This is a genomic window from Bacteriovorax sp. BAL6_X, assembly GCF_000443995.1.
Taxonomy (GTDB): domain Bacteria; phylum Bdellovibrionota; class Bacteriovoracia; order Bacteriovoracales; family Bacteriovoracaceae; genus Halobacteriovorax_A.
Genome location: NZ_AUMC01000009.1, coordinates 230,686 through 346,028, shown reverse-complemented (window position 1 = coordinate 346,028; position 115,343 = coordinate 230,686). Strand labels below are relative to the sequence as shown.

Here is a 115,343-nt window from a genome sequence, read left to right as displayed (position 1 = left end):
AATATTTCGACTGAATTCAAGAGATTCTCTAAAAGTCATTGGTCCCTTAAACTTTCCATCATAGTTACGCGGCTTCCAGTTTAATGCCTGGTTAGCTCCACCAAGGGCCTCTGGTGTATCCAAGATTATTGTATTGGGCTGATAACCGTTTTCAAGTGCTGCAGCAAATAACAATGGCTTAAAGGCCGAGCCGGGCTGACGCTTTGATTGTAGAGCACGATTAAATTCACTCTTTTCAAAATCTACACCACCAACCATCGAAATAACTTCGCCAGTAAATGGATTTAGACTTAAAAGTGCTGCTTGAACTTTTGGCTCTTGTTCAAGAGAACATTCAAGATACATTTGTTCTTCTAAAGTTTTATAATCTTTAAGCTTTTTATAAGTATTGGCATATTCAGAGTATACATGTTCAGAAAACTTTGAACTGAAGTCTTTGATTTTAACATGAATAATATCTCCCTTCTTTAAGATATCATTTGGATTTTTAACATAAGGAAAGTACTTCCTCGCATCCGTATACTTTCTCTCGTGTGCCCAACGATAAAACTTATAAGGAATCACTCCTGTAATCCCACCAACAGAAATAATAATATTTCTCATACGTCTATCTAAACGAAGAACTACTGCTTTATATAATTTATTTTTTTCAAGCTGTCCTAGTAACTGATCATCAGCACTATATCCAGGATAAAATCGTGATGAATAAAGTTTCGATAATTGCTCTTGGGTAAAATCTTTTAAAACAGCAAGCTCATCTTCTTTTAATTGAAGCTCATACTCTCTCTCATTATTTTCAGTAAGAGTGAAATAATTTGACTTGTCTTTATATAATTCAACTCGAAATTCTTCGATGTATTTGTCGAGTTCTTCTAATTCAATATGACCAATTGGGCCTTGAAAACCTTGTCGTTTATCAATTTCATCAGCACCTATTTTAATATTCTCTTCTGCCGCTTTTTGTAGATCATAGTTTAGAGTTGTTTGTACAGTAAATCCTTCAGTAAGAAACTTATCCTCACCAACAATTTCAATTGCCTGTCTTCTAACCCAGTCCGTAAAGTAACCTGCAAGAAAAGGACTATTTTTTCTAAGCTGATACTTTATTTTTTCTTGAAGAGCTTCTTGGTATTCTTCTTTAGTAATTTTCTTGTTTGCAAACATTCGTCCTAGAACGTAGGCCTGTCTCGTTTTAGCATGTTGTGGATTACGATAAGGAGAATACTTTCCAGGAGCAACCAGAAGTCCTGCAATAAGTGCAGACTCTGCTACAGTTGCTTCATTTAACTCCTTATTAAAGTAGCCTCGAAAAGCTGACTTAACACCATAGTATCCACCACCAAGATAAACTTGATTCAAATAGAGAAATAAAATCTCTTCTTTATTAAATCTCTTTTCAATTTTTTGAGCGAGAAGAAAGTCTTTAATCTTTCTTGTAATTGAGCGCTCAGATGAAAGTAATAAAGACTTTGCAACCTGTTGAGTAATTGTTGAACCACCTTGCACAACACGTCCAGCCTTAAGGTTAGCAATAAGAGCTCTCAAAACACCAAAATAATCAACACCATCATGATTATAAAAATTTGAATCCTCAGCTGATAGAAAAGCATCTACAATACGCGGTGGAATTTCATTAAACTCAACAATCTCTCTATTCTCTTTACCAATGTTATAGAGAACAACACCATCCTTGGATAAAATCTTTGATTTAATTGGCGGATTATAATCTGCAAGACTACTAATTTTAGGTAAAGTGAAAGAAAAATATACTAGTATTGAAAAGACAAATAATCCTCCAAATAATACCAAGAAGGACATTAATACTAATAATCTTTTTAAATGTTTCATAAATTCTCTTTTATAATTTCACACTTCTTCATTAAGCTATAATTCTGCTTAGGCATATTGATTAGAATCATTTTACCATTTATCTGATTTTTAGAAACCGATAAGTTTTTATCATATGCAAAGACGAACACTCTCTGGGCAATTAGTCGAGAGATGTCTTCTGAAGTTATTTCAATTTGAGCAGCAAGTACTTTCTTATTATTTTCAATATTATTTTTTACACCATCAATAATATTACCTTTCGTTTTAAAAGTAATATTTCCATTTGCTGCAACATCTGTAAGATAGTAGGCAACACTAGACTTTTTGATAGCCCTTGCATTGATCTGTAAATTTTCAATTACTTCGCTCGTATCATCCCTATCTTTTAACCTGAAAAATTTCCACTTAACAAGCTCAGGCTTTTTTGTCTGAGACAGCAGGGCCGCAATCGCAGATGAGCTCCCAATGCCTGCAACAAAATTAATTTTCACATCATTCTTCATAAGACACGAAACGTAGTCCATGACATCAGTATTAAAATCCTCACTAGCACCAATAATAATACCGACAGTATTAATACGTTCATTTTTTAAGCTTTCCTGTGTACCAGTATTCACTTGTCCTGGCCCGTACTCTGTATATGATGATTTCTTATCAACAGCAGGAATAACACTTGTCTCTTCAGTATCAACAGAGATTGTTACCACTCTTTGCTCTTCTTCCGATTGAGTCTGACAAGTATTGCTCAAAAAAACAAAAACTAGGAATACAATAATGAGGTTTAGTTTATTCAATTTCTTTTTCTTCTAGTTTATCTGTAAGTTCTAAAACTTTTTTTTCTACTTTTTCAAGGTAGCCCTTACTATCAGTATATAACTTAACCCCTTCCTCAAAGTTTTTTAAACTATCATCAAGAGTAAGCTCACCTGACTCGAGTCCATGAACTAATTCTTCTAATCTTTTTAAGTTTTGTTCAATATCTATTTTCTTGGTCATACCCCACCGTGTCATTTTCTTAACATTATTAATTCTTATATGGACTAATATTCCCATACTTTGCATGTTCTTTAAATAAAAAGGTGTGATAATCACTACTTACATCATGGGTCATTTTTACCTATGTAGGTAATTTGGCACCCTGGTTGGTATAGTTAAAGAAGAATTTGCCAGGAGGGCAGATGAAAGAATTATGGGTACCGCTATCCGGTGCAATCGCACAACAACAGAAAGTTGATACAATTGCCAATAATGTTGCAAATGCCAACACACCTGGATTTAAAAAAGATCAACTCGCATTTAAAGAGTATTTAACAGCACTAGATAAGGGTGTTGAAGATATTGACTTACCTAATAAAGAATGGGCACCAGAGGACTTCTATCGTAGCTATGGAGCTGAACACGCGATGGTAAAGGTAGATGGATCCTTCACAAACTTTACTCAAGGAACACTTTCTCCAACAAGTAACCCACTTGATATTGGTCTTCGTGGCAATGGCTTCTTGGCAGTAGAAACTCCAAAAGGGATACGCTATACGAGGCGCGGAACACTTTCACTACGCCAAGATGGTGTGATTACAACTCAACAAGGGTATCCAGTTCTTAATAGAGAAAATAACCAACCTATTTCAGTCCCACCTGGTACGAGAAATATTACCTTCGCTCTTGATGGCGCAGTCTATGCAAATAATAACCAAGTTGGTGCACTAAATATTACAGAGTTTAATGATATGCATGCCTTAAGAAAAGAAGGTAACTCCCTTTATATAAATAATAATGAAGGTAACCTTAAAGAACAGATAAATACTTCTGTTCACCAAGGGTTCATTGAGCAATCAAATGTTAATGCTGTTTCTGAAATGTCAGAGTTAATCAAAGCACACCGTCATTTTGAATCAATACAAAAAGCAATTAAAACTTATGATCAAATTAGCTCTAAGTCAGTTAATGAAATGATCAAATTTTGAGGTAGTATGAAAAATATTATTCTATTTATTACATTCCTACTTATGGCCCGCTACTCTTTTGGGATGATGAAGGCCCTAAATATTGCTGCGACTGGTATGGCGACACAAGAGATGCACGTTAACACAATCTCAAATAATGTCGCTAACTTAAATACAATTGGTTATAAAAAGCAAAGAGCTGAATCAGAAGATCTGATGTATGAAACAATCACAGAAGCGGGCTCTCGCTCTGATGCAAACTCAAATTACACTGTTGGTGTACAAGTTGGTTCAGGTTCTAAAATTAGTGGTGTAAGAAAAGTTTTTTCTGCAGGTGCCCCAAAAGTTACCAATAACCCATTTGATCTTATGATCAATGGTGATGGATTCTTTGGAATCATTAAACCAAATGGACAAATTGTATATACAAGAGATGGTGCATTCAATGTAAATGCTCAAGGCCAGCTTGTTTCAAAACAAGGCTATCAAGTATTTCCAGGAATTACATTTCCACCAGGAGTTGCAACAGTAAGCATTGGTAATGATGGAACGGTTGAAGCCTACTTTAATGGGCAAGTAGAGCCACAAGTTGTTGGCCAAATACCGGTATTCACATTCGTAAATAATCCTGGTCTTCATAACGACGGAGGGAATTTTTACCGTCAAACAACAGCAAGTGGTCAACCAATTCAGGGTATTGCAGGAACAAATAATACAGGTTCAATGCAACAAGGTGCTCTTGAAATGGCCAACGTAAGTCTTATGAATGAGATGACGGATCTTATTAAGGCACAAAGAGCCTATGAAATGAATTCAAAAGTAATGGGTGTAGCTGACCAAATGCTACAAACAGTTAACAATATTACAAGATAATAGGAAGAAGAGAGAGTGTTTAAATTAATTCTTTTAACATTTGTTGCAACCTTTTCATTTGCAAGTGATTGTGAAGTATCGATGGCGCAAAAGAACTATCGTATTGAAAACTCTGTAATAAATTATAAGTCTAAAAATTGTAATCGTTCTCAACTTGAAATTCTTAATGAAATTCTTATTTCAGCACATGGTAATTTCTACTTAAATCATAGTAGAGATCTTAAAGAGAATGACATTAACTTTCTAACTAAAGATTCAGTAATAATAAATTTAGATGAGTCAGTCAAAACTCAATTTACAATTCCAGATGATTGGAAAGTCACTTTCAAATCTAGAAGTCCAATTAAGTCAATAACAACAGATAATTTAACAACACTCGAACTGATGTGTAACGACTGTAATAAGCTTGGTCAAAATAAATTAAAAATATCATTTGATGGTATGACAAAGTGGTTAGATATCGTTATTCAAAAGCCAGTCAGAGCTGTGGTTGCGAAGAATGAAATCGGTTTAAGCTTTAAGTCAATCAATACAAATAATGTCGAAGAAAAGACTATCTATACAACAGATGAAAAAGCTGTTTTTAAAAATTTAAATGAAATTGCTTTCTATAAAACGAATAAAGTTATCTCACCAGGTGAAACGATTAATAAGAGAGATATCTCCCCTATTAACCTAGTCACATTTGGTGTTCCTGTAAAAGTAATCCTTAATAACAATGGAATTAAATTAACTGGTCAAGCACTACCAATGTCGACAGGCAAGTTACAAGATTTCATAAAAGTGAAGAATTTGAAAACTAATAAGGTATTCACAGCGAAAGTAATTGGACTCAATGAAGTGAAGGTAGATTTATGAGAAAAGTTTTATTTTTAACATTAGCACTACTAACAACATCATGTGCTAACTATATTAACAAAATGTATAACGAACTAGATGGTGTTAACCAAAGAGAGCTAGAACAAAAAAGAGCAAATGTTGATAATACATTCGATCAATATCGCAACTCATATGGGGACAGAAGACAAACTTCTTCCAATACTCCTAATATGGCCCCTCAGGTTAAAAGAAGATATAACAATAATCAATTATCACAACGTCAACAACCGCAACCAAAAAGAGTAACTGCAAACAATTTCCATGACCATGGAAATACTGGCAGCCTTTGGGCCGGGAATGGAAACGAAAACTATCTATTTACAAAAAATAAATGGAAACGAAACGGTGATATTATTCTAGTAAACGTTCAAACTCGTCTTAAGAATGATATTACAATGGAGCTCAAAAGAGCTTTTCCACCGATGCCCACACTTGCAGGTCAAAATCCAGAAAGTACAACAGCTACGACAACACCTGGTCAGCCTCAAGCACCTGCAGCAGCAGGAGCTGAAGAAGGTGAAGACACAAGTGCATCAAATAAAATTCATGACAAAATATCTGGAGTTATTGTGGAAGAGATCAGTAGAGATCACCTACTTGTACGTGGACAAAAAAATGTACTTTTTAAAAATCGTAAACACCTAGTTGAGTTACAAGCATTGATATCACGTAAAGATATCAATGAAGACGATACAATTGATTCGACAAAATTTTTAGAAAGCTCTGTAACGGTATTGAGGTAATTAATGTTTAAAAAGTTAATTTTTGGTCTTATCCTTTTATCTTTTGGAACTCATATTGAGGCAAAGATGAGTCGTTTAAAAGACCTAGTGGATGTTAAAGGCGTTCGAAAAAACCCTATCGTTGGTTATGGTTTAGTTGTTGGACTAAATGGTACTGGGGATGGTGGTGGAGAAGTAACAAATACTTCTCTTAAACGTATGTTTCAAAAGCTTGGACTTAATCCACAAAATGAAATTAGTTCAAAGAACGTTGCGGCAGTAATTGTTACAGCTGAACTCCCATCATTTAGCCGAGTTGGACAAAAAATGGATGTAAAGGTTTCATCAATTGGTGATGCTTCTTCTCTTGCAGGAGGAACGCTTCTGATCACTCCACTTAAAGGCGGTGACGGAAATGTTTATGCTGTAGCAAATGGATCAATTTCAATTGGTGGCCTAGAAAATGGTAAGAAATTTGCGACAACAGGACTTATTCCACAGGGTGCAGTTGTTGAAAGAGAGTTACAATTAGATTTCGATAAGAAGAAATCATTGAGACTTGCACTCAAGAGTCCAGACTTCACAACTGCTGCTAGAATTGAAAAAACTATCAATCAAGAACTAGGTGGAAAGTATGCCATAGCAAAGGACTCAAATACTGTTGATATTATTGTACCAATACAGTACCAAAGAAAAATCGTACAACTTTTAGCGATTATCGAAAATTTTAAAGTTCATACAGATCGTATTGCTAAAATCATCATCAATGAGCGAACAGGTACTATTGTTGCAGGTGGAGATATTACCGTTGAAGCGGTTGCGATTTCTCATGGTGGACTAAATATTCAGGTTAATAACAAGAAGAAAGATGGTGATGATGGAAATATTCGTTTAGTTGACAAGACAACTACACTAAATGATCTTGTTAAAAGCCTAAATGCATTAGGTGCGACGCCGGAAGATTTAATTTCGATTTTTCAAGCACTTAAGAGAAATGGTGCACTAGTTGGAGAAATTGAGTTAATTTAACTTTCAATGTCAAATAGCATTTTTTACCATTTTTAAGAGCTGGGTATAAAAAAACTAAAAAAAATGTTAAAATATTAATGATAATGGGCTTTTCAAGGATTGAACGGCCAGAAACTCAGGATGAGTATTATGAATGAAATCAAAATTCATAGACCACAAATACAAAACGCAAATGCGCAAAAATCTGTACGTCCTGCAAATTCTGACAAGTATATTCCTGAAGAGATCAAAGGTGCGGCCCAAGGGCTAGAGGCACAATTTAATGAGTTAATGGTTAAAGAAATGACTAAGTCACTTAACAGTGGCGTGCAAAGTACAGCAGGAAATTTCTATAACGGTCTTATGACAAGTGAGCGTGCTAAAGCTCTTGTTAAAGAAGATAGCCAAATACAAAAAATGATTTTGAATGAAATTTATCCAAAGCATATGAGGAATGAACAAAATTATCAAAACTATTTGGACAATAAAAATAAGTATGCACAAAACCAAATTCGAATTGAAGAAGGGCCAACTCAACCTTCTCAATCAATAGCAATGAAGCAGGCAAAACAAATTGGAGTAAAGTATGAGTAGTGTAACAAATACGAGATCAAGTTTCTTTCCAAATGCTAAAACTACGGCCGAGAGATCACAAGAGATCCAGAAGCAAGCTCCAATTAAAAGAAACACGAATGCTCAAAAAGCTTATATTGATAATCAAACAAGAAATGATGCCAGAGTTTCAATACCTGAAGCAGTAAAAGATTTTGCACATATCAAGAAAGCTGTTGATGCAGCACCAGAAGTTGATAACTCTGCAAAGATAGCTGCACTAAAAGCTCAAATCCAAGGTGGAACCTACAAAATGGATTATGACAAAATGGCAGATAAAATTCTTGGGGAAGAGTTCGGAGTATAATGAAAACACAACTAGCAACATATTACTTTCAAATTACAGATATATGGAAGTCACAGTGTGAGCTTCACTATAAATTATTTGATTTAACTTGTGATGAGTACGCTCTCCTACTTGATAGTAAGATTGATGAGCTAGAAGAAAAAGTTTCTAAAAAGTCTGAAATCATTGCAAAGATAGAAGTAAATGAAAAGGCCAGAAACAAGATTCTTTCAAATATTCAAAAGGACTATAAAGAATTAAAAATTAATTCAATCACTGACCTAGTTGAATTCTTCTCAAAGTTTGAAGCTGAAAAAGATGGTAAACACTTATTCAGATTCAATAGTCTTTTAGTAGATATTATTGAAAAAATTCAAACACAAAATAAGAAGAATCAACTTTTTATTAACAAAGCACTAAACTCTCTTCGTGAGATCAGAGAAAGTGCAATGGGTACTAAGACAGTATCTACATATAACGCCAAAGGTATCACTCAGCAAAGATCGCTTGAGCGAAATCCTTAATTGGAGATTATTTGTCTACACGTCTGTTAAACATTGCAAATACAGGACTTAACGCCTCTAAGAAATCGCTAGAGGTAACGTCGCATAATATTTCCAATGCAAATACGGAAGGATATTCTCGTCAGCGTGTACACCAACAATCTAATATGCCTCTTATTAAGGATGGATTAATAACTGGTAGTGGTACTAGAATTAAAAGTATTAATCGTGTTCATGATAAATTCGTTGAAAAAAAATTACGTGATAGTCAAAGTAATGAATCCTACTACAATAATAGAGCTGAACAACTAAGTCGCGTTGAAGATATCTTTAATGAAATCGACAATGAAGGTCTTAATCAAATTCTCAATAATTTTTTTAATTCATTTCGTGATCTTGCGAATCAACCAGAGAACGAAACCGTACGTTCAGTTGTACGTGATAAAGCACAATTAATTGTAAAAGACTTTAGAAGAATCGCAGAGACTCTTAACGAGATCTCAAAGAGTATTGATGATAAGATTATGATCTCAGTTAAGGATGCTAATCAACATATAGACTCAATTGCAACATTAAATAGAAAGATTCGAGAACTCGAAGCAACAGGCGATGAAACTGGAGATCTTCGAGATCAACGTGATTTATCAGTTAAGGAATTATCAAAGATTATAAAAATACATACCTATCAAGATGAACGTGGAAATTATAACGTTCAATCTCCTGGCATTGGTACACTCGTTACAGCAGCTCAATCACAAAAACTTGGAACGTATGTGTTTGGTAAAGATGAATCAACTAATGGTCAAGATGGCTCAATGGAGATCTTCTGGGCAAGTCGTTCCGGTCAACAAATTACTGAAAAATTTCAAGGTGGTTCACTAGGTGCCGTAATTAAAGTTAGAAATAATGACGTCAAACAATTAAAAGAAAAGCTAGACCAGACAGCATACGAATTTATGAATTACGTCAATGCAATCCACAGAAGAGGATATGTTAATCGCGAGATTCAAACAGATGTTAATGGTAATCCAGTATCAATGGATAACAAAGGGCCGACGACAGGAAATAACTTCTTCTCAGCACCTATGAAAATAGAGGGAGCTGCGCTTAACATTGACCTAAGTGATGCGATCAAATCAGATATTTCAAATATAGCAACAGCACTATCTCCAAATAGTCCCGGGGATAACCGTGTTGCTATTGCAATCTCTAAACTACAACATGAGAGATTAATGTCAGGTGGTACAGCAACACTTGAAGAGGACTATCTTAAAACAGTAGGTAATGTTGGACTTGAAACAGGTAAGGCCAAACTAGACGCTGAACAATCAGAAGGATTACTAGCACAGGCCAACTCAATTCGTGAAAGAATTAGTGGTGTTTCAATCGATGAAGAAGCGGCAAATATGATTAAGTATCAGCACGCATATGAAGCTGCTGCTAAAGTAATGAAAACAGCAAACGAAATGTTTGATACTGTCTTATCAATTAAGCAGTAATTAGGATTATTGAAAAATGACTAGAGTGTCAGAAAATTCAACGACTCTTTCGATTAGACATACGCTTAATAAGCACAAGTCTAAAATGGAAGACCTGCAAATGAAGGGAACAACTCTTAAGAGTATGCGTAAACCTTCAGATAATCCTGCAGCAAATATTGAAGCACTTCAGATATCTAGTGTAACAAAAGATAATTCCCAATTTAAAAGAAATGCAGACTTCGCACTTCTTCAATTAAATATCACAGAAAAAGCTCTTGAAAACCTAACAGATATTATGGGAAAGGCCAAAGAGATTGCTATCGCGCAATCTTCAGATATCTACAATGAAGATGTTAGAAACAATGTTGCCAATGAAGTTAAGCAACTTAAAAATCTGGCCCTTTCAATTGCAAATAAGCGTGTTGGACAACGCTATATTTTCTCGGGTTTTAAAACACTGGATACTCCATTTAATGAAAATGGCGAGTATAAAGGTGACAATGGCCATATCACTTTAGAGGTCGGAAAGGATTTCTTCGTACAGGTTAACCTGCATGGTAAAGAAGTATTTATGGCCGAATCTGAAACAGATTCACAAGTGACTCATCCCTTAGAAAAATTTCCTGAAATGGCGAATTCTCGAGAAAAAAGTAAAAATCGCGAGATTATGTCCGAAGAAAATAATCGAGAGATCGCATCAAGCCCAATAGGCGTAGATGCTGGTAAATATAAAGAATCCGCTAATCTTTTTGGACTTCTAGATTCACTTGCAATCTCTTTAGAAAATAATGACCCTGATCAAATTCAAAATCTTTTAGAGAAATTTGATACAGCGGTAACACGTCTCGTTACATTACGAACACGTGTAGGCTCAGTCGCAAGTTCAGTCATGACAAATGTGAACACGATTGATGCAAATAATATCGACAATATGGAAAGAAAGAGCAAGCTGGTCGATGCTGATGTAACTGAATTATTCTCAGACATTACGCGTCAGCAAGAAATCTTGAAAACTGCGTACAAAACATCTGAAGGGCTTCTAAACAAGAACCTATTGGACTTTCTACGCTAACACGCTGCTGCTACTTTTTTTTTATTTAGTTGATTTTTTACTTGATTTTTAAAGTTATGAATAATATATGAACCATTACCTGATGAATCAGGACGGTTCAAAATTGAGGATGTGAAATGCTGGTTTTAACAAGGAAGCTAGGGGAAAGTATAGCGATCGACGATCATATTAAGATTGTCGTTGTGCAAATTAAAGGCAAACAAGTTCGACTTGGTATCAAGGCCCCAAAAGAAACAAAAATTCACCGCGAAGAAGTCTATAAAGCTATCCAGGAACAAAATTACGAAGCTTCCCAAGCTGGCCCAGAGAGTCTGTCTGACTTAACGGATGCGCTGCGAAATAAGAAATAAATTCCGCTTGCTCTTTTGCCCCTACGGCTGTTAAAATCTGTTATCAAGTTCTTAAACTTGAATTCGGAGGAACGACAGTGAAAGTAAGCACAACACGATTTGGGGAATTAGAAGTTAACAATAAAGATATTATCAGGTTCGAAGAAGGTATTCTTGGTTTTGAGAATCTTAAGGACTTCTTTGTTGTTGATCCAGGTGATCAGACTCTAATCCTATGGCTTCAATCAACTGATGACGGTGCAACAGCATTCCCAATCATTGAGCCAAAAATTTTTAAAGAAGATTATTCAATTAGCCTACTACCGGCAGAACTTAATAGCCTAAAACTAGAAAACCTTTCTAATGCAAGCGTTTATACAATCCTTACTATTCCAACGGATGTAACTCAAATGTCGGCTAATCTAAAGGCGCCAATCATTATTAACAATGATTCACACAAAGCTCGTCAAATTGTTCTTCAAGACAATAAGCTTGAAGTAAAATTTGAAATGTATAATGCACTTAAAAAGTCGATCATGAATTTCCACTCTGATGATTCTGTTCGTACAAATGTAAGTGTTGCCACAGAGCCAACTGTTGTAGAGCAATCATCTTCAACAGAAACTTCAGTTGATCATTCAGCAGAAGCTTAATTCTATTTCCCAAAAGAAATTATATAAAAGAAAAGCACCAGTAATGGTGCTTTTTTTATTTTCAAATTTTAAATTATTTAAAGTGTTGTCTCAGTTGCATTCTTTGCAAAATTTAAATACATCTGCGCTTCACTATTAAGAGGATCAACAGAAATTACTTTTTCCCACTCACTAGTCGCACTTAAGATATCACCTTTACCATAGTTAAGAACACCAAGAGCAATTCTACCTGGAAGATAATCTGGCCTTTCATTTTTTAAACTAGAAAGTTCTTCAAAAGACTTATTAACAAAACCTTTCTTTGCGTAAACCTTGGCCATCTTTACTCGTGCCTCTAAGTTTGAAGGATCAAGTTTTAAGACTTTTCCATATTCAAATAAAGCTTCATCGTAACGATTATAAGTTAGATATAGATCAGCTAACTCATAGTGCTTGAGCGCAAATTTTCTATCTATATGATTATCATTAAGCTCATCACTCTTTGAGTTAACTTTAACTTTTTGAGATGCTATTTGAAAAATTTTACTCGCTTCTTCGTATTGACCAATATCATTATAAAGAACTGATAAACTAACTGCCGCATCTGTATGGTCTGGTCTTACCTCTAGAACTTTTTTAAATGCTTTAATTGCTTTTGATATCTCACCTGTTAAGTGAAAGATATTAGCAATATTAAAAAGTGCATCAGCATCTTTAGCATCAATTTCTAAAAGTTCATTATAAATAGAAATCGCTTTATTATACTCACGATTTTCAAAAGCAACTTTGGCCTTCTTTGATAATTTTTCTTGTTCAAAAGATTTCATCATACTCGAAGTCCCCTATTCCATACACTTTTTAATGTCTTTCTTTAAATTAGAAAGATCTTTATCTTTGTATAAGTAGCGATAGTTTTTAAAAACTAATTCACATAATTCTGGTCTAGCACTTTTCAAACCAATGTGGACGAGCCTATCACTTGCCAGCTTCTTTACACTATCATCACTGAATTGAGCTAAAAGTTGTTCATAACGAAATGAAGCCGATTGCCAATCCTTTGTTTTAAAGTAGAAATTTGCAATATATAATTCCTTATCTTTAATCATTTTATAGCACTCATCAATTTTTTCTCTGGCGTCTTTTAGATATTCAGATTGAGGATATAAACTTCTAAGCTCATTAAAATACTTTATGGCCTGTTTAGCAGGTGTTAGATCACGATCAAAAGTCGAAGGCTTTTGCTTATAATAAGCTTCAGCAATTTTAAAAGTAACATAATCCATTTTAGGATGTTTCGGGTGAAAGTCCTTAAATAGCAAGTATGCAGCAGCGGCCTCTTCAAAGTTTTCTTGCTTATAAAGAATATCCGCCTGCATAAGTTCAGCAGAGGTCGCGTAATAACTATATGGATATTGAGATTTAATTTTATTAAGTTTTTCTAACGCCATGATATAGCGTTCAGATTTAACTAGTCTTTCAGCTTCTTTAAATAGTACTTCAGCTTCAGTACTTCCTTGCGGACGATTAACTGCGCATGACGTCATTAATAGAATGAAAATGATTGATATAAGTTTGTGCACATTGCCCCCTATAGAGGCAATTCTAGCACTTTCTAGCAAGGCCCGTCAAAGCTAATAACGCTCTTCGTATACGTCCTTAAGCATCTGGTTTATAAGAAGTTTAGCGGCCGCTGCAAGTGGAATTGAAATGATCATTCCAGTAATGCCCAGAAGTTGCGATCCAAGGATCACGCTGACCACAACAAGAACTGGGTGTAAGTCAACAATCTTAGAGACAAGTAATGGGAAGACGATTGCAATATCAATAACGTTTGCAACCATATAGAGAATAAACGCACCACCAAAGTGAGTTCCCATTCCATATTCTGCAGCAATGAAAATAAATGCAGGAATAGCTCCAAATACTGGACCCAGGTAAGGAATAATATTTGTCACTGCTGCAAGTAAGCCAAATAAAAGAGAAAATCTAATATCGAGAAAAAATAGTCCCGTAAAAATAATGATTCCTAGAATACTGGCTTCAATAACTTTCGCTAAGATATAGTCACCAATCTGGCGATTAAATTGAAATGAAAGATGGTAAAGCTTTTCAAAGTACTTATTTGGAAGAAGTCTTGTTACACGCTCCCTGAAATTTCTCATATCTTTTAGAGTAAAGAATAAGAAAAGAGGTACAATAAAGAATAATTCAAGTGCAGATCCTAGATACTTTGGAACTAAAAGAACAAATGCACTAAACTCATCTTTAATAAAATTCATTGATTGTAGGAGATAACCACTACTTAAGTGGTAGCCGGTACGATCAGCAACAAATGCTTGCAGCTGCGCGTATACAGACTTCAGAAAATTTTCGACTTTTGGAATATAGACTTCAAGGTTATTTACTTCACTAACCATTAAAGGTGTAACCTTTACAATAGGGTAGATCGTTAAAAAAAGTAGAAGTGTAACAACAAGTGCTGACGAAGCCGTACGGTTTATCCCAAATCTTTCAAAAAATAAGAGGAGTGGATTTAGAATAAGCGTTAGCACATAACAAATTAATAACGGTGTTGCGACTCGTGGAAAAACGAAGAATAACAACATCGAAGAGACGATAAATAAACCGAAAATAATGGCCCTAAGACGATCATTACTAGTCATTCTTACCAATCTCTTCTTTCATTTTAACAACTTCATCTTTCAAATGAGAGTTTTCAACCTTAAGCTTTCTAATTTCACGAGCTAGAATATGAAGTTTTTTTACAACAAGTTCACTCATGGCCTGTAAAAACTTTGAAGAAAGGGCCGGCTTTTCTGAAATCATTAATTGAACATCTGGTTTAAAAATTCCCAGAAGTTCTAGTGGCTCAACAGCAGTTGCTGTTACTGATCTCTTGTGACCATCTTCTAAAAGTCCTATTTCTCCCATGTAATCTTTGCGATCGAGATTTGTTACATGAAATTTTTTACCATTTCTCTCCGTCGAAAGCTCAACTCTTCCTGAAACAATTATATAGAACCCAATACCAAAATCACCTTCTTTGAAAATAACTTCACCTTTTTCATAGGTTCTTTTATGAAAGTATTTTGATAACTGAAATAGCTCAAACTCCCCTAAGCTTCTTAGAATTACGGTATCCCTTAATAAGTACGGAATAGTTACCTTATTACTTTTAATGAGAGGATTAATAGACCACAAAAACTTTATTAAATTAATGTCAATGCGATCTTCTTTTGAATACTTTTCAGTCATATATGGCCTTTAATAGAATTCAATATTTTCAGCTTTTATCCATCCCTTAGCTTCGCTAGGCCAATAGATAAAGAACCAATTATCGTTTTTCTTAGAAGTGATAACTCTTAAACCTTCTTTGGCAATTTGATTATGTTCAAAAATTGCTGAAGGGCCCTCAAAGATATCTGCATTCTTCATAACAATGGCATTTTTGTAACTACCTTTCAAATAGACATTACTAAAAATAAGCGGCGTCAATGAAATCAGAAAGAATGAAAAGATAATGGCCTTATGCAACTTTGTCTTCAAATTGAAAATTAATGTAATAATTAAAAGAATCAATGAAAAACTTGTAAAGTAAACAGTAGGAATATCCATTGCCTTAGCAACAAAACTCACATCCTGACTCACGAGGTCATAGTGCGATTTAATATAATTAATATTATTAGTAACAAGCTTGTCTTGTTGCCCGAGCTTATAAGACTTCTCTAAATTTAAACGGGCCGCACCAATGTCTTCTAATTTAAGATATGCAGTGCCCAAATTATAGAAATACTGCGCATCAACGAATAAATCTTTATTCTTAATTAAGAGATTCTTATAGCCTTCATAATCTTTATTTTTATAAAGGTCTTCTAATTCTTTTAGTGGATTTCCTGTGTTAGTATCTGACATAAATTTATTATCTAATTGGCTTGTAGCGTTTGCAAGTGAGTGATAATTCTACCACATAAAAAGAGGTTGGATATGGAATACGGTGTAAGAAATAACGAAATAAATGATCAGTTTGATAAACTATTCTCTTCAATTCTTAAGGAGCAAAAGAATTTCATGGAAGTTCGAGGTCCTCAGGAGGAAAAGAAGAACTTAGTAGAAGAAACTTTAAAAAAATATAATCAAGAAAGAGGAAAGGGAATTTACTTCAACTACGTTTCTTCGGGACGTGGACATGGCCCTTTTACAGAACTTATAGATGGATCAGTGAAATACGATCTAATTGGTGGTATTGGACCTAACCTACTTGGCCACTCGCACCCAATATATATTAAGTCACACCTTGAAGCAGCTCTTGGTGACACAGTAATGTGTGGAAACCTACAACCCTATCCACAGGCAATTGAATTAACGAGTAATCTACTAAAAGCAGTAGAAAAAAGTAACCTTAAGCACTTTTGGTTTACAGGTTCAGGAAGTTTTGCAAATGACCTGGCACTAAAGCTTGTTTGGCAAAAGAAAGACCCTGCCTACCGTGTAATCGCATTTCAAAAAGCTTTTGCAGGTCGCTCAGTAGCAACTCAAGATATTACACATAATGCGAATTACCGCCAAGGTATGCCAAAGTCTCTTGATGTTGATCACGTTCCTCACTTTGATCAAAATAATCCAGAAGATTCACTCAAAAATACACTAGCAGCACTAGAAGAAGTAACTTCAAAATACCCGAATCAACATTGCGCACTTATGCTTGAAATCATTCAAGGAGAAGGTGGCTTCATTTTTGGTCCTAAAGAGTATTATGAAGAAATCTTTAAGTGGGCAAAGAAAAAGGGTATCTATATCTGGGTAGATGAAGTTCAAACTTTTGGACGTACAAGAGAATTATTTGCATTCCAAACAATGGGTCTCGATAAGTATGTCGACATTGTTTCTGTTGGAAAGGCACTACAAGTATGTGGTGTTCTATTTAGCGAAGAACTAAACCCTAAGCCAGGGCTTATTGCTGGAACATTCAATGGTTCTGTTTCTGCACTATCAACAGGTAGCAAGCTTGTTAAATATCTTACTGAAGGAAACTTCTATGGGGAAAGTGGAAGAATTAAAGAACTAGAAGATAAGTTTATTTCAAGACTTACACACCTTATGAAGAATTCATGCCAAGATAAGATTACTTATGTTGGAGGAATCGGAACAATGATTGCATTTGAAGTTGGAGATTCATCAACTGAAACTGTATCGAGTTTTGTGAAGAGCCTATTCGATAATGGAATTATTGCCTTTATGGCGGGGAAAGAGCCTACAAGAGTTCGTCTACTATTGCCTCTTGCAATGACTGATGAACATATTGACGACATTATCTCAATTATCGAAAAAACCGTACTTGAACAAATTAAGTAGAATTAAATAGGAAGACTAGATGTTTAAGATTAGACCCGTAAGAGCAGATGACTTAGAAGACTTGTATGACCTTTCAGGTCTCTACACATTTATTAACCTTCCCCCAGACAAAGAGCTTATAAGCTCTAAAATAGAAAGCTCTCTAAGATCTTTCAAACAAAAAAGTGATAATCTTTCTAATGATCATTACATTTTTGTGCTGGAAGATCTTGAAGCATCACGAGTCATTGGCTGCTCAATGATTCACGCTAGGCATGGTGATGAAGAAGAACCACACTTTTATTTAAAAGTAGGACAAGAAAATAAATTTTCGGAGTCTATAAATACTGGTTTCATCCATGGCACACTAAAACTTGGCTATGATACAGATGGTCCAACCGAAATTGGTGGACTTATTCTCGATCCTACATATCGAGGTAATCCATTTAAGCTTGGTAAAGTTTTATCTTTCTCACGTTTTCTCTATATGGGACTTAATAAGGATCGATTCAAAGAAACAATTCACTCAGAGCTCATGCCTCCGTTTGATGCTGATGGGAAGTCACCACTTTGGGAAGCTATCGGCCGTCGATTTTTAAATATGGAATATCATGATGCCGATGTTCTGAGTCGTAAGAATAAAGAGTTTATTCTTAGCCTCTTCCCGTCAGGTACAATCTACGAAACTCTACTTCCAATAGAAGCAAGGGATGCCGTTGGGAAAGTAGGTGCCGATACTGAACCTGTTAAAAGAATGCTTGAGTCTATTGGATTCAAATATACTCACGAAGTTGACCCTTTTGACGGTGGGCCTCACTATCGATGTCAACTCGATGATATAAAGCCTGTTAAAACAATTCAACAAGCACAAATAAAGAAAGGTAAAACAAGTTCACCTAAATTCTATCTTGTCGTTACTGACAATAAAGAGTTTGAAATTGTTTGTCTAAAAGGTAATTTAAACAATGATATACTAACTGTAGATGAGCCATCATCATTTGGATTAGATGATGGTGCAGTTAAAATAATAATGGCGATCTAAGGAGAAGATATGTTTCAACTGAAAGGATCATTTTATAACAATGAATTTATCGCATTTGATGATTCAGTAAATTTAAGAAATGACAGAACTATTACTCGCGAGTGTCCTAGTGATACTTCGAAAACACTTTGGAATTTAAATGTAAACTACGCACATATAGAAGAACTAATTGACTCTGCTCACAAGGGTTTTCAAACATGGAGAAATACTTCAATTGAAGAAAGGATTGATGCCTTAAGAAGATATCAAGAAGTACTTAAAACAAAGCAAGATCAAATTGCAACAGCAATTGCTCTTGAAGTTGGAAAGCCTCTGTGGGAAGCTCGTACAGAAGCAGCAGCATTAATTGCAAAAGTAGATGTAACGATCGCGGCATCACTTCCAAGAATTGAAACGAAGAATATGGAAGGTATCGCTCCTGGTACAAATGCACATATCTATTACAAACCAGTTGGTCCAAGTTTTATAATAGGGCCTTTTAACTTTCCTTGCCACTTAGCAAACGGGCAAATCACAGCAAACCTAATCTCGGGTAACTCAATCATTTTTAAACCAAGTGAAAAGACATGTTACTCAGCTCAGTTAATGTTTGAATGTCTTGCTGAAGCAAAGTTCCCAATTGGAGTTGTAAACCTTGTTCAAGGGGATGGTGAAGTAGCAAGAAGAATTATTAAAGACAAGAGAGTCAAAGGTATCTTCTTCACAGGTTCTAAAGAAGTAGGACAGAAGATTCTAGAGACAACACATACAGACCTTTCAAAACTTGTTTCTCTAGAGTTAGGTGGTAAAAACACTTCTATCATTGATGAAACAGCAGATCTTGATTATGCAATTGAAGAACTATTAACAGGTTCATACCTAACAGCTGGTCAACGTTGTACTTCAACTGGCCTAGTTGCTATTCACGATTCAATTAAAGACGAATTTATTTCACGCTTCCATGATTTAGCTAAAAAAATCATTGTAGATCATCCAATTGATCACAAAGTTGAACCTTTTATGGGTCCATTAATTGATCAAGCTTCCCTTGATCAGTACCTCCTATTTATGGGAATGGCCAAGAGAGAAGGCTTACAAGAAGTCATGCGTGGAAAACAACTAGAAAGAGAAACACCTGGCTACTTTGTTTCTCCTTCTATCCACTATGCTGATAAGTTGATTCCAAAGAGTCACTTCCTTGCAAATGAAATTTTTGGACCTAATGTTACATTTGTCGGTTATAACGATTTTGATGAAGCAATAAATATTGCAAACTCAACTGAATACGGCCTGGCTGCTTCTGTCTTCACAAAAGATCACGCACGCTTTAAGCACGCTGTGAATAATATTGATGCTGGTTTAGTAAACTTAAACCGTGCAACAGTTGGAGCACATTCTAAGTTACCATTTGGTGGTGTTAAGAATTCTGGAAATTATCGCCCTGCTGCAGTCGCTACTGTTGATCACTGTGTTTATCAACTTGCAACACTTGAGATTGATTCTCCAAGTGCAAGTGGAAATATTAAAGGATTAGCAGATTAGTAATGTTTCTTATTAACCAGGACACCTGTCGAAGAATTCTTTGACAGGTCTCTTCGGTTTTTTCTTTCCTGTTCAAGATCAACAACTGAATTCTTAGCATACAAATCTAAAACTTCACGACTCTTTAAACGTGTATAAACAGTTTTAAATTTTTCTTTCTCATTAATAATGAAAGTACTTGTTTCAACTGGTTTTGCGCCAGGGTGAACTTTACCTGATTCAAACTTAACCTTTGTGACAAATTGATTAATGAATTGATCAACTCTCGGACCAGTCGTAATTACTACATCAGGCCCTAATTCAGACACTTGTGAAGCTTCAAAACGCTCTGGAAATGGGATTACCTTAGCTAGGCCATGTTGTGAGTAAGAAATTTTATCACCACGGTTTTGAGCAAGTAATAAATCCGTAAGTGCATCTTTTGCAGAAGCATCACCTAGAGTTGTTAAGTCAGAAGCTTCCTCTGGAGTTAACACTCTTAATAAGTTACGAATTAAGTTACTTTGAGTCATCATAGTCGTTATTTTACCTCAGTATCTGAGTATGCTTGTCGGTTTTTGAAAAAAAAAATTTAGTCATTTTAGCCAGCAGCCAATAAATTCAACAAGTTAGGCGAGACTAAATATTTTTCCCATAAAAGAAAATATTTACAATTTGAAAAAACGAGTTTATAAAATTAACTACTTAAGATTGCTGGGATGTGGCGCAGCGGTAGCGCAGTAGACTGTTAATCTATTGGTCGCGAGTTCGAATCTCGCCATCCCAGCCATTCTTTTGTATCCGCTTTTAAATCCCCCAAACATTCATATTAACTAATAAGCATCATAAGAATTTATCTTATCTTGTTATAGTGTTATATCTGTAATGAATTTTCACTTATGGATATCTTATGAATAAATTTAATCACTTCATTAAAAACAATCACGCATTTAAAGAATCATACTTCGAAGGTTTAGTCCTTTATCGTGAAGATGCAAAGACAAATGAAGATGAGAACAAGCTTATTTCTCAAAAATTTCAAGACTTTTATAAAGAAGCCATCTTCTCTAAAAAGCTAGATACTTACTCTAACCTCAATTTCTATTGGTTCAACCTTATTGAGGCGCTTATAGAGATCATTTCATATCATAGTGAATTTGAAGTTGGTGAAGACTTTGAGATGAGTGAGTCAGAAGATGCTATCTTTAACTTCTGGCATGACAGTAATTTAGCAAAGATATTCTTAAACTCGCTTAATGAATCAAAGGATCTTTTAGCTGAATCCAAAAAGCTCGTTACTGTTTTAGAAGACAATATTATTGCGTTTTTCAATATTCACATAAAAGAAGAAATCACTAGCGATCTTATCTATTTAAATATTCCAGAACTTGGAGATGATAATTTATCTGTTTATCAAAATGGCCAACGAATTATCTTTAATGATCTTGAAGACAAAGTTTTAGCTAAGCTTAATGAAAAATCACAAAAGAGAAAGGCAGCTGTTTCTAATATTGATGAGCTTAAAATTATCTTCTACTCTGAGCTAGAAAATACCTCAAAAGAGATGACAGCAAAAATTGAAAAGGCCTATCGCCGACTTGAAAAATATACTCCTCAACTTTTCGTGGTTCTTAAGGAATTTACACAAAATATCATTCCTATTAATGAAAAAGGGATTGTTAGCTACTCAATGCAAACTCTTCCAGGATACTCATCTATTAATACATACGATAGAGATGATATGGACTTAATGGATGATCTGCTTCATGAGAATGGTCACCATGTTCTAAATAGCTACTTGAATCAAGAAGAGCTCTTAGAGGAGCTTGAAGAAAAAATATATTACAGTCCATGGAGGCGAGCTCTTAGGCCAATTAGAGGTATTTACCACGCTTATATGACGTTTTACTGGGCACTTGAACTATTCTCCTCACTTTCTCGACTAGAGGTACACGATTTCACGGATTCTGAATTTAAAAAGATTCAAGAGCGTGCTATCGAAGAGTATTATATGTTGCAATTCTGTGAACTAGATTTGGAAAAGGCATATAAAGAAGAAATCGTTTCTGCTGAAGGTTATGAAGTATATCTACAATTCAAGGCCATGGTGGACTCACATAGAGAGCATATTTTTACACTTGAAAAGCATTTAAATTCTAATGCCGTAGAAGAACTGAAAAATGAACTTCTAGCGGCACGTAACGAATATTATTAATTATAATTTTGAGATTTTAGATTTTAATGCCTGCATTTCATTTGCGGGCATTAATTCACCTTGGGAAGTGGCAATCGGCATTCCCGCTTCAATAATGCTTAGGCAATCGTCATACTTTTTTTGCTTAAATAAGATCTTCGACTTAAGCAGGTAAGCAACTGAATACTTAGGGTTTTCTTTAAGAACGATTTCAATATGGCCCATGGCCTTTTCAAATTTATCATTACTAAAGTGAATATCAGCTAGGCCATAATTGGCAACAACATCATTTTCATCAATGGCCAATACTTTATTAAACATATCAAAGCGACGAGCACGGTCTTCTTTTTCAGCACGCTCTCGTTCTTCTTGTTCTTTTTTGAACTTAGCTTCATCTCCAAAGCGCTTAAATGAAGCAACAGTCGCTAGCGACTTCTCCTCTTCAGCTTCTTCGATTTTACCCAATTTCATAAGATAGAGAGACTTATTCGTATGCGCCATGACAGAGTTTTCATCTACTTTTAAGAGCTCATCCATAACATCAATGGCCTTTTGATGATCACCATTATTTCCTAGGATGACACCTTTTGACTCATACGCATCTGCATAATGAGGGTTAAAAGAAATCACTTGATCTAAGATCATGATGGCCTCATTTACTTCACCCTGATGAAATCGCTTAACGGCTTTATTAAAATAGTGCTCACTTATTTCCAATTTATCTTCTTTAATAATTGGATATGTAAGTATACGAACTGTGCCTCCGTCATATTCTATTTCTAAACCATTAATCAATAAATCTCGAGGGACTCTTACCACAGATAAGTAAAAATCATCAGTCTTAAAAGAATTAAGGACCTTTACCTTCTTATCCTTTAAAATAGTTTCCTCTTCTATTTGATTCTTGGAGATTAATAGGACTGGATAACGAGCAGCTCCTCTACGACTTTCAATTTTAGATGCTGTTTCTTGCCCTAGGAAACACCCTTTATTATAACTGATAGCAAATTCATTTAATCTTGTTTCATTAATTAAGTTAGTGCGCTCAACTGTAACATCTAGCTGCGGCCATCCAGTTAAGACGCATAGCTGATTATGAAAATCTGTTATTGGCAACTGTTCACTTATAAATCCAATATAACCTTCATTATCAAAAATACTAATTGGTACAAACCCTTCACTAGAACGTGACGATAGTGCAGCAATTAATTGAGTATGCTTAATCGTGATATCTTCCATAATGATGAACTTCTCTAACTCATTAACTGTTTCATCTGCAATTTTTGAATCGACGATAATATAGAAAGCCTGATCAATATTCACAAGATAGAAAAAAGAAAACACCCGACCATTTCGATCCAATCGACAGGCGAGCGTCCCACCATTCTCTAACTTGGCGACATCTGCAGTAATCTGTCTTTGTAAATAGTCTCTTGTTTCATCACCGATGAATTTATAAACATTATGTCCATTTAATGAGATAGTATTCTCACTGAAGAAGAATTCATAAACCTGTTCTTTTACATATGTATCATCAATCATCATATCAATAATTTACTTCACAGCCTTTCTAATTACTAGACCCTTGCCAACATTTTTTACCGCTTCACAACACAAGTCTTTAATCATAGGCGGTAAAAAATATTAAATATAATTTAATTACACTAAGTGATACAATTTCAAAAAAGGGATATAAAATGGCCGTTAAACTGAAAATTCAATCAAAGCAAGAATCATATATTGTAATTTTAAAACCAAATTTAACATTTGGCCGAAGTAAAGAAGATGCTGATATATTCTTAAATGACTCAAAAGTATCTTCAGTCCATTTTCAAATATTATTCGATGGTGATGAAATTCTAGTTAAAGATCTAGGTTCAAAGAACGGCACCCATATTAATGGAAGACGCATCGAGGAAGAAATCACTTTATATACATACGATGTAATAACAGCGGGAAATTTTAGTATCAGACTAGATCAAAAATCTTTAAATAGCTTAGAGCTTTCTAAATTTTCTCGACAGGACGAACCTAATGCTTGGGGAGAGAATATTTCCAATATTCACAAGACCCTTCGCTTCACCCTTGAAGAGGAAAAAAGAAAAGTACAATTAAAGAAAAGAACCAAAGTTAAAAGTAAGGCCTAAACACTAAAGCTTTCACCACAACCGCAAGTATTCTTTGCATTTGGGTTTTCAAAAACAAAGCCTTTACCATTAAGGCCGTCTTTAAAGTCTAAAGTAATACCACTTAAGTAAATTGATGATTTTGGATCCACAAGAATCTTAATCCCCTCTAATTCGATAATATTGTCCGAATCTTTTGGAGCATCAAAATCGATATTATAAGATAGACCTGAACAACCACCACCAATCACACCTAGGCGTAAACCGAAGTCCTCAGTTGAGCGATCTTCACTCGTGAAAATATTTTTTATTTGCGCAACAGCTTTTGGCGTCACATTTAATAACTCGTTCATATAAACCTCTAATATTACGTAGGTAATAATGACCAATACCTAAATTATATCATATTGATGATATACTTTATATAGGAGCAAGAAACAATGTCTATCTCATTGATTATTAAGAGCGGTGAAAATAAAGCTAAGGTTCTTATTAAACCTAAATTAAGCTTTGGACGCTCTAAGTCGTCGGTTGATATTTCTATCGATGACTCAAAAATTTCATCTAAACATCTCGAAATTACTTATAAAGATAAGGAAATTATTGTTAAAGACCTAGGCTCAACTAATGGTACCTATATTAACAATAAAAAAGTCATAAGTGATCAACGCCTTTATATTTACGAAACAATTCGCATTGGTAGCTGTATTATTTGTATCGATTTAAATGATCTAACGGAGCTTGAGTATAAATACCTTACTCGACCAATTGACCCGAATGAAGATGCGCACGATAACACGCAAACTACAACGGCCCTTGCAGACCAAACAGGTTTCTTAGCGTTAAATAATCTTTCATTAGAAAAGCAGAAAGTAAAAGCTGAAGCAAGCAAAAACCAACCAATAAAAAGAACAAAAAAGAAAGTCACAAAGAAGAAGAGAGTTCATTCAGAAGATAAAACTGTTATGACTAAAATCTTAAAGTTCTTTAAGTAATGCTAATCTAATCTTTCTTTGGAACCCATGGAATATCCTTTATATTCTCATGCTTATTTAAAAATCGTGCAACGATAAAGAAATAATCAGATAATCGATTTAAATATTCTAAATCGATAGGATCGACATCCCCTATTTCAACAGCTTCTCTCTCTACCTGCCTTGTTTTTGTTCGACAAATATGAACATTAGCGGCCGCAACGCTTCCACCAGGAAGGATAAAGTATTTAAGTGGATCAACAACAGAGTCAAAATAATCGATCTCGCCTTCAAGATGAAGGATATCTTCAATACTTAATTTAGGAAGCTTAAAATTGTCTCGGTCCTCTCTAAGGGTTGCGAAGTTAGAACCGAGAACAAAAAGGTTTTCTTGAATTGAATTAAAAGTATTCTTAACTCTTGAAACATCAATATGACAAAGTGAAAGACCTACAAAACTATTTAATTCATCCAGGTTTCCATAAAGATTGATACGTGCATTGGCCTTTGAGACTCGCTGTCCACCAACAAGACTTGTTTCACCTTTATCACCTGTACGAGTGTAGATCTTAGACTTCTTCATTACATATTCCTTCTGTACTTCCCACCAATCTCATAAAGTAGATTAGTAATTTGTCCAAGAGAACAATAGTTAACTGTTTCAATAAGCTCTGCAAATATATTTCCACCAGAAAGTGCAACTTCTCTAAGCTTGTTCAATGCTTCTTCAGATTTATCAGCATTTCTTTCTTTGAAATCATTTAAACGAGAAATTTGACCTTTCTTTTCTTCGTCACTACAACGAGAAAGCTCAATTTCTTGATTTAATTGCTCATCAATATTGTCAGCAATGTAAGTATTTACACCAATGATAGGAAGCTCTCCAGAGTCTTTTAGTGTCTCATAATAAAGAGACTCTTCTTGAATTTTTGATCTTTGATACATACTTTCCATTGCACCAAGAACTCCACCCTTATCAGAAATTCTTTCAAATTCTGTTAAGATTGCTTCTTCTACTAGGTCTGCTAGCTCTTCAATAACATAGGCACCTTGCATTGGATTATCAGATTTATTTAAACCAAACTCACGGTTTATAATCATTTGAATTGCCATAGCACGTCTTACAGACTCTTCTGTTGGAGTTGTAATCGCTTCATCATAAGCATTTGTGTGAAGAGAGTTACAATTATCTGATAGAGCTAAATAAGCCTGAAGTGTTGTTCTGATATCATTGAAGTCAATTTCTTGAGCATGTAGTGAACGTCCAGAAGTTTGAATATGATATTTGAATTTTTGTGACTTATCGTTTGCACCATACTTATCACGCATTGTGATTGCCCAAATCTTTCTAGCAACACGTCCGATCACTGAATACTCAGGATCAAGTCCATTTGAGAAGAAGAAAGATAGATTTTGCGAGAACTCATCAATATTTAGTCCACGAGCAAGGTAGTACTCTACAAATGTAAAACCGTTTGCAAGAGTGAAAGCAACCTGAGTAATTGGGTTCGCTCCTGCTTCAGCAATATGGTAACCAGAGATTGAAACTGTATAGTAATTTTTAATCTTTTGCTGACAGAAGTACTCTTGAACATCTCCCATCATCTTAAGAGCAAACTCAAGAGAGAAAATACAAGTGTTTTGAGCTTGATCCTCTTTTAAGATATCAGCTTGAACTGTCCCACGAATCTGTTGAAGGATTGCGAGACGTTTTTCAGTGTCGTAGTAGTCATCACCTTTAAGCTTCTGCCTTAAAGCAGTATTTAAATAAAAAGCTAACATAATTGGAGCTGGACCATTGATTGTCATCGAAACTGATGTATATGGATCAGAAAGATCAAAACCATCAAATAGTAACTCCATATCTTCAACAGTTGCAATTGAAACCCCTGCTTCTCCAATCTTACCAAAGATATCAGGACGAAGGTCTGGATCCTCTCCATAAAGAGTTACTGAGTCGAATGCAGTTGATAAGCGTTTTGCCTTATCATCTTTAGATAAGTAGTGGAAACGCTTATTCGTTCTTGCTGGGCCACCTTCTCCAGCAAACATCCTCTTTGGATCTTCATCTGTACGTTTAAATGGGAAAATCCCTGCAGCAAATGGGAAGAACCCTGGCATATTAACATCTCTAATAAATCGATACTGATCGACCTTAGAAGAGAATCTTGGTGTTCCTACCTTTTGAATATCTAGGCCTGAAAGAGAAGTGTATTTTGTCGCAACTTTAAACTCACGATCACGTACGTGGTATGTGAAAGTTCCGTCTTGGTATTGTTTAACGACTGATTGGAATTGTTCGATTTCTTTTTCAACATCTTCGCCAAGTTCTGATTTGAGCTGAGCAAGCTTTGCATCTACTTCATTACTTGGAACAATCTTGCTTGTTATCTCAAGGGCCTCGATATCGCGAAGCTTTTCCATTCTTATTTCAGTTTCGTGATTATAATCACGAGAAGCTTTTGCAATTTCTCTTAAGTAAAGTGATCTTTCGGCCGGAATAATTCTTGTCTTATCGTTACTTGCACGATTTGCAATAATTCCCTCAAGCGGAGCCTGATCAAAATCAAAAGTCTGTGCAATTGCTTGGAATAAAGCGTTTACACCGACATCGTTAAACTTCGACGCCATTGTTCCAAAGATAGGAAGTTCTTCATCTGTTGGCGAACCTGGATGTCCAGCAAATAACTGATGATTGCGACGATATTGCTTTCTAATATCTCTCATTGAATCTTCAGAGCGAGGCTTTTCAAATTTGTTAAGAACAACAAAGTCCGCCTGCTCAAGCATTTCAATTTTTTCAAGCTGTGTTGCAGCTCCATATTCAGGAGTCATAACATAAACACACTTATCAGAAATTTTTGTAATTTCATCTGAAGCCTGACCAATACCAGAAGTCTCAACAATAATTAAATCGAAGTCTTGCTCCTTTAAGAAGTTAACTGTCTTTTTAATTTGTGGAGAAAGTTCTGTTCCAGAATCACGAGTCGCAAGTGACCTGATATAGAAGTTTTCAAAGTTTGCAGAACCTAATCTAATACGGTCACCTAGAAGCGCACCTTGTGTTTTCTTCTTTGTTGGGTCAACTGAAATAAGTGCAACTTTCTTTTCAGGATAGAAACGGTGAAATCTTAAAAGAGTTTCATCAATTAAAGATGACTTACCTGCACCACCGGTTCCTGTAATACCAAGAACTGGAATATTTTTTTCCGAAGAAGGGATTTCAATATCAGCACCATCTTCAATGGCCGTAATAACTTTTGCAAGTTGAGTCTTTGGAAGCTCTTTCGCCTTAGCATCTAATTTGAACCCATCTAGAGTCGAATGAGTTGCTCTCTCAATCATGTCATCAATGATTCCTTCAAGACCTAACTTCATTCCATCTTCTGGAGAATAGATTCTCGTAATACCTTTATCGTGAAGGGCCTTGATTTCCTTAGGAGTGATTACACCACCTCCACCACCGAAGATACGTACATTTGTCGCTCCGGCCTGATCAAGAAGCTCACGAACATATGCAAAGTATTCATTGTGGCCACCCTGATAAGAACTCATGGCAACTGCATTTGCATCTTCATGTAAAACAGCATCGACAACCTCTTGAGCAGAGCGGTTATGTCCTAGGTGAATAACCTCAACGCCCTTTGACTGTAGTAGCCTTCTCATAATATTTATTGATACATCATGGCCATCAAACAAACTGGCCGCTGTGACAAATCTTAACTTTCTCAATGTAAACCTCTGATATCACGTTAGGTAAAAACAATTATTTACCCAAGCTTTTTATCTTTCAATATTGCTAAAGGACTATACCTAATGTATTTTAATCAGGCAAAAATCCCTTTTATGATGCGTTGATATACGTTAAAATACTGCTAATTAACTTAGTATTAGGAATTGCTAATGAGCGAAGATGTTAAATTTTTAGTGGAGAATCCTTACCACTCGGCACGTTTTAAGCCAGCACGTAAGGGTAAGAAAGGTCCAAAGCTACTAGCTGTTGTTCACCAGTCAGGATGTACAGGTTGTGAAATCTGTATTCAAGGTTGTCCGGTTGATTCAATTGAACTTGTTCCAGGTCCTAATCCAACAAACCCACAATTTAATCAAACAGTTGAAATCGACCTAGCTAGATGTATCGGTTGTCAAAACTGTTCTCAAGACTGTCCTTGGGAAACGATTACAATGTATGAGCACAACGATGCTTTTGCTATTTGGGGACGTGAGACACTTAAGTCTGAACTTTATGTTTCAGAAGAGTCACTTAACGAATTACATAACGAATTCGGAATCACTAAAGAAAAACCAAGCGAAGAATCAAATACAGAAGAAGAGAGCGCTTAAGCCTAGGCTTGAGCACTCTTCTTATTTCCACGTACTTCAGTTAAAAAATAATCAATAATATATATTCCTGCTGCAACAGATATTGATGCATCCGCTACATTGAATGCAGCAAAATGCCATCCCTTGTAATAGAAATCGAACATATCAACTACGTAATCTAAAGAGATACGATCAATGAGGTTTCCTACTGCTCCTGCAAAAATCATTGAATAAGCAAGACACAGCATATAACTTTTTTTTCTTGAATCCCAAATTAGATATACAAACCAGAAACAAGCAATTACAGGTAAAATCTTAAAAAGAATCATTCTGATGACATCTGGAAATTCACTCCCCATCCCAAATGCAACACCAGGATTTTTTACATATGTCAGATTAAAGAAACCTGGGATAACTGTTAGTGTCTCTCCTAATTTAAAACTAGATTGAATGGCACCTTTAGAGAATTGATCTAAAAAAAGAATTCCAACAATTAATAGTGTCATTTGCCAAATTCGATTCATTTATAAAATTCCTTAGGGTTAATTTCGTACTTTTCAATCTTTCTAAGAAGAGTTTTCTTAGGAATATTTGCCTTAAGTGCTGTTTGATTAATCTTACCATTATTAATTTTCAAGGCCTGAATGATAAATTCTTTTTCAAAAATATCTTTAGCTTGAGAGAAGTTTAGTCTCAGTTCACCATCAACTTCACTTGTCGCAAATACAAATTGATAACCTTGAGCACTTGCAATAAGTTGTTCATCTTGACCAGCATCTGTTAATACAGAGTCTTTAATTTCCTCGTAATCAATAATTGCCTGAGATTCTTCGACAATATTATCAACTGTAACGGACTTTCTTATTTTATCAGGAAGTGACGTCGCCTTAATAATGTCACCACTTTCAATAATAAAAGCATGCTCGATAACATTTCTAAGTTCACGAATATTACCTGGCCAATCATGACCTTGCATTATTTTCATCGCCTCATCATCAAGGCCACTAATTTCTAGGTTATGAACATTGTTAAAATACTTAACATAGTAATCAACAAGGTGTGGGATATCAGTATTTCTTTCTCTTAAAGGAGGAAGATAAACAGGAAGAACATTTAAACGGTAGAATAAATCTTCTCTAAATGTTCCTTCTTCAATCATTTTTTCAAATGGCTTGTGAGAAGCTGCAATAACACGAACATCCGCCTTAATTTCTCTATTTGATCCTACAGGTGTAAAAGTCCCCTCTTGAAGAACACGAAGTAACTTTACTTGCATCGTTGAAGAAACATCACCAATTTCATCTAAGAAAAGAGTTCCACCATCTGCAAATTGAAATTTACCAATCTTTCTTTCATTAGCACCAGTGAAAGCACCTTTTTCGTGACCAAATAGCTCAGATTCAATTAAGTTTTCGGGAATGGCCGCTAAGTTTATTGTTACAAACTTCTCATCTTTTCTAGGACCGTTATAGTGTATCGCACGAGCAACTAACTCCTTACCAGTTCCAGACTCACCACGAATTAAAACAGGAGTATTAACCTGTGCTAGCTTTCCAATTACATTGAAAACCTTTTGCATAACATCTGATTCACCAACAAATTTATTTTTAGTATCACCAAGAGAAAGAACTGGTGCAGAAAAGCCAACCGTTTCAACTAATGAACGAGCTTTGAGAGCTCGCTTTATTAAAGAAACTAAGTTATCAGAACTAATTGGTTTTTCGAGATAGTTATAAGCACCTTCTTTAACGACCTTAACAGCATCTGTAACATTTGAATAAGCAGTTAAAATAATAACGATAACAGTAGGGTCATGTTTTTTGATTTCTGTTAATGCTTCAATACCATCCATTTCTGGCATATTTACGTCCATAACAACTAAGTCATACTTAGTTTTATAAACCGCACTTAATGCCTCTTTTCCGTTGTCAGCAACATCAACCGCAAAGTGATGAAATTCGAGGGCCTCTCTTACAGAGGTTTGTAAAACTTTATCATCATCGACAACTAAAACCTTATGCATATGCACTCCATTTATTTATTCAAAAATTTAATTAGAAAACTAGTTCCCTCTCCAGGTGATGATGTTACAGAAATTTCACCCCCATGAAGTTCTACGAAGTATTTTACCAGATAAAGACCTAGACCGCTTCCCTTAATAATATGGGACGCATCATTTTTAACCCGATAAAACTTCTCAAATATATTATCAACATCATCTTGGCCCATACCGACACCATTATCAGAAATCTCAATATAGACCCATGTATCATCATCCCAAGTCTTAATATTTATTTCCTTTCCTTCTCCAGCATACTTAATGGAGTTTTCGACAATATTGGAAATAATTCGATTAACCAAACTAACATCAACTTCAATTGGAAATAACGGGCCAAGCTCAGTTTCAATAGTCATCTCTTTAGAACGAGCTAGATAAGTTAAACTATTTACACAGTCTTCGATGATCTTATTAATATCTTTACTCTGTAAGTTAAGAGAAATATTTCGAGACTCTACCTTCGTTAAATCTAAGATCGAAGTAATGAAATTATTAAGTTCCTTTGTTGAATCAATAATAGTCTTTAGGCCATCATGCATATAGGTTTCCCCACCACGATTTCGTTGCAACATATTATCTGCGACACCAGCAATTTTTGCGACAGGTGTTTTTAAGTCGTGACTCATTAAAGAGATAAAGTTTTGCTTTAAATTCTCAACTCTTTTCAACAGCTTTGTTTCTTCTTGAATTTTATAACGTCTTTGATACTCACCGATGGCCCTGAAAGGAACCCAAATATAATAAACGACAAAAACTGTTAATAAGATATGGGTAATATAAAGCCAAAGCCCAAAGAGTAGAAAGATTAAATACGAAAACAATACTGTTCCAACAATGATCCCAAAAGTAATGAGTAGACCCTTTGCAGGTTGAATCCTAGAAATAACAATTGATAAGACAACACCAATTAACATTGAAAGTAATTTCGTTACCCATAGAGGTATAGAGTAGATTAACTGATTTTCCATTAATGCCTTTGTCATATTGGCATGAATTTCTAATTTCGAAGTTCTTTTTTGATCTTTATCAAATGGAGTTTTTGCGTAATGTCTTAGATTTGAAATATATGAAGGTCCAATAAGGACGACCTTGCCATTAAAATAGCCACTAGGAATATTTCCTACGACAACACGGTGAACAGGTAATTTTTCTAGATATTCAAGTGATCTAAGAGGATAACGAAATAAACTAAAGCTCGCGTCAGCTTCTGGCATATAGTAAGCACTCTTTAATTTATTTAATACTAATGGCTCCTTATTATTAATAATTCTCCATTCGTTGGCCGTCCAAAAATCGAGAGTCTCTTCTCCTGATATATTTAGAACCATTCTTCTAACAACATCATCCTTGGCAAATAATTTACTATCAATATTAACCACGGCCGGTGAATATCCCAGATCTCTCAACTCTTGTGGCGGCAGTCGCTCACCCCAAGAGTCAAGTTCTGTAGCATAGCGATAGAGCCCACCTTGTTTCATATAGGCCTTAATTTCATCGTGGAGTAATTGTAATGAAGCTGCCTCTCTCTCATTTAAGGGAGCCGACAAATCGCCAAAGAAATTAATAATGGCCGGCTTATCTTTTAAGACTTTTCTAAATAGCTTTAAATAAGTTGTATAAGTGTATGGATAGCTCTCGCCTAAAAACTCATCACTTTCTTCATCAATTTTTATTAGGACAATATTGTCATCATGAACAAGAGTCATGTCCAACTTTAGTCTTAAATCATAGAAGATCGCTTCAATAGACTGAAACTTATACTGAAAAAGTACAGATAAAAAGACAACTGTAAAAAGCGCTGGATAGTATTTGGTAAAATCTAAATCTTTGAAGTACTTAAAAAAGTTCTTCATAGCAACTCACTTTGATGAAATCTTTCATCCATTTCATCTGGAGAACGAAGAATTGACCACATCGTTGTAGAGGCCACATTGAAGTGAACATCATTAATCATCGCGCTTTCTAAGTAGATTACTTTTTGAGCAACACCTCTCATATCCACACTCTCGTGTTTTTTGAAATGGTAACTTTTAAAACTATTAGAAAGTCGATTAAATAATCGCCTAGGTACCGCAAACATATAGCGGAAGACCGCTTCCGCTCTAGCAATCTTAAAAATGAAATTAAAAATACCACGCCAAAATAGCAGGACGATTAATATATGAGTCAATACTTTAGCGTTTATCGTTTCGTTGAAGCTAAGCTCTGCTTCCAGGTATTTATCCATCTCAGAAGGGCCCAGACTCTCTATGACCGTTGAGTTTATAATGACGTAACCTGATCCAAGCAGGCTGCCCATAATGAAAAATGGAGCATTCTTACTCTCGAAAAACTTCAACCTACCTTTATTACCTCTAAAATGAAGCCCATTAATTTTATTAAAAATGGCCACGTGTACTTTCTTATCTAATCGAACAGGGTTTAGTCTGGCCAAAACGACGGAAGGGATAATGTAAGTAAATGAAATTACATAAATTAATGTAGCAAGTACGACCGAACTCGAAATATGTAAGTTCGTGCTAAATACAATGAAGCCTCCGGCCAGGAAAAATACCTGAATAAAGACGATGAAAAGACTTAATAAATATGAAATTAATACACTAAACAAATTTTTGTCCCTATTTTTTTTACAAGATATTCTCTAATTATAGACCCAAATCCAAAATCCGGCTATAAGTCATCTGAATCACAGTTAGACAAAAGCGCATATATATGAAGCGCCAGACACAAGATTTCGCAGCGCGACTATTGTGGAATACGTAATTGTGATACACAAGGCATTAACGTTTTAAATATAAGCAGAAGGGGTATTTTGAATGCATACTAAGCTACTTTTTGGTACAGCAGGTGTTCCTAATTCTACAGTTAAAAAGAACAATCCAGTAGAAGGTGTTAAAAGAATTCACGAACTTGGACTTGATTGTATGCAACTTGAGTTTGCACACGGCGTAAGAATGAAGGAAGAAGTTTCTTCTAATCTAAGAAAAGTATCATATGAGCTAGGCGTTCCATTAACTTCACACGGCCCATACTATATCAATCTAAATGCTAGGGAGCAGGATAAGATTGATTCTTCAGTTGAAAGAATCATTCAAACAGCAAAGATCTCTGACCTTTGTGGTGCAGAATCAATGACTTTCCACGCTGCCTTCTATATGAAAGATTCTCCATATGATGTATTCGACTTAGTTGAAAAATCAATGAATGTAATCGAAGAAAGACTAAGCAGACTTGATATTGAAATCGAGCTTCGTCCAGAACTAACAGGAAAGACTTCACAGTTTGGTTCATTAGAAGAACTAATCAGCTTAACTAAGAATGTAGACTCTTGTCGCCCATGTATGGACTTCTCTCACCTATATGCACGTACTAATCAATACAACTCTGAAGAAGAGTTTGATGAAGTAATTGCAAAACTCAAAGAGGAACTAGGTGAAGACTCAGTTAAAAATATGCACATTCATATTTCAGGAATCAGCACTAACTCTAAAGGTGATCTAAAGCATCTTAACCTTGAGAAGTCTGACTTTAACTGGAAAGATCTTCTTAAGTCACTTAAGAAGAATGGTTGTGGTGGATATATGATTTGTAATTCACCAAACCTAGAAGATGATGCATTAATGCTTAAAAATTATTACAATACACTATAAAAAAAAGCGGCTCTTAAGCCGCTTTTTTTATTTCTTTATATTCTTTTGCTTCAATAAAAATATCTTCATCCATCATATAAACCACCAAGTCCTCGTGGCTATTGAGCACTTCTTTAAGGCCATTATTAAGGGCCTTGTCATAAAGCTTCAACTCGATAAAACTCGTTTTTTTGAGATCATCTATAAAGGAAAGTCCTTTTGGGAAATCGATAAAAGTACCAGCTATCCAAAGTCGATACGACTTAATTTCTGAAATATAATTTAGTTGATGAGCATTAGAATTGGCACTTTCTGTTAAATTGAAAGTTTCTCCAACTAATTTCTCAAATGAAAGATCTAAAATTTTGCCACTTTTCACGCCTTACTTATCGGTAAGGAAGAGGATATCTTAACGAACTTCCGACTCTTTAAACTCGTAAAATGACTTCACATCACTAATATCTGATATTAACCACTTATCATCTTTTTTTATAATAAGAGCTATCTTCTTAACAGAAATTGAAACATCTTGTTTGGCCTTACCGTCAGTGGCCTCGTCATCATAAGAGACAGAGTAAGTAATGGAACACTCGTCTCCTGAACAGTTCTTATATACAATAGATAAGCGAGACTTCTCATATTTTGACATCTCATTTAACTTTTTAGGGTCATCAGTTAATGCTTGAGTGTATTCCTCAAGTAGACTTCCTGTTAAATAGTCCTCTAAGTCATCAACTTTAATTTCGTTATTAAGTCTTTTTTCAATAAAGCCTTTTAAAACACCTTCTGGTGACTTGTTCGAATTACATGAAATAAAAACTAATAAAATGATTAAATACTTAAACATTAAACGATCCTTCCTAGATTATAATGAAACAATTCCTCGACGTTTCAAAATATTATAAAGTGTAATCCAGTTATAATTATTATCTTCTATCGTTGATAATAACTTTAACCCATATCCATTTGGGTAAACTAATTCGACACAAAAATTATCAATAAATTTCTTACCTTCATATTCTAACTCAAATTCTACTTTTTCACCCTTAGATATTTTTTCGCTAGTAAAGATAACGATTCCCTTATCGTCACAGTTAGAAATCTTAACAGGTAAACAAGAACCAGAAGATAAGTAGACACTTCCTTCGAGAGAGCAGAATCCGTCAAAATTAAAATTCTCTTTCGTAAAAATTGGTTTAAAAATTGCTTGTGCTAATTCTTCTTTTAATAGCAGAATCATATTGTATGAAACTAATAAGAAGATAACTGCCATAAGGAGAATTATTTTGTCATACTCCACTAAGAATAGTGAAAAAACCTTATAAAAGATATTGAGTACAAAGACTGACAATATCACTATAGTAAATTCTCCCATAAATAGAACTTTAAATATTAAGAAAGCCGCAAGTGCAGTCGTAATTTTATATGTTGTGAGAATTCCTATAAAACGATTTAAGTCAATTGCTGAAACATCTGCATCAAGTGAGTAACATGTGTGCAAAAAAAACAGAGAAAATACCACAAACAGAATATTTAGCAATTTGAATGTTAGAGTGTCAGTATTGTGCAATTGTTACCTTAAATTTCAAATTTTGTTATAATTAATATATGGATTATTATCTCGAAATTTCTTCACGTTGTATAGAGTGTGATAACTGCAGGCTCATTTGTCCAGAAAAGGCTATCTTTATGGACAAGGGTAAATATACAATTGAACCATGGGCGTGTACTTTATGTAATGCATGCACACTTGTCTGTCCTGTAGACTGTATTAAAGAAGTTACTCAAAAAGAATAGTCTTTTCCCTCGTAAGATATTGTATTAGTGTCAAAGTTAAATGTGACACCGGCCCATTCCATAGTAGAAGTTGACTTGAAATCGACACCGTCTAATTCTTCAATTGCCGCAACAAACTTCTTAATAACTGTAGGGAGTTTCTCAAGTTCGGAGATAACATCAATATACTTATCTAACGTTCCTAAATCTAAAAAAATAGGTTCTTTTGGTAAACTCATGTGAACATTTTTATTCTTAAAATCGGCTACTGTTTTAAAAAAGGAAGACTCACCTTCTAATTGAGGAACTTTACTTAGGTCTAGTATTCCAACCCCTGAATAAGTTAAATAACTACTAGTTCCTTCATGAGGAGCAATACTAGACAACTTCCCATCAATAACTTTTGTCTCATTATAAGTAGCATCGTGATCAACTTTAATTGCATACAAGTGTGCAATAGCATCATCTTCAAGCATTCTTTTAATATCTTCATTAATTTGAGAAAAGTCGAAAAAGTAGAATTGATCAGAGTTAATAATAAAAATAATCTCGTCATCAACATATTTTTTTAGATTATGGATGCATCCTCCGCTTCCAAGAATCGTCGGTTCATGAAGCAAGACAACATCTTTACCTTGTGCCCAGTTCTGCATTTCTTCATGGCAGTGATGTGAGTTAATATAAATTTTTTCACAACCTAACATCTTAGCATACGCAACTTGTAAATCTAGCAGTCTGAGATTAAAGAAAGGCCATAAAGGCTTAGGAATAATCTTGCCTAAATTCCCCATTCTAGTACCAAAGCCAGCACTCGCGATGAAACAAGTCTTAATCATTTAAACCTCTTTTTAAAATATCAGAAAAAGATCTAAACACCTCTATTGAACTTTTTTCACAGATACTAATTAGCTTATTTAAATTTGTAGGAATGAACTGAAGATACCCATCTTTATTCTTATCAATCTTTAAGTATGAAAAGCTTCCAAGAGCTTTAAATGTACGTTGAACTTGTACTATATGATAATCATGGCCATATTTTTCGTGGAATCCCTCATCATAAGTAAGAAGTAATTTCTTTTTTTCTTCTTCAGAGAAATTTATATAACAGTCATCAACTAATGAGACTAAATCATACATTTTTGGGCCAACTCTCATATCCTGATAATCTATATGAAATAGAACATTATCCTTTACGTATAGATTATTAGAATGATAATCGCGATGACAGACAACATCTCTATGAGCTTCATAATAATCAATAATGAACTCTCGAACATCTTTAACTATGTCTTTCTCTTTAAAATCTAAAGTAACACCCATGTATTGATTCAAGAAAAAGTTACAAGCGAGATCAAACTCAAATCCAATTTTTTCTCTATCAAAGATTCGATTCATACAAAAGCCTAAAGGCATTTGTTGATACTTTTTAATATCTTCTACTGCTTGAATATGTTTACTTAAACCTGAATCTTGATAAAAGTCCTTAAGTGAGACACTGCCAATATCTTCTAAAACAAGAATTGAGAACTCTGGATCGTAGAAAAATATTTCAGGTGTTTTGATATTATCTAAAATATTATTTGTGACCGTATTAAAATCACAACTTTGTTGACCATTAGGTGACTCAATACATATTACAAAAGACTGCGACGTATTTGTTAATCGATAGTACTCTCTACTTGAAGCATCACCAGAAAGTTTCTCTAACAAACTCTCATTATTATAAAAACCAGCTTCTTTCAGCTTATGTATAATTAGTTCTTTATTCATCCTAAATACTCATTAGATACTTTCTTTAAAATAGTAAAACTGGCGTGATGAATTTTTCTCAAAAATCAAATTTTTATCTTCACCACTATTTACCATATAGTTTTTCAGTAAGAATTCTTCTTTTGATAGTTCATGAGAATGAACTCCCTGTACACTAAAGCTGATTGATTGTCGGTTTAGAGTTTGTAACCATAGAAGACGTGCTTCAGGATCATACCCTGACTTAATTAAAACTTCGTAAACCAAATTATTTAAGTCACGCTTAGCGTTTAAATCTAGACTATTGATACGAATCATATCATCTATCGTATACGAGTTGAGAGGTATAAGCCTCTTTCTTTCATAAATCCCTATTTTACTTCTAATAAGCTCACCAAGTAAAACAGCTACAAAGATATTTTCACTATTCATATAGTTTCTTAAAAGGCCTCTGGACATAAAGACATTATTTTTTGGAAGCGAAAAATAGAAATTTCTATTATCTTCAACAATATAGAAATTGATCCCAAAGTCATCTTTTTGAAAAAGACCTTGGTTATTAAGATAAAGTTCTTTTGCTATTTTATTTAAATAACGACGAGATCTTTGATTAGCTTTTTTTACTCTATTATTTGCAATAAATAAATTAGCGATCCCTTCTAGATGATTCAAATAATCTTGAGATGTAAATGTATCTTGGTAATTATAAGGATAGTCGTTATCGTTCTTATAAAAATAAGTACATGACGTTAAAGTAAATATTGTTAAAAAGATTAAAATTCTCATCATCTATAAAGTATAAAATAAAAAAGCTCTCATAATGAGAGCTTTATATAACTAATTTATTATACATTAATTACATAGACTCGGAAGCAACATCTCTTTCCTCTGGTACATAATAAAGTGTAAATCCAGCAAATATTAAATTAGGATCTTTAATCATATCTCTATTGTTGTCCCAAATTGATCTCCATTTTGCAGGAGTTCCATACTTGTCTTGTGAAATAACACCTAGTGTTTCACCTCTTCTAATTAAGTGAGGTAGTCCAACAGGGTTCCAATTATATTGACCACTTTGATATTTAATTTTATCACCAGCTTGTAGACCGTCAGCTAAAGCTTCTTGGTTCATTGCTTGAATATCTCTCCACTTTCTATAGTCACCATATAGTTTAAAAGCGATCCACATAAGTGTCTCACCTTTTTGAACTTCATAATAGTCTGATGCTGTAACGACTACATCTTTCTCTAGTGCAACACTTTCTTCTAATAGAATTTCATCAGTTGGCGAAACAGACTCACTACCAAGAACTGCAACTGATTCATCTGATGACGCCATTACAGAAGATTCTTCTAGTTGATCTAAATCTTCATTTGCATCAACAACAAAGTCAGAATCATCAATAGAGATTTCTTCGGCCTGCTCTGCGACAGCAACTTCACCTTCTTTATTTTTAAAGAACGAACATGACGTGAACATTAAAGATGAGACTAGAAATAATAAAGATATCTTTTTCATGGTAATTACCCCTTTCAAATAGTAACAATTATATGTAATTCCCTTCGGTTATTTTAAATATATATTTAAATATTAACCGCCTAGACTAATTTCTTCATGCGATGTACAATTTTTCCGTATGAAGAATATATTGTTCCTATTCTTACTATTTTTATCAACTACTGCTTTTTCTCAAAGTGCAGTGAATGATTTTTCCAACTCCGCTAACTATGACTTAGCGAATGAGAAGCTATTGAGAATATCAGGGACTAGAAGAATAATCCTTGTTAGTAATAGTCAGGATAGCTTCGCTAAAGGTGACTATATTACTATCCTTATTAATAAGGTTCCTGTCGCTCGTGGGGTTGTTCCAAAACAAGAAGAGAACCAAGCTGCAGTAAAGATCACAAAAGTCTACAATGAAGAATTATTCACAAACTTCTTTATCAACCAAGATGTACAAATTCTACGAGGTGATGACTCTGCATACGGTAAGCCTACAGAGAACGCTGAAGATCAATTTAAAATCACAGATAGTGAATCACTTTATGACGATACGACATTATTAGAAGAAGACCTGTATGGTGAAGACAACCAACAAACAGGTGTTATCAAAAATGACAATATAGCATCTGTAGGAATTGGACTTGTCGATGGTTTTAATACAGCTGGGAAACAAGATACAAATACTCAGTACAATGCAGCTTGGTCATTTCAAGTTGAAAAGAATATTTGGGTTGAAGGCTTTATTGGAAGACATTTAATACGTGCCTTTCCTGCCGAAGATATCGATACAGCTGTTAATCAATATATCTTCAGAGCTAAATATGCTTTTGAAGGCCCTTTATACACAGTATTTATGCCATATATTGGTTATAAATTTGCAACTGCTGACAGTCCCGGAGCAGGAGATGTATCTAAGGTTGGTAGTGACCAGGCCCAAAGAGAACTTGACCTAGTAGCAAGTGTCGAACAAGATGAATTTGTATTTGGTGCGACAGGTTTCAAAAGACTTGTTCCTGGATGGTTTTTACGTGTAGACATTGGTACAGATGTTATGGGAGTTGGCCTTGCACTTGAATTCTAAAATATTTTTCGCAATCATTTCGATCCTAGGTGTTTCATGTGGCGTTAAAGCTCCTCCAAAACCTAAGAACGATAACTTTCCTTCATTTATTGAACAAAATAAAAAGGTTCTAAGACCTAAGTCACTCACTAAGAGTAATGATAAAAAAGAAGAAAATAAGAAGTCTTCAAAACAGTCAAATTCTAATTAATGAAGATCATCTTTAGCCTCGGTTCAAATTTAGATAACAAAACAGAAATGCTACTTATCGCATCTAAAGAAATCGAATTGGCCCTTGAGGGCAAGGCATATTCAAGTCGTATTTTTGAATCACCACCATACGGCCCCCAAGATCAACCAAACTTTTATAATATCGTTTTAGAGCTAGAGACAACTCAAGAAATCGGTCCAGAAGGGATTTTGCACATTGCAAAAAAAATAGAGGAAAAGTTAGGACGCAAACACCGATACCACTGGGGTCCAAGAGAGATTGATATCGATATTATTTTTATTGATAAATTAAATTACCACTCAGAGAGTTTAACTATTCCTCATAAAGAGTTTAGAAAACGTAGTTTTGTTCTCGAACCGTTAAAAGATCTTCCAAGCTACAACGAATACAAATCATATTACAAAATTATTGATCTAGAACATAATGATGCAACACCACTCGAATAGTACCAACGTGTTTTATTACGGTATCTTAAGTCTTTATTACCTATTTACTAAATACTGAAAACATATCTATAATAATGTCACATTATCTTTCGAACAATAGGTTCCATCATGATCAACTTTGAATTAACTTCCGAGCAAAAAGAAATTCGAGAACTTGCAATGAAATTTGCAAAAAATGAGATGATGCCAAAAGCTGGCGAATATGATGAGAAGGCCCAGATGCCTCTCGAAATTCTTCGTAAAGCGTGGGAGCTAGGACTAGTTAACACATGTATTCCTACAGAATACGGCGGTGCAGGCTTTTCAACTATTGATTCAATGATTATAACAGAAGCACTAGCTTACGGTTGTCTCGGAATGAATACGGCGATTATGGCAAATGACCTTGCCCTTCTTCCAATAGTTATCGGCGGTAGCGACGAGCAAAAAAAGAAGTTCTTAACACCTTTTACTGAGGACTACAAAATTGCGGCCTTCTGTTTAACAGAACCAGGTTACGGATCTGATGCGGCAGGTATCAAAACAACAATCAAAGATAATGGTGATCACTACTTATTGAACGGAAATAAGATGTGGATTACAAATGCAGGCTATGCTGATCTTTTTGTCGTTTATGCAACAACAGACACGACATTAAAGCACAAAGGTATCACGGCACTTGTTATTGATGGCAAAGCCGAGGGAATCGAGCTTGGTGAAAAAGAAAATAAAATGGGACATCGCTGTTCTGACACAAGAGCAGTGACATTTACAAATGTAAAAGTTCCAAAAGAAAATATTTTGGGTGGGCCAGGTCAAGGTTGGCCAATTGCAATGGCCACATTAAACCACTCAAGACCAATGGTTGCTAGCTCGGCAGTAGGTGGAGCACAATGCGCCATGGACCATGCAGTAAAGTATGCAGGTGAAAGAGTACAATTCGGTGTACCTCTTTCTCGACATCAAGCTATTCAAATGATGATTGCCGATATGGGCATTGAGATTGAGGCCTCTCGCCTACTTGTTCAAAAAGCAGCATGGTCAATTGATAATGGAAAACCAAATCCAGAACTTTCTTCATATTCAAAAGCTAAGGCCGCTGATATGTTCATGAAAGTAGCAACAGATGCGGTACAAATATTCGGTGGCTATGGTTATAGCAAAGAGTATCCAGTTGAAAAAATAATGAGAGACGCCAAACTCATTCAAATATATGAAGGCACTTCACAAATACAAAGATTAGTTATTGCTAAAGAAATTTTTACAAGGAGCTAAAATTGAACATTTTTGTATGTATTAAACAAGTTCCAGACACGGAAACTAAAATTACTCCAAATGGTGATGGATCTTATATCGAAACTTCTTCGATTAAGTGGATCATGAATCCATATGATGAATTTGCGGTAGAGCAAGCACTTCTAACAAAAGCAGCTAACAGTGGCTCAACTGTAACAGTTGTTAGAGTTGGTGGTGTCAAGGACACTGAAGCACTAAGAACAGCTCTTGCAATGGGTGCTGACGATGCAATTCTAGTTGAAGCTGATGACAACTTAGACTCTTACATGACTGCTAAGGCACTTAAGGGTGCAATTGAAAAGTCAGGTAAAAATCCAGATGTTATCTTCACTGGTAAACAAGCTATTGATGACGATTGTCTTCAAGTTCCACAACTTCTAGCTCAAATGCTAGGTATGCCTTCAGTAACTGTTGTTGATGGTTGCGAAGAAGCAGGTGGAAAATACACTCTTAAAAGAGAAATCGAAGGTGGAGCACTAGAAGTTTACGAAGTAACTTCTCCAGCTGTTATCGCTGCAAACAAAGGGCTAAACAGCCCACGTTACGCTTCTCTTCCAGGTATTATGAAAGCTAAAAGAAAGCCTCTTGCTCAACACTCACTATCAGATGTAGGTGTATCTACTGATGATCGTCGTGTTAAGTATTCAGGTTTTCAACTTCCACCAGAGAAACCAGCTGGTAAGAAATTTGATGCAATGGATGAAGCTGCTCAAGCAGGTGTTGTTGCTGAAGTTGTTAAGCTTTTAAGAGAAGAAGCTAAGGTTATCTAAGGGAGATTATTAAAATGGCAAAAGTATTAGTATTTTCAGAAACAAGTGGTGAAACAGTTAAATCTGTTACATTTGAAATCCTAGGAAAGCTTGCTGGTCACACTGTTGACGTTGCAGTTGTTGGCGACATGGGTGCAAACGCTGCTGCTGACCTAGCAAAATATGGTGCTGCTAACGTACATAACCTAAAAGGTGCAAACTTAGATCAGTACTCACCAGAAGGTTACGCTAACGCACTTAAAGAGTTCATCGGTTCAAATTACGATTACGTATTTGCTGGTGCGACTTCTCTTGCAAAAGACCTCATGCCTAGACTAGCTGGTATGTTCGATGCAGGTATGGCCTCAGAAGTTACAAATTATGTAATGGATGGTGACAACTTTGCGGGAACAAGACCACTATTTGCAGGTAAGGTTCTAGCTAAAGTTGAACTTGATGGACCTAAGCCAGGTTTCATTACAGTAAGACCAAACGCTCTTGGTATGCCAGAAGCACCTACAGCTGGTGCTGGAGCAACTAATGAAGTTGCTGCGAACGCAGGTGATATCAAAGCTGTTATCAAAGAAATCGTTAAAGGAGCTTCTGAGAAGCTTGACCTAACTGAAGCGAATATCATCGTTTCTGGTGGTCGTGCGATGAAGTCTGCTGAAAACTTCAAAATCCTTGAAGACCTAGCAGAAGTACTTGGTGCAACTGTTGGTGCTTCACGTGCTGCAGTTGATTCAGGATATGCTCCACACGCAATGCAAGTTGGTCAAACAGGTAAAACTGTTGCTCCATCACTTTACATCGCTTGTGGTATCTCAGGTGCTATTCAGCACTTAGCAGGGATGAGAACATCTAAGGTTATTGTTGCAATCAACACTGACCCAGATGCGCCAATCTTTACTAAAGCTGACTACGGTATTGTTGGAGACCTTTTCCAAATCGTACCTCTTCTACAAGAAGAGCTTAAGAAGGTATTGTAAGCATCTGCAGTATTGTTTGCCCAAAGGCAAACTATTGGCTGCGGTGCTAGGCCTCTGTGCAATGAAATGAATTACATATTCAACAAGCCGGGTTCAAGCCCGGCTTTGTTGTCTCTAGGCCAATGGGAAAGTTAGTGCAATAATCAATCTATTCCCTGCGGTGCTAGGCCTCTGTGCAATGAAATGAATTACATATTCAACAAGCCGGGTTCAAGCCCGGCTTTGTTGTCTCTAGGCCAATGGGAAAGTTATTGCAATAATCAATCTATTCCCTGCAGTACTAGGCCTCTGTGCAATGAAATGAATTACATATTCAACAAGCCGGGTTCAAGCCCGGCTTTGTTGTCTCTAGGCCAATGGGAAAGTTATTGCAATAATCAATCTATTCCCTGCAGTACTAGGCCTCTGTGCAATGAAATGAATTACATATTCAACAAGCCGGGTTCAAGCCCGGCTTTGTTGTCTCTAGGCCAATGGGAAAGTTATTGCAATAATCAATCTATTCCCTGCAGTGCTAGGCCTCTGTGCAATGAAATGAATTACATATTCAACAAGCCGGGTACAAGCCCCAGCGGTTCGCCTCAGGAGCAAATAAACTTCGTAAATCGAATACATAAAAGGCCCTCAATTTTGAGGGCCTTTGTTTTATCTTCTCTTCTCTCTTTATATTTTAGGATTAAAATCCATAACCTTGTCTGTCTAATTCTTCTTGTCTTTCGTACTCAAGCTCTTGTTGCTCTTCAAATCTAGCAGCTGGGTCATCAATTAAAGCTTCTTCCTCGTACTGCTCGTCTTCGTATCTTTCCTCGTATCTCTCTTCTTCAGCTTGCTCTTCGTTTTGTTTCTCAAAAGATACTGGATTTGCATTACTTTGAGCTAAGTTGATATCATTTTCAAAAGATCCTTCTTCTGTTAGAGATCTTTCAAAACGTGATTCTTCTTTTGCTCTTTCCATATTTTCAAATTCAGCATTTACTCTTTCTAGTTCATCATAAGTTACATAATTAATAAGACCACCAGCATATGGACCAGTAGTAAATCTTAGACGGTAACCATTTTCACCATTTCTAGCAAATACACCGTGTGATAGTTGTCCCTGAAGTTCAACTTCAAAAGAGCTTCCATCTTTAAGCTTGATGTCACCAAGAACTTCATTGATATCTTTATCAAAAACATTGAAGTATAGACCTTGAATACCATTTGGACCAACTGTCACACTTCCTTCAATTTTATCTTCACCACGAATTAGCTTGTTATTAAGTTGTGGAAGAACAACTCTTTCAATAACTAATTCTCTTCTTTCGTTTTCATCAATAACTGCAACTTCTTCAAGCTCTTTATCAATATTAACTTCTAAAGTCTCTTCTATTTTCTCTTCAATAACTTTTCTAGCTTCAATTAATTCAAAACCATCTTCGTAAGCTCTAAAGATAGAGATATTTTTATTATTTTCATGAAGGAAAGAAACATCAAAAGTATACTCTTCACTATCATTAAGCTGAACAAGACCTGTACCAATTAGCTTCATATCTACTAATCTTTTAGAGTTAACATTTTTTTCATTAAAGATTTCATTTCCTTCGTGATTTTCAACTCTAACGATTTCCCACTGGCCATCAATAATTTGAGAATATTCAGCTACCGGTAGGTATTGAACTGAAACTTTATCACGATCAGATGAAGCAACGATACGATCAACACTCTCATCTACTCTCTTTTCAAAAGAAATATCTTTCTGTTGCATAAATGAGTTATCAGTTACTGAAATTCCTTGGTAAATTCCACCGAATACAAGGAATGACCCTGATAGTACTGATGCGATAATGAATTTCTTGTAAATAGCTGTTGCTTTCATACAGTGCTCCTAAAACCTATATGCGTATATAGAAGCAACACTCGTGCCAAATTGAACAAATACGTATATCTGCTAACTACATGAAAACACGTTCGGATTTAATAAAAACTCTTGGATTGTTTAGGAATCAGACTGTTAAATTTTTAACACTGTAGAAAAAGTAAACACACCATAAGGTGTGTCTACTCTAATATGAATAATATTTAATCAACTTGGAAAGTCTTCTTCTCATAATCACTATGAGAAGCTCTAAAGCGCTTTAGAGCGACTACAATAAGCTCTTCAAGCTCAATCCCAGTATTCTGAGACATTAGCTCAAAAGAGGTAACAACGTTTTCTTCGATCATAACTTTAAGCTCTTTAAGATTGCCTTGGTTATGTGTTTGATCTTTCATTTAAAACTCCTACTTTACGACCTTCAAGGCACCCATTTTTCTTAGATTCACTAATGCTTGGGTAACTTCAAAATCAAATAATTCGCAATTGCTGTAAATATCTTTAACCTTGCTGTATTCAGCTATAGTTTTTAATAGTAAAAATTCATTTGCACCAGTCTTTTTTCCATTTTTTATAAACGCGGAATTGATCAAAATGTGAATATTTTCTGGTGGGCGAAGTGACTTCGCCTTTAAGTGCTGTGAGTAAGCGTTTTCAATATTGCTCTTCAACTCACTAAATTTTAATTTGAATTCATAATCACTTTCAGAAACTACCTCTGGCTCGGCCACAAGAGTGAATTCTTCAATATGATCCATTTCAAATATAACAAGAGAATAAAGAGCCTTAAGCCCTGTCTTCTTAGAGAATTGGGCCGCAACAACAATTCCCTCGCTAATATAAATAACGCCCAAGAACTGTCGATCGGCTCTTTTTAAAATATTAATTCTACCAGTGAAATTAAAAGAGCACTGCTCTTCAATTTTCTGTATGATGGACATTTACTACCTTTTGAAAATTTTTGAGAAAAAACCTTTTCCCTCACCATCATTATTTTCTATTTCAATGATCTTTTTTGCAATACCGGAATATGCTTTCCATACTGGCCTATTTTCGTATGAATTATTAGACATATAAGGAATTCCCTTATCACAAGATTCACGAAGTGCGATTTCGATCGGTACTTCACCTAAGAATGGATAACCTAATTCATTAGCAATATCGGCCCCACCTTTTTCACCAAAGATATAGTACTTTTTCTCTGGCATATCATCTGGAGCAAAGTAGCTCATATTTTCAATAAGCCCTAAAACCGGGATATTAACTTGTTCGAACATATTGAAGCCCTTTCTTGAATCAAGAAGAGCAACATCTTGTGGAGTTGATACACCAACGATTCCACTTAGATTTAATGTCTGGGCAATTGATAACTGAACATCTCCTGTTCCAGGAGGTAGGTCCAGAACAAGATAATCAAGCTCTCCCCAGTCAACATCAAAAAGGAATTGATTTAGAACTCCGCCAAGCATTGGTCCACGCCAAATTACGGCGTCCTTTTCTTCGATAAATAAACCAAAGCTAATGAACTTAATTCCATGTGCTTCTATAGGGGCAATTTTCTTATCATCTGTAGCAAGAGGTTTTGCATTTCTTTGTCCAAGTAACATTGGAATCGAAGGCCCATAAATATCTGCATCTAGTAGACCAACCTTCTTACCTTGATTCTTAAGAGCTAAGGCCAAGTTTACAGATACTGTACTTTTCCCTACTCCACCCTTACCAGATGAAACAGCAATAATCTTCTTAACGCCCTGGATATCACGTTTTTGAGGAGCTGCTTTAGCGTGACCAACTTCAAGCTTTGCACCCTGTTGAGGCTTTTGCTGTTGTTGAGCTGGAGCCTCTTGAGTTGAAATAGTTTTAATGAAAAGATCATCTTCACTAACTACTGTTGATAGTGAATTAACAATAGCATCTTCAATCTCACGTTTTTGCGCAGGTGAGATACCATCACGGTTATAAACAATAGTTACTTTCTTATCTTCAATTGCAATATCCTTATAACGATTCTCATCTAATAAAGACTTACCTGTGTTTGGGTTATTAACCTCAACTAATTTACTTTTCACTACTTCAATATTTAGCATACTAATTCTCTCAGTTTTTTTATGTTTTACGCGAGGATTTTATTAAATATTGGGCACTTATTCAACGAGTAAAGCAAATTTTTGCCCTACAACAAAATTCATAAGATGCTATAATTACTAAAGAAACTAAATTAAAGTTTGGAGAAATTGTGTCTAAACCATATAAGCGTTCAATAATCATAGTCGACTCTAAATTTCAACTGAGGTTCAGTGCACTAATTTGTATCGTAATCTTAGTTCTTAGTGCGTTCTACCCACTTGTGATTTATCAGGTGTTAACCAATATTTCAGAAAAATTTCCACAATCTGCTGAGCATATTGCAACAATGAAGAGTGATCTTTTAAACTTCCTCATTTTATGCCAAGCATTTTTTGGTATCCTCATCTTTGTAGTATGTGTTTTCTTTACTCACAAAGTTGCAGGACCACTTTATAAGTTAAAACAATATCTTGCTGGACTTAGACACACAGGGTTTGAAAGAAAACTTTCATTTAGAGAAGGTGATTATTTTCAAGATGTAGCAGATGAAGTTAATTTAACAGTTGAGTACTTCCAAACAAATTTCAAGGAGGACACTGTCTATATTGATGAAATCTGCAACTACTTAAAAAACCTACAACAAGTTGTACCTGACGATAAGAAATTAATCTTAAGTGATGTAGTCACTAAGTTAAAAAGTATGGAAGGTCGTTTCAATGAGTTTATTGGGTAAAAAGTTTTTTCTTTTTTCAATTACCGCAAGTTTGTCTTTTACAAGCATTGCGAAAGAGTCTCTCAAGGATAAAGAGCTTAAAGCTGCTCGCTATATTTCTGAGATTGAACGCATTCTAAAAAGAAAGCGTCTACCAAATCGTAAAATATCCAGCGCAATAAAATCCATTAAAGACGGTGGTATTTTCAAAAACTATTTAACTCATCTAGAGTTTTTAAGTGAATTAAAAACCTCACTTAAGAAAGATCAATACTTTTCATGTAATATAAAAAGTAATAATACAAATCGTGTTGAAGACGATTTTGTTCGTAATATAAAAAATTACTGCTTCCATACCGTAAACTATCTTATAAATGATAAGTACTATAGTAATATCTTAGAAGATGAAGAGAATTTTGCTAAGGCCATTCAGTATTTAGCGACATCTCGAAACACTCTCTTTATCAAGAAACTTGAAGAAGTTAACAAAGATTCAAAGATCTACCAGCACATAAAAAAACAATTAATTGAAATCACACTTATCAACGGCGTTAAGATAGATTCACGACTTTATTCACATATCGATTTCGATAAAGACATTACACTCCTCTTTCAAAAGAACCTACACCGTATAAAGAAGAATAAGCTTACGATTACTAATGAATTTATTAAGCAATATAGAGAAATCAAAAAACTTGTTAAAAACAATGCTACTAAAAAGTCAGATATCAATTCACAATTAACAAAGTTTTTAACTTTTGAAAAAGCCAACGAAGATTACATTTATAAGAAATCATCATGGAAGCGTATACGCTATATTGGAAAGTTATTATTAAATAATGATGATCTAAAGAATGCCAATCGTTATTTTGCCCGTTCTTATGAAATTAGCTATAACGACGAGTCAAAGAACGAGTCATTATTTCTACTTCTTTGGAATTCGATAAAGCATGAAAACTACAAAGATAGTATTGTCACTGTTCAAGATTATAAACTAATTGATGATTTCTCAAATCTCTACACTAAAACAAAATTTTGGATTGCATATAGTTATATGAAAGATGGCAATGAGTCCCTTGCTAAGCACTTATTCAAACTAATGATTAATAGTAATCCACTAAGTTTCTATTCAATTATTGCCCAGGACTACCTTCCTGAGTTTGATAAAAATTACGTAAAATCATTATACTTTCATAAAAACACAGTTAATCTTCCTAAGCTAGAATTAGCAGATTTCAGTAAAATAAAACAAAGAAATATTCGTGAATCTAATATTTGGCACGAATTAAAATTCTTCGGTAAAGTCGATAAGCTTATCTACGAATTCATTCGATTTAATCCAGAAACTGATATTACAAATAAAAATAAGATTGATACTCTTCCTATCGAAGAACAACGTGTAGCAATCTTTAATTACTTCCTCCATCACTTTAAAGAAAGCGGTGACTTCTTATCAAGTTTCAAGCTAGTCTCTCGAACAATTGATCTAAACCTTATTAGACCATCAAAGATTGACATCACAACACTCTTTCCTGTTCTACACTTAGATAAGATCGAGGGTGTTAATGCTGACATAGATCCTCTTCTAGTACTATCAATCATTAGACAAGAAAGCGCTTTTAATCCAAACGCAAAATCAGCAGTAGGTGCGCTAGGGCTAATGCAGCTAATGCCAGCAACAGCTAGACAAATGACTACATTTAGAAAAACAGATGAACTTCTAAAGCCTCATAAAAATATTGATGCAGGAGTGAGATACTTTAAGCAACTCTTAAATAGATTTGATGGCAATATCATTTATGCACTTTCATCTTATAACGCCGGACCTACCAAAGTTACGAGATGGGCGCAGGACCTAATGGATGTTGAAGATCCTATATTTCAAATTGAACAAATTCCATATAAAGAAACAAGGTTGTACGTTAAACTCATTTATCGTAATTTCTTCTTCTATAATCTAATGAAAGATAATTATATTTTAGAAAAGAGTGTGGCATCGACTTTCAATGCCTTCCCTAAAAAAGAAGCAAAACGTGCAATTTCATCACAATTGTAAATAATAAAAAAGTAAGTTCTTATGCAAAGATTTTTTGCTCCAGAGACAACAAAGCCGGGCTTGAACCCGGCTTGTTGAATATATTTCTCTAGCTAAAGTATTGGGGAGCTAGCACCGCGAACAATTGACTGGCCTAAGCCAGTCAATTTCGCGGGTGCTTAAACATTAAATCTAAAGTGGATAATATCACCATCTTTTACGACGTACTCTTTACCTTCTATACGAAGTTTACCAGCTTCCTTAACTTTTGCTTCAGAACCATTAGCAATCAGATCATCATAGTGATAGATCTCAGCTTTAATAAATCCTCTTTCAAAATCAGTGTGAATAACACCAGCAGCTTCAGGAGCCTTAGCACCATCCTTAAAAGTCCAAGCACGAACTTCCTTAACACCAGCAGTAAAATATGTACGAAGACCTAACATATTGTAAGCTTCGTGTGTTAGAGTCTCTAAACCAGAAATCTCAATCCCAGCAGCTTCCATAAAATCTTTCTTATCTGCTTCATCTTCTAGAGCTGCAATCTCAGACTCTAGTTTTCCACAAATCTTAATTGCACGAGAACCTTCCTTCTCAGCAAACTCTTTCACGGCCTTCACATAGTCATTGTCCTCACCAACACTATCCTCATCTACATTACATAGATAAAGTGTAGGTTTAAGAGTAATTAGATTCAGGTCGCGAATAAGTTCAATATCTTCTTTATCTAGATCAAGAATACGTGCAGCTAAACCTTGCTCTAAATGAGCAATTAGTTTCTCAAGTACAGGAACTAACATCTTGGCCTTTGAAGAAATTTCTTTATTTTGATTCTTCATCAGTTTTGGAAGGTTTGTTTGCTTTCTTTGCGCAACTTCAAGGTCCGCCAGAGCAAGCTCCATATTAATAGTTTCAATATCATCAACAGGGTTAACTTCACCGTGAACATGAACAACATTTGGATCATCAAAACAGCGAACAACGTGAACGATTGCATTTACTTGACGAATATTTCCAAGGAATTGGTTACCAAGTCCCTCACCTTTTGATGCACCCTTAACAAGACCTGCAATATCAACGAACTCTACGATTGTTGGAATTACTTTTTGTGGCCCAATGATTTCTGCAATTTTTTGCATGCGGATATCACCAACATTTACAATTCCAATATTTGGTTCAATTGTACAAAATGGAAAGTTAGCAGCTTCAGCTGGTGCCGAAGTTAGAGCTTGAAAAATCGTTGATTTACCAACATTTGGAAGTCCTACAATCCCACAATTTAGGGCCATTATTATCTCCTGATATTTATTTACTTAAATCTAGTAATTGTTTCTTTTTATATCTTTGAATAGCTGTTTTAAAACCATTTTTTACATAACATTCAACGGCTTTTGAAGCTTTTTCTAAGTAATCATCAATAAAGTCAGCTTCAGCACCAAAATAGCGACCAAGTACCCAATCGGAAACACTTCCGTGTTGAGGGCGCCCAATCCCCATACGTAAACGTTTAAAATTATTGTGTCCTAGTTGTCCGGCAATTGACTTTAGGCCATTGTGTCCAGCAAGACCGCCACCATCTTTAAACGCAACTGTTCCCCAAGGTAAATCTAATTCATCGTGAATAACTAGAATATTATCTGGCTCAATCTTAAAATATTGAGCAAATGGAATAACACTTTCACCACTTAGATTCATATAAGTTTGAGGCATAAGTATATAGAACTTATCTTCATCAGTTTCAAACGAAGACCAAATACCTTTAAACTTTTCTTTAAATGGTAAGTCTTTAATAGGCTTGATGAAGTTCATAACATCCCAGCCAATATTATGTCTGGTTCCTTTATACTCTGAACCCGGATTGCCGAGTCCAACAATTAAATAATTCATAGGTTATCCGTTTATAAAAATAATGAACTAACAGAGTCGTTATTAAACGTGCGATGAATCGATTTGGCCAATATTTCAGCGGCCGAAACAGATATAATCTTACCGCTTTCACGTGCCTCTTTGCTCAGAGGAATCGTATTTGTCACTAGAACCTTGTTTAAAGATTCAGCGTTATTAATTCTTTCAATTGCCGGCCCCGAAAAGACTGGATGAGTAGCACAGGCAACAACACTTCTTGCGCCATTATCTTTTAGCGCATTACACGCTTCAATTAAAGTTCCCGCAGTATCGATCATATCGTCGAGAATAATACAGTCCTTACCATTTACATCACCTACAATATTCATCGCTTTTGCAACGTTTTTACCAGTACGTCGCTTATCAATCATGGCAATGTCACACTTACACTTCTTGGCATAATGACGAGCACGCTCAACTCCACCGGCATCTGGTGAAACAAATATCGTATTCTCAGTAACTAATTCTCTTTTGATATGACTTAGTAATACAGGAGAAGCGAAAATATTATCAAATGGAATATTGAAGAACCCTTGAACCTGCCCAGAGTGAAGATCCATCGTAATAACGCGATTTGCTCCAGCTACCGTAATTAAATCAGCAACAAGCTTTGCCGAAATTGGAGTCCTAGGCGATGCCTTTCTATCTTGGCGACAATATCCATAGTGTGGAATTACTGCTGTTATCGAAGCTGCCGATGCTCTCTTAAGAGCATCAATCATAATTAGAAGCTCCATTAAGTTATCATTTACTGGTGCACACGTTGACTGAATAATAAAAACATCAGCACCGCGAACATTTTGTTCGATCTCACAAAAAGTTTCACCATTTGCAAATTTAATAACTTGGGGGTCAACTAAGGGTACATCTAAGATTTTGGAAATATCGGAAGAAAGTTTTGGATTTGACGTGCCTGATACGAGAACGATCCTTTTCATCACCTTATTCCTTTCTCTTATTCCGTGAGAAAATGGCTGGGGTAGAAGGACTCGAACCTTCGAATGGCAGAATCAAAATCTGCTGACTTAGCCACTTGTCGATACCCCAGCAATGTAGATTTGTATGTAATATATAAGCTAGTTTCTTATTTTTGACAAGAATTTTTTAAATTTTGCCTAGTTATTCACAGGCCAAAGACGCAATTCGTTGGCCAGAGTACAAGATTATCTCTTGATAAAGCTTGAATGCGGTCGTGCTCCCGTAAAGTCTTAAACTTTTCTTATTTGATCGAACACCTTCATACCCGACCCAGATCGTAAAAAGGTCATGGCCATCATAACCTACAAAGAGATTATCAAAGCCATTATTAGAAGTTCCCGTTTTTCCAAAAAAATGCTGTTGTCTAAGTGCTGGTTTAACCATTCGTCTAATTGTTGTTTGACTTGGGTCTGCTAGTGATTCGTAGACACCAGATCCGCTACTACACTGCGCTGACATAAAGTCTGTATATAAATTGAATAACTCGGCCACAGACAATTCGATAGCTCCTAACAGCTGGGCGGGATATTCTGCTAGAGGTGTCTTTAAGTGAGGAATCTTCTTCTTTAAAATCGCCTCTACTTTATCAAAGCCAATATCGTGCGCAAGTCTTACGACAGGATTATTTAAAGATTCTTGCAGCGCTTGAGAAATTGGGTACTCACTTGCTGAAGGTGTATGTGACTCCGAAGGCGTCCAATTACCACTTATAAGATTTAAAGTAATTGGTTCAGTTGAGACCATATCTTCGATCTTATAACCTTGCTCCAAGTAAATCTGAAAGAGAACCGGCTTAAGAGTTGAGCCAACCCCATGACGTTCTTCATTAAAAGCCTTCTCAACATTTCGTTCAAATTTTGAATAGTAAAAGCTCTTATGGTTTTGTCCACCGAAGGCTATCTTTACGGCCAGATTTTCCTCAATATCCTTTAGGTCACGTAAAAGATTCTTTGAAGCCATAACTGTTTTAAAAAAACGATATTCACTCAATTGTGGATCTTTATTAATTCTAGTTGTTGTTAAATAAATCGCTTCGTAAAAAGAGTCATTTTGAAAAGAAATTAATTGTTTTTGCCAACTCTGCCATTTCTTATCTGACCATTGATAATCAGTGTTCTTATCAAAGAGTTCTAAGCTTTGTAGTTTATTAAATATAAAGTCTGCACGACCTCTTAGCCTTTCTGTACGATATATTGGATGATAATAATTTGGACCTTTTAGCATCGATACCAAGATAGCAGATTCATACGGGTCTAGTTCCGAAATTGGTTTATTAAAGTATAGTACAGCAGCTGTGTTAACACCCTTAATCCTAATTCCACCAAGGCTCCCCCAAAATACTTCATTGAAGTAGGCTTCCAGGATTGAGGACTTATCGAATTTAAAATCAATATAAACTGCTAGAATAGCTTCTTTAATTTTTCTGCTAAAAGATTTTTCATTAGTAAAATAGATATTCTTCACTAATTGTTGCGTTAATGTTGAGCCACCTTGAACGAGGGCCCCGGCCTTAATATCTGCTATAATGGCACGAATAATCGATATATAATCAATTCCGATATGCTCAAGAAAGCGAAAATCCTCAATTCCAATAAGTCCTTTAGAGAGAATAATAGGAATATTATAGAAGTTAATTTTATACTGAAGACAGCGAATATAATTACAATCATTCTTACGAACTGAATCTAATTCGAAACTTTCTTTAACACTTAATATTGATTTTTTAGGCTCATCAAATTTGTCAAAAAAGACAGAGTTAAAACGCTCGTCTCTAGAGTTTGCCTTAAAAAACAGAAAATCACGCTTCTTAACAAAGCTGCCTTCCTCAAACAGAATAGTCTTTGTATTTGCATCAACTGTCTTAGGTGAAATTATACGTGTTAAGTCTGCGTCATTTATTGTTTTGATAGAATACATGACACATAGGCCAATTAATCCAACTATCAAGAATAATAATATCTTTAATCGTTTTTTAAACACCTTTGAATACACCTATTTTTTTGACGTTATATAAAGTCATCTTATATTATTTCAGTACAATTTTGTTAAATTATAAAAGGAATAACAACTTATGTTAAAGAACTTAAATAAGGCCGCAATTCTTGCCACGTTAGCAACTTCTACACTGGCACTTCCAATTGACTGGCATGGTGAACTACAAACAGACCTACACTCTCTTGGTGATTATAACCGCTCAGTTCAACAAGGCGCTGGACCACTTGATAATGGTGACCAAGCTTTTGATATGTCAGATGCGGATCCAGATTCATCTAATTTTCAAACATATATCTTTAAGTTACAGCCAACTATCATTGTTAATGATTCGACGACGATTAATGCTGAGTTAACTTCGGGCTATGGTTATGGTGGAAATTTTGGTGACTCTTCAAATGATGGAAGAACAAAGACTCAAGTAGCAACTAATTCATATGCTAACGCTCGCTACTCTTTTAATACTGTAACGGACAATCCAGTTAACCTAACACAGGCCAATGCAGTATTTTATTCAGATACAGCAACTTATACAGTTGGACGTCAAAAGTTTAACTGGGGTATGGGTGCAATCTATAATGATGGAAATACTCCGGGTTCAAGATTTGCTTCGATGAGAGATGGGATCACGATTGATTTCAAAATTGGAAACTTTAAATTCTCTCCATATTATTCAAAAATTAAAGCAAATAATCTAACTAAAACTGGTCGTGTTAAGGAAATGGGAATTTCTCTATTATATGAAAACCTAGATAAGGAATTCACATTCGGTGCTCTTTACAATAAGAACACTTCTGGATCAGCAACAGGAATTCAAACAGATGTCGATGGTGATACAACTGAAACAGATCTTGGTGCAACTAGTGTTACAATGATTGACCTTTACCTGAAAAAAACATTTGGTAAATACACAGTTGAAGCAGAAGTTCCTCTAATGACTGGTGATATGGGTGAAATTTATCCAGGTGTAACAGATACAGAAATAGATGCGAAGGCATTCCTACTTAATAACACATATAAGCTAAATACAAATCACACATTCCACTTTGACTTTGGTATGGTTTCTGGTTCAGATGCTGACAACCAAACTTATGGAGCGATGTATTTAAATCCAAACTTTCAAGTTGCAAATATCATGTTTCGCTATAACCTAGCGGCCATTGCAGATACAAATCAAAATGTATTCAACTCTGGAATTGCAAACGCTACTTATGCAAAGTTCGCTCATCGATATGACTCAGGAACTTGGTCTTGGACAAACTCTGTTGTCTGGGCAAAAGCTGATCAAGTTGCTAAATCTGGTTCAGATGCTATTAATCACGAGAAGAATAAGAGATTCACTGCAAATGCAGATCAAGCTGATGATCTTGGTTTTGAAATTGATTCTAACTTTTCTTATAAGTGGAATACTTCTGTAACACTAAATGCAAACCTAGGTTACTTCTTTGTTGGAGACTACTACGCATTCTCAAATGCCGCGACTCCAAATGAAACAAATGATACTTACCTAATATATCTAGGTGCTGACATTAAGTTTTAAGAAATAAAAAAGGCTTCCAATTGGAAGCCTTTTTTTATCGATATGGATTAGTCCATGTTGAACTACTAGGTGTTCTCTGCTGCGGTTGCATCAAATTAAAACTATTATCCCAACCGCCATTATTAAAGTTACCATTAGAAGCTCCTGATAAATCGAAGTTCAGTCCAGGGATTCCTGAAGAATACGAATTATCTGCACCAGTCCAAAGATCAAATGGACTACTTGACGACGCTCCTGCTAACTGGCTCTGCATAGCATTTAGCTTGTAATTACTATAAAGACCATTAAAACGACTTAAGATACTCTTTTGTTCATTATAAGCAGCACCATATTTAGCGTTATATGATTGGTTATAATCTTGATAAGAATTTTGTTTCCAAGAACTATATTGATTATAGATATATGGAAGATAAGTACTTCTAACAGTCATACAATCTTCGTAACTTCCACCAGAAGTACAGTAACTACTAGCAAGATCTTGAGCATATTGTTGAATATAGTCATCGTAAGCGTTAAGTTTTGTCATATAATTTTTACGATCTTTTGAAGCTCTTTGTTGGATACCTTTTAAAATTTGTTGACGTCTTTTAATTGGAGAATTATCTCCTGCTCTAATAAGGGCCTCATCACCCCAATCAGCAAGTGTTCCTTGTTTAAGACGTGCAATACTTCTTTCACTATTGTTTTCAGCTTCTTCTACATTTCTTTTATTAGTCCCTTCAAGTTTCACATGAGAGAATTCTTGCGCAAGCACAATACCAGATAAAATCTTTCTACCTGAAGTTTGCATATTGCCTTCACGTAGTGCTTCAACAACTTTCTTATATTCAGCACCATTTTCATTTTGACGATTAAACTTAGCAATTACATCATTTATTCTTTCAATTGATTCATGAATCTGATCCTTACGTCTTTCATCAGATTCACTATCACCTAAATCTGCATATTCTTCCATTAAATGTTTTAATTCATCCTTCATTGCAGGAAGTAGCTCTTTTGAAAACTTATTCATATGACTTGCGTATTCTTGAAGCAGCTTCTTTCTAGCTTCTTTACTAACACCAAACTTATCACCTTCTTTTACGTCCTCAACAGATGGAGAAATATCACTTTCAATTTGCTCCATTCTAGCAACCATTTTATTGACTTCTTCATCTATCAGTTGATGTTGTATACCAGAAAGAATTCTCGTGAGATCATCATAATTTCCACCCGAGTCACTTCTTAGCTTTTTAAGACTTTCAGAAATATCTGTAAGATTTTTTCCATTACAGGCAGCAATGGCCTCTTCTCGAAGTTCATATTCCGTAGTCTTATTTGCCATTACCTTCTTATCAGCTGGCTTTGCATAATCCATACAATTGAATGAAGGATCACTGAACGAAGTATGTTGAGCAACATTTGCTAATCCAAATGGCATATCATTTTTATAGTCAAAGTCTTTATTTGTTGAAGCAATTACTAATTCGGAATTTCTATTTGCATCAATATCCGGTAGATCAGTGTCCAGAGTTACAGGAGGAGCAAGGTGTCCTTTCTCTCTTAACTTATCAACTGTATAAAAAGATGAATCTCCACCAGAGAGATGGGCCATACATTTTTCATATTCTTTTTCAATTGATTGTGTTCCAGCAGGATACTGACTAGAATCAATTTTCACATTGAACTTCAAGTAAACATTATTATCAATAGGATTTGAAATTGCTTCCGCACTTATATCTTTAATACATGCTGAAACTCTTGTTGGTAGGTTTACTAAGATTTTCCCATTTGCAATGGTGTAACTTGGAGTATCTCCTAAAAGAAGTGTCTTCATAAACCCATATGAAACTGCATCATCTCTTCGACACTCAATCGTTGTTGATTGACTCGATGATGAAACCGTTACTGTTCCGGCCGTAGATTGATTTGTACTTCGAGTCCCACTCGATCCCATACCTGAGAAAACAACCTTTGCCTGGGTAGAAGCCAGTGCTAGTGTACAAATTAAAAACTTAAATTGAATTGCCTTTTTCATATATTACCCTACTTAAAGTATCGCTTAAGTCATATCGGATAATTTTAGAAATACTTAAAGACTAATATCAACTAAGTTGTAATAACAGACACTTAGCTAGAATAATAAATTTATATCAGCTTCAATTTCTTGGCCTTCAACGTTAACTTGAGTTCCTTTTCTTTGTTTATTTCGCTCAAGATATCTCATGTATTCACGCGTACGATCAGCTATCGACTTATTAGTTGAGTTAAGAAGATAGTAAGTAGGTATTTCAATTTGATAACGATAATCAGAAGTCGTTATTTCAATATATTTTGGTAGTGTATATTGGCCATTGTAAGTAACAAAACTCTTAGGAACTATCGTGTAATTCCCATTGTCAGTGCTTAAATCCAAATAGATTAGTTGATGATTTTCATTTTTAAATTCACCCTTAATATTATCTAATTTTATTGACCAAACAAATTCACGATTTCGCTTTTCTAACTTTAAGTTATTACTTCCCTTATATAGTGACGAGCTCATAATACTTTTTAGTTCAGCTTGTTTCTGATCATTATCTGATTCCAACGGAGAAATAGGTGCTTCTCCAACTGATTCTTCATACTCTTTGGCCTTCTTCTCGTATTCTTTCTTTTTTACAAGAAAGTTTTTATAATCCTCAATTAAGGATGCCTTTTCTTTATTGATAAGATCAGAGTTTGATTTGTAATTTGGTTCTATAGCTTTAAAGACTTTATTAAAACCGAGAGAACTATTATATGTGTAGCTAAGAATTGAGCTTTGTAAAATGTCCTTAGTCATATCTCGACCTAAGAGTTTCTCTACATTATCAAAGGCCTTTACATTTGAGACTCCCGACACACTATACGTGGGATCGTCATAACGAATTACAAGTGACTTTTTATAGTCCTTTTCACTTTCCGACGTTATGAACATATATTTGAAATAATTTGTGACAAGATTTTCACTTGTTGAAAACTCTTCATCAGCTCCAACACGTTTAACTACAACGTGTGCAACAACAAGCTGTTTATCAAGTTCTTTATTAGATGAGTTTCTCAACAGACCCTCAAGTGAAGGAATCGCAGCGAATACATTTATAGTTAGAATAGATGCCAACAAAGTTATTACTTTCATATATCTCCTAAATTATTCTCTTATATTACCAAAAAAGTAATCTCGTCGTAACAACTAAAACATTGAGTATTTTGGTCAATCACTATTAAGTGACGAAATTTAAATTTGTGATTATAATTGTCATATACATTAAGGATAATACATGACTAAAATACTTTCATTAACTGCTACTTTATTAGTTTTACAATTCAATATATCTGCAAAGATTTTGGACTATAAGACTACCCGTCTTAAGTCGACTGGTGGCGCTGGAGTTGCCTCATTACTAATGGATGAAGCAACTATTCTAAATCCTGCGCCAATTGCCTTCTTTAATATGTCGTCTGTCTATTTGGAACAAACGAAGGCAGATAATACGGACCTAAATGATTCACCTATTGGAAACTCAACTAATTATGCTGTTATAGCCTCAGATAGTTCAAAGGCCCTAAAGGGATCTATTTCATATGTAAAAGCAAAAAGCGGTGAAGAAAATTATAAACAAATATCAACATCATTTGCTTCTACAATCGGTCGCAAGTCTTCATTAGGATTTACATATCAAGACATGAAGCGTGAAGATATCTATCTTGGTGTTAAAGAAAAAAGTGATTATCAACAAGTTAACATTGGTGTATTCCACGCTATCACACCTAATTTCTCGCTAGGTCTTGTTGCTATGGATCCATTTGAAAAGTCACCTAATAACACAAAAGCTGTTTTAGGAATGCAATATCAGTTTCAACAATATATCTCTCTAATGTTAGATGCTGGAGCAAATTACAATGAAGAAATTTCAGAAAATTCTTTATGGCGTGCAGCCATTCAGTTCAGAGTTTTGAGCGATTTCTATCTTAGAGCCGGTATGTATGATGATCAAATTGCACTAGAATCAGGCTCTGGTTTTGGACTAAGTTGGATTCAACCAAAACTTACACTAAACTTTGCTATCAGAAACATAAGTCTTAAGGAGTCAATTGATTTAAAACAAGTTGAACAAGATATCAAAGAAACATCATTTTCCGTTTCATATCGTTTTTAAAAAGCTGATAAGATGGCAACAAAGAAGCCCCAAAATAAATCCAAGGACGGTGAAGAAGAGCTTAACGAAGGTGTTAGGAACGCTTATTCTGAGCGATTAAAAACCTTAAAGCTTGCACTCGATTTTGTCGCAAAAAACGATATTCCTCATAGTGTTGAGAAATTCAATCACTACTTAGGAATTTTAGCTGCATATAATCGAACAACAGAAAAACATTTAACACCAAAAATGTTTGATCCTCAAAAAGATATTTCTGAACTCTTATTAATCAGTCAAGCCTACTGGAATCTTGCAAAATCATATGACAAAAGTCCTAAGCTTCGTGGCGAATCAATGCGTTGCTTGCAACAGTTTATTGCCTTTTCAATTGGCTATAAATATCAACACGCTAATGCTCAAATCGTAAAAAAATTTCTTAGATCAGGGCAGGCCCATAATAAAAAAGTTTTTCAACAAGCTTACGATAAAATTAATGTACGTTCTAAAAATTGTTATTTGGCAACACATGCTTACCCAAATAATGAAGACCTTCTTAATACATTAAGAGGTATAAAACCAACTCTAGCAAAATATAAATTAGGACAAGAATTCATTAATTACTATTACGAGGTCTCACCTCATATAGTTAAGATATTTAAAGAGAATAAGTCTTTAGATTTCATTTTTAATAAGTTATTAATTAAACCATTAATTTATTTAATCTATAAAATATTAAGATGAGTGTAGTTAAAAACCTAATCACAAGAGAATGGCTAAAATTCTTCGCTGCTTCGACAGTGGTTCTACTCTTGTTACTTTCTCTAGGAAATCTAATCTCTGGCTTCTTAAGAGAAAATGTAACGGCAAAAGAAGTTCTTTTAAGTTACTTTATACAACTACCAAGCTTCTTAATTAAAGTTATTCCAATCTCATGTCTGATAGGTAGCTTATTTTCAATTAATAAACTCAAAAGTCGAAATGAGCTCGTTGCAATCTTCGCCGGGGGCTACTCTCGACAAAGCTATCTTAGAGATATCCTGTTAACTTCTATTTATGTTGCAATTTTTCAATTTATCCTAAGTGCCTATATTAGTCCTTATATAAATTCTCAAAGATTCAGTATCCTAGATAGTCCAGATGAAAAATTTAGAGTTTTTAAAAAGAAAGGGCTTTCTTCTTCCACAATTAAATCTGGTAAGATCTGGTACAAGTCTCCTAAGTACTACTTTGCTTTTTCAAGCTTTGATAAGAAAACAAATACATTAAATGAAGTAACAATATATCACTATAACTCAGGCCGTGAGCTCACAAAAATAGATACTTATAAAATGCTAAGCTATGACTCTCGAACAGAGAGATGGTGGCCGACTAATGGAGTAGGTTACGATGAACTTGAATCTCCATCTTTTCCAAAAATAGATATTGTCGAACTACCTATTAACCTCAATGAAAGTATTGAAGAGTTCACTAAAATTGAAGCAGATATATCAACGCTAACATTTCTAAGGCTTTACGACTATATCAGCCAACTTAACAATAATGGTATCAATGTTAATGAATATCTAGTTATGTTCTATATGCATATTTCCGAAGGACTTATTTGTATAATCTTCGCACTTATTGCAGCAACTAGTATCTTTAATCCAAACCGCCGTAATAGTTCATTTGGACGCAGTGTTGCCTTTATCTTTATTTTCACTATTCTATACTGGTTAGTGCAATCATATTTTATTGAGCTAGGTAAGAACTTGAAAATAAGTCCTTTCTTAGCGACATTTTCTGTCCCCTTCCTGTTCACTATTGTAATTGTTCTTATCTTCTTTAAAAACAGACGTTTAACATAAATGATTTACAGCTGAACACTAGACTTGTGCATCGCACACATGCTATAAGAATCCCATGAATAAATCAGAAGAATTTTTAAAAGATTACACTCTAGAAGGTGAAAAGCTAGAGATTTTTACTTACCCAGCACCTGTTCTAAAAAAGGTAGCAGCTCCAGTTGAAAAGTTTGATGAAGAGCTAAAAAAACTTTGTAAGGATATGCTTTATACAATGTACCATGCACCGGGAATTGGTTTAGCAGCACCACAAATTGGTATTTCAGATCGCATTTTTGTTATGGATATTGATTTTCATAGCAAAGAAATTACTCGTGCTGACGGGACAAAAGATCAAGAGCTATCAAATTTTAATCCAAGAATTTTCATCAATCCTAAGATTGAAAAACTTCAAGGAGAAATTCTTTATGAAGAAGGATGTCTTTCGGTTCCAGGAATTTACGAAGAAGTAAAACGCTCAGAACAAATTCGTATTACATATCAAGACATTGAAGGAAATGAACAAGTCTTAGAAGTCGATGGTCTTCTATCTGTTTGTATTCAACACGAAAATGATCATCTCGATGGGATTGTTTTTCTTGAAAGGCTTTCAACTCTTAAAAGAAACTTTTTAACAAAGAGATATATGAAAAGGGTTAAGGGTAGATAGTGAAAAAACTTAAGGCAGTATTCTTTGGTACACCAGATTTTTCATGCCCAAGTTTAGAACTTCTGGCCAATCACCCACAAATTGATCTTAAGCTTGTTATTAGTATGCCAGATAGGCCAGCAGGAAGAGGACAAAAACTACAATCACCTCCTGTAATTACTTATTGCAAAGACAATAAGATTAAATTCTATCAAACAGAAAATATAAATAAGGATGAAGAGCTTCTAAAGCTACTAGATGAAGTTGATGCAGATTTTTATCTAGTTCTGGCTTTTGCTCAATTCCTTGGCTCAAAAGTATTAAATAAACCGAAGCTTGGATGTTTTAATATTCACACTTCTCTACTTCCTAAGTATCGAGGAGCAGCTCCTATTCAATATGCTCTTTTAAATGGTGATACGCAAACAGGCGTCTCTATTCAAAAGATGGTTAAGAAAATGGATGCTGGTGATATTGTTAAAGAATCAAAGCTTAATATATCTTTTGATGAAACTGGTGGACAGCTTTACACAAGGCTTAAATTTGCGGCCTCTTTAACACTTAATGATTTCATTACTGACATTCTCAATGACGAACTTACTTCTTATGAGCAAGACGAGTCGAAAGTAAGCTTTGCTCCTACTCTTAAGAAAGAAGACGGTCATATCAAGTTTTTAGAAAGTGACTTTAATACAATTCATAACCAAGTTAGAGCGCTAAAGCCGTGGCCAGGCACTTATTGTTTCTTAAATGAGAAACGCTTAAAAGTTATTGAGATATCGAAGTATGACAATGCTGGACTTAAACCTGGTGAAGTAAAAGTAGCGGATAATAAAATTTTAGTTGGATGTACTGATTCGACAATAAGGCTAAATATGATCCAACTTGAAGGTAAAAAAGCATGTCGTGATACAGACGCAGTTAATGGCCTTACTAATAAATTCGATAGTTTTATAATTTCATAACAATATTGCTAAGGGGATTTAGATGCAAACAATTATCTCACCAAGCATTTTAGCTGCTGATTTTACAAATCTAATATCTGATATCTCGGAAATTGAGGATGTAAAGGATCTTTGGCTTCATCTTGATGTTATGGATGGCCACTTCGTTCCAAATCTAACATTTGGAATTCCCGTAATTAAACAGATTAAAAAAATCACTAATATTCCTCTTGATGTCCATCTAATGGTGACAAACCCAGAGTTCCACTTTGAAGCATTAAAAGATTCTGAAATTGAGAATATAACTTACCACTTTGAAATCAATTGTGATCATCATGCAATGATTAAGAAGTATCGCAACAATTATAAAAGTATTGGACTATCTGTTAAGCCATCTACAGATTTAGAGAGTATTCCACTTGATCTACTAAAAGAGATCGATCTACTTCTCGTTATGTCTGTTGAGCCAGGTTTTGGTGGGCAAAGTTTTATGCCAAATGCTTTAGATAAAATTGATTACCTTAATAAATTGAAAAAAGAGAATAACTTAAAACTACAAATACAAGTTGATGGTGGGATCAATCAAGACACAGCAAAGCTATGCCTTGATAAAGGTGCTCACAACCTTGTTGCTGGATCGTATATTTTCGGCAAGGCCAAGGATCAATATAAAACACAAATAGAGACATTAAGATAAGATTAGACAAAATAGGACGACAAAGATGAAAGAAATTATTATCGATGGCCACAGCCTAAGTGTTGATGACATTTATGAAGTATCATTTGCAAAAAAAGAGACAGTTAAAGTTAAACTAAGCGACATCGCTCGTGAAAATATTTTAAAATCAAAACAGTATGTACAAAATATCGTCGACAAAGGTGAGCCAGTTTATGGTATTAACACTGGATTTGGTGCTTTATCTGACAAACATATTAAAAAAGAAGATTTATCTCAACTTCAAGTTAACTTAATTCGTTCGCACTGTACTGGAGTTGGTAAACCTTTTTCTAAAGAAGTCACAAAAGCAATTATGCTTCTTAGAGCAAATTGTCTTGCCTCAGGATTCTCTGGTGTAACTATTGACGCTATCGAATTGTTAATTGAGTTTATCAACAATGATATTATTCCAGTGGTACCTGAAAAAGGTTCTGTTGGTGCCTCAGGTGACCTTGCTCCCCTTTCACATATTGCCCTAGCACTTATTGGTGAAGGCGAAGTTATCTATGGTGGAAAGGAAGTTCGTTCTGATTTCGCCATTAGAGATATTGGTAGAGAACCTGTTATCCTAGGACCAAAAGATGGGCTTGCACTTATTAACGGTACGGCCGTAATGGCAGCACTTGGTGCAATTGCAATTAAACAATCAGAAAACCTAGTTCGTATAGCAGATATTTGTGCTGCAACAACTCTTGATGGAGTTCGTGGAACACTAAGAGCATATGATCATAAAATTCACGGCCTTAAGCCACATCCTGGTCAACTTGCAAGTGCAATTAACGTAAACAATATCATCGCAGGTAGTGAAATCTTAAATTCACATGTTGACTGTGGAAAGGTTCAAGACCCTTACTCATTAAGATGTGTTCCTCAAGTTCACGGTGCCTCAAGACAAACTCTTGCGCACGCTAAAGAAGTTTTAGGCATTGAACTAAATGCGGTTACAGATAACCCTCTTATTTTCCTAGGAGAAGATGAAGTTATCTCTGGTGGAAATTTTCACGGAGAAGCTATTGCTATGGCAATGGATTATCTAGCAATTGGTATTGCAGAACTTTGTAATATCAGTGAAAGACGTGTCGAGAAAATGATGAACCCAACGTTCTCTGACCTACCAGCATTCTTAACACCAGAATCTGGCCTTAATAGTGGTCTGATGATTGCACACGTTACGGCGGCAGCTTTAACATCTGAAAATAAATATCTATGCCATCCAGCAAGTGTGGACTCAGTTCCAACATCAACAGATAAAGAAGATCATGTTTCAATGGGTGTAACTTCAGGACGTAAACTTCATGAAGTAATTGAGAACGCGACAAAATGTTTAGCAATTGAGCTACTTTGTAATTCGCAAGCTATTGAGTTTCATCGCCCTCTTAAATCTTCACCTGCAATTGAAGAGCTAATTTCACACATTAGAAAGTCTGTTGATAAAATTGTAGAAGATAGAGTTTTCTATCGTGATATCAATAATATCGAGGCCCTAATTTCTAATGGAGAACTACTGAGAGCAGTTGAAAAGCACACAGGAAAGTTACAGTAATGATTATCTACAAGAATATTAACGAAGTCTTAACTCTTGAAGCGGCCCAAAAAAAAGATGGCCGCAATCTTCTTCCTGAAGATATTTCTATTCTTCATCACGGCGCAATCGTATTCGAAGAAGATGAAATCGTGTGGGTTGGTGACAGTGATAATATTCCTGTAGAATATCTAAAAAAAGCAAAAATAGTTAAAGACCTGGAAGGCTATGTTATTACTCCAGAACTTGTTGATTCTCACACACACCTTATCTTTGGAGGTAATCGTGCAAATGAATACCAAATGAGATTAAATGGTGCTGATTATGAAGAAATAGCCAAAGCTGGTGGTGGAATTGTTGCGACTTCAAATGGAACTAATAACACAACTGATGAAGAATTACTGAATAGTTGTCGTGATAGAATTAAGAGAATTGCGAGTTACGGTGTAGGTACGATTGAAATTAAATCTGGTTATTCACTTTCATTTGAAGGTGAATTGCGAATGACAAAGTTAATCGCAAAGCTAAAAGAAGAATTTGCACCAGAAATTCAAATTTTCAATACTTTTATGCCTGCTCATGCACTTCCAAAGAATTACGATTCAACACAGAAGTATATGGATGAAATTGTAATACCGCTTCTTCGCAAGGTTGCTCCTCTTAATATCATCGATTGCGTGGATATTTTCCATGAACAAGGCTACTTCAATACTGAAGACGTTAAGAAATTAGCTCAAGTTGCTCAAGAATATGGAATTCCATTAAAGACACATGCTGACGAATTCAATGACAATAAAGGTGCTATTCTTGCCTGTGAATTAGGCGCCCTTAGTACTGACCACCTTCTGTGCACGACAGAAGATGGAATAAAAAAATTAGCAGAATCGAAGACAGTCGCAACAGTTCTTCCAGGTACAGGAATTTTCTTGGGTAAACCTAAAGCAGATGCTAAACAACTAGCTGATGGCGGTTGTAAACTTGCAATTGCATCAGACTATAATCCAGGTTCTTGCCATTGCGATAACCTACTTCTACTAGCATCAATCTGTGCACCTATGTATAAAATAAACATGACTCAAATGTGGGCAGGAATTACTTTGAATGCAGCTGCTGCTGTTGGAAAATATGACCAAGGTGCTATCATCGAAAGGTTTAAACCTCGTTTCAGTATCTTTAAAACGAATACAATTTCTGAAATTACTTATAATTGGGGAAGAAATCTAGCAGTTGATAAGAATTCTATTTAAGCCACTCGCGAATTTTTTCTTTGAACTCTTCAGAGTTAAAATCTTTAGAGCCCTTTGCAACTTCAACGACACGGCCATCTTTGTAAACGATTGATACAGGGATGGCAGAAACCATAAAAGCATCCGTTAACTTACCTTGGGTATCTTTAACAACATCAAAGTTAACATTGTATTTTTTTACAACATCTTTAATCTTCTTTAGTTGTTTTTGACCTTCATCAGAGTTTACTGCAATAATCTTAAGTTTTGGATCTTTAATTTCAGAACGAAGGCTAACCAAACTTGGAAACTCTTCGAGGCAAGGTGTACACCAACTGGCCCAGAAATTTAAAATGACAACACCCTTAGACAACTCTTCTTTTTTATAAGTTTTACCTTCTGTTGATTTTAAATCAGGACGAACGAGCATTGATTCATAATGTTGAATCTTTTTAACATCCACACCAGCGACCTTGGCAGTTGTAAAACTTTCATCAGTCACAAATAATGATCCAAGAACTAGAACGCATGCAACTAGAATGATCTTATATGGAAATTTTTTTCTTTCTGTACTCAACTCTTAACCCCAGTTAGAATGGTATTATACACTTAAATAGGTAAGATTGCACTATGCAAAAAACGCAGGACAAAGAGCTAGAGAAAAAAATTCTAAATCAAGCTGGGCAAACCTTTGTCGAGTTCATCTTTTTACTTGTAATCTTAATCGGACTTTCCGTCTCACTTCTAAAGGGAAGTAACTTCTTTTTAGCTAAACAATGGGAAATTGCAATCAACAGCATTGCGCGTAATTACCCTGGCCACAATCCCGGTGTAAAATTAACTGAATAGCTTTTTACTATAAATTAACTCTTATACTGGAGTAAATATGTATATTTTATCTTTAGACCAAGGTACCACAGGTACTACTGCTACTATAATCGATGCTAAAACGTTTAAGTTTGTTGATAAGGAGAATCAAGAATTTAAACAATACTTTCCTGATACAGGTTGGGTTGAACATGATCTCGATGAAATCTGGAAGAGTGTAAAGCACACTGTTAAAAGTGTTCTTAAAAGAAATAGTATTGATGCTAAAGAAATTATCTCGATTGGTATAACCAATCAACGAGAAACAACTTGTGCCTTTACACGTAAAGGTGATGCTCTGGCAAAGGCCATCGTTTGGCAAGATCGCAGAACAGCAGACTACTGTGAGAGCATGAAGGCCCACGAGGACAACTTCAAAAAAGTCACAGGGCTTCCACTAGATCCATATTTTTCAGGAACAAAAATGCACTGGTTATTAAATAATAATCAATATGTGAAGGAAGCTTATAAAAATCATGACCTACGTTTTGGGACGATTGATACTTTTCTGCTTTATCGCCTAACAAATGGTGAAGCGTATAGAACAGATGTTTCCAATGCTTCTAGAACATTATTAATGTCTTTAGAGACGTGTAATTGGGATGAGGATCTCTGTAAAATCCTTGGAGTAGATAAGACTTGTTTGCCTGAAGTATGTGAATCTATTTATGATTTTGGACAAACAAAAGGCCTAGACTTTTTACCAGACGGAATTCCTATTAACGGAATATTAGGAGATCAGCAAGCCGCCCTCTTTGGCCAAGCTTGTTTCACAAAGGGAACTGGAAAATGTACCTATGGTACCGGTGCATTTATGCTCGTTAACACAGGTGAGGAAAAGAAATATTCTGAGCACGGCCTGCTAACGACAGTTGCTTATAAATATCAGGGTAAGACTTATTATGCTCTTGAAGGCTCATGCTATATTGCAGGAGCATGTGTACAATGGCTTAGAGACAATCTCGAAATCATCGATAATGCTGCTCAAACAGAAGATAAAGCAAATGCTATTAAAGATTTAAATCAAATTAAAGATCTTTTACTACTTCCATTTTTTACTGGAATTGGCTCTCCATATTGGAAACCCCATGCGAAAGCTGCATTAATTGGAATGACCCGAGCTACAGATACAAACGATATTTGTCGTGCGGCCCTTGAAGGGATTGCTTTAAGCATTAATGATTTAATTAAAGCGATGAAAAGTGATATGGGTAGTGATCTTGAAGAGTTTAAAGTTGATGGTGGTGCCGTTGCAAACAATCTGCTAATGCAAATTCAAGCAGATATTTCAGGTATTAATGTTACGAGGCCAAAAGTTATTGAAACAACTTCATATGGTGCGGCTTTAGCTGCTGCTATCGGTGCTGGTCTAATGTCTATTGATGATGTTAGTAAGCAATGGGAGAAAGAATCATTCTTTAAATCTTCTACAACTAATGCCGAATATTACGACTATAAAAAGAAACTCTGGAATAAGTATATTCAAATAAACTTCTAAATATACTAGGGGGCTAGTCCCCTAGTACTTTAAAAATATCTGTAACTTTTCTAACTGGTATAATTTTTAATTTTGATTTCTTTGAATAATCTTTAGCAACCTTTGGAGAGGCCACAAGGGTCTTATAATTAAGTTGTTCCATTTCTTTAATTCGCATCTCCATATGTGGAACAGTTCTAACTTCACCAGTAAGCCCCACTTCTCCAAGGAAGACAGTATCCTTAGGGATTGGTTTAGACTTATATGAACTTAATAGAGCTGCAATGATACTTAAGTCTGACTCTCGAGTCGTAAGCTTCATACTTCCAACAACATTGACATAGATATCATTCATGCCCATCGGAATATTTGCATACTTTTCAATGATCGCAACCATCATGGCAACGCGATTATTATCAAGACCTTGAGTCGTACGTCTACCATTTCCAAATTTATTTTCTGCCACAAGAGCTTGTACTTCGACAAATAAAGGTCGTGTCCCTTCTTTGATACAAGTTAAGCTCTTTCCAAAACTGTCTTCAAGATCATCATCTAAAAAGAATTGCGAAGGATTCTTAACTTCATTAAGTCCATCTTCTTGCATTTCAAAAATGCCAACTTCATTCGTATTTCCAAATCGATTTTTAATAGCTCTAAGCATACGATAGTGACCAAATTGATCACCTTCAAAGTAAATTACCGTATCGACCATATGCTCAAGAATTTTTGGACCAGCAATTGCGCCATCTTTTGTAATATGGCCTACAACAAAACATGTAATGCCAGTAGCCTTCACATGATTCATTAACTCATAAGTAACTTCACGAATTTGTGAGACAGTACCTGGAGGTGATTGTAACTCACTCGAAGTAGTCGTTTGAATCGAATCTAAAACCATAAATCGTGGCTTAATCTTCTTAATTTGATTTAAAATATTTTGCCAATTTGTTTCATTATAAATATAAAATGAATCATTTTTTAGGCCCATTCGTTTTGCACGTCCTGCAACCTGTCCCTCACTTTCTTCACCACTAACATATAGAAAACTTTGATCACTTTGCTGACCTGATAGTTTTGAAAGCATTTCGGTTAGTAGTGTTGACTTTCCAATCCCTGGCTCACCACCAATTAGAATAAGAGACCCCGGAACTAATCCTCCGCCAACAACACGATCGAATTCTCCAATACCAGTACTTACACGATTATATGTTTCAACTTCAATTTCTTTTAATTTTTTTGGAGCTGTTTCACCAACGGCCTTAACTTTTATACTTTCTTGAACAGGTGTAAAAGTTTCTTCAACAAAACTATTCCATTCGCCACAATCTGTACAACGTCCCATCCATTTTGCAGTTTGAAATCCACAGTTTGAACATTCAAAAACTTTTTTACTTTTCTTGGCCATTAATCAATCATTCCCATTACTTCATCTTCTGTCTTAATCGTAATTCCTAAATCTAGAGCTTTCTTATATTTAGAAGATTTAGCTTCTGTTTCATTTGTAAGAAGAATATCAGTGTTCTTGCTAACAGAACCAACAGGTGTTCCACCTGCGGCCTTAATATCTTTTTCAATGTCACTTCTTTTTCGTGATAGAGAACCAGTAATACAAATTTTTAATCCAGCCAATCCAGAGCCAGCCTCTTCTTCTAATACTTCAAAAGTGAAACCAAGTGCTTGTAGATTTTTAATTAATTCTTTCTTTTCTTGTAATGAGTTTATAAAAGTTGTAGCTGACTTTTCTGCAAATCCTTCAAGAGTTGCAAGCTCATCTGCATTCATATTTAATAGCTTTTCTATTGAATCAAATCCACCATGTACAACTTTTTCACACTTATTATAAGCACCACCAGTAATACCCAGAGCCGAGATAAATGTTATTAAATCAGCCTTCTTTGATCCTTCAATACTTGTAAGAAGTTTTGTTGCTAGTTTATCTTTTACTTTATCAAGTGTTAGTAGCTGATTCATTTCTAACTTATAAAGATCTTCAATTGTTGTTACCAACTTCTTACGAATCATCTCTTCAAGTCGTTTAGAACTTAGATCATCAATACCTATTTTTTGAATAAAGTTTAATATCGCTTCTTTAACTTGAGCTGGACAAGCAGGGTTCTTACAAAAAAGTCTAATGTCTTCGATGACAACTTCAGACTCACAACTTGGACAACATTCAGGTATTAAGAATTCATTTTGAGACTCTTCAATTGTTTGAAGAAATTTAGGAATAACTTCTCCACTTCTAATTATCTCGATCTTATCCCCTGCTTTTAAATTATGTTGTTTAACCATTCCATAATTATGCAAAGTCACTCGAGAAATCACAGCACCACTAATGGAAACAGGTTCTACCTCACCTACAGGAGTCAAAATTCCATTTCTAGATACTTGCCATGTAATTGAATTAAGAGTTGTCTGTACCGTTTCCCCTTCAAATTTAAAGGCCATCTTATAACGAGGATGATGAGCAGTTTCCCCAAGTTCATCATGTAGATTTATTTCATTATAGACAAATACAAGTCCATCAATCAGATAATCACCATTTGCCATGAAATCTTTGGCGTCATCAATTGCAACTTCATAATCTTTTTTTGTATGCATGAGAGTATATTCAAGAATATCGAAATCTTCTTTCTTAAGCGTCTCATATTTTTGACTTTCTTTTTCAAACTCTAGGCCAATTAAATCAAAGGCCTTAAAATTTATATAAGAACATAGGCTAATATTCTCTTTTCTCCCCACTAGTCCAGCAACGATATTTCGTTGTGATGAAGGCCTTTCTAATCCTTGGGAAACCATTGTTTCTGATAGATGAAAGAATGATTGCTCATCACAATACATCTCACCTCTTATTTCTATTCTCTCTTTGATAGAGATAGATCCAGGAACTCCCTTCATCCATTGTACTTTTTGTGTGATATTTTCACCGTAAGTGCCATCACCTCTAGTTTTTGCTAATACTAAATGACCACCTTCGTAGATCAGAGAACAAGAAACTCCATCTACTTTATATATCCCTAAGACCTCATGTTTTTTGGCCCAAGAGATTAACTCATCCACTTTATAAGTTTTTCCAAGTGAAAGCATTTTCTTATCGTGTTTTACTTTATCTAGTGATGTGATTGTTGAACCAACAAGATTAAGTACAGAGTTATCTGGATCTAATTGTCTTAACTCATCTTCTAATTTGTCATATTCAATATCTGAAATTTCTGGTTTTCCAGCATAGTACAATGCCTTATGGATCTTAATTTGATCTGCCAATTCTTTAATTCTATTCATTTAATTTCTCTTCTAATTTAGATTGTCATTTTAGAATGCAAATTTCACACCACCCTTCAAGGCCGTGTTCTTAACTGTTACTTTAGTACCATCACTTGCAAATTCAGCTTTATCACTTAAGTAGTCGATTCCACCATAAAGATTGATATTTGGTCCATACTTATATTCCGCGCCAGCGGCGACATGGAAGTTACTTGTATCTTTTGCACTACCAAATATAGAAACATCTTCTTCATAGCCAGGATCAAGCATAAAATCGAATTGAAAATAAATTCTAATTCCTCTTACGAGTGGCATGCTTGCTTTGGCTCCAACTAAGATTCCACTAAAATTAATTTCAGTAAAACCATCTGCAACTTGATTATCAAAACCATGCGTATATGAACCATAGCCAAAGAAGACGTCAACCTGAGGGCCATAGAAGAAGCCCATAGGTAGATATTTATAACCAGCAAGAAGTCTAAAACGTGATGAGTCCATCGAATTACTATCAGAAACTAAATTTCCCGCATCTTTTGAATACTTCCCAAAACCTTTTTCTAACTCAAGTCCTACCCAATAATTTCTTGTAAGCCAAAGTTCACTATCAAAAGCAATCGCAAAATCAACTCCGTTAATTGATTTTGTCCCATTTGAAATTGATGAATTATTATTAGATCCAGTCCCAATTTTGAGGGCCAGTCCGAATTCTCCTAGTCTTCCAAATGAAGATGTACGATCATTGCCTTCAACTGGATCATATTTTAAATTTCTCTTTTCAGAGTCTTTTGTATTCTTAGAAATTAATACCCAATCTTCAGCTTGAATAAGACTCTTGTCTTCGTAACGAAGAACTTTTACTTGAGAGAGGGATTCACCAACGTGAACAATTCTTCCCGTAGCAATTGTTTTAGTTTCCCAATCAACAACTTCTTGAAGAAGAGGATGCTTTCTACGTCGCATAGGTCGCACAACTTTCACTTCATAATCAGTAAAAATTCCGGCATCCTTTCCAAGATCAATAGAGAACTGTTGACCAAGGACTCCCAATACTCGAGCATCATAAGGAATTTGTTTTTCATATTGATCTAGCCAATTATTGACTGTCTGAGCAATTAATCCAGGATCATCACTATTGAGTTCAATCTTTTCATTAAAATAAATATCTCTACCATTTGCACCAAAGATTTGCATATTGACGGCAACTCCCTTTGGTAGGCTTTCAATTTTGACTTTAATTAATGAGCCAGCATTTGTTTTCTCCGAAACCAATTTTATAACTTTCGGATTTTCTAAAGCTGCATCTAAATTCTTCTTATAGTTTGATAATATATTGATAATTTCAGAGTTATATTGATAGTAACACCAACGTGAAGACTTTAGATAACCTTCAACTTTGGCAAAAACTTCATATCCAAGTGCCCCACCGACAGAGTCCCTTACAGGTAAAATCATACATCGACGTGCACTTGGTGAAGCAAATGCATCAAGAGATAGTAAAAGTAAAAAGCTAGTTATAAGTAATTTGATTATTTTCATTGAGACGACCTTCGTAGAGATCTACGAGCATTTTATATTCATTATTTTCTTGCTTGGTTTTAATTAATTCTTTTTTAAGAAGTTCATGTTCTTCTTGTAAACGCTTTAGGTATACGATGGCGTTTGATGCACTTAGTGAATCGTTATATTCCCACTCGTTCATTTGAATCAGATATTTACCCTGGTCAAATTTCCAAATTAATTTATCTCTTTTTATATAGCGACGAATTGTTGATATTGAGATTCCCTTCAACAATGAATAGTCATTTATGTCCATCCAAATCATTTCTTAATTTTAACCAACTTGACGTGCTTTGCCAAAAATTATCAATACATAAATTCGTATTTCGAGTATAATTTTTTTATGAACAGAGTTGATATAGAAAACTTCAGGAATAAAAAGACTGCCCTAGTTCTTTCAGGTGGTGTCGTTAAAGCTGCCGCATGGCACCTTGGAGTTAGTTGGGCGCTTCACGACCTTGGATTTACTTTCAAACATAATCATTCCGATATTAATCCTGATTATGAAATTTCAACTTATGTTGGCTCAAGTGCGGGTGCACTAATTAGTCTTTTTTTAGCTTCTGGCCATTCACCCTTAGATGTTATTGAGGCCTTTATTCATAAAAATAAAACTGGGCTAAAACCTATTACATATAAGGATATGCTTTCTCTAAAGAGACCCAGTTTAAAACCTCATCATCCAAATCTATATGATCCATTAGATGGTTTTCCACTGGTTATCAAAAGTCTTTTAAAACCTATCATGACTGTATCAGGTCTTTTTTCGACAACTGGACTACACGAATATATATTAAATAATATAATTAAATCTAATAACTTCGATGATTATGATGCTGATTTATTTATTATTGCCACACAGCTAGATAACTCAAGAAAGACTATATTTTCTCGTTATAATTATCCAAACCCTAGCCATGATCCAACAGCCCATTACTATACAGATATTCCAATTGCAGAGGCGGCCACTGCCTCAATGAGTGTACCACCTTTTTATACTCCGTATCCAATTCATAATACAGTAACAGATACGACAGATTTCTATATTGATGGTGAGATTCGTGAAACTCTCTCTACTCATGTTGCTGTTGATAATAGTTGTGAGTATATCATCTCAAGTTGGACCCATACTCCTTATCACTATCAAGATGAGATTGGTTCACTTGCAAATTATGGGCTTCCTGCCATTTGTACACAGGCCATTTACCTAATGATTCAAAAGAAGATTGTTGACTCTAGAGCTAGACGTATTGCAGCTCAAGATATAATTGATACTGTTAATCAATATATGCTTAATGAAAAATTTAGTAATGAACAGCGTCGTCATATTACATCTATTATTGAAAGAAAGCTTAATTTTAATCCAGATGTGAAGCTTATCGATATTTACCCTAAGCATGATGATTACAATCTTTTCTTCGCTGATATTTTTAGCTTAAATCCAAAGAAAATGACAAAGATGCTAGAAGCTGGCTACAAACGAACAATGGAAATATTCAACAATAAAGAATACGAATCATAAAAAAAGCCCACTAATGTGGGCCTTTTTATATTCGTTAATTTTTTTAAAATTAAAGATCAAGAGGAACCGAGATTCCTACAAGAATTTCCTTAGCATCAAAGTCTGAAACAGCTCCTGAGCCATCGTAACTCATTGCTCTGTACTCAAGGTTAAGTGAAACAAATGGCAGCATTGTAAAACCAACACCAACAGCAATTCCTGAACCATCATAAGAAACACTTCCTGTATCTATATCAGAAGAGAAGTAATAACTTGCATAACCTCTTAAAAGAATTGGTAAATCAACTGCAACAAATGCACCAAGATTAGTAGTATCAGCGTCAACATCACCTAATGCACTATCAATCGTATAAGAACCCATATTATAATCAAGTCCAAAACTAACAAGCATTGGTAAAGAATAACCTAAACGACCACCGATATTTGTACCTGTAGTATCATCACCATCAGTTTCACCTAGAATATTATAAGCTAGGTATGGCTCAACATAAATTCCAGCTTGTGCTTGGAAACCAGCAATCATAATCATCATTGCAATTAAAATCTTTTTCATACAATCTCCTCATAAGATAAATCTAGTAATTTTCTCTCAAACTAGATATTTTCAATAATATATAATCCTTCAGTACAGAAACTTTGCGTGTATTGGATATTGCCGTCCCCAGAGTCAATCTTAGTATTCATTATCCCGTAATCATGAGAGATAACAAATACCTTCTCCGTAAGCCCTGTGATTTCAGCACTAACTGTTCCATCTTTGTCCATATAATAAAAATCATATGATCCAGAAGGCCGCTGTGAAGACATATATGCTTCAAAACCAACCAGTGGATTATTCAAGTTAATTTGAATAACACATGCACCATTATCGGCCCGATTTTGAAAAAGCTCTTTTAAATAATCAATATACTCAATCGATGGTATTACGACTTTTTTAATGTCGTTAAATCCCACAAAGACCGAAGTCTCTTTGCCAACTTCAATATAGTGTTTAAAACTAGCATCCCGCAATGGGGTAAGAATTTTATAGCGATTAAGGCCAACTTTAGCGGCAGTAATTTCACGATTAAAATATCGAATATCATTATTGTTTAAATTTAGAGACTGTAAGGTTTTAGCAGCTAGGTTCTCTTCATAAACCGAAAAGCTGATTGCCTTCGCATCTAATAGTAAAGGTGCTTCATATGTAAGTTCATCTTGTACAAGATGGATAATTTTTTGTGCAACCTTGCCCTTAAAGTCCATATACTTAATTAGATGATTTCCTAATTCAACATCAAGATAGAGCTCGTACACGAAGGCATCTCCGGGATCTACCTCTTTAAAGTTCCTATTTAAGAAAACCTTCTTTTTAAAGCTACCCATGAATGTAGATGTATCTATTTTATCACCAAGATCCACAAGTATATGGGCGCCTGTTTCTTCCTTCACTTTATTCTTTTCTAAAATCTTAAAAAGATAATCACCATTAATAACAGGAATATCAAAGGTCGTATCACTACGTGCACTTAACTCAAAATTAGTTCTAATAATTCCCTGCGCAGCAACTGAACCCCGAAAAGTTGAAAAGTTATCACCACTAGAAATTGGAATAGTAATCTCTCCCATCCCAGCATCAGTAAATAGCTCGTTTAAGTTATAAGTAGGAACTAAGTCAAAATCAGTTAAATTATTTTTTGATATGCCTTTAGGACCAAACTCACGTAGTTTCACCTTGAAGTTTGAAACTGATTTCTTTTTACGTGCAGCTGATTGAATAAAGCTTGAAAAATCAATGACAGGTTTATAGTTTTTAGGTTTTCCTAATACTGTCGGTTTTGCTTTAACAATAGGTACTTTCGATAAACCCGAAGGCTTCTTGAGGGCCTCTTTCTTACCTTTATTATCACCATAAGAAAAGAATACGAGATCTTCACCATCTTTAATATTACCGCTTACTTTGGCACCTTTCTGGACGCCTGAGCTTGCCATAACAATCTCATCGGACTCAACATGCCCTTGATATGCAATAGGTGGTACAAAACGCTTATGTAACTCAAATGTTTCTTTAACATCAAAACTCTTAGGTTTAAGAGTAACTATATCTCCACCATTTAATGCGTACGCATTTGCTAAAAATAAAGAAATGAAGAGATAAATAAACCTAATAATCATTAGCTCTATTTTCTCACTATTGGTGTATTTAGGACTTAAGAGGCAGAATTTGCCGATACTATTTAAATAGGAAAAAGAAAGGCCCTGTTTTCAGGGCCTAATCTATTATTTAGAAATTTGCTTAACTAGTTGTAATCTAAGTTCCGCTCTTTCAAGCTTGCGACGATACTTAACTAATTCTTCATCAGTCAGTGTTCCTTTCAGCTTTTCACGAGCGTAAATTAGTGCATTTGTAGCTCTTTCCTCATCAATCTGACAATTTTCTTCTGAAGTCAGAGATAGGATAGTAATTTGGTCATTTAAAACCTTTACGATACCGTCAGTAACAGTGAAGAATCTTTCAGAATCATCACCATGTACAGCAACGCTACCAGTAGCTAGCTTCTCAACAATATGAGTGTGACCATCAAGAACTTCAATCTCACCCTTTAAAGTTGGAATGAAAACTGAGTCTGCTGGTACGTTCTTCGCAACAACTGAGCTAGGCGTTAGAATATTTACAACAAAGTTACTCATCATTTAATCCTTATAAATTAAGCATTATTTTTGCTCCTTAAGCGAACCGCTCGGGCCTAACCCCTCGCTCTCGGATAAAGAGTGCCCCCTTCACGGGGAGCCAGCAAAGCAAACAATAGACTGGCCTTAGCCAGTCAATTTTGCTTATGCATCCTTCTTAAGTTGTTCCCACTTTTCATATACCATGTTTAGGTTACCAACAAGGTAGAAAGCTTGCTCAGGAACTTCATCACATTCACCAGCTAAGATAGCTTTGAATGCTTTGATCGTATCGTTGATATCAACGAATTGACCTGGGATACCTGTAAACTGCTCAGCAACGAAGAATGGTTGAGAAAGGAATTTCTCAATCTTTCTTGCACGACCAACAAGTACTTTATCTTCTTCAGAAAGTTCATCCATACCAAGAATTGCAATGATATCTTGAAGTTCCTTATATCTTTGAAGAATCTGTTGAACTTCACGAGCAGTATCATAGTGATCATCACCAAGAATAGCTGGAGATAGAATAGTTGAAGATGATGTTAGTGGGTCTACCGCTGGGTAGATACCTTTTTCAGCAATTGAACGTGAAAGTTCAGTAGTCGCATCAAGGTGAGCGAATGTAGTTGCTGGAGCCGGATCCGTGTAGTCATCGGCAGGTACGTATACAGCTTGAATAGAAGTAATCGAACCATCTTTAGTTGAAGTAATACGCTCCTGCATAGCACCCATCTCAGTACCAAGAGTTGGTTGGTAACCTACGGCAGATGGAATACGTCCAAGTAGTGCAGATACCTCTGAACCAGCTTGTGTAAAACGGAAGATATTATCAACGAAGAATAGTACGTCTTGTTTTTCTTCATCACGGAAGTATTCCGCTAGAGAAAGACCAGTAAGAGCAACACGTGCACGGGCACCTGGTGGCTCATTCATCTGTCCATATACTAGAGCTGTCTTATCGATAACTCCTGATTCTTTCATTTCTTCGTAAAGGTCGTTTCCTTCACGAGTTCTTTCACCAACACCAGCGAATACTGAGAAACCACCGTGTTGAGTAGCAATGTTGTTGATAAGTTCCATAATAAGAACTGTTTTACCAACACCAGCACCACCAAATAGACCAATCTTTCCACCTTTTAGGTATGGAGCTAGAAGGTCAATAACTTTAATACCAGTAAAAAATGGCTCAAGTTTTGTTGATTGATTTTCAAATGATGGAGCTTCTCTGTGGATTGAGTAAGATTTCTTATTACCTAATTCACCAGCTTCATCAATAGCCTCACCAACTACGTTGATGATACGACCAAGACACTCACGTCCTACAGGCGCTTGAATTGGAGCACCAGAGTCAGTAACAACTAATCCTCTTGAAAGACCTTCAGTTTGGTCCATAGCGATCGTTCTAACAACGTTATCACCTAGGTGAGTTGCAACTTCAAGAACAAGGTTATTTTCTTTGTCGTTGATTGTTGAGTTTGTAACTAAAAGGGCGTTATAGATTTCCGGTAAATTTCCATCAGCAAATTCAACGTCTACAACAGGACCCATAACTTGACGAATAACACCTTTTGCTTGTGACATTCTACGCTCCTTAACCATTGAGGGACTCAGCACCAGATACAACTTCAATAAGTTCAGTCGTAATCGCCGCTTGTCTCAATTTATTCATTTTAATAGTTAGTGTTCTAATTGCATCTTTACAGTTTCCAACGGCACTATCCATTGCTGACATACGTGATCCATGCTCTGCTGCTGTAGCATCTAATACTGCAGTCCACATTGCACTTGTGTATGCTTCTGGGATAAGGCCATCTAAAATATTTTCAGCACCAGGGTTGTATCTGAAATCAAACGGATACTTTTCCTTTAGCTCATCTCTTTCAGATGAATCAAGAGTCATTGGAAGTACTTGTTTAACAGTTGGTTCAACCTGGATAGCAGAATGGAAAATATTATAAGCAATACTTACCTTTCCTACTTCACCAGTTGCGAAAAGCTCAGAAAGCTTAGACGCAATATTTTGAACTTCGTGAAATTGTGGTTCTGTTCTTTCAAAACCATAAGTTTCACCTTCATTAACAAGTTTCACAACAAGTTCTTTTACTTTAGTACCGATAAAGTGAACTTCTAGGTTGTTAGTATCTTCATGGCTTGCAAGATATGCTTTAACAGCTTTTGCAAGTCCTGAGTTATAACCACCACAAAGACCTTTATTTGAAGAAATTACAAGAAGTACTTCTTTTTTAGATTCGTTATTATTTAAAAAAGAGTGATTGTAATCTTCAACTAAAGCAGAAATTGTCTTAATTGAATCTTCTAATTCATTTGCATAAGGACGCGCATTCAGAATAGCATTCTGAGCCTTGTTTAGCTTTGCAGCTGAAACAAGTTTCATAGCTTCCGTAATCTTTAAAGTACCCTTAGTACTTTTGATTTTCTTTTTAAGATCCTTAATATTTGCCATTATGGCTCCTCAATTAATTAGTAGTTCTTACTTGCAATAAATTCTTTAATTGCAGTTGCTAATTTACCATCGTTCTCACCAGAAATTTGCTTCTCTGTTCTTAGTGAATTCATAAGATCTGAGTGAGAAGTATTTAGGTGATCTAGAAGATCTTTTTCAGCAACTCTAACTTTATCTACAGGTACTGAATCAAACATACCTTTTGTACCTGCATATACAGATACAGATTGATCGATTACGTCAAATGGAGAATATTGTGCTTGCTTAAGTAGCTCAACAAGTCTCTCACCTTTTGAAAGTTGTTTTTGAGTAGCTTCATCTAGATCTGAACCGAAAGCCGCGAAAGCTTGAAGTTCACGGTACTGAGCAAGATCAAGTCTTAATGTACCAGCAACTTTTTTCATTGCTTTAATCTGAGCAGAACCACCAACTCGTGATACTGAGATACCAACGTTAACAGCTGGACGAATACCAGAGTTGAAAAGGTCACCTTCAAGGAAGATCTGACCGTCTGTAATAGAAATTACGTTTGTTGGAATATATGCAGAAACGTCACCTTCTTGAGTTTCAATAACTGGAAGTGCAGTTAGTGAACCAGCTCCTAGGTCATCAGATAGTTTCGCTGCACGCTCAAGTAGTCTTGAGTGACAGTAGAAAACGTCCCCTGGGAATGCTTCACGTCCTGGTGGACGTCTAAGAAGTAGTGAAAGTTGACGATAAGCTTGAGCTTGTTTTGTTAAATCATCATAAACGATTAGTGCGTGCTTACCGCTATCTCTGTAGTACTCACCCATTGTACAACCAGTATATGGTGCTAAGTACTGAAGTGGTGCAGAGTTAGAAGCAGTTGCAGATACGATAATTGTATAATCAAGAGCTCCAGCTTCTTTTAGTTTTTGTTGTACTTGACGTACTGTTGAATTCTTCTGACCAACAGCTACGTAGATACAAACAACATCTTTACCTTTTTGGTTGATAATTGTATCGATTGCAACAGCAGTTTTACCTGTCTTTCTGTCACCAATGATAAGCTCACGCTGACCACGTCCGATTGGAATCATAGCGTCGATCGCTTTAATACCTGTTTGAAGTGGCTCATGTACAGATTTTCTACCTAGAATACCTGGAGCTTTAATTTCAACACGTCTAGTGTGTTCAGAAACGATTTCACCTTGTCCATCAATTGGATTACCAATAGCATCAACAACACGACCTAAAAGAGCGTCACCTACTGGTACTTCAACGATCTTTTGAGTTCTTTTTACTGTTGAACCTTCTGTGATTTTTGGATCATCACCAAGAATAGCAACACCAACGTTGTTAGTTTCTAGGTTTAGAACCATACCTTTTGTACCTGTAGCAAATTCTACAAGCTCTCCGGCCATTACGTTTTTAAGACCGAAAACTCTAGCAACACCATCACCAACAGTAAGAACTGTACCTACTTCGTCTACTTGAAGTTTAGTTTCGAAGTTAGCAATTCTGTCTTTGATAATGCTCGTAATTTCTTCTGGATTCATTGACATCATTTACCTCTACAATAATTGGCCATTAGCCATTTATAATTGATTCTTTTAAAGTATTAAGTTGTTTATCTACAGATGCATCGATTTGATAGTCTTCAACTGTCACACGAACACCTGCTGTAATTTTTTCGTTTTTTGTATAAGTTAACTCAGGTTCTGATCCAAGTTGTGACTTAATAAATGATTTGATCTTATTAAGTGACTCAGTATCAATTGAATCTGCATTACCTTCAATTGTTCCTCTCATGAAACCTTTTTCATGATCATCCATAACGATTACTTCTTTAAAGATTAAAGGCAGAATACCAATTCTCTTTTCTTGAAGTAGGAAATTAATAAATGATTTTACAACTTGAGAAAGCCCTAACTTTGTTAATACGTCATTAAGAACAGAAGTTTTTTCTTCAATCGTAAATACATCTAGAAACATTACGTTTTCTAAATCATTACTTGCATTGATTACTTCTGTAAGAGCAGTAAGCTCTTGTGCTGTATTAATATTAGACTCTTTACCTAGGCTGAAAATCGCTTTTGCATACGCTTTGGCTACATTCTTTTCTTTCATCTTACTAACCCTAGAACTATAGTCTTGAAATTAAATTGCTTGTTGCTTTATTTGATAATGAACTATCAGAATGAATTTTATTCTTTGTTTTAGAGATTACTTCATCTAATAGTGATTCATTAAGTCGTTTAAGCATCATCTTCTTTTCAGATTCTAATTTGTGAGAAGAATCTACTTCCATCTTTTCCATTGATGCTTTGATTTCTTGAACGTAAGTTTCTTCAAATTTATCACCATCTTTTTTAGCGTTAGTGATAATTTGTTCTTTCTCACCTTCGATATTATCAAGCTTAGCTTTTGAAGCTGATAATTCTTTTTCTGCTTTTGCATCTTTCTCAGCTGCAAACTCAACAAGATCCTTAATAGAATCTGCTTTTTCTACAAATGAATTTTTCATGAAAGGGATAATTTTCCATGCCATGAATCCAAAAACAATTGTGAAGTTAATTGCAGGAACTAGTAGGTCTGATAAATGACCACCGTGGTACTCACCACCAGCTGCAAATACGATATTACTAAAAACTAGAGCTAATAATAATTTCATTTAGTATCCTTATAATTTAATAACTACTGTACAATTTTATCAACTAGAAGTGCTGAAAGTTCATCAGCATCTTTCATGATAGCAACTTTCTTCTCTTCTAATTCTTGAGAGTACTTTGCCTTTTCTGAGTTAGCTTCTGCTTCAAGCTTATTAGCAAGTTCTTTTACTTTAACTGCTTCACGCTTAGTAACTTCTTCTTTCTTATTTTGAATTAAGTTGAAAGCTTCAGATTGAGCACCTTCAATTTTTGACTTATATTCATTTTCTAGCTCAGTCGCAAGACGAGTCTTTTCGTCAGCACCCGATTCCATTTTAGTAGTTTTTGCTTCACGATTCTCAAGAACTTCTTGAAGCTTAGACCAAATTAGGTTTCTAGTTACAAAGTAAAGAACTGTAACGATGGCCAATTGAATGAAAAAAGTAGAGTTGATACCTAGAGAGTTTAATACTGTATTGATAGTATCCATTAGTGACTACCCCAAATTGTGTAATAAGATTGGTTAAAAGTTCACTAATAATTAAACTTTATCTGGCCTATCGTCAAGATAAACCGCTTTTTTCTGAATGATTGTTAATATTTATTTAAGTTGTAAATAATCAAATTTATTTAATTATTTATCGTCGTGCATCTTCGTTGTACCATGGAAAATAACGCCGTCTTCCACAATAAGCGAAGGTGTAGTGATAGTCCCTTCAAAGCGAGCTGGCTTGATAATTTCAACGCGAGAAGTCGCCTTGATGTCACCTTTTACAATTCCACTGATCATAATTACATCAGCAATAATGTCTGCATTAATTACAGCGGCCTCGGAAATAATTACCGTATCATTTGAAAAGATAGTTCCGTTCACAATTCCCGCAATACGCCCTACACCGTTCAGTGTAATATTACCCTCGAGTTTACACCCGTCTTCGATAATTGCTGCCATTGTTCCTTGTGTCATAAATCTACCCTTTCCGTGGCTGGTTCTATAGGACCATATTTGATTTAAATCTTGGTTCTATAGGACCGGCCATAAAGACTGGTCCCATAGGACCAATAAAACATTATCTATTTAAAAGTAAGTATTCAAAAATATCATTGAATTCAGCTTCATTAGAGAACTTAAGTAAAACTTCTCCTCCACCGTTTTTATTTGTTTTAATACCGAAATGATAACCAGTTTTTTGTTCTAATTTTTCACGGTACTGTGACATTTTTCCATTAAAAAAGTCGAAGCTTTCTTCTTCTTTGCCAACTTTTGTTGGTCTCTTCGCAGACTTAATTAATTTTTCAGTTTCACGTACTGATAGATTATCAATCGCTGCTTTATTTGCAATACGAATACAATCTTCTCTTTCCTTAATACCAGCTAAAATTTTAGCATGACCAAATGAAAGTTGATCCTTCTGAATTAGTTCAACAACATCACGAGGTAATTTAAGGATACGTAAGAAGTTTGCAACTGTAGATCTTTCCTTTCCAACTTTCTTTGCAACTTCTTCTTGAGTTAAATTAAAATCTTCCATCAATGCAAAGTAAGCTAGTGCCTCTTCAACACAATTAAGATCAGATCTTTGAACGTTTTCAATGATCGACATAACCATTTTTTCACGGTCAGTTGCTCTTTTGATCACAACAGGAACTTGTGTAAGACCAGCAAGTTTTGAAGCGCGAAGTCTTCTTTCACCAGCAACAAGTTCATATCCATTATCGGCCTTAACAACAATAAGTGGTTGAATAACGCCGTTTTCTTTAATTGAGTTTGAAAGCTCATGAAGCTCTTCTTCTTTAAAGATCTTTCTCGGTTGGTTTGGGTTTGCATGAATTACTGTAATATCAAGCATTGAAGGATTAGTTTCTACTTGTGCAGCTGGAGTTGTATTTAGCACTGGTTTTGTAGGAGCTGGATTATCAGCTGCTACCTTTTGAAGATCAGAAAAAGCTGCTTGAGCCTTTGATGCTTTGGAAGCACCTTGAGTGCCACCAAGTAATGATCCCATACCTTTTCCTAACGCCATTTTCTTAGCCATTGTCTCTTCCCCTCACCTATTGAATATTACCAGCTAGTGAACCATCTATTTCATTTGACGATGGAACTTGTGGTAATTCATTTTGAATTTCTACTGATTGTGCACGATCTTTAATAATAAGTTCTTTAGCTAGTGATAAGTAAGCTTCAGAACCTTTTGATTCAATATCGTAAAGGATAATTGGTTTACCAAAAGATGGACACTCGGCGAGTTTTACATTTCTAGGTATTACCGATTGAAATACTTTTTCGCCGAAGTGCCTTCTAATCTCTTCAGAAACTTGTTTGTGAAGAGATGCTCTTCCATCAAACATAGTAAGGACGATTCCGTCCATTTCTAATGTAGGATTTAAATTTGCTTTAATAAGTTTTACTGTATTTACAAGTTGTGCCAGACCTTCCATTGCAAGATATTCAGTTTGCATTGGTACAATAAAGCTATGAGCAGCATTAAGCGCGTTCACAGTTAAAAGACCAAGTGAAGGAGGACAGTCAATTAGGATATAGTCGTAAGAATCCATCACTGGCATAAAAGCTGTCTTTAACTTTGATTCTCTAGCGAATTCACTTACTAACTCAATCTCTGCTCCTGATAAGTTATTATCAGATGGACAAATATGAAGATTAGGTAATTCAGTTTCGTAGATACATTCACGAATATCTGTTTTACCAATCATTGCATGATAGATATTGCTTCCATTATGCTGCGCTGAATCAAGCCCTAAACTAACACTACCGTTACCCTGAGGGTCTAGGTCAATTACCAGAGTTTTTTTCTCGGCTACTGCAAGGCAGGCAGCAAGGTTAATTGTAGTAGTTGTCTTACCAACACCACCCTTCTGATTCATGAGTGCAATAATTTTAGCCATTTATGTCTCCCAAAAGATATAGTTGTTACTATATTTTTAAAGAAATGAAGACAAAGTGACAAGATTTTTATTTTTATTTTTTCTAAAAGTCGTAATTTCTGTTCCACGTAGAACATTCTTATTACGTAGGGCAATCATCATACGCCCTTCTGTATTAGGAATATCAACAAGAGTCTCTTCAACTATCTCCCACTTATTTCCAAGCCAATCTAGATCTTCTAATTCATAGAAGTTTGGCCCCTTGTAGAAGATAACGTTTACAGTCTTATCTGTGATTATTAATGGAAGAAGATTCTGTATTGTCGATACTGCCTTAAATGTAATTGTACAGTCGCGATCAAAGTACACGTTCTCAAATCTTTGATGATAAGTCTTAACATTAGCAAGACCAATAGCCTCGGCAATCTGATTAACAACCTTCGACTTCTTCCCTCTTGCTTCAAATCCAATATACTTCTTATCTGGATTTAAGCTAGCAAGTGGTAACAAAGGAAAGCCTCCGCCAAAACCAATATCGACATGGATCTTAGTCTTGTCATAGATCTTCTTAAGTGAAGCAACATTTTCGATAGGCTTAACACTATCTACATATTGCTTATCAAAAAACTCTTCTGGTGTATTAATTCTTGTTAAGTTAATTCCTGCAAAAGGACCGTTGATTTGTTCTAGGTACTTTTGGCAAAACTCTGTGTCTTTCATCATAAAATATTACCTGCTACATAGGCTAAGGTTGCAGGACGAATCCCTACTATTCTTTGTAATTGGCCAAAACTTTCTGGCTTTATTTCTGTAATACGTTGGCGGCATTCAAATGATATATTTTCACTTGCTACTAACACCTTCCAATCAACTGGCTTTTTACTCAAACGATTTATTTTTGCATTCTCCACTAATGCACGATCAATATACCCTTCGTATTTAAGAGAGATAGCTACTGTACGAATAACATTTGGATCGAAGGCCATATTATTCTCACCTAACTCCGCAGTTAGCACATCAACTGGATTTAAATGTGCTCTCTTTGATAGCTCCGCTAGAGTGATATTAGAATTAAGTGGTCCATATCCTTTATCATTGAAATATGCTTTATTATTTGGGTTAGCTTTATATGTATAATTCTTAGCTACATTCCAAATAATATTAAAGCTCCTTTCAAAAGCTTCTTGATATTGGTCCACAGCTGCATACAATCCTAACTGTTGACGATACTTTTTCATACGTAGAATTGTGTTATCCTCTCTTACATAGAGGCGGTTTTCATTACGTGCAGTAAATAGTCTATAAGGCTCATCTCTCTTATTTGAAACTAGATCCTCTACCATGACACCAATATATGAATCCTCGCGATCTAATATAAACTTCTCTGCGCCAATAGCTGATCTAGCGGCATTAATACCTGCAATCAATCCCTGCCCAGCGGCCTCTTCATAACCAGAAGTACCATTTACTTGTCCTGCGAAATAGAGACCAGGCATTTCTTTCGATTGAAGAGTTCTATCAAGGCAGGTTGTATCAACAACATCATATTCAACAGCATAACCATAGATAGCAATCTCAGCATTCTCTAAACCTTCTATTGTACGGATAAAGTCTAGCTGTATCTCACGTGGAAGCGATGTAGATATCCCATTTGGATAAAATGTATCTAACTCTAGTGATTCTGGTTCAACAAAGACGTGATGAACATCCTTATCTTCATAACGATAGGCCTTGTCCTCAATAGATGGACAATATCTCGGTCCAACACCTTTGATTTGTCCATTAAAGATAGGACTTCGTTCCTTATTGTCACGTATAATTCCAAGAGTCTTCTCATTAGTCTTAGTAAGATGGCAAGAAACCTGATCAATGAATCTCTCGTTTAAATCGTGTCCAAAATGAAAGTTTACTGCAGCCGGATCGCTTTCCTGTTCTACCATCTTAGAAAAATCTATTGTATGTCTCTTTAGACGTGCGGGAGTTCCAGTCTTAAACCTAGTCTTAAGTGCTGTTACACCCACAAAGATATTCTCAAGAGAATCAGCTTTCAAACAATCGACACGGCCACCATCTAATTGTTCTTCTCCTGTATGCATCTTACCAGCTAAGAATGTACCAGTTGTAACAACGATCTTCTTAGAAAGATACCCGGCCTCAGCTGTTTTAATCAGAAAGAACTCTTGATCTCTACTTACTCTTTCGACCATCTCTCTAATAACAGTAATATTATCATTTGCAGCAACTTCCGCTTCTGCATTCCTAGCATATACTTCCTTATCAATCTGTACTCGAGTTGATTGTACAGCATAGCCTTTAGATTCATTAAGAGTACGATATTGGATAGCACTTCTATCTGCTAACTTCCCCATGATACCACCAAGGGCATCGATCTCTCTTACAACTTGTCCTTTACCTACTCCACCTACTGCAGGATTACATGGAGCCGATGCTATACTCACACCTGGCATTGTTATAATTGCAACTTTTAAATCAAATTGAGCGGCGGCCCAGGCAGCTTCAAGACCTGCATGTCCTCCACCAATGATGGCTACATCAAACATATAATTTCCGATTTCACACGTGTTCCACGTGGAACTTTTGCCTAGATTTGTTCTACGTGGAACAAATAGACACAGTTCTGATAATAAAGTTCTACGTGGAACATTTAAGCTATATTTTGAGAAAAATCAATGGTTTATATATTATTTACCTATACAGAAGTTGGTAAATATATGTGTAAGAGTATCGTCAGGACTAATAATTCCAATGAGTTCAGCAGTTTTCTTTTCAAGTATTGAAACTTCAGAAGATATAATAGCGATATCATCTAAATACTTGATATTATTAGAAAACTCTGTGAATTTACTATAAATATCATTGATAACAACACGGTGTCTCTCTATTGAAATAGGATCACTATTACGTAATTTCGTATACTTACACAATATATCTTGAGTAATTAACTCAGTTATATGAGCTGGTTCTATAGGACCAGTATTCTGATTAGTTTCAGATTTTGCCCCTGTAGGACCATTCTTGTGGCTTGCCCCCATAGGACCAAGGTCTTTTTTAACTGGTTCTATAGAACCACTTTGTGTATCTGGTCCGATAGGACCACTTATTTCAACAAGACTTCCTTCGCCTTTTGAAGTGTCGGCACTATAGTATTTAATAGCCTTTGGAAGTTTTTCTTCTAACTTATCTAAGTTCAAAGAGCCTTTAAATTCATCAAAATGTGTAAAGATAAGAGCATCAAAAAGAGTCTCTTTAATATCGTGATACTGATATTTTTCGACTTCATTAATATTTACAAGAAGAATTTTATAGAAAGCATTTTCAATTAAATTACGACTTCTCTTAATCCCTTCTTCTTCAATAACGTCAGTGGTATTGCGAAGTCCGGCCGTATCAACTAATTTGAAAGTTTCATTTCCAAGACTAATATATTCCGAAATATAATCACGAGTAGTTCCAGCAATATCAGAAACGATTGATCTCGATTCATTTAGAAATAAATTGAATAATGAACTCTTACCGGCATTGGGCTCACCACAAAGAACAATGTCTGGAGACATTAAACTCTTAGCATTCACACTGGCACTTCGATGAAGTGAAGTAATATGACCACTGATATCAGCAACAGCATCATCTAATAGTTTTTGAGACTGTTCCTCCCCTACGTCTTCAGCAAAGTCGATATTAATTTCAACAGCTGCTTTTAGTTTTAAGAACTTTTCGTAGAGGTCTGTGTATTTTTGATAAAGGCTTCCATTAAGAAGTTTAAGACCTTCATCAAGCATTAGAGAAGAAGAAGCATTTAAAAGTGCATCAAGTCCTTCGACTTGAGCAAGAGAGAGTTTCTTATTCTTTAGTGCTCGATAAGTGAATTCACCATTCTTTGCTAAACGAAAATCACCAGAGTTAATGAATGCATTCATAATACGCTTTAAATTGAGCGTATTACCGTGTGCAGCTATCTCTAGTATATTTTCACCATTATAACTATGAGGGCCCTTAAAATACGTAATAACGACTTCATCTAGGAAATTTCCGTCCTGGTCATATAATTTTGTAAAAGTTGCTTTACGAATTTCAAGGCTTGATAAATCTTTTTTGAAAAATGGTCCTATAGAACCAATATTAGAAAAACCAGATAAACGGATAACCCCTATGGCCGTATTTTCATTTAGGCCAGTCGAGCAAGCGACAATAGGAAGGTCATCCGTTTCGTATATCATGGTTAATTATGCTTCTGCAGTTTTATAAACGTATAGTTGTTGTGCAATTCCCAGAATGTTTGAAACTGTGAAATACAGGTTTAAACCAGCTGGAAGGTCTTTCATGATGAAAATGAAGACGATCGGCATAATGTACATAATCTTCTGTTGATTTGGATCTGCAGAAGTTGAAGGATTAAGCTTTGTTTGCACAAGCATTGTAATCCCCATAATTGCAGGAAGAATATAGTACGGATCTTTCGCACTAAGGTCAGTTAACCAAAAATAGAAAGGTGAACCAACAAGTTCAACAGAGTTTGAAATTGCTTGATAGAAAGCAATGAAAATTGGAATTTGAAGAACCATTGGAAGACATCCACCTAGTGGAGAAGCACCAGATCTCTTAAATAACTCCATTGTTTCTTTTTGCTGCTTCATTGGTTCATCAGCATATTTTTCTTTAAGCTTCGCGATTTCAGGTTGTAGTACTTGCATCTTTTTCATCGATCTAAAAGACTTAGCTTGAAGAGGATAAGTTGCAAGACGAATAACAATTGTTAAAAGGATAATAGCAATACCGTAGTTACCTACATAAGTGTAAAGCATTTGCATTGCTTTAAGAATTGGAACAGCAAAGATTCCAAAGATTCCAAAATCAATTGAAAGATCTAGTTGATTATCAAAACCTAAAAGGTAGTCATAATTTTTAAGAGCGTAAAGAACATAACCATTGTAGTTCTTCTTTCCATTTACAGTTTGGAAAAAGATCTCACCGTTTTCAGTGGCCATGTAATTGATTGTTTGTTTTTCATTAAATACATTAAAGAATACATGGTGATTAAAATCTAAGGCAACCCACTTTAAGCTCCCCTCACCTTTCTCGTCTGATTCAAGATTATAACGATCAGTATCTATTCCCTGAACAACGTACTGACGATAAGTTCTATTATCAGATTGTTTTTCAGTAGCTGACATATTGTATGAAAGTCTAAAATCTTGATCACCATTAAGCTGGTAAGAAAGACGGCCATCATTTTCTAATTTTAAACGAATTGAGATTTGCTTATTAAGATCATTACCTACAACTTCATTCTCTTGAGTTTGTTCATCAAAAACAAAGTTGAAGTTTTGTAGATTGTTATTCGTATCAATTAGTTTGAAGTTAAAAAAGTTATCTTTGTCAGAAAGCTCTTTTAAAGTCATTGATGTTTTATTTCCAACAGCTTCACTAAAAGAAAGATCACTATTTACTGTATAGAAAAAAGAACCTGCTTTAAGAGTTACTGAAGTTAGATTAGTAGCTTTATTTGTTTGCGTAGCAATTGGCTTCGTTTCTGCAGAAGCTGTTGTGCCTTGTGTGTTTTGATTTTGTACTTGTTCTTGCTTAACTGGTTGTTGAACTGGTTGGTTTGAACTGAAAAGTGCTTGCCATGTAAAGACAATTACACCAGTAAGAACAAACGCTAAGACAGTGCGTTTTTGGTCATTATTCATTCTTTAATACTCCTAACGTGTATTTTCTTAAGTGCTTAAGTATGGAGATTTTTAACACGCTATAAAGGAGTTGTTAATCTTTTATTGAATTTTTGCAAAGGCGTTCACAAGGGAATTACGAAGATCTTCTTTAGGATTTTGTGAATTTTTAAAAAGACGATTAGAGACAACAATCATAAAGTCCTTACCATTATTACGATAGGAACTCTTACGGAAGAATTCTCTAATAATTCTCTTACAAAGATTGCGTTTATTAGCTTTACCGACTTTTTTAGTAACAGAAAAACCAACTCTAGAAACTTCAGAGTTTAGACGTGATGGCTTGTAATAAATACGAAGCCAACGATCAGTGACTACATGAGAATTTTTTCTTAAATAAGAAAAATCTTCAGTTGATAGCAGTCTTGAACTTTTATCAAAAGTGCTATCAACTGATGTCATTATTTCTTACCGTGAGAAACTGTAAGTTGCTTACGTCCCTTAGCTCTACGAGCTTTGATAACGTTACGCCCACCTGCAGATTCCATTCTTTTAAGGAATCCGTGTACTCTCATTCTTTTCTTTCTTTTTGGCTGCCAAGTTCTTTTAGACATCTTCAACCTACCTAACTATAACTGTTTAACTAAAAATTAATAATGTAAGGGCTAGTATTATACCATTTCGCATCACTGGTCAATGGCCCTGTACATAGTGCAGGCCAAAATAATTGATTTATTTGGCCATGCGTAAAAAACCCATTTTTTTATTGGCCTAGGATTTTGGGCCATGATACAAATTCTCCCCACAACACGTAATTAAAGAAAAATTGACGAGTAGATGCTCAAGGGAATCCAACATGCAGGGAAATTTTCCTTTTAATGAATTTTTAAAGAATTCTAACCCATCAAGTAACAAAATCAATAACATAGAAGATCTTGCCAATAAGAATATTATTGAGGATCCCTTCAATATTAAGCAAAATTTGAGTCAACCATCGTATAATAAGTCTAGCCTATCTGATGATTTCTTTAGTGCTGAAGAACTAGATATGATGAACACGGAGATTCATAACTCTCTGAGATCATTAGTAAATGCTCAAAAATATGCATCATTTTTCCAAGGCGATTTCTTCAAATTAATGAATATTGATGGTGAAAGAGCTATATTTTCAACAACGACTAACTTTATTAAGTCTTTTATTGAGAAGAATCTGAGCCAAATAAGCCAAAGCATTGTAAATACGTTAGGAAAATCATACCAAATTGAGATTGTAGCTAATAATAACAATAACTTAGCTCAACCTAGCCTATCTCAACACTTAAATAATGGTCCTATAGAACCAAGTCTAAATAGACCAAAGTCGGCCAATGAAATCTCATTTTCATTAGACCTTGAACCGGTACAGGAAGACCTACTTTCACAAGTTGAATCTAAGTATATTGATCACGTGAGTGATGACTATAATAATATCGTTATCGATCGAAGCAAAACATTTAAAAACTTTGTCATCGGTCCATCAAATAATATGGCCTATGCAGCTTCTGTTGCGATTGCAAAAAGTCCAGGTAAAGCAGGTAAATATCCATCTCTTTACATTCACTCAAATTCAGGACTTGGTAAGACTCACCTCTTACATGCTATGGCCAACGGTATTCACAATCAATATCCTCACTATGTAATCTGCTTAATCACAGCACGTGATTTCATGAAGGAAATGATTGAATCGATTCGTAATAAACAACTACCAGAATTCCGTTCAAAGTATTCTGATAAAGTTGATGTTCTTATGATTGATGATGTTCATGAACTTAAAGGCAAAGAAGGAACACAACGTGAGTTCTTCCATATCTTTAATGAGCTATATCAAAAAGGAAAACAACTAATTTTCACATCTGATAAAACTCCACAAGAGATTAACGGACTAGAAGAAAGAATTAAAACTCGCCTACAATGGGGCCTAGTTGTTGATATTCAAAAACCAGATATTGAAACACGCGTAGCAATTATTAATGCTAAGGCAGATGATCTTGACCTATTCCTATCTGAAGATATTGTTAACCTAATTGCATGTAATGTTAAAAACTCGATTAGAGAGCTTGAGGGTGCTCTAATTAAGCTTTCAGCCTACTCTGACATCATGAAGGTCGATATCGAATTAGAGATGGTTAAAGAAGTTCTAGGACTTAGAGACTACGAAGACGAAAAGAAAATTACAATTGAAGGAATTACTAAGCAAACTTCACAGTATTTTAAAATTCCTGTTGCTGATCTTAAGTCTAAGTCACGTGTAAAAGATATTGCTAATGCACGCTTTGTGGCCATGTACTTATGTCGTAAGCTTGCAAGTGCAACACATGAAGAGATTGGTCAATTCTTTGGTGGACGTGATCACAGCTCTGTTGTTCACGCTGAACAAAAGATTTCAAAACAACTGTCTCAAGATCCAATGCTTTCTAAGACAATTATGACGATTGAAAATTCGTTATAATCCCCTATTAAATTTCTGACTAGTCAGCTGACTAACCAAGATAAAGGCCGTGTTATTCACGGCCTTTCTTTTATATTTTCACATCCTCAATATTGGCCGGCCATTTGGCCAGTCGGCCGTGGATTATTGAGTGGCCAATCCCCGACTCTATCCACGAAAAATTTGTGGAATGTTGATATTGTGACTAGTCATTAGGCCGACAAATTCACACCAGTATTTGACTAGTCAGTTTTGGTCCTACGAAATGTAAGTTATTCACGGCCCTCGACGGCCAATCCACGGCCAAGAAAATTAATTGTGAATTAATAAACACTATAATTTCAATACTTTATTAAAGATTTCTAAACTTATTCACGGCCGTTAATAATATTATCGACACAAACTAAGGCCGTGGATAAAAAAGTTATCAACATGTTTGTAAATTGTGAGTAAATGACTGGCCAAAATAGGTATTTTTAAAGAAATTTTCTTGGCCAAAAAATTATTCACAATTGGCCGTGAGCAAAAATCTAATAACATCATAGTTTTGTTATAATTTAGATAATATACGAATGAATGCAAAGCATAAAAAAAAGTAGTCAACGTTTGCCAACAATGGCCAAATTGAGAAGACAAGCTAATAAAAGGGGAGTTGCCACTTATGAACTTATCCACAGGATTATATATAATATATATATAAATATATATAAAAAGAAGAAGAGTTAAATGCTCTAGACACGCTTGCTAACTAGTGTTTTCCATTATACAACATTACAAATAATTTTCTGATAGGATTAAAAATGAAGCTTAGGGTTGATACAGATAACTTAAGAGATGCATTAAATAAAATTTTAACTGTTATTGATAAGAAGAATTCAAGACCGATATTAACATATACGTTACTAACTGTTAGCAATGATAAAATATATCTTTCAGCTACAGATCTTGAAGTATCAGCAAAGTATTCAATTAATGCATCAACTGAAGGAACAGCTTCATTTTGTATAAACGCTAAGAACCTATTTGATATATTAAAAGAACTTCCTAACACAGATATCAACATTGAGTTGGAAGATGGTGAAAATCTTCTAAAAATAAATTGTGAAGAAATTCATTATTCACTTTTAATTTACGAAGCAGATGAATTTCCTAAATTACATTTTGGAAGCGAAAATACTTTCACGCTAAATTCAGACGATCTATTAAACTTAATTACTAAAACTTCATATGCTATTTCAAACGATGAAACGAGACTTCACTTTAACGGAATTTATTTTCAAGAAGTAGAAGGGAAGTTAAGAGCTGTCTCAACTGATGGACATCGTCTGTCTTTAATTGAAAATGATATCTCAGAACAAAATAACGAAGCTCTTATCAATGGAATTATTATTCCTAAGAAGGGTGTAGCAGAACTAAGAAAAATCGCAGAAACTTATCCAGGTGCTAATCTGTTTATTTCTGTTGATGACTCATATTTATATGTGACAGCTAATGAACAATATCAACTTGGTATTCGTTTAATTGCTAGAGAGTATCCAAAGTATCAAGCAGTAATTCCTGCTAAAACAACTTATTCTCTAACAGCTGATAAAGAGATTATTCAAAACGCTATTAGACGTATTAAGATTATGTCTAATGAGAAGTCTAATGCAGTAAAGATTAAGCTTACTGAAAACCATATGACGATCTCTGCAAACCATCCGTCACTTGGTGATGCTAAAGAGACAATTCCAGTTGATTACGAAGGTAAAGAAATTGAAATAGGTTTTAATGCTCGTTTTCTATTGGATTCAATTGCTATTCTAAATACAGAGAATGTTACTTTTGAATTTAATAATGAATTTTCAGCGGTAATTGTAAGATCAAATGATATCCAAAATTATCTTGGAATCATTATGCCACTTAGAATCTAGTAAATTGAAACTTGTAAAACTTCAGGTAACAAATTTTCGAAACCTAGAGCCAGATATAATTTCTTTTAACGGAAATATAAATTGTATTCTAGGTGAGAACGGAAATGGAAAAACAAATATCTTAGAAGCTTTACATGTCTTAGTAACGAGAAAATCATTTCGTAAAAACACAACTTTTCCACAGTTATTAAGTATTGATGGGGATAACCCTGAGATATTATTTTCTTCATTGTTTGATCACGACGGAGACAATATTACTTTCAGTGGAAAGATGAATCCTCAAGGATCTACTTGGGCCCTAAACGGTAAGAATACGAAAAAGAAGCTCGATGCAAAACTAGTTTTTATCAATCCATTTGATTCATATTCTTTTTCAAATATCCCAAGCTTTAGAAGAAAGTGGTTTGATGACCATTTATCTATGCTAAGTCGCGATTATAAGAAAGTATTAAATCAGTACAATTCTGCCCTTAGGTTTAGAAATATTCTTCTCTCAAAGAAGCCTTCACAATTTCGTGAACAGTTAAATGTTATTGATCGCCAAATGGCCGACTATGCTTATGAGCTAGTGGCCATGAGAAATCAATTCGTCACTGAACTTATTCCATTTTGTGAAAATACATATCGCGATATCTTTTCGGAAGATCATTCACTTAAAATCGAAGTTGATTCTCGTTTTCATGGTTATTCACCAGAGATGATCTTTGATTATATGCAACAAAGACTAGAAAAGGACCTAGTTGTAGGGCATACGACCTATCAAGTTCATAAAGATGACTACGTGCTTCTATTTGATGGGATGAATGCATACGAATTTTGTTCTTTAGGCCAACAAAAAATGTCTTATTTGAGCCTCTTATTTGCCTATATAGAGCTATTTAGGTATAACTTTAACACCTATCCAATTGTACTTATCGACGACGTCTCAGGGGAACTAGACAAGGCGAGATGGGGTAGGCTGGTTAAATTTTTGGAACAACGAGAGTTCCAAGTTTTAATTACGACAGCTAATGAAAAATTTAAGGAAGAATTAGAAAGAATTAATGGCGCAAATAAGATCTATATTTCGAACGGTTCCGTTAACTAGTCTTCCAAAAAATAATATTTTTACAACAACACACTGACACAAGAAATTGGAAGAGAGGTTCCTTTTGGAAAATCAAGAAAATCAAGCAGGAAGTATTGGTAAGGTCGGACAAGAATATGGTGCAAGCCAGATTAGTGTTCTTGAAGGACTAGAGGCCGTAAGAAAAAGACCAGGGATGTATATTGGGGATACGGCCAATCGTGGTCTACATCACTGTGTATATGAAATTGTTGATAACGCAGTTGATGAAGCGCTTGCAGGTTATTGTAGCGAAATTAAAGTAATTATTCACGTTGATAACTCTGTAACAGTTATCGATGATGGTCGAGGGATCCCTGTAGATATTCACCCAAAAGAAGGTGTGTCAGCGGCAGAACTTGTATATACAAAGCTTCACGCAGGTGGAAAATTTAACGAAGATGGTGGTGCTTATAAAGTTTCAGGTGGTCTACACGGTGTAGGTGCCTCTGTTGTAAACGCCCTATCTAAGTGGGTTAAAGTTGAAATTAAAAAGCATGGGAAAATTCACCAAGTAGAATTCAACCATGGTGTAACTAAAGAGCCACTGAAAGTTGTTGGTGAATTAGAAGATAAAAATCAAACAGGTACTTCTGTTACTTTCAAACCAGATAATGAGATTTTTGAAGTACACGAATTCAATTACGATACACTAACAAATCGTTTTAGAGAGATGGCATTTCTTAACAGAGGTCTTAAGATCGTTGTTAAAGATGAGAGAACTGATAAAAATGAAACTTTCCATTATGAAGGTGGGCTTATTCAATTCGTTGAGTACTTAAACAGAGCAAAGACTGTTGTACACAAAGAGCCAATCTATATTGCAGAATCAAGAGAAGATTATGAAGTTGAAATTTCAATGCAATGGACTGATTCATACTCAGAAGTTCTTTCTGGTTATGCCAACGCCATTACAACTCCAGGTGGTGGAACTCATATCTCTGGATTTAAAACAGCACTAACTCGTGTTCTAAATGCTTATGCAAAAGATAATAACCTGCTTAAAGGAATTAAAACGAATTTAACAGGTGATGATATGAGAGAGGGGTTAACAGCAATTATCTCTGTTAAGCTTCCAGAACTTCAATTCGAAGGTCAGACAAAAGACAAATTAGGTAACTCTGAGGTTGAAGGTATCGTTAACTCTCTAGTTGGTGATGCACTTAAGAGGTACTTAGAAGAAAATCCATCGACAGCTAAAACGATTATTAGAAAATCTGTTGATGCAGCTGCGGCACGTGAAGCTGCTCGTCGCGCTCGTGAATTAACAAGAAGAAAATCTGTTCTTGATATGGGTGGCCTGCCAGGTAAGATGGCAGATTGCCAGGAAAAAGATCCGGCACTTTCTGAAATTTATATCGTAGAGGGTGACTCTGCCGGTGGTTCTGCAAAGCAGGGACGAGATAGAAAGTATCAGGCCGTTCTTCCACTAAAAGGGAAGATCCTTAACGTTGAAAAAGCTCGTTATGACAAAATGCTTGGTAACGCCGAAATTAAAATGATTGTTCAAGCAATGGGAACTGGGATTGGAAAAGGTAACTTTGATATCTCAAAACTTCGTTATCATAAACTAGTTATCATGACAGATGCCGACGTCGATGGTTCACACATTAGAACTCTGATCCTGACACTTCTTTATCGTCAATTCCCTGAACTGATTGAGCAAGGTTATGTTTATATCGCTCAACCACCATTATATAAGTACAAGAAAGGTAAGAAAGAAATTTATCTTAAAGATGAAAAAGCTCTTGAGACTTTCTTAGTTGCAAATGCAATCGAAGGTACTTCTATTAATTTCGATGGTGAAATGATTGATGAAGAAGTTGCTAAAGGCTTAATTAATAAATTTACTCAATATGATAAAACACTTAAGTCATATGATATTCACTTCGATACATTCTTATTAAGACATCTTATTGAAGAAATTGGAATCACAGCTGCTGATCTTAAAGATCGCTCAAAGCTTGAAGTAATTGTTAATAAACTTGATGAACACTTCAAAACACAAGAGTCTGAAACTTTAAGAAATTACACATTCTCAATTGAAGAAGATAAAGAACATGAGTCACACTTACTTCGTATCAATGTTAAGACAACAGCAAGAACGAAGAAGTTCAAACTAAGTTCTTACTTTCTAGAATCTTCTGAGTATGCAGATCTTATGAACCTATATGATGGAATCCAAAAATACAAAATTGGAAAATTTATCGTTAAGGGTGAAAAAGGTGATGCAAAAGAATTTGAATCACTAAGAGCATTTGCATCTTATATTATCGACGATGCTAAACAAGGCGCGTACATCCAACGTTATAAGGGTCTAGGAGAAATGAACCCTGAACAACTTTGGGAAACAACAATGAATCCAGAAAATCGAACTCTTCTCCAAGTTAAGATCGAAGATACAATTGAAGCGGATTCTGTATTCTCTGTTCTAATGGGTGATCAAGTAGAACCAAGAAGACAGTTTGTTGAAGAAAACGCACTTAATGTTAGAAATCTGGACGTATAGGACTAAGTTATGACTGATGAAACAAATATCACAAATGAAAATGATAACGGAGATGGTGGAAACCATAACCACGGAAATATTCAACAAATCGGTATTCGCGATGAGATGAAAAATTGTTACCTTGATTACGCAATGTCTGTAATCGTTGGTCGTGCACTTCCAGATGTACGTGACGGAATGAAGCCAGTTCACCGTCGTTGTCTGTATGCGATGCACTCGCTAGGTAACTACCACAATAAACCATTTCTTAAGTCTGCCCGTGTAGTTGGTGACGTTATTGGTAAGTATCACCCACACGGTGACTCTGCGGTTTATAATACAATCGTACGTATGGCCCAAGATTTCTCAATGAGATATCCAATGGTTCAAGGTCAGGGGAACTTCGGTTCTATTGACGGAGATAACGCTGCGGCCATGAGGTATACAGAGATCAGAATGCAGAAGCTTTCTGAAGAGATGCTAAAAGACTTAGATAAAGAAACAGTTGATTGGCAACCAAACTACGATGACTCTCTTAAAGAGCCAACAGTTCTTCCAACTAAGATTCCTAATCTTTTAGTTAACGGTTCTGCTGGTATTGCCGTAGGTATGGCAACAAATATTCCTCCACATAACTTAACTGAAGTTATGACGGCCTTAACTGAACTTGTTGATAATCGTGAAATGTCGATCGAAGATATTATGAAGATTATTCCAGGTCCAGATTTTCCAACTGCTGGGACAATTCACGGTACTGAAGGTATTCGCTCTGCTTACAAAACAGGTAAGGGTGTTGTTCAGATGCGTGCAAAAATGGATGTTGAAATCCATGGTAAGAAACAAGATCGTGAAAGAATTGTTATTACTGAACTTCCATACCAAGTTAACAAAGCTAAGCTAATTGAAAAAATTGCTGATCTTGTAAACTCTAAATCACTTGTAGGAATTTCTGATCTACGTGATGAGTCTTCTCGTGAGGGGATTCGTGTTGTTATTGACCTTAAAAAAGGTGAGATCGCAACAGTAGTAATGAATAAGCTTTATAAGCAAACAGCACTACAATCATCATTTGGTATTATCTTCTTATCAATTGTTAATTCTTCTCCAAAAGTTCTTAATATTAAAGAACAACTTGAGTGTTTCATTGATCACAGAAGAGAAATCATTATTCGTCGTACAGTATACGAACTTAAGAAGGCACGTGAACGTGCGCATATCTTAGAAGGCTTAAAAGTTGCTGTAGAAAATATCGATGAAGTTGTAGAGATGATTAAGAAGTCTGACGGGCCACAAGATGCTCGTGAGAAATTAATGTCTACATTTAAACTAAGTGAAATCCAAGCACAAGCTATTCTAGATATGAGACTTCAACGTCTAACTGGTCTAGAAAGAGATAAGATTATTGCTGATTACGAAGCTATAATGAAAGAGATCTCACGTTTAGAAGGAATCCTTGGTTCTGAAGATAAGATTAAAGCAATCATCAAAGAAGAATTTACTGAAGTAATTGAGAAATACGGTGACGAGAGAAGAACTGAAATCGTTGCTAAAGCTGATGAAATTCAAATTGAAGACCTAGTTGCAAGTGAAGAGATGATTGTAACAATCACTCACAAAGGTTACGTAAAGCGTATGCCACTTGATACTTACAAAGCGCAAAAGCGTGGTGGTAAAGGTGTTAAGGGTGCTGCTAACGAAGACGATTTCTTCACAAATATCTTTACGGCAAATACTCATGATAAGCTTCTATTCTTTACAAGTCGTGGGCAAGTATTCTCGAAGAAGGTTTACGAAATTCCTGAAGGAACGAGAACTTCTAAGGGTCGAAATATTGCAAACCTTATTCAAATTCCAAGTGGAGATCGCGTAACAGAAATTATCTGTGTACCTCACGATATGGATATGAATGAGAAGTATCTAATCTTTGCAACTAACAAAGGTCTAGTTAAGAAGACAGCTCTTGAAGAGTACTCAAATGTTAAACAGTCGGGTCTAATTGCAATTAAACTTCAAGACGGTGACCATATTGTAAACGTTAGAATTAACGATGGATCAAAAGATATCCTACTTTGTTCATCAGCTGGTAAGATCATCCGTTTCGATACTAACGATGCAAGACCTATGGGCCGTGTATCTCAAGGTGTTAAAGGTATCAATATTAATCCAGAAGAAGAAAAAATCATCGGTATGGAATTAATTGACGATAATATGGAAATCCTATCTGTAACTTCTCAAGGTTACGGTAAGAGAACTGAATCTTCTCAATACCGTAAGCAGACTCGTGGTGGGAAAGGTATCCTCGCAATGAGATTAACTGAGAAGAACGGTGAGATTGTTCAAATTAAACCAGTAACAGATAAAGATGATCTCATGATCATTACTGACCGCGGACAAGTAGTTCGTACGAAAGTAAGTGGCGTATCTCTTATGGGACGCGCGACTCAAGGTGTTCGTCTAATCAAGCCTAAAGAAGGTGAGAAGGTTGTTTCAATTGCAAAAATTATTGAAGCAGATGATGAAGATGGATCAACTTCTGAAGAGTAAATTCATAAGGGCCAGTTTTCTACTGGCCCTCGTTTTACTTACATCTTGTGATTTCACTCCAAGAATTCACAAAGATATCCTCATTGCGCAAAATCACATCTCAAATCAAGAGTATGCCCAAGCAGTGAAGCAGTACCATAAGATCTTAGAGATGGCGCCAAATGATGAAATCAAAATTAAGATTAATTACCAAATTGCGGAACTCTATGCTGTCTCTCTTGGCCATTATAAGCGTGGAATTCATTTCTATGAGAAAATTCCAAAGCTTACAACAGATCCAGTTTGGCTGGTAAAAACTCAAGAACGTATTGGTGAGATTGCTTTTCTTTATATCAATGACTACGCCAAGGCCGCAGAGGTTTATAATCAGCTTTCTGCCTTTAGGCCTAAGCTTTCTAATCACGACTTATACGAATTTCGTCTGGCCCGTTCATATATCAAGTTAAAGCAATATGATAAGGCCAATGAACACTTAGTTTCCATGCACAATAACGGAAACCACAAGTACTTCGTTGATAGTTTCTTTCAATCGGGAATTATGTATTTTGAGTCGCAAGACTGGAATCGCGCCGTTCAGTACTTTCGCGAGTACATCAAGCGTGAAGATCGCCGCGACCTCAAAGTGCGCGCAATTTTTCTCATGGCCAACTGCTATGAAACACTTGAACGTCTTCAAACTGCTTACGACCTCTACTATTCAATCCTAGGGGAATACCCAAATAACAAAGTTATCCAAGATCGCCTTAACTCTGTCTACGAACGCCGTGTAGCGAGGAAGAGATAATGGCTTTATACGACCCGAAATGGATTAAGCCCATGGCGCTTGCCATGTCTCTACCCTCAACGGCTTTAATCGTTGCTTGGGGATTATGGGAACTTGTTGAGAAGGGTATCATCACTCAAGGCTGGGCCGTAGGGATTTTTCTTGCGGTAATTGGAAATATTTTAATTTCGATGGTTATCTATGCGCTTCGTAAGAAGTAGGTAGGTACGTCGATACTTTTGGAAAAACCAATAACTTAGCTTTCAAAATAAGAAACAATCCCTCTAATATGACTCAAATTCTCATTTTATCCATGAACCATTAATCATTTAAGGTAAAAAGCATGTGTTTTAAGTGAAATATAATCTAAATTTGAGCACAAATATTTATAACTAATGGAAATTGTCAAAAGTATCGACGTACCGTTCTTAAAACGAAATATTTTAAATTACATTAAGCTATTAATTTAAAGATTTCTGGTAATGTTGCATAAAGCTCTCATGCCTAGACAAAAAAGAATTTTCCAAAATAACTTTCCATATCATGTGACAAGAAGAACGAATAATCGCGATTGGTTTTCAATACCGATTAATGAAGTTTGGGACTTAGTAAAAGAGTCACTAAAGTATGCACAAGATAATGCACCTACAAAAATACACGCCTTTGTTTTAATGTCTAATCACTATCATTTGTTAGTTTCTACTCCCAAATGTAATCTTCATCATTTTATGATGTATTTCAATCGAAGATTTTCTCGTGAACTTAATAGACGGGCCAAGCGTGAGAATCATTGCTTTGCCAATGAGTACAAAGCTACGATCGTTAATGACCAAAGATATTTAGAGACAGTCTATCGCTATATTTATCAAAACCCTATACGTGCAGGGCTTACAGAAGATATTCATAGTTATCCTTATAGCTCTTTGCACTTTAGTTCATATGAAGCTAAGCAGTTTAACTTTGAACCACATTTTCACTTTGCAAAAGAAAAAGCTTTTGGAGAAAAACGCTACTGTGCTGAAATGGAAAACATTATAAAGAGTGGTCTTAGGAGAGGCGAGTTTAAATTATCTGAAAAAAATAAGAGGTTAGTACATCGATACCTATAAAAATATCGACGTACCTTTTGCCTTTTAAGCTTCTCTTTTTACGTAAAGCATTCCGTAGAGTACAAAAATAATTGAAACGACTGAGCTCATATAGAACGGCGTATCTGTCATACAGATTGCTAGGAACGTTACTAATCCTGGTAAAGAAAATAAATAAATGTCTCTATAACCAACTAGGTATGTGAAAAGCCACGAACCAAAAAATAATAAGAATGCAACTCCACCGAATGTTCCAGCTAGTGCAAATGCATCTAGGTATTGATTGTGTGAGTGGAAATGACACCATCTAGGTTTTAAATCAAGTTCATCTTGAACAATTTTACAAGGTTCTTGATAATTTTGAAAACCGTAGCCTAGTACAGGTTTTCTTGTATACATAATGGCAGCAGTTTTAAACATAACAATTCGTGCATTATCACTTGTTGAGTTTGGTTTAAAGCGATAGAAAGAAAGACCAGAATTACCAAAGATTATATATAGAACTGCAGAAGCTAGTAATAAGCCTGTAAGAAAAAATGAAATGAAAGTTTTTCTGTTTGTGTAATAAAATATGAATGGAAGTCCTGCAATAAAAGCAAGAATAGCACCACGAGTGTATGTAAAGTAAAGACCGATAAGATTTAAGATTAAAGTGATAATTACTAATTTAATATCCACATATTTTTTAAATTTTTTGTAATGAACTAAAAGAGCTGCTGACATTACGCATATGATTGCATTCGTATACGAGTAATACATGATCCCAAGAAATGCCCCCCTATTTCTTGGAGTACTAACTAATTTAAATTTTAAAATATGATAATCAAAGTTAACCGCTATAAATCCGACAACAGAACTGATTGCACTAAGAGTTAATACCCAAAATACAATTCTTCTAATCCACTGATCAGATATTTTTGGGCCATATTGATAAAATGCAGCTGTGAATAATATAGGAGGGATGTAATATTTAATTTTATTAAGTTCACCTTCACCAGTTACTACTATTGATAAAACAAAAGTAAGGACTAAACTAATAAGAAAGATATGCTTCTTCTCTTTAAAAACAGCAATGAATGATTCTTTTGAAGTGTAAAATGCTAATACAAGAATCAAAAGCATTCCGATAGAAACAAAAGCTTTGTGAAAAACTGTCATTACTAAGTAAAAGAAAATGGCCCAAGCAAACAAATTGAGCTTTCTTGATTCTGTCATAGATATTCCTGTCAAAAGTATTTGAAATCAATGCAAATTATAGTAACAATGCAGCCATGTTTAAAGAACTTCTTAACAAAATCGATTTTATCCGCTTCTTTATGTTGTCACTACCGATGGCCCTTGCGTGCTTATATTTATTGACTCCAGGCAAGGAGTGGTTAGCGTTCGCAGTTTGCTATTTTGCCACTGTAATATATTTATTGATGTTTTGGATGGCCGTGGATGAGCTGATAAGGCCACATCGCGTTGATGGCTACAAAGCCAATGGTAAGTATCTATCGTTTTTGTTTATAGGGAAGCTTGTTATTTTAATCGGTGCCCTATTATTTGGTGTACAAATACTTCAAAGTAAGATAATTATACCGGTAATAAATTATTTCTTAAATATATTTGTGCTGGGTGTCAGCATCAAAAAGGACTAATAATGAAAAAAATAGCCCTTCTTTTAACTACAATATTTGCAACAAATGCACATGCAGCAGGTGGTTTCCTTTGGTTAGGTGAACTTTCACATGCTCTTCACTTAGGTTATGTAGATCACATCTTCACTAAGTCATTCGTTGCAATCATCATTTTACTTGTAGCGCTTCTTTATAGAATGCGTGTTTCTAAAATGACTCTAGATGAGACAGTAGTTCCAGATAGAGGAATTTCTTTAAGAAACATCGTTGAGATGTATGGATCATTTATCTACACTCAATGTCGTGCAGTTCTTGGTGAAGATGATGCACCAAAATACTTCAAGTTCATTTCGTTCCTATTTATTACAATTTTCTTAGCGAACGTTATCGGTCTTGTTCCAGGTTTCTTACCACCAACTGAATACATCAATACAACTCTTGCTCTTGGTGTACTTTCATTTGTTTATTACAACATTAAAGGTTGTAAAGAACTTGGTACAATGAATTACCTTGCACACTTTGCAGGGCCACTTTGGTACATGGCAATCTTAATTTTCCCAATTGAGATTCTTTCAAACTTTATTCGTCCACTATCTCTAGCATTACGTCTTAGAGGTAACATGATGGGTGACCACCACGTACTTACAACATTCCTTAACCTTGAAATTCTTGGTGTAAATGTTGGTATGTTTGGTGCTGCAATTCCATTCTACTTACTTGGACTTCTAGTTTGTTTTATCCAAGCTTACGTATTTACAATGTTATCAATGGTTTATATTAGTCTTGCAACTGCTCACCACGATCATGATGAGCACCACGCACACTAATTAAAACTTAAACTTAATAATTTAACTGTTACTTGATCAAAGTAACTAACGTTTTAGGAGACTATTATGGAAAACACTCAAGCAATTAAGTACATCGCGTATTTCTTAGCAATGGCTATCGCTGCATACGGTGGTACTGCTGCACAATCAAGAGCTGCATCTGTTGCTCTAGAAGGTATCGCAAGAAACCCATCTGCTGCTGACAAGATTCAAACTCCAATGATCCTTGGTCTAGCACTTATGGAATCACTTGTAATTTTCGTACTTATCTCAGTATTCCTTGCTGGTTAATTCGAAAATCTAAAATTGATTTTTAAAGGAAGGCAGTCGTAAGACTGCCTTTTTTTTTGTCTAAATTTCAGTCTAATTATTTAAATAGTTACATTAAGATACTTTCTTCCCATTCGGTTAAAAGCGATGAGATTAAAAAAAGTAAAAAGTACGATGAACATGGTTGGTATTACAATTTTTCCTGTAACCCTGTGAAGTGTTATGGCAACGATGATACAGACACAGTTTATAGTGAATAATACTAGCGAAGATTGTATATGTGTAAGTCCACGTTTCAAAAGTATGTGATGTAAGTGATTTTGATCAGGTGTAAAAGGACTGTGTCCACTTAGTATCCTTAGAAACATTACTCTTAGGGTATCGAGTAGAGGAACAAAGACAACTGCCACAGCTATTGAAGGTGCTGATCTGAATTGAAAAACTAAATCTGCAGATTTGTGATTTAAATTTATAAACCTTATAAGAAGATATGAAATAGTCAGGCCTATTAGGAGTGAGCCTGTGTCTCCCATAAATATTTTTGCAGGAGTTTTGTTAAATTTAAGGAAAGCCAGTAACGATCCTATAAGTGAGAGAGTGACGCCAAGTTCAACTTGAAAACCATTAATACCAAACCATGTTGCTAAGAATAAACATGCTGATATGGAAATAAGGCCTGCTAACCAATTAATTCCATCAATTAGATTAAAAGCATTTATAAGGCCAACAAATGTTAAAGTCGTAATTATATTAGAGTTAACTTCATTTAGTTCACCCATACCAAGAACATTGTAGAAATTATCTATTTTTACACCTGAATAAAAAAAGATAATTTGTGCGCATATAATTTGTACTAGTAGCTTCTTTTTAGCCGAAAGTACAAAGATGTCATCTTTAAGTCCAAGAAAGAAAATAATAAATTGAGTGGCCAGTAAATATTGAATTGTTCCAAATTCAGCATTTGGTGTTAGTAATAGAGATGAAAAACATATTCCCATAAAAAGAGCAATTCCGCCTAGTGATGGTATTGGTGTTTCATGACATGTTCTATGATTTTTTTCTGCATACAGTCTCGTAAATTCTGCAAATTTAATAAGAATTGGAATTGTTGCATATGTAATGATAAATGCAGAAAATAGATAGAGGAGTACTTTAAAAATCATAATATTATTTACTTTTACATTCTTAATAGAATATTTAAATCTCTTAATTTAGTTATTATTATTAAACATTTTTCTGCTATAATCTACATGATATATCTAATATTCTTACTTATTAAAATTATGGCACATTAATATGAACGACTTAGTCTCAGTTATAATTCCTGTATACAATGCTTCGCAGTACATTGTTGAAACTTTAGAATCCGTTGTAAACCAAACACATAAAAATTTGGAAATTATCGTAGTTGATGATTGTTCTAAGGATAATACTTATGAAGTTGTTCAAAATTATCTTTCTAATTGCAATGTAAAGTTCATATTAAAAAAGTGTGAACAAAATTATGGTGGACCTGCAGGTCCTAGAAATATAGGTGTGAATTGTAGTTCTGGTGATTATATTGCTTTCCTAGATGCAGATGATATATGGCATCCTAAAAAAATAGAAATTCAACTTCAAATCCTTGAAAGCTCTAATGCTGTTTTAGTTTCTTCTTTGAAATATGACTTTCTTGATGGTGAAAGTTATAACTTTAAGGATAATTTAAATGAAATTAAAACAAGGGATGTTTCCTATAATAGTACTTTAATTAAAAATACGATTTATCTTTCGTCTGTATTAATTAATAAAGATAAGTTGATCTATAAATTTAATGAAGCTAAAGAATATAGTGGAGTAGAAGACTACTATCTATGGCTATCTTTACTAAAAGATGGATCAAAAGCTATATTAATTAAAGAAAATCTAATTGCTTATCGAATCCTTCTAAGTAGTCTTTCGCGCAATAAGATAAAACACTCACTTAAAGTTTTACGAGTTTTAAGATCTTATAAGGCTTTTACATTTCCATTTTATTTTATGACTTACTTTCTAATTAGCTATTTTAGAATTTTAAAAAAATCACTCGCGAAATAATTGATAGATAAATTCATCATAAATTTTCTTTTCTTTTAGAGCATTTACAAATCGTGGTGCAATAACATCATCGTACTTTTTGCCGAATGTTGAATTGCTAAACTGAAGCTGAAAGATACATCTTGAATCTTTTAATATTGGATCACCTTTGTGAATACATCTTGTATCAACTGCAATGATTGATCCCGGTGAACCAGTTATTTTTATTTCTTTGTCTGCGCCATATGCTTGAGCAACTTCTTGATCAGTGAAGCGCCCCTTTTTTCTAAGTTTAATTGGAAGCTTGTTATGTGAGCCCTTGTATAGACAATGTGGTCCATTTTCTTTTTCTACATTAGTTAGATAAAGAAAGAATTTAATGAATTTTATCTTATCCATATCAAAGTGGTACATTTGAGCATTAATATTTTTAAGATTATTATTATCTGTAGGATATGACCACCAAAGCGTAATTAAATCTAGTATTGGTTTTGTTTGTAAGTAACTCTGTGCTAATTTTACGAGTGTTTGTGATGATGAAAGATTAGCTAACTTTTTAATGCTAAGGATTCGATTAGTGGCCAAGTCATAGCGATTTGATTCTGGAGAATTATGAAAATCTTTATAATATGCTAGTTTTGTATTATTGTTAACATTTCTAATATTATATTCTTGTTTAGCAATTTCTTGGTTAATTTCTGTAATTAACTTTTCTGGAATTTTATAATTAAAGATATAGTAGCCATTTTTATTCATCGATTTTAAAAAGCTTGATTTTTCATCTTGTATTTTAAAAAAAGGATCATCTTGTAAAATGTTTAACTTTTTTTTCTTTCTAAATATCTTAATAAGAAGACTTAAAAGATCATTCCAAAGCCCACCTGTTAATATAAATAAAGCTCTATGTAGCAAATATAAAAATCGAGACATCTACATATCCTTTCTATTTCCAATAATCTTATTATTACCAACTACAATGCTGTAGCTTGGGATATCTTTTGTGATTACAGAGTTGGCACCAATTATTACACCTGTTTCTATAGTAACGCCTTGAGAAATGTAAGTACCAGTACCTATCCAAACATCATCACCTATTTTTATTTTTTTATTATACTTGTCTTTTATATGACTATACTTTGCATCTTGATGCTTAATTGGCATCATCGGTTCTTCTTTGAAAATATGTGTTCCAGAGGAAGCAAAAACATTTGGTGCAAATAACACATTTGATCCTATCTCTATGTCGCCAATTAAATGTGTACCATCTTGAATACTAGAATTATCACCAAGGCTTATTTTTTGACTTCCAGTAGTCGTAAGACTTACCCTTTTTCCTACCCAGCACCCTTTTCCGAAAGAAACACTTATATGATTCTTTTGCTTATTAAAAATTCTGATTTCTGTATCTTTACCTATTCCCATCCAGAATGGGATTCTAACATTTTTGTATCCGTTACACTTCATTTTTAGTCTATGTGGACTTCTTACCCAAAAAAGTATTTGGTTTAAATTGTATGTTATTACATTAAAAATTTTTTGTGATATTTTATTCATAAATGAATTCTCTCAATACAAAAATTTACTCTAACATTATATGGCAATTCTTTCCAAGTGTCTTGAGAATAGGTATTTCTTTTGTAGGTACTATGTATGTTGCTAATCAAATGACTAAGACAGACTTTGGTACATTTCAATATTTAACATCATATTTTTACATATTTCTTATGTTTGAACACCTTACACATAGCAATATTCTTAAGGAGTATTTCTTAGAAAGTGGTACCGATGATACAAGTAGGCTCTTCTCTTCAATATTTATTAGTATGATATTTTGTTTTTTGGCTTTGATGATAAGTATGTTCTGGTTTCGAGAGAGCCAAGAATGGTATTTGTGGTCTTTTTTTATGATAGCATTATTTTTTAGATCGTTTAGTCCAATTTCTTATTATTTTGACAGTCTCTTACTATCTAAATATGGTTCAACATCTCAATTAATAGGGAGTTTGTCGTTTAATTTAATAAGATTATTAAATCCTATAAGTTTAACATTTCAATGTGCGGTTTTCTCTCTACAATTTGTTATTGTTTCAATCATTAATATATTTACATTTAAAGCAAAGATTAATAATTTCAAACATATAAAACTTCCTAGTTTTAGTATTGTAAAAAATATTTTTGTTAAATCCTTTCCCCTTTTCATTTCTGTTTTATTAGTGCAATTGACGCAGCGAGTGGACGTGTTTATATTAAAGAGCTATTTATCGTTTGAAGATGTTGCTGACTATAGTGTTGCTGTTAAATTTGCTGAACCTTGGATGTTCTTAGCTTCATCTGTAGTAGTCTCTGTTTTTCCAAAGCTTATTAGTATCAATAAGAACGATATGCAACTTGTTAACATTTCATATAACTTTGTTAACAAGGTCTTGATGATTATGGGCGCATTAATTGCAACTGTAACATTATTACTTTCAGCACCAGTATTAGAATTTGTTTTTGATCAGAAGTATAACGAAAGTATTAAGCTTTTAAACCTTTATATTCTCTCAACTCCTTTTTTGTTTCTTAATTTGGTGCAGCAAATCTGGGAGCAGAAGAATGAATATTTATATTTCTCTGTATTGAGGTTATGTATTGGTTTATTCTCAAACATCTTGTTAAATATATTTCTTATTCCTAAATATGGTACCGAAGGTGCAGTGTATGCAACTTTAATCTCCTATTCCTTCTTTAGTGTTTTTTCTAATTTATTAACAAAAAAGAGTCGAAAATACTTATTAATACAATTGTCTTTCTTAAGACTAGATAAGTATAAAATATTTTTTAAATAGCTAGACCATTACTTTTTATTTTTGTTTAAAAATTAGGATATAGTTATATAATATTTTTTATAGAATATCTGTTTATTCAAAAGTTATTAATTATGATAGATATCTATATTATTCAAAAGATGGTTGGGGTACTTATCCTGAAATCAATAACATATCTTGTTAATTGAGTGATAATGCGGTACTTTCTACGCATTACGAGAAGTTTATTTAGAATAAAAGTGAGTTATCTATGAATTATAAGTCAATATTAGTAACAGGTGGTACAGGATCTTTTGGTAAGAGATTCATTTCTAGAATTCTTGAGGATTATCCAGGAGTAGAAAGAATTGTTATATTTTCTCGTGATGAATTAAAGCAATTTGAAATGGCCAACATTCCAGAGTTTAAAAAGCATACAAAGAAACTAAGATTCTTCATTGGAAACGTAAGAGATGGAGAAAGACTAAGAAGAGCTTGTGAAGGAATTGATGTTATCGTTCATGCTGCTGCACTAAAACAAGTACCAGCTGCAGAATATAATCCTATGGAATGTATTAAGACTAATATTCTAGGTGCTGAAAATGTTGTTAATGCGGCATTAGATTGTGGTGTTAAAAAAGTTGTAGCTTTATCGACAGATAAGGCAGCCGCACCAATTAACTTATATGGTGCAACTAAGTTATGTTCAGATAAACTAATTGTAGCAGCTAATAATATGCGAGGTAATAGAGAGGTAGACTTCTCAGTAGTTCGTTACGGAAACGTAATGGGGTCACGTGGTTCTGTTATCCCATTTTTTATGAAAAAGGCTTCGGAAGGTGTTCTACCAATTACTGATTCTGATATGACGAGGTTTAATATTACATTAGATCAAGGTGTTGACATGGTTCTTTATGCTATGGAGCACGCATGGGGTGGAGAAATTTTTGTTCCTAAAATCCCTTCTTATAAAATTCTTGATGTTGCGAATTCAATTGGACCAAATGCAGAAAAGCCAGTTATTGGAATTAGACCTGGAGAGAAACTTCACGAAGAAATGATTACAGAAACTGATTCATTCTCAACAATCGACTGCGGAAAATATTATGTAATTTTACCATCTGTTCTTCCATGGGATGTTAATGAGTATATGAAACACTTTAATGCTAAATATGTGGAAAAAGGATTCAAGTATAACTCAGG

The 115,343-nt window shown here is 35.0% G+C and carries 116 protein-coding genes and 2 tRNA genes (2 of these 118 only partly in view); 56 read left to right on the top strand and 62 right to left on the bottom strand.

All coding sequences use genetic code 11. The features are described 5' to 3' along the window. The 3 genes in view from M902_RS10420 to xseB are tightly spaced (each overlapping or abutting the next) and all read right to left on the bottom strand, a layout consistent with a single transcriptional unit that may run on beyond the window. A protein-coding gene (locus M902_RS10420) for a penicillin-binding protein 1A (protein WP_021267485.1) crosses the window boundary here: on the bottom strand, positions 1-1,848 show its 5' portion. 894 nt of this gene lie to the left of the window's left edge; 1,848 of the gene's 2,742 nt are visible here — the first part of the coding sequence; it begins with the start codon at positions 1,846-1,848; its stop codon lies off the left edge, out of view. After that, complete coding sequence (locus M902_RS10415) at positions 1,845-2,624, bottom strand: hypothetical protein (protein ID WP_040314574.1); 780 nt, start codon at positions 2,622-2,624, stop codon at positions 1,845-1,847. Before M902_RS10415 ends, M902_RS10420 begins: the two co-directional genes overlap by 4 nt. Continuing rightward, entirely contained in the window at positions 2,617-2,826 is a 210-nt protein-coding gene (gene xseB / locus M902_RS10410) for an exodeoxyribonuclease VII small subunit (protein WP_021267578.1), read from the bottom strand. Before xseB ends, M902_RS10415 begins: the two co-directional genes overlap by 8 nt. Before the next feature lie 182 nt (positions 2,827-3,008). Between xseB and flgF the strand changes: the two genes are divergently transcribed. The 12 genes from flgF to fliW all read left to right on the top strand — a co-directional run bounded on the left by flgF (position 3,009) and on the right by fliW (position 12,191). Next, the gene (gene flgF, locus M902_RS10405) at positions 3,009-3,794 is read left to right on the top strand and encodes a flagellar basal-body rod protein FlgF (RefSeq protein WP_021267639.1); all 786 of its coding nucleotides are present in this window, start codon (positions 3,009-3,011) and stop codon (positions 3,792-3,794) included. A gap of 6 nt (positions 3,795-3,800) precedes the next feature. Next, positions 3,801-4,646: a flagellar basal-body rod protein FlgG gene (gene flgG / locus M902_RS10400; protein ID WP_021267403.1), complete on the top strand. Its 846-nt coding sequence runs from the start codon at positions 3,801-3,803 to the stop codon at positions 4,644-4,646. 15 nt (positions 4,647-4,661) lie between these two features. Continuing rightward, complete coding sequence (gene flgA, locus M902_RS10395; RefSeq protein WP_021267574.1) at positions 4,662-5,504, top strand: flagellar basal body P-ring formation chaperone FlgA; 843 nt, start codon at positions 4,662-4,664, stop codon at positions 5,502-5,504. Next, complete coding sequence (locus tag M902_RS10390) at positions 5,501-6,268, top strand: flagellar basal body L-ring protein FlgH (protein WP_021267543.1); 768 nt, start codon at positions 5,501-5,503, stop codon at positions 6,266-6,268. Before flgA ends, M902_RS10390 begins: the two co-directional genes overlap by 4 nt. Before the next feature lie 3 nt (positions 6,269-6,271). After that, positions 6,272-7,276 (top strand): flagellar basal body P-ring protein FlgI, encoded by a 1,005-nt coding sequence (locus M902_RS10385; protein WP_021267689.1) that lies wholly within the window; start codon positions 6,272-6,274, stop codon positions 7,274-7,276. A 129-nt stretch (positions 7,277-7,405) separates the two neighbouring features. Beyond that, positions 7,406-7,849, top strand: coding sequence for a hypothetical protein (locus M902_RS10380; protein WP_021267622.1), 444 nt, complete (start codon positions 7,406-7,408; stop codon positions 7,847-7,849). Then, the gene (flgM, locus tag M902_RS10375; RefSeq protein ID WP_021267739.1) at positions 7,842-8,174 is read left to right on the top strand and encodes a flagellar biosynthesis anti-sigma factor FlgM; all 333 of its coding nucleotides are present in this window, start codon (positions 7,842-7,844) and stop codon (positions 8,172-8,174) included. The genes M902_RS10380 and flgM overlap by 8 nt, the downstream gene beginning before the upstream one ends. Beyond that, a complete protein-coding gene (locus tag M902_RS10370) occupies positions 8,174-8,677 on the top strand; it encodes a flagellar protein FlgN (RefSeq protein ID WP_021267726.1) in 504 nt (167 codons plus the stop codon). Before flgM ends, M902_RS10370 begins: the two co-directional genes overlap by 1 nt. An 11-nt stretch (positions 8,678-8,688) precedes the next feature. Next, the gene (gene flgK / locus M902_RS10365) at positions 8,689-10,155 is read left to right on the top strand and encodes a flagellar hook-associated protein FlgK (protein WP_021267687.1); all 1,467 of its coding nucleotides are present in this window, start codon (positions 8,689-8,691) and stop codon (positions 10,153-10,155) included. Between the two features lie 16 nt (positions 10,156-10,171). Continuing rightward, on the top strand, positions 10,172-11,209 hold the full coding sequence (gene flgL / locus M902_RS10360) for a flagellar hook-associated protein FlgL (protein WP_021267746.1): 1,038 nt from the start codon (positions 10,172-10,174) through the stop codon (positions 11,207-11,209). 116 nt (positions 11,210-11,325) lie between these two features. Further along, positions 11,326-11,559: a carbon storage regulator CsrA gene (gene csrA / locus M902_RS10355; protein ID WP_021267493.1), complete on the top strand. Its 234-nt coding sequence runs from the start codon at positions 11,326-11,328 to the stop codon at positions 11,557-11,559. Between the two features lie 77 nt (positions 11,560-11,636). Continuing rightward, complete coding sequence (gene fliW, locus M902_RS10350) at positions 11,637-12,191, top strand: flagellar assembly protein FliW (RefSeq protein ID WP_021267423.1); 555 nt, start codon at positions 11,637-11,639, stop codon at positions 12,189-12,191. A 77-nt stretch (positions 12,192-12,268) separates the two neighbouring features. Here the strand turns inward: fliW and M902_RS10345 are convergent, their stop codons facing one another. Genes M902_RS10345 through M902_RS10325 form a run of 5 tightly spaced genes read right to left on the bottom strand, consistent with a single transcriptional unit; the run spans position 12,269 to position 16,082 of the window. Beyond that, positions 12,269-13,000 carry a lipopolysaccharide assembly protein LapB gene (locus tag M902_RS10345; RefSeq protein WP_021267654.1) on the bottom strand — a complete coding sequence of 244 codons (732 nt, stop codon included), beginning with the start codon at positions 12,998-13,000 and terminating at the stop codon, positions 12,269-12,271. A 12-nt stretch (positions 13,001-13,012) separates the two neighbouring features. Next, the gene (locus M902_RS10340; protein ID WP_052607430.1) at positions 13,013-13,750 is read right to left on the bottom strand and encodes an outer membrane protein assembly factor BamD; all 738 of its coding nucleotides are present in this window, start codon (positions 13,748-13,750) and stop codon (positions 13,013-13,015) included. Between the two features lie 51 nt (positions 13,751-13,801). After that, positions 13,802-14,833 carry an AI-2E family transporter gene (locus tag M902_RS10335; RefSeq protein ID WP_021267671.1) on the bottom strand — a complete coding sequence of 344 codons (1,032 nt, stop codon included), beginning with the start codon at positions 14,831-14,833 and terminating at the stop codon, positions 13,802-13,804. Further along, complete coding sequence (locus M902_RS16030; protein ID WP_021267683.1) at positions 14,826-15,425, bottom strand: cyclic nucleotide-binding domain-containing protein; 600 nt, start codon at positions 15,423-15,425, stop codon at positions 14,826-14,828. The genes M902_RS10335 and M902_RS16030 overlap by 8 nt, the downstream gene beginning before the upstream one ends. Before the next feature lie 9 nt (positions 15,426-15,434). Beyond that, entirely contained in the window at positions 15,435-16,082 is a 648-nt protein-coding gene (locus M902_RS10325) for a tetratricopeptide repeat protein (protein ID WP_021267629.1), read from the bottom strand. A 72-nt stretch (positions 16,083-16,154) separates the two neighbouring features. Between M902_RS10325 and M902_RS10320 the strand changes: the two genes are divergently transcribed. The 3 genes from M902_RS10320 to M902_RS10310 are packed head-to-tail and all read left to right on the top strand — an operon-like array spanning position 16,155 to position 20,064. Then, positions 16,155-17,522, top strand: a complete 1,368-nt coding sequence (locus M902_RS10320; protein ID WP_021267507.1) for an aminotransferase class III-fold pyridoxal phosphate-dependent enzyme — start codon at positions 16,155-16,157, stop codon at positions 17,520-17,522. Between the two features lie 19 nt (positions 17,523-17,541). Then, entirely contained in the window at positions 17,542-18,543 is a 1,002-nt protein-coding gene (locus M902_RS10315; RefSeq protein WP_021267703.1) for an arginine N-succinyltransferase, read from the top strand. A gap of 9 nt (positions 18,544-18,552) precedes the next feature. Beyond that, the gene (locus tag M902_RS10310; protein WP_021267414.1) at positions 18,553-20,064 is read left to right on the top strand and encodes an aldehyde dehydrogenase family protein; all 1,512 of its coding nucleotides are present in this window, start codon (positions 18,553-18,555) and stop codon (positions 20,062-20,064) included. Here the strand turns inward: M902_RS10310 and M902_RS10305 are convergent. Next, complete coding sequence (locus tag M902_RS10305; RefSeq protein WP_021267486.1) at positions 20,061-20,579, bottom strand: hypothetical protein; 519 nt, start codon at positions 20,577-20,579, stop codon at positions 20,061-20,063. The genes M902_RS10310 and M902_RS10305 overlap by 4 nt on opposite strands. Before the next feature lie 179 nt (positions 20,580-20,758). Here M902_RS10305 and M902_RS10300 point away from each other — a divergent pair. After that, positions 20,759-20,833 (top strand) — tRNA-Asn (locus tag M902_RS10300). 120 nt (positions 20,834-20,953) lie between these two features. Further along, entirely contained in the window at positions 20,954-22,258 is a 1,305-nt protein-coding gene (locus tag M902_RS10295) for an HEXXH motif-containing putative peptide modification protein (RefSeq protein ID WP_021267675.1), read from the top strand. On the opposite strand, the gene M902_RS10290 is transcribed toward M902_RS10295, so the two are convergent. Then, positions 22,259-23,782: a CDC27 family protein gene (locus M902_RS10290; RefSeq protein WP_021267581.1), complete on the bottom strand. Its 1,524-nt coding sequence runs from the start codon at positions 23,780-23,782 to the stop codon at positions 22,259-22,261. It lies immediately after the preceding gene. Positions 23,783-23,934: 152 nt separating this feature from the next. Between M902_RS10290 and M902_RS16025 the strand changes: the two genes are divergently transcribed. Further along, positions 23,935-24,384: an FHA domain-containing protein gene (locus tag M902_RS16025; protein WP_021267708.1), complete on the top strand. Its 450-nt coding sequence runs from the start codon at positions 23,935-23,937 to the stop codon at positions 24,382-24,384. Here M902_RS16025 and M902_RS10280 read toward each other — a convergent pair. Continuing rightward, positions 24,381-24,716 (bottom strand): iron-sulfur cluster assembly accessory protein, encoded by a 336-nt coding sequence (locus M902_RS10280; RefSeq protein ID WP_021267694.1) that lies wholly within the window; start codon positions 24,714-24,716, stop codon positions 24,381-24,383. The two genes, M902_RS16025 and M902_RS10280, sit on opposite strands and share 4 nt — an antisense overlap. Positions 24,717-24,803: 87 nt before the next feature. On the opposite strand from M902_RS10280, the gene M902_RS16020 reads away from it, so the two are divergent. Further along, positions 24,804-25,358, top strand: a complete 555-nt coding sequence (locus M902_RS16020; RefSeq protein ID WP_021267547.1) for an FHA domain-containing protein — start codon at positions 24,804-24,806, stop codon at positions 25,356-25,358. Positions 25,359-25,365: 7 nt separating this feature from the next. Here M902_RS16020 and M902_RS10270 read toward each other — a convergent pair whose 3' ends face one another. Both M902_RS10270 and icmF read right to left on the bottom strand, forming a co-directional pair. After that, positions 25,366-25,920: a cob(I)yrinic acid a,c-diamide adenosyltransferase gene (locus tag M902_RS10270; RefSeq protein ID WP_021267650.1), complete on the bottom strand. Its 555-nt coding sequence runs from the start codon at positions 25,918-25,920 to the stop codon at positions 25,366-25,368. Beyond that, on the bottom strand, positions 25,920-29,069 hold the full coding sequence (icmF, locus tag M902_RS10265; protein WP_021267743.1) for a fused isobutyryl-CoA mutase/GTPase IcmF: 3,150 nt from the start codon (positions 29,067-29,069) through the stop codon (positions 25,920-25,922). The genes M902_RS10270 and icmF overlap by 1 nt, the downstream gene beginning before the upstream one ends. A gap of 171 nt (positions 29,070-29,240) precedes the next feature. Here icmF and M902_RS16015 point away from each other — a divergent pair, with 171 nt between their 5' ends. Beyond that, positions 29,241-29,681: a 4Fe-4S dicluster domain-containing protein gene (locus M902_RS16015; protein ID WP_021267740.1), complete on the top strand. Its 441-nt coding sequence runs from the start codon at positions 29,241-29,243 to the stop codon at positions 29,679-29,681. A 2-nt stretch (positions 29,682-29,683) separates the two neighbouring features. On the opposite strand, the gene lspA is transcribed toward M902_RS16015, so the two are convergent. The 4 genes from lspA to M902_RS10240 are packed head-to-tail and all read right to left on the bottom strand — an operon-like array spanning position 29,684 to position 34,327. Then, positions 29,684-30,184: a signal peptidase II gene (gene lspA / locus M902_RS10255; protein WP_021267640.1), complete on the bottom strand. Its 501-nt coding sequence runs from the start codon at positions 30,182-30,184 to the stop codon at positions 29,684-29,686. Beyond that, on the bottom strand, positions 30,181-31,683 hold the full coding sequence (locus M902_RS10250) for a sigma-54 dependent transcriptional regulator (RefSeq protein WP_021267424.1): 1,503 nt from the start codon (positions 31,681-31,683) through the stop codon (positions 30,181-30,183). Before M902_RS10250 ends, lspA begins: the two co-directional genes overlap by 4 nt. Before the next feature lie 11 nt (positions 31,684-31,694). Beyond that, a complete protein-coding gene (locus M902_RS10245; protein ID WP_021267447.1) occupies positions 31,695-33,572 on the bottom strand; it encodes an ATP-binding protein in 1,878 nt (625 codons plus the stop codon). Continuing rightward, complete coding sequence (locus M902_RS10240) at positions 33,569-34,327, bottom strand: hypothetical protein (protein ID WP_021267721.1); 759 nt, start codon at positions 34,325-34,327, stop codon at positions 33,569-33,571. Before M902_RS10240 ends, M902_RS10245 begins: the two co-directional genes overlap by 4 nt. A 208-nt stretch (positions 34,328-34,535) precedes the next feature. Here M902_RS10240 and M902_RS10235 point away from each other — a divergent pair, with 208 nt between their 5' ends. Continuing rightward, positions 34,536-35,369 carry a TIM barrel protein gene (locus M902_RS10235; RefSeq protein ID WP_021267579.1) on the top strand — a complete coding sequence of 278 codons (834 nt, stop codon included), beginning with the start codon at positions 34,536-34,538 and terminating at the stop codon, positions 35,367-35,369. A gap of 13 nt (positions 35,370-35,382) precedes the next feature. Here M902_RS10235 and M902_RS10230 read toward each other — a convergent pair whose 3' ends face one another. The 3 genes from M902_RS10230 to M902_RS10220 are packed head-to-tail and all read right to left on the bottom strand — an operon-like array spanning position 35,383 to position 36,849. Continuing rightward, positions 35,383-35,727 (bottom strand): hypothetical protein, encoded by a 345-nt coding sequence (locus tag M902_RS10230; RefSeq protein WP_040314571.1) that lies wholly within the window; start codon positions 35,725-35,727, stop codon positions 35,383-35,385. Positions 35,728-35,757: 30 nt separating this feature from the next. Continuing rightward, positions 35,758-36,195, bottom strand: a complete 438-nt coding sequence (locus M902_RS10225; RefSeq protein WP_021267609.1) for a hypothetical protein — start codon at positions 36,193-36,195, stop codon at positions 35,758-35,760. Positions 36,196-36,213: 18 nt separating this feature from the next. After that, positions 36,214-36,849, bottom strand: a complete 636-nt coding sequence (locus M902_RS10220; RefSeq protein WP_021267548.1) for a hypothetical protein — start codon at positions 36,847-36,849, stop codon at positions 36,214-36,216. Positions 36,850-36,956: 107 nt separating this feature from the next. Here M902_RS10220 and M902_RS16360 point away from each other — a divergent pair, with 107 nt between their 5' ends. Continuing rightward, positions 36,957-37,145: a DUF362 domain-containing protein gene (locus M902_RS16360; protein ID WP_084710518.1), complete on the top strand. Its 189-nt coding sequence runs from the start codon at positions 36,957-36,959 to the stop codon at positions 37,143-37,145. On the opposite strand, the gene M902_RS10215 is transcribed toward M902_RS16360, so the two are convergent. The 4 genes from M902_RS10215 to M902_RS10200 all read right to left on the bottom strand — a co-directional run bounded on the left by M902_RS10215 (position 37,133) and on the right by M902_RS10200 (position 40,392). Continuing rightward, positions 37,133-37,960 carry a sugar phosphate nucleotidyltransferase gene (locus tag M902_RS10215; RefSeq protein WP_021267429.1) on the bottom strand — a complete coding sequence of 276 codons (828 nt, stop codon included), beginning with the start codon at positions 37,958-37,960 and terminating at the stop codon, positions 37,133-37,135. The genes M902_RS16360 and M902_RS10215 overlap by 13 nt on opposite strands. Beyond that, a complete protein-coding gene (locus tag M902_RS10210; protein WP_021267479.1) occupies positions 37,953-38,894 on the bottom strand; it encodes a phosphotransferase in 942 nt (313 codons plus the stop codon). The genes M902_RS10215 and M902_RS10210 overlap by 8 nt, the downstream gene beginning before the upstream one ends. Positions 38,895-38,906: 12 nt before the next feature. Further along, on the bottom strand, positions 38,907-39,662 hold the full coding sequence (locus tag M902_RS10205) for a hypothetical protein (protein WP_021267677.1): 756 nt from the start codon (positions 39,660-39,662) through the stop codon (positions 38,907-38,909). A gap of 67 nt (positions 39,663-39,729) precedes the next feature. Then, on the bottom strand, positions 39,730-40,392 hold the full coding sequence (locus M902_RS10200; protein WP_021267590.1) for a LysM peptidoglycan-binding domain-containing protein: 663 nt from the start codon (positions 40,390-40,392) through the stop codon (positions 39,730-39,732). A gap of 118 nt (positions 40,393-40,510) precedes the next feature. On the opposite strand from M902_RS10200, the gene M902_RS10195 reads away from it, so the two are divergent. The 6 genes from M902_RS10195 (at position 40,511) to M902_RS10170 (ending at position 45,128) form a co-directional block, all read left to right on the top strand. Then, on the top strand, positions 40,511-41,458 hold the full coding sequence (locus M902_RS10195; protein ID WP_021267559.1) for a hypothetical protein: 948 nt from the start codon (positions 40,511-40,513) through the stop codon (positions 41,456-41,458). Beyond that, positions 41,448-41,648: a hypothetical protein gene (locus M902_RS10190; protein WP_021267741.1), complete on the top strand. Its 201-nt coding sequence runs from the start codon at positions 41,448-41,450 to the stop codon at positions 41,646-41,648. Before M902_RS10195 ends, M902_RS10190 begins: the two co-directional genes overlap by 11 nt. Beyond that, the gene (gene folK, locus M902_RS10185; RefSeq protein ID WP_021267605.1) at positions 41,648-42,115 is read left to right on the top strand and encodes a 2-amino-4-hydroxy-6-hydroxymethyldihydropteridine diphosphokinase; all 468 of its coding nucleotides are present in this window, start codon (positions 41,648-41,650) and stop codon (positions 42,113-42,115) included. Before M902_RS10190 ends, folK begins: the two co-directional genes overlap by 1 nt. A 111-nt stretch (positions 42,116-42,226) precedes the next feature. Next, positions 42,227-43,369: an acyl-CoA dehydrogenase family protein gene (locus M902_RS10180; protein WP_040314659.1), complete on the top strand. Its 1,143-nt coding sequence runs from the start codon at positions 42,227-42,229 to the stop codon at positions 43,367-43,369. A gap of 2 nt (positions 43,370-43,371) precedes the next feature. Continuing rightward, a complete protein-coding gene (locus tag M902_RS10175) occupies positions 43,372-44,160 on the top strand; it encodes an electron transfer flavoprotein subunit beta/FixA family protein (RefSeq protein ID WP_021267704.1) in 789 nt (262 codons plus the stop codon). 14 nt (positions 44,161-44,174) lie between these two features. After that, the gene (locus M902_RS10170) at positions 44,175-45,128 is read left to right on the top strand and encodes an electron transfer flavoprotein subunit alpha/FixB family protein (RefSeq protein WP_021267731.1); all 954 of its coding nucleotides are present in this window, start codon (positions 44,175-44,177) and stop codon (positions 45,126-45,128) included. Positions 45,129-45,804: 676 nt separating this feature from the next. Here the strand turns inward: M902_RS10170 and M902_RS10165 are convergent. The 4 genes from M902_RS10165 to M902_RS10150 all read right to left on the bottom strand — a co-directional run bounded on the left by M902_RS10165 (position 45,805) and on the right by M902_RS10150 (position 49,049). Continuing rightward, complete coding sequence (locus M902_RS10165) at positions 45,805-46,983, bottom strand: hypothetical protein (protein ID WP_021267594.1); 1,179 nt, start codon at positions 46,981-46,983, stop codon at positions 45,805-45,807. Between the two features lie 203 nt (positions 46,984-47,186). Then, positions 47,187-47,378: a hypothetical protein gene (locus M902_RS10160; protein ID WP_021267727.1), complete on the bottom strand. Its 192-nt coding sequence runs from the start codon at positions 47,376-47,378 to the stop codon at positions 47,187-47,189. Between the two features lie 9 nt (positions 47,379-47,387). Further along, entirely contained in the window at positions 47,388-47,921 is a 534-nt protein-coding gene (locus tag M902_RS10155; protein WP_021267528.1) for a hypothetical protein, read from the bottom strand. A 3-nt stretch (positions 47,922-47,924) separates the two neighbouring features. Continuing rightward, entirely contained in the window at positions 47,925-49,049 is a 1,125-nt protein-coding gene (locus M902_RS10150; protein WP_198011893.1) for an Mrp/NBP35 family ATP-binding protein, read from the bottom strand. A gap of 167 nt (positions 49,050-49,216) precedes the next feature. On the opposite strand from M902_RS10150, the gene M902_RS10145 reads away from it, so the two are divergent. Together M902_RS10145 and M902_RS10140 are read left to right on the top strand one after the other, a co-directional pair. Continuing rightward, entirely contained in the window at positions 49,217-49,780 is a 564-nt protein-coding gene (locus M902_RS10145) for a hypothetical protein (RefSeq protein WP_021267459.1), read from the top strand. Then, entirely contained in the window at positions 49,764-51,815 is a 2,052-nt protein-coding gene (locus tag M902_RS10140) for a lytic transglycosylase domain-containing protein (RefSeq protein ID WP_040314568.1), read from the top strand. Before M902_RS10145 ends, M902_RS10140 begins: the two co-directional genes overlap by 17 nt. Positions 51,816-51,973: 158 nt before the next feature. Here the strand turns inward: M902_RS10140 and ychF are convergent, their stop codons facing one another. The 5 genes from ychF to M902_RS10115 form a co-directional block, all read right to left on the bottom strand. Continuing rightward, the gene (gene ychF / locus M902_RS10135) at positions 51,974-53,083 is read right to left on the bottom strand and encodes a redox-regulated ATPase YchF (protein WP_021267596.1); all 1,110 of its coding nucleotides are present in this window, start codon (positions 53,081-53,083) and stop codon (positions 51,974-51,976) included. 16 nt (positions 53,084-53,099) lie between these two features. Further along, entirely contained in the window at positions 53,100-53,681 is a 582-nt protein-coding gene (gene pth, locus M902_RS10130) for an aminoacyl-tRNA hydrolase (RefSeq protein WP_021267497.1), read from the bottom strand. 11 nt (positions 53,682-53,692) lie between these two features. Beyond that, positions 53,693-54,640 carry a ribose-phosphate diphosphokinase gene (locus M902_RS10125; RefSeq protein WP_369793823.1) on the bottom strand — a complete coding sequence of 316 codons (948 nt, stop codon included), beginning with the start codon at positions 54,638-54,640 and terminating at the stop codon, positions 53,693-53,695. Between the two features lie 30 nt (positions 54,641-54,670). Beyond that, a tRNA-Gln gene (locus M902_RS10120) sits at positions 54,671-54,746 on the bottom strand. Between the two features lie 72 nt (positions 54,747-54,818). After that, a complete protein-coding gene (locus M902_RS10115; RefSeq protein WP_156979808.1) occupies positions 54,819-56,624 on the bottom strand; it encodes a transglycosylase domain-containing protein in 1,806 nt (601 codons plus the stop codon). A gap of 124 nt (positions 56,625-56,748) precedes the next feature. Between M902_RS10115 and M902_RS10110 the strand changes: the two genes are divergently transcribed. Continuing rightward, entirely contained in the window at positions 56,749-58,209 is a 1,461-nt protein-coding gene (locus M902_RS10110) for a hypothetical protein (protein WP_021267732.1), read from the top strand. A gap of 34 nt (positions 58,210-58,243) precedes the next feature. On the opposite strand, the gene M902_RS10105 is transcribed toward M902_RS10110, so the two are convergent. Then, a complete protein-coding gene (locus M902_RS10105; protein ID WP_021267465.1) occupies positions 58,244-60,226 on the bottom strand; it encodes a hypothetical protein in 1,983 nt (660 codons plus the stop codon). Positions 60,227-60,322: 96 nt separating this feature from the next. After that, complete coding sequence (locus M902_RS10100) at positions 60,323-61,348, bottom strand: hypothetical protein (RefSeq protein WP_021267595.1); 1,026 nt, start codon at positions 61,346-61,348, stop codon at positions 60,323-60,325. Between the two features lie 142 nt (positions 61,349-61,490). Between M902_RS10100 and M902_RS10095 the strand changes: the two genes are divergently transcribed. From M902_RS10095 to hutI, 8 genes are read left to right on the top strand one after another with little or no spacing between them, the layout of a single operon-like run. Then, positions 61,491-62,369, top strand: a complete 879-nt coding sequence (locus tag M902_RS10095; protein ID WP_021267678.1) for a hypothetical protein — start codon at positions 61,491-61,493, stop codon at positions 62,367-62,369. A gap of 12 nt (positions 62,370-62,381) precedes the next feature. Further along, positions 62,382-63,089, top strand: coding sequence for a CFI-box-CTERM domain-containing protein (locus tag M902_RS10090; RefSeq protein ID WP_021267583.1), 708 nt, complete (start codon positions 62,382-62,384; stop codon positions 63,087-63,089). After that, positions 63,086-64,192 (top strand): LptF/LptG family permease, encoded by a 1,107-nt coding sequence (locus M902_RS10085; protein WP_021267530.1) that lies wholly within the window; start codon positions 63,086-63,088, stop codon positions 64,190-64,192. Before M902_RS10090 ends, M902_RS10085 begins: the two co-directional genes overlap by 4 nt. 55 nt (positions 64,193-64,247) lie before the next feature. Then, positions 64,248-64,838 carry a peptide deformylase gene (def, locus tag M902_RS10080; RefSeq protein ID WP_021267534.1) on the top strand — a complete coding sequence of 197 codons (591 nt, stop codon included), beginning with the start codon at positions 64,248-64,250 and terminating at the stop codon, positions 64,836-64,838. Next, positions 64,838-65,782, top strand: coding sequence for a methionyl-tRNA formyltransferase (gene fmt, locus M902_RS10075; RefSeq protein ID WP_021267427.1), 945 nt, complete (start codon positions 64,838-64,840; stop codon positions 65,780-65,782). Before def ends, fmt begins: the two co-directional genes overlap by 1 nt. A gap of 22 nt (positions 65,783-65,804) precedes the next feature. Then, complete coding sequence (gene rpe, locus M902_RS10070; protein WP_021267724.1) at positions 65,805-66,458, top strand: ribulose-phosphate 3-epimerase; 654 nt, start codon at positions 65,805-65,807, stop codon at positions 66,456-66,458. 25 nt (positions 66,459-66,483) lie between these two features. Beyond that, positions 66,484-68,022 carry a histidine ammonia-lyase gene (gene hutH / locus M902_RS10065; RefSeq protein ID WP_021267521.1) on the top strand — a complete coding sequence of 513 codons (1,539 nt, stop codon included), beginning with the start codon at positions 66,484-66,486 and terminating at the stop codon, positions 68,020-68,022. Next, positions 68,022-69,248, top strand: a complete 1,227-nt coding sequence (gene hutI, locus M902_RS10060; protein WP_021267636.1) for an imidazolonepropionase — start codon at positions 68,022-68,024, stop codon at positions 69,246-69,248. Before hutH ends, hutI begins: the two co-directional genes overlap by 1 nt. Here hutI and M902_RS10055 read toward each other — a convergent pair. Next, on the bottom strand, positions 69,241-69,804 hold the full coding sequence (locus M902_RS10055; RefSeq protein WP_021267698.1) for a TlpA disulfide reductase family protein: 564 nt from the start codon (positions 69,802-69,804) through the stop codon (positions 69,241-69,243). The genes hutI and M902_RS10055 overlap by 8 nt on opposite strands. A 53-nt stretch (positions 69,805-69,857) precedes the next feature. Between M902_RS10055 and M902_RS10050 the strand changes: the two genes are divergently transcribed. Continuing rightward, entirely contained in the window at positions 69,858-70,076 is a 219-nt protein-coding gene (locus tag M902_RS10050) for a hypothetical protein (protein WP_021267463.1), read from the top strand. Between the two features lie 37 nt (positions 70,077-70,113). Beyond that, positions 70,114-71,592 carry a glycerol kinase GlpK gene (glpK, locus tag M902_RS10045; RefSeq protein ID WP_021267568.1) on the top strand — a complete coding sequence of 493 codons (1,479 nt, stop codon included), beginning with the start codon at positions 70,114-70,116 and terminating at the stop codon, positions 71,590-71,592. Between the two features lie 13 nt (positions 71,593-71,605). Here glpK and radA read toward each other — a convergent pair whose 3' ends face one another. From radA to M902_RS10025, 4 genes are read right to left on the bottom strand one after another with little or no spacing between them, the layout of a single operon-like run. Beyond that, positions 71,606-72,976: a DNA repair protein RadA gene (radA, locus tag M902_RS10040; protein WP_021267565.1), complete on the bottom strand. Its 1,371-nt coding sequence runs from the start codon at positions 72,974-72,976 to the stop codon at positions 71,606-71,608. Beyond that, positions 72,976-74,853: an NAD-dependent DNA ligase LigA gene (ligA, locus tag M902_RS10035; protein WP_021267646.1), complete on the bottom strand. Its 1,878-nt coding sequence runs from the start codon at positions 74,851-74,853 to the stop codon at positions 72,976-72,978. The genes radA and ligA overlap by 1 nt, the downstream gene beginning before the upstream one ends. A 30-nt stretch (positions 74,854-74,883) precedes the next feature. Next, positions 74,884-76,371 carry a porin family protein gene (locus tag M902_RS10030; protein WP_021267672.1) on the bottom strand — a complete coding sequence of 496 codons (1,488 nt, stop codon included), beginning with the start codon at positions 76,369-76,371 and terminating at the stop codon, positions 74,884-74,886. Then, entirely contained in the window at positions 76,343-76,657 is a 315-nt protein-coding gene (locus M902_RS10025; protein ID WP_146037886.1) for a hypothetical protein, read from the bottom strand. The genes M902_RS10030 and M902_RS10025 overlap by 29 nt, the downstream gene beginning before the upstream one ends. A gap of 78 nt (positions 76,658-76,735) precedes the next feature. On the opposite strand from M902_RS10025, the gene M902_RS10020 reads away from it, so the two are divergent. Continuing rightward, complete coding sequence (locus tag M902_RS10020) at positions 76,736-77,914, top strand: patatin-like phospholipase family protein (RefSeq protein ID WP_021267580.1); 1,179 nt, start codon at positions 76,736-76,738, stop codon at positions 77,912-77,914. Between the two features lie 49 nt (positions 77,915-77,963). On the opposite strand, the gene M902_RS10015 is transcribed toward M902_RS10020, so the two are convergent. The 18 genes from M902_RS10015 to rpmH all read right to left on the bottom strand — a co-directional run bounded on the left by M902_RS10015 (position 77,964) and on the right by rpmH (position 94,829). After that, positions 77,964-78,467: an outer membrane beta-barrel protein gene (locus M902_RS10015; RefSeq protein WP_021267475.1), complete on the bottom strand. Its 504-nt coding sequence runs from the start codon at positions 78,465-78,467 to the stop codon at positions 77,964-77,966. Between the two features lie 41 nt (positions 78,468-78,508). Continuing rightward, on the bottom strand, positions 78,509-80,068 hold the full coding sequence (locus M902_RS10010) for a hypothetical protein (RefSeq protein WP_021267696.1): 1,560 nt from the start codon (positions 80,066-80,068) through the stop codon (positions 78,509-78,511). 105 nt (positions 80,069-80,173) lie between these two features. Further along, positions 80,174-80,587 carry an ATP synthase F1 subunit epsilon gene (atpC, locus tag M902_RS16010; RefSeq protein WP_052607429.1) on the bottom strand — a complete coding sequence of 138 codons (414 nt, stop codon included), beginning with the start codon at positions 80,585-80,587 and terminating at the stop codon, positions 80,174-80,176. A gap of 141 nt (positions 80,588-80,728) precedes the next feature. Continuing rightward, a complete protein-coding gene (gene atpD, locus M902_RS10000) occupies positions 80,729-82,147 on the bottom strand; it encodes a F0F1 ATP synthase subunit beta (protein WP_021267462.1) in 1,419 nt (472 codons plus the stop codon). 10 nt (positions 82,148-82,157) lie between these two features. Next, positions 82,158-83,030 carry an ATP synthase F1 subunit gamma gene (gene atpG, locus M902_RS09995; protein ID WP_021267738.1) on the bottom strand — a complete coding sequence of 291 codons (873 nt, stop codon included), beginning with the start codon at positions 83,028-83,030 and terminating at the stop codon, positions 82,158-82,160. 17 nt (positions 83,031-83,047) lie between these two features. Then, on the bottom strand, positions 83,048-84,559 hold the full coding sequence (atpA, locus tag M902_RS09990) for a F0F1 ATP synthase subunit alpha (protein WP_156979806.1): 1,512 nt from the start codon (positions 84,557-84,559) through the stop codon (positions 83,048-83,050). Between the two features lie 22 nt (positions 84,560-84,581). After that, positions 84,582-85,121 carry a F0F1 ATP synthase subunit delta gene (locus tag M902_RS09985; protein WP_021267524.1) on the bottom strand — a complete coding sequence of 180 codons (540 nt, stop codon included), beginning with the start codon at positions 85,119-85,121 and terminating at the stop codon, positions 84,582-84,584. Between the two features lie 16 nt (positions 85,122-85,137). Continuing rightward, positions 85,138-85,665 carry an ATP synthase F0 subunit B gene (locus M902_RS09980; RefSeq protein WP_021267570.1) on the bottom strand — a complete coding sequence of 176 codons (528 nt, stop codon included), beginning with the start codon at positions 85,663-85,665 and terminating at the stop codon, positions 85,138-85,140. Between the two features lie 23 nt (positions 85,666-85,688). Further along, complete coding sequence (locus M902_RS09975; RefSeq protein ID WP_021267684.1) at positions 85,689-86,132, bottom strand: ATP synthase B/B' CF(0); 444 nt, start codon at positions 86,130-86,132, stop codon at positions 85,689-85,691. Between the two features lie 144 nt (positions 86,133-86,276). After that, complete coding sequence (locus tag M902_RS09970; RefSeq protein WP_021267600.1) at positions 86,277-86,609, bottom strand: polymer-forming cytoskeletal protein; 333 nt, start codon at positions 86,607-86,609, stop codon at positions 86,277-86,279. 103 nt (positions 86,610-86,712) lie between these two features. Further along, positions 86,713-87,678 (bottom strand): ParB/RepB/Spo0J family partition protein, encoded by a 966-nt coding sequence (locus M902_RS09965; RefSeq protein WP_021267616.1) that lies wholly within the window; start codon positions 87,676-87,678, stop codon positions 86,713-86,715. 16 nt (positions 87,679-87,694) lie between these two features. Further along, positions 87,695-88,546, bottom strand: a complete 852-nt coding sequence (locus M902_RS09960) for a ParA family protein (protein WP_021267656.1) — start codon at positions 88,544-88,546, stop codon at positions 87,695-87,697. A gap of 36 nt (positions 88,547-88,582) precedes the next feature. Next, entirely contained in the window at positions 88,583-89,248 is a 666-nt protein-coding gene (locus M902_RS16005) for a 16S rRNA (guanine(527)-N(7))-methyltransferase RsmG (RefSeq protein WP_021267434.1), read from the bottom strand. Continuing rightward, complete coding sequence (gene mnmG, locus M902_RS09950; protein WP_021267576.1) at positions 89,245-91,086, bottom strand: tRNA uridine-5-carboxymethylaminomethyl(34) synthesis enzyme MnmG; 1,842 nt, start codon at positions 91,084-91,086, stop codon at positions 89,245-89,247. Before mnmG ends, M902_RS16005 begins: the two co-directional genes overlap by 4 nt. Positions 91,087-91,227: 141 nt before the next feature. Beyond that, entirely contained in the window at positions 91,228-92,763 is a 1,536-nt protein-coding gene (locus tag M902_RS09945) for a tRNA modification GTPase (RefSeq protein WP_021267627.1), read from the bottom strand. Between the two features lie 6 nt (positions 92,764-92,769). Further along, positions 92,770-94,236, bottom strand: a complete 1,467-nt coding sequence (yidC, locus tag M902_RS16000) for a membrane protein insertase YidC (RefSeq protein WP_021267467.1) — start codon at positions 94,234-94,236, stop codon at positions 92,770-92,772. 81 nt (positions 94,237-94,317) lie between these two features. Beyond that, entirely contained in the window at positions 94,318-94,677 is a 360-nt protein-coding gene (rnpA, locus tag M902_RS15995) for a ribonuclease P protein component (protein ID WP_021267536.1), read from the bottom strand. After that, the gene (gene rpmH / locus M902_RS09930) at positions 94,677-94,829 is read right to left on the bottom strand and encodes a 50S ribosomal protein L34 (protein WP_021267474.1); all 153 of its coding nucleotides are present in this window, start codon (positions 94,827-94,829) and stop codon (positions 94,677-94,679) included. The genes rnpA and rpmH overlap by 1 nt, the downstream gene beginning before the upstream one ends. A gap of 242 nt (positions 94,830-95,071) precedes the next feature. Here rpmH and dnaA point away from each other — a divergent pair, with 242 nt between their 5' ends. The 8 genes from dnaA (at position 95,072) to M902_RS15990 (ending at position 106,604) form a co-directional block, all read left to right on the top strand. After that, positions 95,072-96,703 (top strand): chromosomal replication initiator protein DnaA, encoded by a 1,632-nt coding sequence (gene dnaA, locus M902_RS09925; protein WP_021267586.1) that lies wholly within the window; start codon positions 95,072-95,074, stop codon positions 96,701-96,703. Positions 96,704-97,482: 779 nt separating this feature from the next. Next, positions 97,483-98,595 (top strand): DNA polymerase III subunit beta, encoded by a 1,113-nt coding sequence (gene dnaN, locus M902_RS09920; protein ID WP_021267513.1) that lies wholly within the window; start codon positions 97,483-97,485, stop codon positions 98,593-98,595. A 4-nt stretch (positions 98,596-98,599) separates the two neighbouring features. After that, positions 98,600-99,682: a DNA replication/repair protein RecF gene (locus tag M902_RS09915; protein WP_021267538.1), complete on the top strand. Its 1,083-nt coding sequence runs from the start codon at positions 98,600-98,602 to the stop codon at positions 99,680-99,682. A 64-nt stretch (positions 99,683-99,746) separates the two neighbouring features. Continuing rightward, on the top strand, positions 99,747-102,209 hold the full coding sequence (gyrB, locus tag M902_RS09910) for a DNA topoisomerase (ATP-hydrolyzing) subunit B (RefSeq protein ID WP_021267406.1): 2,463 nt from the start codon (positions 99,747-99,749) through the stop codon (positions 102,207-102,209). Between the two features lie 9 nt (positions 102,210-102,218). After that, positions 102,219-104,732 (top strand): DNA gyrase subunit A, encoded by a 2,514-nt coding sequence (gyrA, locus tag M902_RS09905; protein WP_021267603.1) that lies wholly within the window; start codon positions 102,219-102,221, stop codon positions 104,730-104,732. Next, positions 104,680-105,516: a lipopolysaccharide assembly protein LapB gene (locus M902_RS09900; RefSeq protein WP_156979804.1), complete on the top strand. Its 837-nt coding sequence runs from the start codon at positions 104,680-104,682 to the stop codon at positions 105,514-105,516. Before gyrA ends, M902_RS09900 begins: the two co-directional genes overlap by 53 nt. After that, on the top strand, positions 105,516-105,716 hold the full coding sequence (locus M902_RS09895; RefSeq protein WP_021267714.1) for a hypothetical protein: 201 nt from the start codon (positions 105,516-105,518) through the stop codon (positions 105,714-105,716). The genes M902_RS09900 and M902_RS09895 overlap by 1 nt, the downstream gene beginning before the upstream one ends. 279 nt (positions 105,717-105,995) lie before the next feature. Next, positions 105,996-106,604 carry a transposase gene (locus tag M902_RS15990; RefSeq protein WP_198011892.1) on the top strand — a complete coding sequence of 203 codons (609 nt, stop codon included), beginning with the start codon at positions 105,996-105,998 and terminating at the stop codon, positions 106,602-106,604. Between the two features lie 24 nt (positions 106,605-106,628). Here the strand turns inward: M902_RS15990 and M902_RS09885 are convergent, their stop codons facing one another. Continuing rightward, a complete protein-coding gene (locus M902_RS09885) occupies positions 106,629-107,798 on the bottom strand; it encodes an O-antigen ligase (RefSeq protein ID WP_021267557.1) in 1,170 nt (389 codons plus the stop codon). Between the two features lie 56 nt (positions 107,799-107,854). Here M902_RS09885 and M902_RS09880 point away from each other — a divergent pair, with 56 nt between their 5' ends. The 3 genes from M902_RS09880 to M902_RS09870 all read left to right on the top strand — a co-directional run bounded on the left by M902_RS09880 (position 107,855) and on the right by M902_RS09870 (position 109,320). Beyond that, a complete protein-coding gene (locus M902_RS09880) occupies positions 107,855-108,223 on the top strand; it encodes a hypothetical protein (protein ID WP_040314564.1) in 369 nt (122 codons plus the stop codon). A gap of 2 nt (positions 108,224-108,225) precedes the next feature. After that, positions 108,226-109,029, top strand: a complete 804-nt coding sequence (atpB, locus tag M902_RS15985) for a F0F1 ATP synthase subunit A (RefSeq protein ID WP_021267718.1) — start codon at positions 108,226-108,228, stop codon at positions 109,027-109,029. A 66-nt stretch (positions 109,030-109,095) separates the two neighbouring features. Next, entirely contained in the window at positions 109,096-109,320 is a 225-nt protein-coding gene (locus M902_RS09870; RefSeq protein ID WP_021267602.1) for an ATP synthase F0 subunit C, read from the top strand. An 80-nt stretch (positions 109,321-109,400) separates the two neighbouring features. On the opposite strand, the gene M902_RS09865 is transcribed toward M902_RS09870, so the two are convergent. After that, positions 109,401-110,462: an MraY family glycosyltransferase gene (locus M902_RS09865; RefSeq protein WP_021267682.1), complete on the bottom strand. Its 1,062-nt coding sequence runs from the start codon at positions 110,460-110,462 to the stop codon at positions 109,401-109,403. 133 nt (positions 110,463-110,595) lie between these two features. Here M902_RS09865 and M902_RS09860 point away from each other — a divergent pair, with 133 nt between their 5' ends. Beyond that, positions 110,596-111,375 carry a glycosyltransferase family 2 protein gene (locus M902_RS09860; protein ID WP_021267750.1) on the top strand — a complete coding sequence of 260 codons (780 nt, stop codon included), beginning with the start codon at positions 110,596-110,598 and terminating at the stop codon, positions 111,373-111,375. On the opposite strand, the gene M902_RS09855 is transcribed toward M902_RS09860, so the two are convergent. Next, positions 111,361-112,284 (bottom strand): phytanoyl-CoA dioxygenase family protein, encoded by a 924-nt coding sequence (locus tag M902_RS09855; RefSeq protein ID WP_021267582.1) that lies wholly within the window; start codon positions 112,282-112,284, stop codon positions 111,361-111,363. The genes M902_RS09860 and M902_RS09855 overlap by 15 nt on opposite strands. Beyond that, positions 112,285-112,908 carry a DapH/DapD/GlmU-related protein gene (locus tag M902_RS15980; protein WP_052607428.1) on the bottom strand — a complete coding sequence of 208 codons (624 nt, stop codon included), beginning with the start codon at positions 112,906-112,908 and terminating at the stop codon, positions 112,285-112,287. Positions 112,909-112,910: 2 nt separating this feature from the next. Here M902_RS15980 and M902_RS09845 point away from each other — a divergent pair, with 2 nt between their 5' ends. Further along, positions 112,911-114,182: an oligosaccharide flippase family protein gene (locus M902_RS09845; RefSeq protein WP_021267558.1), complete on the top strand. Its 1,272-nt coding sequence runs from the start codon at positions 112,911-112,913 to the stop codon at positions 114,180-114,182. Positions 114,183-114,411: 229 nt separating this feature from the next. Further along, on the top strand, positions 114,412-115,343 hold the 5' portion of the coding sequence (gene pseB / locus M902_RS09840; RefSeq protein WP_021267695.1) for a UDP-N-acetylglucosamine 4,6-dehydratase (inverting). 85 nt of this gene lie beyond the right edge of the window; 932 of the gene's 1,017 nt are visible here — the first part of the coding sequence; it begins with the start codon at positions 114,412-114,414; its stop codon lies off the right edge, out of view.

What these genes read in the sequence shown, in the direction of transcription:
- xseB (WP_021267578.1), bottom strand. Translation starts at nt 2,826, where the DNA reads ATGACCAAGAAAATAGATATTGAACAAAACTTAAAAAGATTAGAAGAA.
- flgF (WP_021267639.1), top strand. Translation starts at nt 3,009, where the DNA reads ATGAAAGAATTATGGGTACCGCTATCCGGTGCAATCGCACAACAACAG.
- flgG (WP_021267403.1), top strand. Translation starts at nt 3,801, where the DNA reads ATGAAAAATATTATTCTATTTATTACATTCCTACTTATGGCCCGCTAC.
- M902_RS10390 (WP_021267543.1), top strand. Translation starts at nt 5,501, where the DNA reads ATGAGAAAAGTTTTATTTTTAACATTAGCACTACTAACAACATCATGT.
- M902_RS10385 (WP_021267689.1), top strand. Translation starts at nt 6,272, where the DNA reads ATGTTTAAAAAGTTAATTTTTGGTCTTATCCTTTTATCTTTTGGAACT.
- M902_RS10380 (WP_021267622.1), top strand. Translation starts at nt 7,406, where the DNA reads ATGAATGAAATCAAAATTCATAGACCACAAATACAAAACGCAAATGCG.
- flgM (WP_021267739.1), top strand. Translation starts at nt 7,842, where the DNA reads ATGAGTAGTGTAACAAATACGAGATCAAGTTTCTTTCCAAATGCTAAA.
- M902_RS10370 (WP_021267726.1), top strand. Translation starts at nt 8,174, where the DNA reads ATGAAAACACAACTAGCAACATATTACTTTCAAATTACAGATATATGG.
- flgL (WP_021267746.1), top strand. Translation starts at nt 10,172, where the DNA reads ATGACTAGAGTGTCAGAAAATTCAACGACTCTTTCGATTAGACATACG.
- csrA (WP_021267493.1), top strand. Translation starts at nt 11,326, where the DNA reads ATGCTGGTTTTAACAAGGAAGCTAGGGGAAAGTATAGCGATCGACGAT.
- M902_RS10345 (WP_021267654.1), bottom strand. Translation starts at nt 13,000, where the DNA reads ATGATGAAATCTTTTGAACAAGAAAAATTATCAAAGAAGGCCAAAGTT.
- M902_RS10335 (WP_021267671.1), bottom strand. Translation starts at nt 14,833, where the DNA reads ATGACTAGTAATGATCGTCTTAGGGCCATTATTTTCGGTTTATTTATC.
- M902_RS16030 (WP_021267683.1), bottom strand. Translation starts at nt 15,425, where the DNA reads ATGACTGAAAAGTATTCAAAAGAAGATCGCATTGACATTAATTTAATA.
- M902_RS10325 (WP_021267629.1), bottom strand. Translation starts at nt 16,082, where the DNA reads ATGTCAGATACTAACACAGGAAATCCACTAAAAGAATTAGAAGACCTT.
- M902_RS10320 (WP_021267507.1), top strand. Translation starts at nt 16,155, where the DNA reads ATGGAATACGGTGTAAGAAATAACGAAATAAATGATCAGTTTGATAAA.
- M902_RS10315 (WP_021267703.1), top strand. Translation starts at nt 17,542, where the DNA reads ATGTTTAAGATTAGACCCGTAAGAGCAGATGACTTAGAAGACTTGTAT.
- M902_RS10310 (WP_021267414.1), top strand. Translation starts at nt 18,553, where the DNA reads ATGTTTCAACTGAAAGGATCATTTTATAACAATGAATTTATCGCATTT.
- M902_RS10305 (WP_021267486.1), bottom strand. Translation starts at nt 20,579, where the DNA reads ATGATGACTCAAAGTAACTTAATTCGTAACTTATTAAGAGTGTTAACT.
- M902_RS10295 (WP_021267675.1), top strand. Translation starts at nt 20,954, where the DNA reads ATGAATAAATTTAATCACTTCATTAAAAACAATCACGCATTTAAAGAA.
- M902_RS10290 (WP_021267581.1), bottom strand. Translation starts at nt 23,782, where the DNA reads ATGATGATTGATGATACATATGTAAAAGAACAGGTTTATGAATTCTTC.
- M902_RS16025 (WP_021267708.1), top strand. Translation starts at nt 23,935, where the DNA reads ATGGCCGTTAAACTGAAAATTCAATCAAAGCAAGAATCATATATTGTA.
- M902_RS10280 (WP_021267694.1), bottom strand. Translation starts at nt 24,716, where the DNA reads ATGAACGAGTTATTAAATGTGACGCCAAAAGCTGTTGCGCAAATAAAA.
- M902_RS16020 (WP_021267547.1), top strand. Translation starts at nt 24,804, where the DNA reads ATGTCTATCTCATTGATTATTAAGAGCGGTGAAAATAAAGCTAAGGTT.
- M902_RS10270 (WP_021267650.1), bottom strand. Translation starts at nt 25,920, where the DNA reads ATGAAGAAGTCTAAGATCTACACTCGTACAGGTGATAAAGGTGAAACA.
- M902_RS16015 (WP_021267740.1), top strand. Translation starts at nt 29,241, where the DNA reads ATGAGCGAAGATGTTAAATTTTTAGTGGAGAATCCTTACCACTCGGCA.
- lspA (WP_021267640.1), bottom strand. Translation starts at nt 30,184, where the DNA reads ATGAATCGAATTTGGCAAATGACACTATTAATTGTTGGAATTCTTTTT.
- M902_RS10250 (WP_021267424.1), bottom strand. Translation starts at nt 31,683, where the DNA reads ATGCATAAGGTTTTAGTTGTCGATGATGATAAAGTTTTACAAACCTCT.
- M902_RS10245 (WP_021267447.1), bottom strand. Translation starts at nt 33,572, where the DNA reads ATGAAGAACTTTTTTAAGTACTTCAAAGATTTAGATTTTACCAAATAC.
- M902_RS10235 (WP_021267579.1), top strand. Translation starts at nt 34,536, where the DNA reads ATGCATACTAAGCTACTTTTTGGTACAGCAGGTGTTCCTAATTCTACA.
- M902_RS10225 (WP_021267609.1), bottom strand. Translation starts at nt 36,195, where the DNA reads ATGTTTAAGTATTTAATCATTTTATTAGTTTTTATTTCATGTAATTCG.
- M902_RS16360 (WP_084710518.1), top strand. Translation starts at nt 36,957, where the DNA reads ATGGATTATTATCTCGAAATTTCTTCACGTTGTATAGAGTGTGATAAC.
- M902_RS10215 (WP_021267429.1), bottom strand. Translation starts at nt 37,960, where the DNA reads ATGATTAAGACTTGTTTCATCGCGAGTGCTGGCTTTGGTACTAGAATG.
- M902_RS10210 (WP_021267479.1), bottom strand. Translation starts at nt 38,894, where the DNA reads ATGAATAAAGAACTAATTATACATAAGCTGAAAGAAGCTGGTTTTTAT.
- M902_RS10205 (WP_021267677.1), bottom strand. Translation starts at nt 39,662, where the DNA reads ATGATGAGAATTTTAATCTTTTTAACAATATTTACTTTAACGTCATGT.
- M902_RS10200 (WP_021267590.1), bottom strand. Translation starts at nt 40,392, where the DNA reads ATGAAAAAGATATCTTTATTATTTCTAGTCTCATCTTTAATGTTCACG.
- M902_RS10195 (WP_021267559.1), top strand. Translation starts at nt 40,511, where the DNA reads ATGAAGAATATATTGTTCCTATTCTTACTATTTTTATCAACTACTGCT.
- folK (WP_021267605.1), top strand. Translation starts at nt 41,648, where the DNA reads ATGAAGATCATCTTTAGCCTCGGTTCAAATTTAGATAACAAAACAGAA.
- M902_RS10170 (WP_021267731.1), top strand. Translation starts at nt 44,175, where the DNA reads ATGGCAAAAGTATTAGTATTTTCAGAAACAAGTGGTGAAACAGTTAAA.
- M902_RS10165 (WP_021267594.1), bottom strand. Translation starts at nt 46,983, where the DNA reads ATGAAAGCAACAGCTATTTACAAGAAATTCATTATCGCATCAGTACTA.
- M902_RS10160 (WP_021267727.1), bottom strand. Translation starts at nt 47,378, where the DNA reads ATGAAAGATCAAACACATAACCAAGGCAATCTTAAAGAGCTTAAAGTT.
- M902_RS10155 (WP_021267528.1), bottom strand. Translation starts at nt 47,921, where the DNA reads ATGTCCATCATACAGAAAATTGAAGAGCAGTGCTCTTTTAATTTCACT.
- M902_RS10140 (WP_040314568.1), top strand. Translation starts at nt 49,764, where the DNA reads ATGAGTTTATTGGGTAAAAAGTTTTTTCTTTTTTCAATTACCGCAAGT.
- ychF (WP_021267596.1), bottom strand. Translation starts at nt 53,083, where the DNA reads ATGGCCCTAAATTGTGGGATTGTAGGACTTCCAAATGTTGGTAAATCA.
- pth (WP_021267497.1), bottom strand. Translation starts at nt 53,681, where the DNA reads ATGAATTATTTAATTGTTGGACTCGGCAATCCGGGTTCAGAGTATAAA.
- M902_RS10110 (WP_021267732.1), top strand. Translation starts at nt 56,749, where the DNA reads ATGTTAAAGAACTTAAATAAGGCCGCAATTCTTGCCACGTTAGCAACT.
- M902_RS10105 (WP_021267465.1), bottom strand. Translation starts at nt 60,226, where the DNA reads ATGAAAAAGGCAATTCAATTTAAGTTTTTAATTTGTACACTAGCACTG.
- M902_RS10100 (WP_021267595.1), bottom strand. Translation starts at nt 61,348, where the DNA reads ATGAAAGTAATAACTTTGTTGGCATCTATTCTAACTATAAATGTATTC.
- M902_RS10095 (WP_021267678.1), top strand. Translation starts at nt 61,491, where the DNA reads ATGACTAAAATACTTTCATTAACTGCTACTTTATTAGTTTTACAATTC.
- M902_RS10090 (WP_021267583.1), top strand. Translation starts at nt 62,382, where the DNA reads ATGGCAACAAAGAAGCCCCAAAATAAATCCAAGGACGGTGAAGAAGAG.
- M902_RS10085 (WP_021267530.1), top strand. Translation starts at nt 63,086, where the DNA reads ATGAGTGTAGTTAAAAACCTAATCACAAGAGAATGGCTAAAATTCTTC.
- def (WP_021267534.1), top strand. Translation starts at nt 64,248, where the DNA reads ATGAATAAATCAGAAGAATTTTTAAAAGATTACACTCTAGAAGGTGAA.
- rpe (WP_021267724.1), top strand. Translation starts at nt 65,805, where the DNA reads ATGCAAACAATTATCTCACCAAGCATTTTAGCTGCTGATTTTACAAAT.
- hutH (WP_021267521.1), top strand. Translation starts at nt 66,484, where the DNA reads ATGAAAGAAATTATTATCGATGGCCACAGCCTAAGTGTTGATGACATT.
- hutI (WP_021267636.1), top strand. Translation starts at nt 68,022, where the DNA reads ATGATTATCTACAAGAATATTAACGAAGTCTTAACTCTTGAAGCGGCC.
- M902_RS10050 (WP_021267463.1), top strand. Translation starts at nt 69,858, where the DNA reads ATGCAAAAAACGCAGGACAAAGAGCTAGAGAAAAAAATTCTAAATCAA.
- glpK (WP_021267568.1), top strand. Translation starts at nt 70,114, where the DNA reads ATGTATATTTTATCTTTAGACCAAGGTACCACAGGTACTACTGCTACT.
- radA (WP_021267565.1), bottom strand. Translation starts at nt 72,976, where the DNA reads ATGGCCAAGAAAAGTAAAAAAGTTTTTGAATGTTCAAACTGTGGATTT.
- ligA (WP_021267646.1), bottom strand. Translation starts at nt 74,853, where the DNA reads ATGAATAGAATTAAAGAATTGGCAGATCAAATTAAGATCCATAAGGCA.
- M902_RS10030 (WP_021267672.1), bottom strand. Translation starts at nt 76,371, where the DNA reads ATGAAAATAATCAAATTACTTATAACTAGCTTTTTACTTTTACTATCT.
- M902_RS10025 (WP_146037886.1), bottom strand. Translation starts at nt 76,657, where the DNA reads ATGATTTGGATGGACATAAATGACTATTCATTGTTGAAGGGAATCTCA.
- M902_RS10020 (WP_021267580.1), top strand. Translation starts at nt 76,736, where the DNA reads ATGAACAGAGTTGATATAGAAAACTTCAGGAATAAAAAGACTGCCCTA.
- M902_RS10015 (WP_021267475.1), bottom strand. Translation starts at nt 78,467, where the DNA reads ATGAAAAAGATTTTAATTGCAATGATGATTATGATTGCTGGTTTCCAA.
- M902_RS10010 (WP_021267696.1), bottom strand. Translation starts at nt 80,068, where the DNA reads ATGATTATTAGGTTTATTTATCTCTTCATTTCTTTATTTTTAGCAAAT.
- atpC (WP_052607429.1), bottom strand. Translation starts at nt 80,587, where the DNA reads ATGATGAGTAACTTTGTTGTAAATATTCTAACGCCTAGCTCAGTTGTT.
- atpD (WP_021267462.1), bottom strand. Translation starts at nt 82,147, where the DNA reads ATGTCACAAGCAAAAGGTGTTATTCGTCAAGTTATGGGTCCTGTTGTA.
- atpG (WP_021267738.1), bottom strand. Translation starts at nt 83,030, where the DNA reads ATGGCAAATATTAAGGATCTTAAAAAGAAAATCAAAAGTACTAAGGGT.
- atpA (WP_156979806.1), bottom strand. Translation starts at nt 84,559, where the DNA reads ATGATGTCAATGAATCCAGAAGAAATTACGAGCATTATCAAAGACAGA.
- M902_RS09985 (WP_021267524.1), bottom strand. Translation starts at nt 85,121, where the DNA reads ATGAAAGAAAAGAATGTAGCCAAAGCGTATGCAAAAGCGATTTTCAGC.
- M902_RS09980 (WP_021267570.1), bottom strand. Translation starts at nt 85,665, where the DNA reads ATGAAATTATTATTAGCTCTAGTTTTTAGTAATATCGTATTTGCAGCT.
- M902_RS09975 (WP_021267684.1), bottom strand. Translation starts at nt 86,132, where the DNA reads ATGGATACTATCAATACAGTATTAAACTCTCTAGGTATCAACTCTACT.
- M902_RS09970 (WP_021267600.1), bottom strand. Translation starts at nt 86,609, where the DNA reads ATGACACAAGGAACAATGGCAGCAATTATCGAAGACGGGTGTAAACTC.
- M902_RS09965 (WP_021267616.1), bottom strand. Translation starts at nt 87,678, where the DNA reads ATGGCTAAGAAAATGGCGTTAGGAAAAGGTATGGGATCATTACTTGGT.
- M902_RS09960 (WP_021267656.1), bottom strand. Translation starts at nt 88,546, where the DNA reads ATGGCTAAAATTATTGCACTCATGAATCAGAAGGGTGGTGTTGGTAAG.
- M902_RS16005 (WP_021267434.1), bottom strand. Translation starts at nt 89,248, where the DNA reads ATGATGAAAGACACAGAGTTTTGCCAAAAGTACCTAGAACAAATCAAC.
- mnmG (WP_021267576.1), bottom strand. Translation starts at nt 91,086, where the DNA reads ATGTTTGATGTAGCCATCATTGGTGGAGGACATGCAGGTCTTGAAGCT.
- M902_RS09945 (WP_021267627.1), bottom strand. Translation starts at nt 92,763, where the DNA reads ATGATATACGAAACGGATGACCTTCCTATTGTCGCTTGCTCGACTGGC.
- yidC (WP_021267467.1), bottom strand. Translation starts at nt 94,236, where the DNA reads ATGAATAATGACCAAAAACGCACTGTCTTAGCGTTTGTTCTTACTGGT.
- rnpA (WP_021267536.1), bottom strand. Translation starts at nt 94,677, where the DNA reads ATGACATCAGTTGATAGCACTTTTGATAAAAGTTCAAGACTGCTATCA.
- rpmH (WP_021267474.1), bottom strand. Translation starts at nt 94,829, where the DNA reads ATGTCTAAAAGAACTTGGCAGCCAAAAAGAAAGAAAAGAATGAGAGTA.
- dnaA (WP_021267586.1), top strand. Translation starts at nt 95,072, where the DNA reads ATGCAGGGAAATTTTCCTTTTAATGAATTTTTAAAGAATTCTAACCCA.
- dnaN (WP_021267513.1), top strand. Translation starts at nt 97,483, where the DNA reads ATGAAGCTTAGGGTTGATACAGATAACTTAAGAGATGCATTAAATAAA.
- gyrA (WP_021267603.1), top strand. Translation starts at nt 102,219, where the DNA reads ATGACTGATGAAACAAATATCACAAATGAAAATGATAACGGAGATGGT.
- M902_RS09895 (WP_021267714.1), top strand. Translation starts at nt 105,516, where the DNA reads ATGGCTTTATACGACCCGAAATGGATTAAGCCCATGGCGCTTGCCATG.
- M902_RS15990 (WP_198011892.1), top strand. Translation starts at nt 105,996, where the DNA reads ATGCCTAGACAAAAAAGAATTTTCCAAAATAACTTTCCATATCATGTG.
- M902_RS09885 (WP_021267557.1), bottom strand. Translation starts at nt 107,798, where the DNA reads ATGACAGAATCAAGAAAGCTCAATTTGTTTGCTTGGGCCATTTTCTTT.
- M902_RS09880 (WP_040314564.1), top strand. Translation starts at nt 107,855, where the DNA reads ATGTTTAAAGAACTTCTTAACAAAATCGATTTTATCCGCTTCTTTATG.
- atpB (WP_021267718.1), top strand. Translation starts at nt 108,226, where the DNA reads ATGAAAAAAATAGCCCTTCTTTTAACTACAATATTTGCAACAAATGCA.
- M902_RS09870 (WP_021267602.1), top strand. Translation starts at nt 109,096, where the DNA reads ATGGAAAACACTCAAGCAATTAAGTACATCGCGTATTTCTTAGCAATG.
- M902_RS09865 (WP_021267682.1), bottom strand. Translation starts at nt 110,462, where the DNA reads ATGATTTTTAAAGTACTCCTCTATCTATTTTCTGCATTTATCATTACA.
- M902_RS09860 (WP_021267750.1), top strand. Translation starts at nt 110,596, where the DNA reads ATGAACGACTTAGTCTCAGTTATAATTCCTGTATACAATGCTTCGCAG.
- M902_RS09855 (WP_021267582.1), bottom strand. Translation starts at nt 112,284, where the DNA reads ATGTCTCGATTTTTATATTTGCTACATAGAGCTTTATTTATATTAACA.
- M902_RS15980 (WP_052607428.1), bottom strand. Translation starts at nt 112,908, where the DNA reads ATGAATAAAATATCACAAAAAATTTTTAATGTAATAACATACAATTTA.
- M902_RS09845 (WP_021267558.1), top strand. Translation starts at nt 112,911, where the DNA reads ATGAATTCTCTCAATACAAAAATTTACTCTAACATTATATGGCAATTC.